A 115343-nucleotide genomic window follows, 5' to 3' on the forward strand; every position below is an offset into this window, starting at 1 on the left:
GGATAGGACATCGCGGGGTCTTTTTGCGTTCAAGCTTAAGCCGCGCAAAAAAAAGATGGTGAGTGGCCCGTGCAAGTGTACTTGCAAAGGGCCAATGACCATCTTTTTTTTATGGGGCGCAGCCCCCGACTGGAGTGTCTGCAGGACACGGAAGTGCGCGGCGTCACAGCCCGCAAGCCTTCCAATAGGAGGCCCGCGCAAGCCTGCTTGCAAAGGGCCAATGACCATCCTTTTTTTATGGGGCGCAGCCCCCGACTGGAGTGTCCGCAGGACACGGAAGTGCGCGGCGCCACAGCCTTTTCCCCCCGAATACGTGTCCGTCAAAAAAAGCCCCTTGAGTTATTAACTCAAGGGGTTAAATATTTAGAAGGAATAATTCCCTTCTCCTTATACTCATTGCCGTGTAAAATAATGCGTCCTCCGACAACCTTATAAATTTTTGCTGACAAAGGTTCTAAAATAATCTGATTCAGATTTTCCTGCTTATTGGTAAGCAGATCAATACCTTCACGGTCTTTAACCGCACCATGGCTGAAGCAGCGACTTTTGACAGTATTACGGTTAAAAAGGCAGAGGTAGCTTTCATCTTTGAGGTCACGTACATAAGCAAAAACGTCATCCTTGCAGGGAAGCGGATACCATGAGCCCCGTTGGAAGGCTTTGTGCTTTGCCCTCAGGGCGGTTATTTTTTTGTACCATTCTAAAATTTCCGTATCTTCATGGCCCCATGGATATGTACCCCGGTTAAAAGGATCTTCATAACCCTGAAGACCGGCTTCGTCGCCGTAATAGATACAGGGAACGCCCGGAAAGGTTAGTTGGATCAGGCTTAAAACTTTTAAACGTTTTTTGGCCAGATTGTATTGTTCCTGGGTCAGCCTATAGTGCTCTTTGTCGCTTTCTTTAGAAAGTGTGGGTGCTTCTCCCAGAATTGTCAGGATACGCATACGGTCATGAGAGCCGATCAAGTTCATATTCCCCTTAAATTGCCCTCTGGGATAGTTTTCATAGAGTGACATCATCAGACGTGCAGTTTCCCGAGAGCCTTTATAACCCATCATAAAATTAATGAGTGCGTCGCGAAAAGGATAATTCATCACTGCGTCCAGCTCATGACCATAAAAATACCGGCGCAAAACGCCATAGGCCACCTTTCTGGAGGCGTCTTCCCAGACCTCACCGATGAGAACAGCGTCTTCCTTTTCCTGCAGCATGGCGGTTTTTATCCCCTCGATAAATTCGTCCGGGAGCTCGTCGGCGACATCAAGCCGCCAGCCTGAAGCACCGGCCTTCAGCCATCTTCGGATCACTGAATTTTCATTTTCAAAAATAAAATCCTTATATTCAGGTGTTAATTCTTCAACGTTGGGCATTGATTTGACACCCCACCAGCATTCGTATTCGTTTGGATAATCATTAAAGCGGTACCAGGAATAAAAAGGAGAATCCTTTGACTGGTAAGCCCCCAATCCGGGATAATTTCCGTATTTGTTAAAGTAAATGCTGTCGTCCCCGGTGTGGCTGAATACACCGTCTAAAATGACGCGTATACCGCGTTTTTTTGCTTCGGCACATAACTGTTCAAAAAGTTCTGTATTGCCGAATTCCGGGGCAATATGAAGATAATTTGCCGTATCATACTTGTGGTTGCTGCTGGATTCAAAGATAGGATTGAGATATAAGATTGAGATATTCAGTTCTTTTAAATAATCAAGCTTTTCGATGATTCCCTGAAGGGTGCCTCCGAAGAAATCCCAGTACTCGATATTTCCCTGACTATCACGAAAATAATGGGGGCTGTCGCTCCAGTTACCGTGAATAAGCGACTGTTTTTTATACTGGGGCTCAAAGGTTTTCTTTTCGCCCTTATTAAAGCGGTCGGGAAAAATTTGATACATGATACCATCTGTGTACCACGCTGGCATCTCACGGACCTTGTCATAGAGTGTAATCTGATAGGAAGGTGGAAAGGCTTCGTAAATCTGTCCCTCGCCGCCCAGGGTGTCATTCTGTGTGCCGTAGCAGTAGCTGCGGCCGTTCTGCTCATAACAAAAATCGTACCATAAAACACCTGGCTGATCGGGTAATGTGAGTGTGTACTCCATCATGTCAGGAAATTTCGATGGTACCATGTCGTAAAAGTGTTCGATTGAATTGTAGTATGTCCTTAATTTAACATTGACAGCGTGTGTGGTATAAACACGAATCGTAGCTTGGGAGCCTGACGGAAGTGCTCCGAAAGGCTCCTTAAATCTTAAATCCCAGGAATTGTGTCTAAAATTCATTATGATAATTTACCTGTTACTTTCTTGTAGTAGTATAGATAGGTTTCGGCGGAAATCTTCCAGTCGAAATTTGATTTTGATGCGTTGGTCATGAGTGTCTTCCACAACTCGGGCGCGTCATAATACAGACCAACAGCCCGCTGTAGGGTAAAGAGCATATCATGCGCATTGTAGGTGGCAAAGCTAAAGCCATTGCCTTCTTTGGTTTCTTTGTCAAAATAGTGTACGGTGTCCTTCAGACCGCCTGTTTCCCGAACAACGGGAACAGTGCCGTAGCGCATTGCAATCATCTGAGATAAGCCGCAGGGTTCAAACTTTGAAGGCATCAGAAACATATCGCTGGCAGCATATATTTTTCGAGAGAGGTCCTCATTGAAATCAATGATGGTGATCATTTTATCTGGATAGGTATAGGCTACCTCACGCAGCATATTTTCATACTGGGCATCGCCGGTGCCAAGAACGACCATTTGGATATTCATCTGGAGGATTTCATGGATAACGGCAGCGACGAGATCAAGGCCCTTCTGCTCAACCAAACGTGTGATCATGGAAATCATCGGAACCTTCGGATTAACCGGAAGCCCCAGATAATCCTGGAGCGCTGTTTTATTTTCGGTTTTCTTTTTATAAGACCGAGTGTAGGGTACAAAGAGCGCCGGGTCCGTCTGGGGGTTATAGACGGTTTCGTCAATTCCGTTTAGAATGCCTACGGTTTTGTAGCTGATGTCGCGCATCACGCCGTCAAGGCCTTCGCCATAGTATGGATCTTTGAGCTCCTCAGCGTAGGTCGGACTGACAGTGGTTACCAGGTCAGAGGTATAAAGAGCACCCTTCATCAAGTTTAATTTCCGGTAGAACTCCATGGCAGCCGGGAAATAGTCCAGATTCAAGACACCTTTAAGATCGTCAAAACCATAGAGGCCCTGGTACTTCATGTTGTGGATGGTAAAGACAGTTTTTGTATTCAGGTAATGCCACTGATACTGTTCCTTGAGCAGGAACGGGATCAGTGCAGTCTGCCAGTCATGGCAGTGGAGTACATCCGGATAAAAATCGATATAGGGAATGGACTCGAGCACAGCGCGGCAAAAATAAACAAAGCGTTCACCATCATCGTAATAACCATACAGGTTTGGACGGTTAAAATAGTATTCGTTGTCTAAAAAATAGTAGATGACGCCATCCATTTCATATTGCTGTATACCCACGTACTGGTCACTCAGACCAACCTTAACATAGAAAATATCGATGAGTTTAAAATCTTTTTTATACTCTTCCGGGATACAGGCGTATTTTGGAAGAATAACACGGATATCGGTCTGATCCTTTGGAAAGGCCTTTGGCAATGAGCCGATCACATCGCCTAAGCCGCCGCTTTTGGCAAAGGGATAAGCCTCGGTAGCGGCAAACAAGATTTTTAATTTATCCATTGTTATATAACCATTCCTTTACTTAATACAATCGGGTTATCCTTTGTTCCGACCAGCGATGCGTTATCACGTATTTTAACGTCTTTATCAAAAATAACATAGTTCAGTTTAACGTTATTTCCAATTTCAGCTTTCTGCATGATAATGCTGTTGGATATTTCGCTGCCATATCCGATTTTGCTGTCACGGAAGAGAACGCTGTGATAAATTTTCCCCTCAACTTCACAGCCGCTGCCGACGATGGAGTTACGCACGACAGCCTCATTTTGATAAAGGGTCGGGTGGTTATCCTTGATTTTGGTATGGATGGAATTTTCATTCAGGAAAAGCTCTTTCATGATGTCGAATTCCAAAAGATCCATGTTGGCTTCGTAATATTTGGCCAGATCGTGGACACGGTTAATATAGCCGGTATGCGGCGCGCCGTATACGCGCAGGGTATCCAGATTAGCCTTAATCATATCCATCAAGTCCCATTCGCCGGTGCGTTCACCAAGCTCCATTAAATCCAGAAGAACAGATTTTTTAATGATCATCATATCTGCATAGCAATGGTCCGTCATTTTTTCCTTTTGGTAGTGGATATTGGTAATACGATACTTATCAAATTCTAAGAAAACGTCGTTGTTTTCAAAGGTGAAGCTTGGCTGTACTTTTTTAAAAATCAAGGTGACATCGCTGTTGTTTGTCTTATGGATTTTATAGGACGCGTTAAAGCTGAAGCTGGTCACCAGGTTTGGGGCCGAGATAACGACATCTTCATCACTGCTGTGTTGCAGGAATGCGCGGTTATTGTACAGATCGCGAAGGTTGATTTTCATAAGATTGCCAAAACGGACACTGCTGCTGCCCGCAAGAATAGACAAATCCTGCGTTTTACGGCTCAAGGACCATTCCTTTCCTGTCCCAAGATGATCGATGAGGGAGCTGTATTTGTGAGAGCCGACCACGCCGACATGGGAGATGCCGGAATTTACCATATTGGACAGGGTAAAGTCGATCATGCGGTAACGGCCGCCAAAGGGCAGAGTGCTGATACTGCGGTGCTGGAGCAATTCATTGAGATCTGAGTTATCGCCGTCTACATTTAAAATAATACCAATTGCTTTTTTCATTTCTGAGCACCTCCTATGAATTTAAAACGTGAATTTCAGCCGGGTTGTCACTTTCAGCAGCCACCAGGCGGACGTCACTCTTAACGTAAGCTCTTGAACCAACAATACAATTTTCCAGATGCGCGCCATCCTCAATGACTGCGCCGGTATGGACGATTGAATTTTTGAGCACAGTGTTTTTCCCAACAATAATATCGTGGGAGATAATGGAATTTTCGACGGATCCGAAAATGACACACCCATCGCAGATCAGACTGTGTTTTACTACTGCGTCCGGTCCGATAAACTGCGGATGGCGGCTGGTATTATTTGAGAAGATTCTGAAATTCCGGTCTGTCAAATCAAAATCACAGGCTGGATTGAGCAAATCCATATTGGCGTCATAGTAGCTCTGGATGGTTCCGACATCTTTCCAGTAGCCGGAGAATGGGTAGGCAAAGATCCGTTTGCCTTCTTCATGAAGCATCGGAATAACATTGTGGCCAAAGTCATTTTCAGAATCTGGATTTTCAGCATCCTCAATTAAGGCTTTGCGCAGGACGTCCCAGGTAAAGACATAAATCCCCATCGAGGCCTTGTTGCTCTTTGGTTCCGGGGGCTTTTCCTGGAATTCTAAGATACGCCTTTCGTCGTTGGTATTGACAATCCCAAAACGATGGGCCTCATCCCACGGGACATCCATTACTGCGATGGTGAGGTCGGCAGATTTCTGCTTATGAAAATTAACCATATTGGAGTAATCCATTTTGTAGATATGGTCGCCAGACAGGATGAGCACATATTCTGGATCAAAGCTGTCAATAAAGTCGATATTTTGGTAGATGGCATCAGCAGTGCCGTTATACCATCGGCCGCCCTTTTGTCCCATATAGGGAGGGAGAATGCGGACGCCGGCTCCAACCTTGTCAAGGGACCAGGCGCTACCGTCACTGATATAGTTATTCAGAATATAAGGGCGGTATTGGGTAAGGACACCGACGACGTCGATGTCAGAATTCATACAGTTGCTTAATGGAAAGTCAATAATACGGTATTTACCACCGAATAAAACGGCGGGTTTAGCGTTGTTAAATGTGAGGGATCCCAGGCGGCTTCCTTGTCCTCCAGCTAGGAGCATAGCGACACATTCGGTATTCATAATATTTCCTCCTCGTAAATGAATGGTTTGATTTTCCAGATTTCTCTCTGATAATCAGCAATAGAGCGGTCACTAGAGAACATTCCGGAATGTGCAATATTGACAGCTGACATTTGCAGCCATCTTTTTTGATCTCTGTATACGGAACTCGAGGTTGACTGGATGTCCGCATAAGAGGCAAAGTCTTTAAGTACAAAATAGGGGTCGTTATGAATCAGCAGTGAATCATAGATCGACTGGAAGGTGGATGTGTTGCCAAAAAAGCCATTAATCAGTTGTTCCAGGACTTCCCGAACCCGCGGATCGGATTCATAAATGTCCAGAGAGCGGTAGCCGCCGTGGGCATTGTAATTTGCAACTTCCACATCTGAAAGGCCAAAGGTGAAAATATTATCCATTCCCACAGCTTCAGCGATTTCAACGTTGGCGCCATCCATTGTGCCGAGTGTAACGGCACCGTTCATCATAAATTTCATGTTTCCGGTACCAGAGGCTTCCTTACCCGCCGTGGAAATCTGTTCAGAGATTTCGGCGGCAGGGTAGATCATCTCGGCAACAGAGACATTAAAATTTGGCACGAAAACGACCTTTAGGCGGTCACTGACAGCTGAGTCATTATCCACCTTGTCCGCAATGACATTGATTAGCCGGATGACCTCCTTGGCATAATAATAGGATGGTGCAGCCTTTCCGGCGAAAATATAGGTTTTCGGAACAAAATCCATATTTGGATCAGCCTTGAGCGCATTATAAAGATACATGATGTGCAGAGCGTTCAGCAGCTGCCGCTTATATTCATGAATGCGCTTGACCTGAATATCAAAGATCGAATCCGGGTTCAGCTCAATTCCCTGGGATTTCCTGATATATTCTGCCAGATGAGCCTTATTTCGATGCTTGACAGCGCCCAGCTTTTCGCAGAAAGCGGTGTCAGATGCGTATGGGAGCAGTGCCTCCAAGCTAGTTAGCTGGTTAGGCATTGCCCAGTCGGCACCAATGGTTTCATTGAGTAAGGTTTTTAATTGAGGGTTGCTGCCCATTAAAAAGCGTCTTGGCGTTACGCCATTAGTTACAGAATGAAAACGCTCTGGAAAAACCGCGTAAAAATCCTTGAAGGTTTCCTCACGCAGAATTTTACTGTGCAGCTCTGCGACGCCGTTGACAGAATGGCTGCCGATAATGGCCAGGTGTGCCATATGAACCTGACCATCCTTTAAAATGGAAATAGAATAATTGCGGGCCTCCTGGTCTGGGTAGTACCAGTTCATATCATTGACAAACCGGCGGTTGATTTCTTCAATAATCTGGTAGACACGGGGAAGCAGTTCCTTTACCATGTCAATGGGCCATTTTTCCAGCGCTTCGGGCAGTACGGTATGGTTTGTGAAGCTGATGGATTTAACGGTCATATCCCAGGCCTTGTCCCACTCATAGTTTTCCTCATCTATGAGAATCCGCATGAGTTCCGGAACACAAAGGGCGGGATGGGTATCATTGATGTGGATACAGATTTTATCAGAAAATCCATCCATTGATCCGTGATTAAACTTTTTATAGCGCCGTACAATCCGCTTCAGTCCGGCACAGACAAAGAAGTATTCTTGTTTGAGGCGAAGCTGTTTTCCTTCAAAGCCATTGTCATTGGGATATAAAATCTGGCTGATAGCCTCTGCCTCGGACCGGCGCTGCATGGCCTTTAAAAAGTGGCCCTGATTAAAGGTGGAGAGGTCAAAATCCTCTACTGGCTGCGCACTCCAGAGGCGAAGTGAATTAACGGTTTTGTTGTGATAGCCCTGAACAGGGACATCATAAGGGACGGCGAGTACCGGTTCATAATTTTCATGAATGAAAACCAGCTTGCCATTGACCATTTCAGTTCGGACATTCCCCTTATACTTTACAACAACAGACTTATCAGGCTTGGCAATTTCAAATGGATAGCCGTTTTTCAGCCAGTTATCCGCAACCTCAACCTGCTCATTATTGATGAACTTCTGTTCAAACAGGCCAAACTTATACCGGATTCCATTTCCATGTCCAGGAAAGCCCATGGCAGCGGTTGAATCCAGAAAACAGGCCATAAGCCGCCCAAGACCGCCATTGCCGAGGGCGGGATCGTGCTCTCTGGCCTGGATGGCTTCGTAATCAAGCCCAAGCTCACAGAGGACCTCAGATACAACACCATCCCATCCGAGGTTGTTAATATACGCCTTTAACAGCCTGCCGATCAGAAATTCGATGGAGAAAAAATAGATTTGTTTTTCTTCCATTTTGTGAAGCCGGCTGTTGTTGGCAGCCCATTCGGCTGTGATCTCCTCCATGACTAGTTCAGATAATGCTTGATATTGGTGCTGGGTGGTCGATTCAGAAAAATCTTCGCCGGAAACTTCTTCTACTTTTTTTATGAATGCTTTTTTAAAGCTTGTTTTTTCGAGTGTTTTCATCCGGTATCCTTTCCAGACTGCTATTTTTTCGTTTTAGCGACAGGCTTGGAAGCAGTATCTTTTGCGGTCTGCGACTTGGCAGATTTTTTTACGCTCACCGCCTTTTCAGCGGCTCCGGCAGCCTTGGATGAAGAAGCTGTCTTTGTTTTTTTAGCAGTAGCCTTCTTTTTAGTTTTTGTCGCAACACCCTTTAATACGATTGCCGCCGATGGCGGTACGCTAAGCGTTACGCTGTAAGGCTGGTTATGACAGGGTGTATCCTGCGCTTTTGCGGTTTTTTTGACAGTAAAGCCGGACCCGCCGTATTTTGGATCGTCTGTGTTGAAAACTAGACGGTAAGTTTTTTCGGCAGGCACGCCAATTTGAAAATTGGTATAGGTTAAGGGGCAGAAGTTGATCAAGATGATCAGATCATCCTCTGGATGCTTGCCCATCCGTCTGAAAACGAGAATACTCTGGCCGTTGTTGTCGGCGTCGATCCACTCAAAGCCGTCCCAGCCGTGATCCTTTTCCCAGAGTGCATTTTCCCGGGTGTAGAATTTATTCAGATCTTGTATAAAATCCTTGGTCTGGCGGTGCTTGTCATAGTCCAGCATGAACCATTCAAGAGATTCATAATAGCGCCATTCGGTGAACGGTGCAAACTCGTTCCCCATAAAGGTAAGCTTTTTACCGGAATGAAAATACATGTATGCATATAAAAGCCGAAGCTGGTCAAATTTCATTTCATACGGGCCAAACATTTTATCAATGATTGATTTTTTGCCATGGACGACCTCATCATGCGACAGAGGCAAAATGAAATTTTCGCTGAAGGCATAAGCCATTGAGAAGGTCAGTTTTGAATGAAACTGATTCCTGCAGTATGGGTCTGTTTCCATATAAGAGAGGGTATCGTGCATCCAACCCATATCCCACTTCAGGTTAAAGCCAAGACCGCCATCGTCCACAGGCCAGCTGACCTTGGGATATGCGGTGGACTCCTCAGCGGCCATAATGGCAAATGGAAAATGCTTAAGGATGGCTGTGTTCAGTTTTCTCAGAAAATCAACAGCTTCCAGACTGTCATTTCCGCCAAATTTATTTTTGCGGTACTCATCATCATAGCCGTAGTTTAGATAAATCATGCTTGCCACGCCGTCAATGCGCAGTCCGTCGATATGGTATTGGTCAAACCAGAAATAAGCGTTTGAGATTAAAAAGGTCAGCACCTCTGGTTTGGCAAAATCAAATTCCATGGTGCCCCAGTGAGGGTGCTCAGTCGCCTCATAAAGGTTTGTACCATCGAGTTTATAAAGACCATGGGCATCCTTACAGAAATGCCCTGGAACCCAGTCCAGAATAACGCTGATCCCTGCCTGGTGGCACGCGTCGACAAAATGCATTAAGCCCTGTGGCTCGCCATAGCGGCTGGTGGCGGCAAAGTAGCCGGTCAGCTGGTATCCCCATGATCCGTCAAAGGGATGCTCCATAATGGGCATCAGCTCTACGTGTGTGTAGTGCATATCTTTGAGATAGGGGACAAGTGTGTCAGCAAGTTCGTAATAACTTAAAACGGTTCCGTCCTCATGTGTTCTCCAGCTGCCGAGATGAACCTCATAAATATTGACGGGTTTTGGCTTAGAAGCATTTTTTTTACGCTGTTCAAGCCATTTTTTATCCTTCCAGCTGTATCCTTCCAAGTCCCAGAGAACAGAGGCTGTTTTTGGCTTGACCTCAGAGTAAATCCCGTAAGGATCTGATTTATAGACGGTTTCTCCATGACATTGCGTAATGCAGTATTTGTAGAGCTCACCCTTATTCAAATCAGGAATCGTGCATTCCCATACACCGCCAGAGTCCTTCTGTAAAAGCATTGGATGGGAGTCGGGGTTCCAATCATTAAAATTGCCAACGACTGAAACAGCTTGAGCGTGCGGTGCCCAAAGTCGGAAAACGACACCTTTATCTGTAAAATGAGCGCCAAAAAATTCGTAGCTTTTCAGATAAGTTCCCTCGTGAAAAAGATGGTACGCGATTTTAGGTTTCATAGTCAATCAGTCCTTTCCTAATTACAGGTTATATTGTAGATTATATGAAGATACTTTAATTAAATATAGTTTAACATAAAAAAGTATAAGAATGTTTTTATATAGGTTAATTTAAGTAAAATCTTTTTAATATATTGTACCATGAAATTTAAATTTGTAAACGTTTCATCGAGAAAAAAATACATTTATTTTTCCGCCTAAGTTTAAAATGACGCAAACGAAATAAATTCCGACTAAAAGTGCAAATAATCCACCAAAATTGCCGTATAGAAGGGTGTATTTAGAGGAGTGGTTCATAAACATTAAGAAAATGCGGAAGGCGATATTTATGCCCAGAGTTGAGAAAACAGCGCCTGGAAGTCCCTGTACAAATCTCAGATGGCGGTCTGGTGCTAAAACATAAACGCAGGTAAATAGAAATACACTTGTGACCAGGGAAAAAACCAGCGTAAAAATGTTCATTAAAATAATATTGAAGTGGTCAATGCCTAAGCGTACAAGAATATACTCACTGATGGCTTCGCTGAAGACATAGGCTGAAATGATCAAGATGATCGAAATGGCAAACAGAATTGTGAAAAGAAAGGATAAAAGCCAGATTTTTAAATGGCTTCTGCTCTCACGATTACCATAGTTTTGGTTCATTCCTGTCATGATCGCTCTCGCGGCCAGTGTTGCAAAGAAAAAGGTGAATAAAACTAAAATATAGTTGTTATCCGCAAGGTTTCTGGTCAGTGTATCAATTAAGCTGCGGACATAATCGTAGGAAAGCTGGGGAAGATACTCTTTTAGAATATCAAAGAGATAATCCTTAAACTGCACAATAAAGCGGCCGACAAAATTGATTAAAAAGATAATCAGCGGAAAGAAGGCCATGATAATATAAAAGGACATTTGGGCGCAGATGCCCCAGAAATCTGTTCTGTCCATATCCTCTACCATAAAAATGATGAATTCTGTTAGCTTTGATGTTTTGTTTTTCATGATTCACCTTCCAATCTTTTTCAGCAAAAATAAATTGACGACACAGCCAAAGGTTAGAATAATGCAGAAAACATACACAACGACAATCAAGGAAAAAGGACCTTCAATGGAACTGAACAGACTCTCTATCTGCAGATGATTTTTTATAAAAGCCTCATAAACCCCAATGATGGAGAGCCATCCCAGGCTTACGAATATGCCGCCCGGCAATGCGAAAAAGAAAGACATCCGGACAGACGGTGTGTACATATAGATGGCGGTGATAAGCAAAGCCATAATCGCGCTGATATAAATCAAAGTGAAGCCCTGCCAGAATTTGATAAAGATATCTGAAAGATTCAGGTACTCAAAAAAGGAGGTGGATATTTTCTGTGTAAAGATATACAAATAAAAAACCACTAAAATCAGAATGATAAGAATAATCAGATAGAGAATAGCCAGTCCCCAGATCAGAAAATAATTACGCTTTTCAGGTATCAGCATCACCTTGTTAATAGTTAGGATTAAAGAACGGACTGCGCAGACGGATGCGTAAAGGATAAAGAAGCCAAAGACGATATTTGCCCAATGGGAAGTCTGCGGTCCGGCGGCGTTAGCGGCAGCTGTATTAAACATTTCGTCTAAAAAGCCGGGAAATAAAACCTTCAGGCTCTCAAGGACCTGATCGTTGAGCCCTTGGGCAAACCAGCTGAAAAAATTATAGATCAGCATAATAAAAGGAATAAAAGCCAACAGCACCCGATAAGAAAGCTGTGCGGCAAGATTAAGAATGCTGTAATTTTTTTTATGATTTTTTACAAAAAAGTAGAATTCATATAAAAGCTTCATTGGACTTATTTCCTTCATTTGTGATTTAGAATAATTATACCACGAAAAAGAAATCTATAACAATGGGGTTATCAAACTAAAAGAATAGCTAAAAATGAAGTATACAATTTATATTTATCTAAAATACTGTATACATATAAAAATGAATTTCATAAGAGAATGATAAAACAAGAGTTTTTGATTATCTGTAGACGCTTTAACAAAATAAATTTTGAAAGAATTAAAAATAAAATTGCATATTTTGGATTTTTTTGATATACTAAGAACAAATTTTGAAGGGATGTGACAGTACAATGCTTAAAAATATAGAAGGCAGGCAAAACATTCCGGTAATGGACGTGTTAGAGCCTCAATTATATCGAGATGTGTTTCCTTATGAAGAGATCCCTAAAATACGATTTAACAATGCTTTTGTTCCTTATAATCTGCCGGAAACCATCTGGATTACAGATACCACCTTCCGTGACGGACAGCAGTCTATGGCCTCTTTTAGTGTGGATCAGATTGTCGGGCTGTTTAAATTGATCCACAAATTGGATAACGGTGAAGGTGTGATTCGACAGTCTGAATTTTTTCTTTACAGTGAAAAAGACAGAAAGGCCGTTCGAAAATGCCAGGAGCTGGGCTATGAATTTCCTGAGATCACCTCATGGATTCGCGCAGACGAAAGAGATTTTAAGCTGGTTAAGGAAATGAATATTGCTGAAACAGGCATGTTGATGTCCTGTTCGGATTACCATATATTTAAAAAGCTGAAAATGACGCGGAGCGAAGCGATGCAGCATTACTTAACCTTGGCAATGAAAGCGATGGAAGCGGGCATAAAACCAAGATGCCATCTGGAAGACATTACACGGGCTGATTTTTATGGTTTTGTGGTTCCTTTTGTGAAAAACTTAAAGCGTTTAAGCCAGGAAACAGGAATATCCGTTAAGATAAGAGCCTGCGACACTTTGGGGGTAGGTGTGCCGTATAATGGCACAGAGCTGCCCAGAAGTGTCCCGAAAATGATTTCAGAGCTGAGGAACCACTGCGGACTTAAGCCGGAAGAAATGGAATGGCATGGCCATAACGACTATCATAATGTAGTAACCGCCTCGACTGCCTCATGGCTGTACGGCGGGGCGTCGGTCAATGCCGCACTGCTGGGAATTGGAGAACGGACAGGAAATTGTCCCCTTGAAGCCATGCTTTTTGAGTATGCCCAATTGAAGGGGAGTCTCGGAAAGGTTAATCTGCCTGTTTTAAATGAGATTGTTCGTTTCTTTAAAGAAGAATTAAGTTATACCGTCGATCCAAAACGACCCTTTGTCGGTTCGGAGTTTAACATGACAAAGGCTGGCATTCACGCCGACGGTCTTTTGAAAGATGAATCGATTTACAATTCCTTTGATACTAATAAGCTCTTAAACCGTCCGGTGGTGGTCAAGGTCAACCAAAGCTCTGGAGCCGCCGGAATAGCGGCATGGATTAATACCTGCTATCATCTGGATACATTGGAAAAAGTAGACAAACACGATCCACGGATAGCCACCGTAAAGCGCTGGATTGATAACACATATGAAGCGGGCAGAACGGAGGCTGTCAGCAATGCGGAGATGGAACAGCAGGTAAAAAAAGCTTTTACTACAGGTATTCATCAGTTTAGTCTGGTAAAATAATACATAAATGATGTATAATAATACACGAATTAATTTTGAAGGAGATAAAGAATGGGATTAACTTTAACTGAGAAGATTATTAAAGATCACCTGGTGGTCGGCGAAATGGTCAAAGGGACAGAAATCGGTATTCGTATTGACCAGACCTTAACACAGGATTCCACTGGAACCATGGCTTATATGCAGCTGGAAGCCATGGAAGTGCCAAGAGTTAAAACAAAACGCTCATTAGCTTATATTGACCATAATATGCTTCAGGAAGGTCCTGAAAATATGGATGACCATATCTATATTCAAACCGTTGCTAAAAAGCACGGTGTCTATTTTTCAAAACCGGGCAACGGGATTTGCCACCAGGTAGAAATTGAACGCTTTGGTGTTCCAGGACAGACACTGTTGGGCTCTGACAGCCATACGCCAACAGGCGGTGGAATTGGTATGCTGGCCATTGGCGCCGGCGGCCTGGATGTGGCGGTAGCGATGGCAGGCGGTGAATACTATATCACCATGCCGGAAGTGGTAAAGGTTGAGTTGACAGGAAAGCTGCGTAAGGGCGTCTCTTCTAAAGATATCATTCTTGAAGTGCTCAGGCAATGTACTGTAAAGGGCGGTATCAACAAAGTTTTTGAATATACTGGAGACGGCGTGAAAACACTGACCGTACCGGAGCGTGCGACGGTAACAAACATGGGCGCAGAACTTGGCGCAACAACTTCTGTTTTCCCTTCCGATGATATGACAAAGGCTTTCCTTGAAGCTCAGGGAAGAGGTGGAGACTTCATTGCGCTGTCTGCAGATTCCGATGCTGTTTACGACCAGGTCGTAAAGGTAGACTTAAGTACTTTGGAGCCATTGACGGCATGCCCGCACAGCCCTGATAAGGTCGTAAAGGTTTCTGAAATTGAAGGTCTCAAGGTTAATCAGGTAGCCATCGGGAGCTGCACGAATTCCTCATGGCTTGATTTAATGAAAGTAGCGGCTATTTTAAAAGGACAGACCGTTGCGGAAAATGTGCAGCTGGTCATTGCGCCAGGCTCCAAACAGGTTTTGACCATGCTTGCTGAAAACGGGGCGCTGGCCGATCTTTTGAACGCTGGTGCCAGAATTCTCGAATGTGGCTGCGGACCATGCATTGGTATGGGGCAGGCGCCGTGTACCGACGGCGTTTCGCTCAGAACCTTTAACCGTAATTTTAAGGGAAGATCCGGAACGGTCAGCGCAGATGTGTATCTTTTGAGTCCGGAAACCGCTGCGATTTCAGCTGTTAAGGGTGTGTTGACAAATCCGCTCGGCAAAGTTGAACTGCCGGATATCGAAATGCCAAAGGATTTTCTGATCAATGATAACGCAGTGGTTGCGCCAGCGCCCGAGGGAGAAGCGGTAGAAGTTGTTAAAGGACCAAATATCAAGCCTTTCCCATTGGCAAAACCACTTGCGGATACAGTGGAAGGGAAAGCTCTGATCGTCGTGGAGGATAATATCACAACAGACCACATTATGCCCTCCAATGCGAAGCTGTTACCATACCGCTCGAATATCCCATACCTGGCGGATTATTGTCTGGCACCCTGTGATCCGGAATTTCCGCAGCGCGCAAAGGATAATGATGGAGGCTTCATTATTGGCGGACAAAATTATGGGCAGGGCTCAAGCCGTGAGCATGCCGCTTTAGCGCCCGTTTATCTTGGAATTAAAGGGGTTATCGCGAAATCCTTTGCCCGTATTCACAAAAATAATCTGATTAATAACGGTATATTACCAATGGTGTTTGAGAATGAAGCAGATTACGATAAGATTTCTCAGGGAGATAATCTGATGATTGATAACGCAAGAGAACAGGTGAATGCTGGAAAAATTGTTTTGAAGAATAAAACGAAAAATGAAGAATATCCGGTTTTAATCGAAGTGTCTGAACGCCAGAAGGAAATGCTGCAGGCTGGCGGCCTGATCAATTTGATGCGGAGCAAAAATTAAATAATTGTACTAAAAAATCCCTTTGGTCTTTGACCAAAGGGATTTTTGTCATTTTGTTTATTCAGCACTGCCTGCGCTTTCATCAGAGGTGCCAGAAGTGGATGAATCGTCAGATGGCGTATAGTCTTCTGACGGAGGCGCATAATCAGAATTATCCGAGCTGTTATCAGAATTATCGTATGAGCTGCTGTCGGAACCATCATAGCTGTTGTCGACTGATGGGGTTGGCTCGGTTGGTTCATTTTCGTTTGAGGAGTTAGTTGTATAGTCCTGATAAGGAGCATTTGGGTCAATGGTAATGCCTGTTGACCCGCCGGTTCTGTCTGCGATGTTGTTGCTGATCTTCATAAGCTGATCGGTAGGAGTATAGGTATCTATATCATATAAAAATTTATGAAGCACAACAGCATTGTCTGCCAGCGTGTTCGGTACCAGATACCAGACTTCATCAATCATATCGCCAAAGGAAAGCTCGTCAGTAGGAACCCGGAAATCCAAAAATGTTTTGTTTTCCAGCGCCATAAAAGCTTTGGCGTAAGTTGTCATTTCCTGTAAAGATAAGGATGTGGTTACATATGGGTACACCTTACTTAGCAGGTTGAGACCAGTAAAGATATCGACATTAAACGCCTTCTGGACAATTTGTTCAACGACCTCGCGCTGGCGCTGAGTGCGCATATAGTCACTGTCACTATAGCGGTTTCGGCAGAATGCAAGGGCTTGAACACCGGTAACCGTCTGTACGCCCGTATGCTCCAAAAATGGGTCGCTTTTTTTAACCTTGTCATTCACATCCATGATGTACTGATTAGTCCAATAAAGAATAGACTCATCGGCAATGTTTACGTCAACACCACCCAGAGCGTCTACAGTATCGACGAGACAGTCAAAATTAACAGTCACATAGTCGGAGATGTTTAAGTCGAAATTTTCGTTTAAAGTTTTAACCGCGAGGGCAGCACCACCATAATCATAGGCAGCATTGATTTTTTCATAGCTTACATCATTTTTTTTGCTTTCAGGTATTTTAACCATTAAATCACGCATGACGGAGGTTACTTTAATATTACCGGTTTTAAAATTAAGTGTGGCAATCATGATGGTATCAGAACGGTCCCCATCAACATCGTCACGGCCGTCGAGGCCAAAAACAGCGATATTTACAACGTCCTCGTCCAATAAATCGTTGATGTTAAGGTCGCTTTCGTCCAGCTGTTCACCAGCAATCCCGTGTAAAATGCTAAAACCGTACACGGCGCCACTGCCAACCACAATGATCAGACAGGCCAAAACGATGCACAGTACTTTCTTTTTTAATGTCATATAAAATCCTCTCAAAATTTTAATAATACATATTGTGTGTAAATCAGAACATAAAGGCAATTTAAGCTTATTAATTATAACATAATTTTGATACAAATTGGATACATTTTTAAGAAAATTAAGAAAAAAAATAGACAAACACAGGCTTGTGCAGTATAATAATATAGATTTAGTCCGCATAAAAGAATAAAAAAAGGTGAAATATATGAAAGTACTTGTAACAGGAAGCAACGGTCAGCTGGGCCGGGAATTAAGCATTCAGCTTAAAGAGAAGAATATTAATTTTGTCGGTTATGATATCCCAGAATTTGATATTACAGACAAAGCTGCAATCAGCAAGATCATTACCAAGGAAGAACCAGATGTGATCATTAACTGTGGCGCCATGACAAATGTGGATGGCTGTGAAACAAACAGAGATGCTGCATTTAAAATAAACGCAGAGGGACCCAAAAACCTGGCGGAAATTGCGGCAGAAAAAGATATCGTTTTGGTACAGGTTTCAACAGATTATGTTTTTGACGGTGAAGGAATTGCCCAAAATGGACAGCTTCGCCCCTATGTAGAAACAGACCCCATCAACCCTAAAACAGTATACGGTGACAGTAAAGCCGCGGGTGAAAAATATGTGGCAGAGGCAATGGATAAATATTTTATTGTCCGTACGGCCTGGCTCTATGGTGATGGCAACAACTTTGTGAAAACCATGCTGAGACTAGCAGAAAATCATCCTCAGCTTACCGTGGTCAGCGATCAGGTAGGGTCACCTACCAGCACAGTTGATCTTGCCCGGGCAATTATTGAGTTAATCCAGACCGACGCATATGGGATTTATCACGGGACCTGTGAAGGCCAGTGCAGCTGGTACGATTTCGCGGTTGCTATTTTTGAGAAAAGCGGCGTAAAGATTGATGTTAAGCCAGTCAGCTCAGAGGAATACGCAAGCCCAACCCCCAGGCCGCATTATTCTGTGCTAAGAAATAAGGGTCTGGAGGATTTGAAAATCAATGTTTTCAGACCGTGGGAAGAAGCTTTGTCTGAATACTTGAAATGGTTAAAAGAAAATTGATCGAATAGAGTTAAGGAGAGATATATGAAAGGAATTATTTTAGCTGGAGGGTCTGGAACACGTTTATACCCCATCACGCGAGCAGTATCTAAGCAACTGCTGCCAATTTATGATAAGCCGATGATTTATTATCCGCTGTCAACGTTGATGCTGGCAGGGATTAAGGATATTTTGATTATTTCCACCCCCCATGATTTACCAATGTTTGAACGCTTATTTGGAACAGGCGAGGAGCTGGGATTAAACTTCTCATATAAAGTTCAGGAAGCGCCAAACGGCCTGGCAGAAGCCTTTATTATCGGCGAAGATTTTATTGGAGACGATAAGGTTGCGCTGGTTTTGGGCGATAATATTTTTTACGGACAGGGCTTTACAAAGTCCCTTGCAGCCGCGGCGGAACTTGAAAAAGGCGCTGTGATCTTTGGCTATCCGGTAACAGACCCAGAGCGCTATGGCGTCGTTGAGTTTGCAGAGGATGGCAGCGTCATATCCATTGAGGAAAAGCCAGCAGAACCAAAATCCAATTTTGCAGTGCCAGGCCTTTATTTCTATGATAATGACGTGGTGGAGATTGCTAAAAATATTAAACCCTCACCGAGAGGAGAGCTTGAAATTACGACCGTTAATGAGACCTATCTAAAACGCGGCGACTTAAAGGTTGAGCTTTTTAGCCGGGGAATGGCATGGCTGGATACCGGAACACATGACAGCCTGATTGAGGCATCTAATTTTGTGGAAACCATTCAAAAACGCCAGGGCCTTTTTGTTTCCTGTGTGGAAGAGATTGCCTACACCAAAGGGTTTATCAATCGGGAACAGCTCCTGAAGCTGGCAGATCCCCTTAAAAAAACAGCCTATGGACAATACTTAATCAACCGGGCAAACGAGAAAAGAGGAGTGAACTAATGGCAGCCATAACAGTGACAAAAACTCAGATTGAAGGACTGGTAATTGTTCAGCCCTCCGTTTTTGGAGATGAACGCGGTTATTTCATGGAAACTTACAATAAGGAAGAATTTGAAAAGCAGGGCCTCGACATGACCTTTATTCAGGATAATGAATCGAAATCTAAAAAAGGTGTGCTGAGAGGGCTCCACTTTCAAAGAAAATATTCCCAGGGAAAACTGGTGCGCTGTACCCAGGGCGCTGTATGGGATGTCGGGGTTGACCTGAGAAAGGGATCGCCAACCTACGGTGAGTGGGCCGGTGTTGAGCTGAGCGCAGAAAATAAAACCATGTTCTACATTCCTGAAGGCTTTGCTCATGGCTTTGTCGTCTTATCAGACGAAGCGACTTTCAATTATAAATGCACAAATTTATACGCGCCGGAATACGACGGGGGTATTCGATGGAACGACCCGGATATCGGTGTTGAATGGCCCGTTGAAGGTCTGGAGCTGTTGTTATCCGAAAAAGATCAGAAACAGCCGTTTTTAAAAGATATCAAAGATACGTTAGAATTTTAAGAGGAGTTTAAAGATTGAAAACAGTATTAGTGACCGGCGGCGCCGGATTTATTGGCTCGAACTTTGTAAAATATATGCTGGAACAGCATAAGGATTATAAGATTGTCAACCTGGATTTGTTAACCTACGCGGGAAATCTGGAAAATCTGACTGATATTGAGGATAATCCGAATTATGAATTTGTAAAGGGAGATATTGCGGATCGTTCCTTTATAAATGATCTGTTTGAAAAATATCATTTTGATTTAGTGGTTAACTTTGCCGCAGAATCGCATGTGGACCGAAGTATTGAAAATCCGGAAATCTTTGTGCAGACCAACGTAATGGGAACCCAGGTTCTGCTGGATGCCGCGAAGAATCTCTGGCAGACAGGAAAAGATGAAAATGGCTATCCAACTTATCGAGAAGGCGTAAAATACCTTCAGGTTTCTACCGATGAAGTTTACGGTGCCCTTGGAAAAACAGGTATGTTTACTGAGACAACACCGATTCAGCCAAACAGCCCTTATTCCTCTTCAAAAGCTGGCGCAGATCTCCTGGTACGGGCCTATGGAAATACTTTTAAATTTCCAATGAACATTACCCGTTGCTCTAACAACTATGGTCCATATCAGTTTCCGGAAAAGTTGATTCCACTCATGATTTCAAATGTGGTTGAGCTTAAAAATCTGCCAATTTACGGCGATGGCATGCAGATCAGAGACTGGTTGCATGTAAAAGACCACTGCAGCGGTATTGATACTGTACTGCATAAAGGCCGTCTGGGTGAAGTATATAATATCGGCGGCAACAATGAAAAGGCCAATATTGAAATTGTCGACCTGATCATTGCCAATGTCAAAGAAAAATTAAGCAATAACCAGTATAATGGTATTGATACGGATGCTTCGACGATTTCAGATGATCTGAAAATTCATGTGGAGGACCGCTTAGGCCACGACCGCCGCTATGCCATTGATAACACAAAGATCACAACCGAACTCGGCTGGTCGCCATCCTATACCTTTGAACAGGGCATTGTTGAGACCATTGACTGGTATCTAAACAATCAGGATTGGCTAAAACAGGTGAAATCTGGCGGATATCAGGAATACTATGAGAAGATGTATTCTAAGAAATAAAAATAAAAAATGAGAATAAGACTGCCGCTGACTGTTGCTAATAGCATATACAGCGGCAGATTTGTTTTATAAGAGGAGCAGTTGATTTATGTTTAAAGATTTTTTTGCTTTTTTTCGGGATATTTACCGGAATAAGAGGCTGTTAATGCAGTTTTCAGTAAATGATTTTAAGGCTCGTTATGCCGGGTCAATGTTAGGTGTATTTTGGGCTTTTATTAATCCATTGGTTACAATTTTGACTTATTGGTTTGTATTTGAAAAGGGATTAAAGGCTGGGATGACGGATGGCTCGATTCCTTTTATCCTTTATTTGACAACGGGGATTATTGCCTGGTTTTTTTTCTCGGACACCCTGATGTCAGCAACTAACTGTTTTAGAGAATATAGCTATTTGGTTAAAAAAGTTGTTTTTAATATAAAAATTTTACCCACAGCGAAAATGTTGTCTAATTTATATACACATGTCTTTTTTATTGTGATTGCCTTTATATTAACTTCGCTATACCATTTTTACCCTACGCCTTACAGCGTTCAGATTGTTTATTATTTATTCTGTTTGATTATGTTTTTAACAGGACTAACATGGATAACAGCATCCATTCAACCGTTTTTTTCGGATATTTCTCAACTAATCGGTGTTGTCATGCAAATTTTAATGTGGGGAACGCCTATTTTATGGAGTATCAATCAGTTTCCAGCGCAGTACCATTTTTTATTTAAACTTAATCCTCTGTTTTATATAGTACAGGGATATAGAGATTCTTTTTTTGGAACAGGATGGATATGGGAACATGCTGGGATGACTGCTTATTTTTGGGCCTTTACTTTGGTAATGATGATAATAGGTTCGGTTATATATAATCGCTTGAAACCTCATTTTTCAGATGTTTTATAATTAATTATGATAGTATCAAATTGGAGGCTACAATGGAAAATAAAGTAATTGATATAAAAAATTTAACAAAAAAATATGCGCTTTATGCAAAACCAAAGGATAGACTAAAGGAGGCTTTGAATCCTTTCAGAAAAAGCTACCATGAAGATTTTTACGCTTTAAATAATTTAAATATAGAGGTTGCAAAAGGAGAGACTGTTGGGTTTGTTGGAGAAAATGGATCCGGAAAGTCAACTCTTTTGAAAATTATAACTGGTGTTTTAACACAGACGAGTGGAGAAATTAAAATAGATGGAAAAATTTCTGCTTTACTGGAACTGGGTTCTGGATTTAATCCAGAATATAGTGGATATGAAAATATTTATTTGAATGGGATGGTCCTCGGTTTTTCTCGTGAACAAATTGATGATATGGTGGATGATATTATTACTTTTGCGGATATAGGGGATCATATCAATCAGCCTGTAAAAACATATTCTAGTGGTATGTTTGTTCGTTTAGCCTTTGCTGTGGCGATTAATGTTGATCCAGATATCTTAATTGTTGATGAAGCATTGGCGGTTGGCGATTTAGAATTTCAGCTAAAATGTATGGAGAAATTTACCGAGTTCCGAAACTCTAATAAAACCATTTTGTTTGTTTCACATGACATTAACTCAATAAGGAGATTTTGCGACCGTGTATATTGGTTGAAAAATGGTGAAATTGTTGATGAGGGTGATACCATGGAAGTAACAGAGCAGTATGATAATTTCTTAAAGAAAAAATCTTTAACTTCTATTGATCGCGAAAGAACCATGGTGGAAGAGCATGCTGCGGCAGATATTGTTGAAGTTCAAAATGCAGAAATTTTGAACGAGAATTTAGAACCCTTGGAAATGGTAGAACAGGATAGTACAGTAATTGTAAAAGTAAAATATAATGTAAAAAATATCAACATTAAAAGTCCAGTTTTAGGGATCGCAATAAGGACAATAGATAATCGATATGTTTGTGGTTTAAATACTTTGCTTGATAAAAAGAATATTCCGTGGGAAAAAGGAAAGAATGTATTTTATTTAAAATATAATAAAATGGGACTTTTAAGTGGTGAATATTATTTTGATATTGCTTTGTTCGAAGAAAATGCAACGGTTCCTTTAGTGTATAAAACAAAATATATCAATATGTTTATCACAGGGAAATATGTAGGCGAAGGAATTGTTGTGTTAGATCATGAGTGGAAAGAAAAGGTTTAGAAATGAAATATGATTTTGATTTAGCCCTTGATCAAAATACCAGTACTGGAAAGATTATTGCGCACATAAAGGATGGCTCCAGAGTATTAGAATTTGGACCAGGAAACGGAAGAGTAACAAGATATTTAACGAAAGTAAAACGGTGCAGTGTATCTATTGTCGAATTTGATAAAGAGCTTTATAATGAAGTAATGAAGTTCGCAGATGATGGTTTTTTAGGAAATATTGAGGATTTTGAATGGTGTGAATATTTTAGTGATCAGGTATTTGACGTGATTATTTTTGCTGATGTTTTAGAGCATTTACAGGATCCGCTAAAAGTATTAGAATATTCGAAAAAGTGTCTAAAAAGCGATGGCGTTTTTCTTGTTTCCTTCCCTAATATAGGGCATAATTCTGTTTTGATTGACTTGTTTAATAACAATTTTAGCTATAATGAATATGGTCTTTTAGATAAAACTCATAATACATTTTATACACAGGATGGATTCGAGAAGCTTTTTGAGAAAACAGGTCTATATATTAATGAAGAAGACTACACTTACGCTCAAGTTGGTCAAACTGAATTTGATAATTCATATGCAGATTTGCCAATTGAAATGCAGTATGATTTTAAAATCAGACCATTTGGAGAGGTGTATCAGTATTTCTTCGTGTTATCTTTGAAAGCGAATGTATCATTTAAAAGAAAGATTCCAGAAAATTCCAATGCAGTTGTACAGCTTAATTTAGTATATGATTATGGGAATGATATTAAAGTAGAACCATGGCTTTTAAATATATTAACTGGAGAGAATCAAAGGATTATATTAGATATCCCAGATACGTTAAATGCTTTGAAAATTTTACCTATGCAGGCAAAAGGTGCTTTAAAGTTTAAAGCTTGTTCGGAAGATGATATGATTAAAAGTATAAAAACAAATGCAATTTGGAATTCAAAGGATAGTTATGTTTTTTTAAATGGCAATCCCTTTTTAAGAATAGAAGGAGAGAGTATTAGGGGAAGAAGGCTTGAGTTGTATTTTGAGTTCTATCATATTGGAGAATATAGTGAAATTCAAAAAAAAATTTTGATTGATTATTATATGAAAAAAAATGAAAATATAAATCTATGCAAAAAATTAGATATCAAATCAGGTCGAAATGGTGATAAAGTAGAAACGATGAAGAATCGATATATACAGATTATTGATTCGAATTTATGGAAAACATTGGATGGAATTCGAAATATATCTAATTTATATAGAAGAAAAAAGCAATTAATTTTAAAGAAAAATAGTTTCTTTAAATATAATATAGATGCTGTTGATTTTGATCATGAAAGAAACTCAGTTTTTATTAGAGGCTGGGGCTTTTCAAATTCTGATAATAAAAAATTAGATTATGTGGTTCCAGCAGAAGAAGGAGCTTATTTTAAAGTTACCAGGCAAGATCGTTTTGACGTTTGTGATGTGTTTAGCATTGACAGAAACTGTAAGCTCGGTTTTATGATAGAAATAGAAGGCGCTATTTTAAAACGTTATTATCATCTAATTTTAAAAACTAATACAGGCATAAAAATATTAATTAGAATTGATCGATTGAATTTAGAAGAAAAATATTTTATGCAAAAAGTAAAAAAAGACATAAAAACAGTTCAACAATTTGGTATTGCAGAAGCATATAAAAAATTTATTTTTCATAAGTCACACCGTAGTAGTGATGACTATGACTATTGGATTTATAAAAATGAGAAGGTTGACTTGGAAAAAATTAGGCAGGATATTAATAGTTTTGAAATAACTCCTAAAATTTCCGTTGTTGTTCCAGTTTACAATGTTGAAGAAAAATGGTTGCAAAAATGCATCGATTCTTTGCGAAAGCAAGTTTATAAAAATTGGGAGTTGTGTATTGCGGATGACTGTTCAACGAAAACTTATGTGCGTCCTCTTTTAGAAAAAATGTCCCAAAAAGATAAAAGAATAAAACTTGTTTTCAGAAATGAAAATGGTCATATTTCTCAGGCAACAAATTCGGCTATAGAGATATCAACGGGAGAATTTATCGGATTTATGGACAATGATGATGAGTTATCGCCAATGGCTTTATATGAAATAGTTAAAACAATTAATGAGCAGAGTGATATAGATTTTATTTACACCGATGAGGATAAAATAAACGTAAAAGGGAAGCGTTTTGATCCTTTCTTTAAACCAAATTGGAATTCAGTATTGCTGTGTGGTCACAATTACATTACGCATTTTGTAGTTGTAAAGAGAACGTTATTGGATAAAGTGGGTGCTTTAAGAAGTACTATGGATGGAAGCCAGGATTATGATTTTGTTTTAAGAGCAACGGAGCAAGCAAAACATATATGGCATATTCCTAAAATTTTATATCATTGGAGAACCATTGAAACATCAGTTGCATTTGACCCTAAGAGTAAAGAGTATGCCTACACAGCCGGAAAAAAAGCTTTGGAAGAGTCGTTAGCACGAAAAAATCTTCATGGTAATGTAAAAATGACCCGAAATTACGGAGCTTATAAAATAAATTATAATTATGAAATAAAACCCATGCTTTCAATTATTTTATGGGGCGCTAATAAAGATATTGAAAAAATAGTTAATGCAATTCTAAACAATGCAGATTATAGTAATTTTGAAATACTAGTACCTGCTGAACAAAAAGAGCTTTTGAAATATGAAGACGCAAGAATTCGATTTCTTCAATCATACAATTTTAATAAACGCGCAGAGGAAGCAAAAGGGCAGTATTTGCTGTTTTTAAAAAATAGTATTCTTGTAGAAAAAAAACGAAATATTAGTGAACTTCTTAATTATGGCTTGAAGGACGGAGTTGGAATCGTTGGTGGGAAGATCGTTACAAAGGAAAATATTGTCTATAATGCAGGTGTATGGATCGATGATAAAAAACAGCAAATACATTACGTGCATCGTGGATGTTCAGATCGTTCGTTAGGATACTATTTCCGAATTGTCTTACCGCAGAATGTTTTTGCAGTAACAGAAGATTGTCTTTTAATCAGTAAGGAAAACTATTTAAAAGCTGGTGGCATCAATGAAAGTTTAGCAGATGGTTTGAAAGGAATAGACCTTTGCTTAAAAATACGGTCCATGAATTTAGATATTGTTTGGACACCTTATTTTAAAGGTGTAGAAGACTGTGTCGAAAATAAATTATTGACAAAGCAAGAATACTGCGAATTTAATGAAGTATGGCCACCTGAAAAAAGAAGAGATCCTTATATTAATCCATGGATTTTGAATGATGAGGTTTAAAATAATGAAAAAAGATATTCAATTTTTTATTGATAGCGTCATGAAGGACGATGAAGAACACAAATTGATAATTCAAGGATGGTGTTTGAATGTTAAAAACAAAAAAATCCCAACCATTACGATCAAAGGAAATCACAATATTAAAGAATTTGAGGTTTCTTCCCAATTAAGAACAGATGTTAATCAAATTTATAATCTCGACTCAGATTCCAAATGTGGCTTTTTAGTAACGATTGTGGTTGAAAAATGGTCTGGAACTATACGTTTGGTTTTTGCAGTTGGCGAAGAATCTAGAAGGGCTAATTTTGATCTAAAAAAAAAATATCGCCTAACAAATGAGTTTGGAAGTCCTTTTAGCCATTCATACATAAAATTGAAAAGAGGCATCAATTATTTAAAAAGAAATGGATTGAAAAACACACTAAAACGTCTTAAGTTAGAAAAAGCGCGTTCGAATGCTTTATATGAACAATGGATTGATGAAAATGAAGAGGATAATATTGAGAAAATAAAAAAGAACATAGAAATATTTAATTATCAACCTTTGATTTCTATCCTAATGCCTGTTTATAACGTTGAAGAAAAGTGGCTGAGAAAGTGTATCGATTCCGTTAGAAATCAGTACTACGCGAACTGGGAGCTGTGCATTGCAGATGATCATTCTTCAAAAAGTTATGTGAAGCCGTTACTAGAAAAGATTGAAAAAGAGGACAGCCGTATAAAAGTTCTTTATAGAGAAGAAAACGGACACATCTGCGAAGCTACAAATTCAGCTTTGTCAATGGCTGAAGGCGAATTTATTGGATTACTGGATAATGATGACGAATTATCTCTAAATGCACTTTATGAGGTAGTAAAAAAATTAAACACAGAATCACAGCTTGATTTGATTTATAGTGATGAAGATAAAATTGATAAAAATGGCCGCCGTACGGATCCGACATTTAAGCCCGATTGGTCACCGGACTTGTTAATGGGAACGAATTATATCTGTCATTTTGGGGTGTACAGAAAAAAAATAATTGATATGATTGGCGGATTTAGAAAAGGATATGAAGGGGCGCAGGATTACGATCTTGTGCTGCGGTTTACAGAGAAGACGAATCAAATTGGACATATTTCGAAAATTTTATATCATTGGCGAATGCTGGAGACATCAACGGCAGTTAATCAGGACTCTAAAGGATATGCTTTTGAAGCAGGAAAACTTGCTTTGCAGGATGCGCTTAACAGACGTGGAATTAGAGGGACAGTAACACACGCTGCGGGTTTAGGATTGTATAATGTTAAGTACGATATCATTAAAACAGAAAAAGTATCCATTATTATTCCAACGCGAGATGGATATGAAGATTTGAAAAAGTGTGTGGATTCAATTCTTTTAAAAACAGTCTATCCAAACTACGAGATTATTATTGCGGATAATGGTAGTCAGGAAATCCAAACAAAACACCTTTTTGAAGTATACGAGGAACAATATGCAGATAAAGTTTCAGTAATTCCGATAGATATACCTTTTAATTATTCAAAAATTAATAATATAGCCGCCCGGCAGGCAAAAGGTAGGTATCTTTTGTTTTTAAATAATGATACCGAAGTTATTGCGCCTGATTGGATAAATACAATGGTTTCTTTTGCGCAGTTTGATCGAATTGGAGCTGTGGGCGCAAAATTATACTATGAGGATAATACAATCCAGCATGCAGGTGTTATACTTGGGCTTGGCGGTGCGGCAGGCCATGGGCATCATACTTTCCCAAAAGGTGATTTTGGATATTTTGGCAGATTAGAAATTAACTGTAATTATTCTGCTGTCACTGCAGCTTGTATGATGGTTAAAAAAGATGATTTTGAAAAAGTAAATGGTTTTAATGAAGAGCTAATAGTTGCCTTTAATGATGTGGATCTTTGTCTGAAATTACTAGAGTTGGGAAAACAAAATGTTTGGCTACATCAGGCTGAGCTATATCATTATGAATCAAAAACCAGAGGTTATGAAAATACCGTTGAAAAGCAGGAACGATTTGCCAAAGAAACAGAGTATATGTATCAGCATTGGGGTCGGTACATTGACAATGATCCTTACTATAATCCTAATCTAACGCGGAAAGCGGGCGATTTTTCATTTAGAATTTAAAGTTTATCGTAAAAAGCATTCTCAATAGAGGATGCTTTTGTTTTAAGTTTGATTGACGGAGAAAGGGGAATATAATATAATTCAATTATGGGGAATTAGGCCATAAACAAGCCGATTTCCTAAATTTTAAGAAAGGAGGAAACTATTTGCAAAGAGAAAAAGCAAAAAAGAACCAGGTTGTGGTTACCATATCGATATTGATATTGTTTTTGTTTAGCCTCATAATCTCTGGTTTTCCAGTATATGCGCGTTCACCAGTGGTAGTTATACAACCTGGACACAGTGTAGGTTATGATCCAGGTGCGACGAATTCCAGTACTGGCATAACAGAAGCAGCTGTCAATGCAGCTGTTGCGGGTAAGGTTGCTACTAAACTTAAGCAGCTAGGATACACTGTTTACCTTACACATCCTGTTACCGGATGCTCAGTACAATCATTGTTGACGAACGCGGAAGCTAATTCTTTATCAAATGTTGCGAATGCTATTAATAAAATAAAGCCAGATTTGGCAATTAGTGTTCACCATAATTCAGGTGGATCATCAGCCAGCGGTTATGAGTTTTATTGGAGTAGTTATCGTGATTTTGATCAAGAAGGTGTTTATGAGGTTTCTGGTCTTTGGGCTGGAGATATGGCCTTTAGAGATAGCTCTCCTTGCTGGGCAGCACAGGAATCAAAAGTTTTTGCTTCTGTTTTGGAAAAAAATTTCAATGGAATTGGAATTGACCACCGAAAGACGGTGGAAAGAGACGACTATGTTCAAGCACACGTAACGTGCCCTTCGGTTTTAATTGAAGGCGGTTTTATTTCCAATCCATCTGAATCCCTGTTGTTGGCATCAGATGCTTTTCAGGAAAAAATGAGCGGAAGGATTGTTAACAGTGTCAGCGAATATTTTGGTGGTGCTACCAAGGATGAAAAAGCTCCTACTGCAGATAGCATTACAACACCTGAATCGCCAACGACTAATGCTGTGTTTACAGTTACAGCAAATGGCGTAAAAGACGATCTTTCAGGTGTTAGTGATGTAAGAGTTGCGATTTGGTCTTTTGAGAATGGTCAAGACGATTTACGATGGTACCCCGCCCAAAATGATGGACAAGGTAATTGGACTGCAAAAATCGATATTAAGGATCATAATAATGAAGTAGGTTACTATGCCGCTCATTTTTATGCGACCGATAATATTGGGAATGAAGGGTTCTTAGGATATACAGACATATTTTTAACTTCTGACGAAAGTATACCAAATGGACTCTCTTGTAAGCTTTTAAGTTCAAATCAATTTAAAGTTTACCTAAAAGGGTATGAAAATTATTCGAAAATTCTATTTCCAGTTTGGAGTGAAAGCAACGGACAAGATGATTTAATATGGTACGATGGAACACGTCAAACAGATGGTAGTTACGCTGTAATTGTTAATAACAAGGACCATGGATATGACACTGGAAATTACACCATTCATGTATATGGAAGAGACAACAATGGAAAAGAAACCATGCTGGGAATAACGAGTGTGAACGTACCAGGAATGACAGCTGGGAATGTGACTGCGAGTGAGGTAGCCAATGGAGAATTTACTGTTACAGTGAAGGATATCAATGCCCCGTCAGGAATCAATAAAATATTGGTACCGGTTTGGAGTGAGAACAATGGACAGGATGATCTGGTCTGGTATGAAGCCCAAAGACAGTATGATGGAAGTTACAAAGTGTCGATCAAGCTAAAGGACCATGGATATGATACTGGAAATTACACCATTCATGTATATGGAAAAGACAACAATGGAAAAGAAACCATGCTGGGAATAACGAGTGTGAACGTAGCCAAGAGTGATGTTCCAGAGGATCCTGAAATTGTTTTTTCGACAGTGACTTCAATTATGGGAATTCAGACAAAATCGGCTCAGGAATTAGCTGATTACTTCAGCAGTAAGGCCTCATTCCCATCATCTTTTTACGGCATGTCTACCGTAGATTTTGCGAATATTTACATTGAAGAATGCAAAATAGAAGGCGTACGGCCTGAAGTAGCATTTGCACAAATGTGCCTTGAAACGGGATACTTGCAATATGGCGGTGATGTTAAGCGTGAACAGTTTAACTTTGCTGGTATTGGAGCGATTGGAAACGGTGCTCCGGGAAATAGTTTTGCGGATGTCCGAACAGGCATCAGAGCCCAGGTGCAGCATTTAAAGGCTTATGCATCAACAGAAGGTTTGGTCAATGAATGTGTGGATCCGCGTTATCAATATGTTAACAAAGGATGTGCACCAACAGTTGGCGATTTAGCCGGAAAATGGGCAGCAGATGTGAATTATGGCAATAAACTAGTGACAGTTATGAATGCATTTTAATCTTTAAAGATCAGTATATAGTGTGAAAATAACACATATACTGGTCTTTTGTTTTGGTGAATTTTAAAGTTTTAGTTTTCAAAGAATACTTCTTTTAAATATATAATGAATCAAAAGGCATTGTTAAGTATTTTTTTGAAACTATTTTTGAGATGAAAAAGGTTTAAGGTAATTTTATTGTTTTCAACCTGTGGATAACTCTGCACTCAGGAATAAGTATATATATAATAATATATTATTTATAATATTATTAATGGCGGACATCTGTGACCGCGATCTTGCCGCTATTTTGGCGATTTTGGCATTATCGCGGACAGATCTGTCCGCTTTATAATTTTTGACGCCAGTTATCCACAAAATCCTGGAAAATAAAAATACATTCAAAATACCTGAATTAAGACGAGTGAGAATCGAAAAGGAACGGAATCATTAATAGAAGATAAAAATCGCTGAAATGCATGTTTATGTTTGAAATTTGATGATGCATGGTTATGGGTTAACATACAAATGATAAAGATCAGTAAAAGATCAAGAATCATCATCACAGATTTTAAAAACAAGGGGAACTGTTTTTCGAAACAGCAGAAAGCAGGAAGCGGTCCCCTTTATTAATATATAATAATATATAAAAATTATAATGTTATAGTTATTTATGTCGACACAGGCGTCGGTGAATCTGCGTCCATTTTCACTTTTTTGCTCAAATTGTCGACATATATGACGGTTACGCCTGTGGATAACTTTTTATCCACAGGCAAAAAATAAAACTTATTACACTAAAAATATCCATTTAGAATTTTATTGCATCCTTCATTTATCTAGGATATGATAATACCATGGAGAATGTATATGAGTAAAGAAATATCAGTTGTTATCCCTAATTTTAACGGGGAAGCGTTTTTGGAAAATTGCCTCAATAGTTTGGAAGAGCAGTCTTTCAAAGATTTTGAGATCATCATTGTTGATGACTGTTCAACCGACGATAGTCTGACGATTTTAAAAAATCATCCGGAGATTCGGCTGATCCTTAATGAAAAAAATTCTGGATTTGCGGTTTCCGTGAACAATGGCATTCGCGCTGCCAAGGGCAGGTATGTGCTGCTGTTAAACAATGATGTGGTGGTGGCAGATGATTTTGTTGAAAAGCTCCATCAGGCCATTGACAAGGATGAACGGATATTTTCCGTTTCTTCACGGATGATTCGCTATTATGAACGCGATAAAATTGATGATACCGGAGATTTTTATAATGTCCTGGGCTGGGCTTATAAACGAGGTGATGGGAAGAGCGTTTCCCGATTATTGAAGCCAACCAGTGTTTTTAGTACCTGCGCTGGCGCCGGCATTTACAGAAAAAGTATTTTTGATGCGATCGGCTTGTTTGATGAGCATTATTTTGCTTACCTTGAGGATGTGGATGTCTCTTATCGAGGACGTATTTACGGATATAAGAATCGTTATGAGCCATCTGCTATCTGCTATCATATCGGCAGCGCGACAACGGCGGATGGCAATAAGTATTCAGAATTTAAGGTTAAAATTTCGGCCAGGAATAACATCTATACTGCTTATAAAAATATGCCTTTTTTACAGCTGGTGATAAATTTTATTTTTTTAGCGTTGGGTTTTTTAATTAAAGGCGCAATGTTTTCTGTGTCGGGATATGGAAAGACTTATTGGTCTGGTATTAAAGAAGCGCTTTTAAGTTTAAATAAAGTTCGGAAAACACCCTTCAAAATGCGCCATATTCTTAACTATATCAAGATAGAGGGGATGTTATTCTGGAATGTATTCCGGTATTTATTTGAAAAAATATCGAAGTAAGGCAATTGGAAGATGCAAATTTGTTACATTTATGATATACTGTTAAAATTGACAAGAAGTATGTACGAATGGAGCATTTATGGATTTATCGATTATTATTGTTAATTATAAAACAGAAGAATTGACCACTAATTGTCTGGCTTCAGTGTATGAGAGCCATTTGCAGGAGGTCGACCTTGAGGTGATCGTCGTGGACAATGCTTCTTGTGACGGCAGTATCGAAGCCATTGAAAGGAAGTTTCCACAGGTGAGTATCATTAAAAACAAAGAAAACCTGGGCTTTTCAAAGGCGAACAATATTGGAATTCACAAAGCAAAGGGAGATTATATTCTTCTGTTAAATTCAGATACAATCGTCGAGCCGAATACACTTAAAAAGTCATTGGAGTTTATAAAAGCGAGACCGCAGGTGGGAGCGTTAGGATGCAAGGTACTTCTGGAAAACGGCCAGTTAGATGCGGCGTGCAAGAGAAGCTTTCCGACACCGGCTAACGGCTTATACCATTCGCTTAAGCTGGATAAACGCTTTCCCAAAAGCCAGCGGTTTGGTGAATACAATTTAACCTTTGTTAATCCAGATAAAATATGTTCAGTTGACTGCGTGATGGGGGCGTTTATGCTTGTTCCCCGGAGTGTGATCGACCGTGTCGGACTGCTGGACGAGGACTATTTTATGTATGGTGAGGATATTGACTGGTGCTACCGCATTAAGCAGGCTGGATATCAGATCATTTATTATCCGGAGGTACGCATATTTCATTATAAAAAGGCCAGTGGGATCGGAAAACGTAATCCTAAGGTAATCAAAGCATTTTATGATTCTATGATTATTTTTTATAACAAACATTACCAGGGAAAATACAGTAAAATTACGACGGGTACGGTATTTCTCGGGACTAAAATAATGAAAAAAATTGCGTTAGCAAAAAACCGATAATCTTAAAAGGAGATAGAAGCTATGATAAAAAGTAATCAACATTTTTTTAATTTTCTGCTGGTTGTTTTTGATGCTGTTGTCGTCAGCGGCGCGCTTCTTCTGGCCTGGTATATTCGGTTTGTCTCCCCGTTTTTTACGGATGGTGTGCGCACAATGCATTTCGAGGCTTATGCTGGCCTGCTGATTTTTATCATACCTGTCTACCTGACTTTGTTTCTTATTTTTGGCTTGTATAAACCGTATCGAAAGCAGCGCTTTTTTAAAGAGTGCCAGGAAATTATATTGTCCAATATAATTGGGATTTTAATTGTAATGGCAGTTTTATATACAGAGAAGAGCATTCACTTTTCAAGGTATATGCTCGGGCTCTTTTTTCTGTTCTCCATTGTAATCATGTCTTTGGAGCGGGGCACCATTCGAAAAATACTTCGAATGATGCGTGAGCGCGGTTACAACATTAAGTATATTATCATCGTGGGAGCTGGTGCCCTGGGACAGGCTTTTGCGGATAAAGTATTAGGAGACCGGCAGCTTGGCTACAAAATTTGCGGCTACGTTGACGATTATTATCCGAAGAGTGATAAAAATGGTTTACCTATTTTGGGAACCACAAAAGAAATGAATGATATACTGGAAGAATTTCGTGTGGATGAAGTCATTATTGCGCTGCCAAATACCAGCTTTAAGCGCATCAATGATGTGATCGACAAATGTGAGTATCAGGGTATAAAAACACAGGTTATCCCAGATTATTTTAATCTGGTTCAGGGCTCCAGACCAGCTTTTGATGAGCTCGATGGCATCCCATTGATCAATACGCGGTATATACCGCTGGATGAGCCCTTTAATAAGTTTGTCAAAAGGGCGCTGGATATTCTTTTGTCCGGTACGTTTTTAATCGTCTTTTCATGGCTTTATCTGATTTTAGCGATTCTAGTTAAGGTAACCTCTCCAGGACCGATTATTTATAAGCAGATCCGCGTGGGCATGAACCGGAAGGAATTTTATATCTATAAATTCCGATCAATGCGAAATGATATTCCAGAAAAAGGCGATAAGCTTTGGACTACTGAGGATGACCCGAGAAAGACGAAATTTGGCTCCTTTATCCGGAAAACAAGTTTGGATGAGATTCCACAGTTTTTTAACGTGTTAAAGGGCGATATGAGTATTATCGGCCCGAGACCAGAGCGGCCGTTTTATGTGCAGCAGTTTAAAGATGAAGTGCCCAAGTATATGATTAAGCATCATGTAAGGCCGGGAATTACCGGCTGGGCACAGGTAAACGGCTGGCGCGGGGATACTTCGATTGTAGAGCGGATCAACTGCGATATTGAGTATATTGAGAAGTGGTCGCTATGGCTGGATGTGAAGGTGTTTTTTATGACGTTTGGGGCATTGATTAAGAATGCTTATTAAGAGAGGTTTTAATGAAAGTATTAGTGATTATTCCGGCTTATAATGAAGAAGATTCAATAGAGTTTGTTATTAGTAAGTTGAAAAAGTATAAAAATGATTGGAAATTTGATTTAGATTATATTATAGTTAATGATTGCTCTACTGATAAAACCGAGGACATTTGTAGAAAAAATAATTTTAATTATATTAGCTTGCCTGTTAATTTAGGTATAGGAGGTGGGGTTCAGACTGGATATAAATATGCAGTAGAAAATCATTATGATGTAGCAATTCAAATGGATGGAGATGGACAACATGATCCAAAGTATATTAAGGATCTGGTTGAGGAGATAGTAACCAATAAAGTAGATATGGTAATTGGATCAAGGTTTATCACAAATAAAGGATTTCAATCATCAAAGATGCGACGTTTTGGAATAAATTTTTTGAAACATCTAATTAGATTTTGTTGTGGTAAAAGTATTAATGACACAACCAGTGGATTTAGAGCAACTTCTAAACCATTAACAACCCTTTTTTCCCAATGTTATGCACAGGATTATCCTGAACCAGAAGCAATTATTACAGCAGTATTAAATGGTTTCAAAATAAAGGAGATTCCTGTGATTATGTATGAGCGTAGTGGAGGAGAGTCTTCTATTAAAGTTATGCAGACTGTCTATTATATGATAAAAGTTTCACTTGCCATTATAATATATAGGATGGGATTTAAAAAAGGAGTCAAACGATGAGTCTAAATTTAAGAGTTTTTTTAACACTAGGAGTTTTGATATATTTGATTGTTATCATACATTTGTTGCAAAAAAGAAAATTGAATTTAAAGTATTCTTTGATCTGGTTGTTTTCTGGTGTAGTAATGCTAATGGTTTCTGTATTTCCTGAGATTATATACAAAATTTCAAATATTATTGGGGTATATGATGCAACAAATGCTGTCTTTATGATTGAGGGAATATTTGTTCTGTTGATTTTATTATCTATAACCTCTATTGTTTCAAATTTAAATGAGCGAAATAGAAAATTAGTTCAGAAATACGCAATGCTAGAAAAAAAGGTCAAAGATTTAAAAAAAGAAATCGATTATATTAAAAAAGAAGAATGAGAAAATATATTTATTTAGATATTTAAATTACTATATTCAAAAAAATATCTGGGGGCATAAAATTGCATGAGTTTAGGAATAGATTTTGTAAAAAAAAATAAAAGTAAAATTGTAATTGTAGTTCTGCTGGCCATTATCTTTGCATTTTTAAGTGTACAAGTTTTGTCAAATAAAGTAAATTCTATTGCAGAATTATTTTTTGCAGAGTTCACGGGATTATTTATTTCTCGATTTATATTGTTTTTTCTTTTGTTTGTCTTTTTGGGAGTGCACTGGTTAATTCCATTAAAAAGTTTATATAATTGGATGTTTAATAAAAGATATTGGATCGCGTTAGTTATATTGTTGTTTATGACTGTGAATCAGTACCACGGTTCCTCAATCGCATGTTTTGATCAATATATACAGCCAGGTCAGGGATCAGAATTTGTTGAGCCAGTACTTGGTAGCCCGAGAGGAATAAGAAGCGATGAGTGGCTTGGATCTACTCCAAATCGTTTATCTGCCCAATATGGGGAAGATGCGTATTCAAAATATAATTATGTCATGCGTGGAACACAAACACCTAATATGATACTTAGCGTCAATATGTTTTGTAATTATTCCTCATTGACTAATCCATTTACTTTTGCCGTTTTTCTATTTGGACAAGCATATGGTCAAAGTATAATGTGGTATGGCACATTACTTTTGACATTTCTGGTATCAATAGAAATGTGTATGATTATTTCGCGAAAGAATAAATTAGTATCTGTTATGGGAGCAACTTTGATTGTTTTTTCAGGTTACTATCAATGGTGGAGTTTTGCATCTTGGATTTTGGGAGCTCAATCATCAGTAGTTTGCGGTTACTATTTTATTCAAACTAATAATAAAAAAAACAAGATATTGTTAGGTGTAGGATTGGGATTGTCTTTGTCTTATTTTATAAGTCTTTTATATCCCGCTTGGCAAGTACCAACCAGTTATTTGTTTTTAGGAATTATTGTCTGGATTCTTTATGAAAATGTGGAAAAAATTAAAAATTTAGATAAAATAGATTGGTTGATTTTAGCAGGAAGCTTTGCTTTTGCGGCATCGATTGTTATTATTTATTTGTATGTGAGTAAAGATTATACCCATGGCATTATGAATACTGTATATCCTGGAAAGAGAATCTCGGGAGGAGGAGGAGAAGGCACCATAAACAAAGTCTTTTGGTGGTTTTACAACCCTTTATTTGTGTTTCCCGGAAAAACATTTAATAATCCTAGCGAAGCTGGAGCTTTTATGACGTTCTTCCCTATTCCGTTGATTTTATCTATATGGTATTTATTAAAAGAAAAAAAGAAAGATTTTCTTGTTATTGTACTTATAATTATTACTTTGTTTTTAGGATCATATGTTGCGCTTGGTTGGCCAGAATTAATAGCAAAATTTACACTGATGTCTTATAGTACTTCAGAACGAGCGGTAGATATTTTAATGTTTTCACAATTATATTTGTTGGTAGCAGTTTTATCTAGATTCGAAAAACAAAGAAAAATGCCTAATTTCCTTGCGATTGCTATAATTGGAATGTTCTTACCAATATACATAATACTAAATTTAGAAAAATTCCCTGAGGTAGGAATACCGGCAAAATATATAGTAGTAATTAGTTTTCTATTTTGTATCTTTTGCTTTGGTATAATGGTTGAAATATCAAAAAAAATGAAAAAGAATATTATTATTGGTATAACTACTCTTGCTTTTTTGACTGGAATCTTTGTGCACCCTATACAAAAAGGGTTTGATGCTATTTATTCAAAACCACTTGCGAAAGAGATTCAAACTATTGTGGAAAAAGATAAAAATAGAAAATGGGTTTCGGTAGGTAAAACGATCGTTCCACAACAGTTTTTGATTGCGTGTGGTGCACCTACGATTAACTCAGTAAATATGATGCCCAATTTAGAATTGTGGAATAAACTAGACCCTAGAAAAAAATATAATGAAGTTTATAATCGTTTTGCCCATGTACAAGTTGAGTTCACTTATGATGATACTTTTTTTGAGCTAATCGGTCTGGATACTTTTTTATTGCATTTATCATATAAAGATATTGATAAGGCAGAAATATCATATATTTATTCAAATGGACCAGTTGATAGTAATGAGTATGTCTCAGTAAAGGAGCTATATCAAGAAGGAAACAATTACATTTACGAAATTATAGACTGAGATCTAAAAGTATAAGGTATTAAAGAATAATATTTAATAATAAAATAAAAAATTGCATTATTAATTTTTAAAAACACTGAGCTAAGACATATTTATATATCTGAAAATTGTATAAATATAGTTAAAATATTTATAGTAAAATATAGTGTTAAAAAATTTAATGGGGGTAAAAATGATATATTTATTAATATTTTCTTATTTGTGTTGTAGTGTGGGAGGGTTAATACTTGTTAAATTTGGAGCTGAAAACAATAATTTTATTTTTAATTCAAGCTTTTTTAGTTTATCATTGTCATATACAACACTGATAGGACTTTGTCTATATATTGTTAGTTTTTTAATGTGGATTATTGTAGTACAAAAATTTAATTTAAGTTTTATTCAACCTATTACATCTGGTTTATCTTATATATTAATTATTTGTGCATCTATTTTTATTTTGAAAGAGAGTATCTCACGTTTTCAATGGATTGGATTGATTTTTATTTTGGTGGGAGTTGTATTTATGAATCTAAAAACAAATTAAAGCAATATTTTTTATTTGTGGTTTGCTTTAAAATTGTAAAAATTTCTAAATTTGAAAGGTTATATAATGAAAAAGTATATTATTTATAGTGCATTGTATTATCCGAATTTAGGTGGCGTGGAAAATTATACGTATCATCTTTCAAAAGAGTTATTAAAAATGGGACATCGGGTAACTTTGGTAACATCTAATGTTTTTAATTTACCGACTAACGAGGTTATTGATGGATTGGAGATCTATCGGTTGCCTTGTTTTAACCTTTTGGACGGAAGATTTCCTGTATTAAAATACAATAAAATTTGCAAGCAAATAACTAAAAAGCTATTACAAGAGAAATTTGATTTAGCAATAATAAACACGCGGTTTTATATTCATTCTTTATATGCAGCAAAAATTTCGAGGAAAAGCAATACAAAATCCATTGTGATCGAACACGGAGCAACGCATTTTTCAATTAGTAGCCCCTTTTGGGACAGAGTAGGGCATATATATGAGCATATCGAAACTAATATTTTAAAATTCTTATGCAAAAATTATTATGGAGTATCAATAAAAAGTTGTGAATGGATTAAACACTTTGGGATTGTTCCAAAAGGCATTTTATATGATGCGGTGGATTTTAAATATATAGAAGAATGTTTAAAAAAAACTAACAACCAGGTTGATTATAGAGAAAAATTAGATTTAAAATGTGATGATCATATTATAGCATTTGTTGGACGTTTGATTACGCAAAAAGGCATTATTCAGTTGGTTGAAGCAGCTAAAATAATTCAAGACAAGTATCCAAATTGGAAAATAGTAATAGCTGGCGATGGTCCATTGATGAGTACTTTAATAGAAAAACAGTCTAAGAATACTCTTTTACTTGGAAAAATTGAACATAAGGATGTGATCTCTCTTTTAAATCAATCAGATATTTTTTGTTTACCTTCTGATGAAGAAGGGTTTTGTTTAGCGGCAGTGGAAGCAATTGCAACTAAAACCTACATAGTCTCTACGAATGTCGGAATTATTTCTGAAATAGTGAACAATGATCAATTTGGAACAATTATACCAACAAACTCTACAGATGAAATTATTAAGGGATTGGAGGGTGCAATATGCAATAATAATAGAGAAAAAGTAATCGAGAACGCATATAAAAGATTAATTTCAATGGGGCTTTCATGGGAAGAATTAGCTAAAAAAATAGAAAAAATAGTTTAGAATTATTATTATATATGGCCAATATATTGATTGTTTATTAATAACATTACGTTAGGGCTCTATTCTGAATTTAAGAAGCTATCATCCTTTTGTAAAGTTTGTGACAAAACTAGAAATTTCAATTTTAGTATTACTTGATATGCTGGTCATGGAATAAATCTCTTTGATGGGAAGTGCTTCTTGACAATTTAATTAAACCATCAATCGCAGATTGGTAATATTTTTATGGGTTTAAAATACTGGTTTTCAAAATTCAAAAATCAAACAGTGTAGGAAGTTTTGAGATAATTAGGAAAATAATATGATTTTTAACTTTGATGTAACTATGTAATATCAAGAAGCGACCTTAAAATTATTTTTTTATGCTTATAGAGGTATGATGAACAATAAAAGTAAAACAAAAAAACATATATGTTTAAAAATATTTAGATATTTTATTTATATATTACTGATTTTTATTATGTTTTTTTTGCTAATTAAGTCTTTAATATCGACAGCGACAGTAAAAGAAGGGGTTTATGAAATAGTATATTATAATTCAGATAATTATCTGGTTAATGTTTTAATACTCATTCTTTACATATCAGCGTGTTTTATATTATATCCGATATTAGAAAGAATAAAATTAAAATATATAACATTATTTATTTTCTGTGTGACTGTTTTAATGGGGGTAATTTGGGTAGTAAACGCTCAGATTGGATTGAATGGTGATTCAAGTTCTATTATTACTTCAGCATATCAATTTACTCAAGGAGATTATTCTGTTTTAACAAAATCATATTTCAAACATTATCCATTTCAATTGGGATTCACTATGGTTTGTCAGCTATTAATGACGATATTTTCTTGGAATGACAGTGCTATTCCGTTCGCGATTATTAATGTTATTTGTCTCGCATTAACGTATGTTGGGATTATTCTTCTTTCCGATACTGTTTTTAAAAAAGAGATAATTGCAAAATATTCTGGAGTTTTGTGTTTATTCTGTCTTACAGCCATTTTGTTCTGTACTTTTGTTTATGGTATTGTTATATCATTGATGTTTTCGGTATGGGGAATTTTTATTTACACAAAGTACAACCAAAAAAATAAAGTAGTATATTTATTTATTTCAGCTTTTTTACTAGGAGTGAGCTATTTAATAAAAACAAATGCCATGGTTGTAATTATTGCATTAATGATAATAAGTTTTATGCATGTGATAAATAAAAAAGATAAAAAATACTTAGTCTTCATTGCTATGGTTATTGTTTTATCCATGAGTTTAAAAATTATTACAATTCAAGTATACGAAAATAAAGTGAATACAAGCTTAAGTGATTCTGAACCGCTAATTGGTTGGTTAGCTATGGGGCTTCAAGAATCCGAGAGGGCACCCGGATGGTATAATGGATTCAATTATAATAATTTTGAAGCTTCGGGTTTAAACTCGAATGTTGCGAAAGAAAAAGCTTTTGAGGAAATAAAAAAATCATTGAGCAAGTTTATACACAATCCAGGTTATGCTACAAAATTTTTTGAGAGTAAAATATGTAGTCAATGGAATGAACCTACTTTTGAATCACTTTGGTTCGGACAATCACGGCCATCTTATGTTGAAAGACAGGGGATTTTTAAAATAGCATATGAGAATATAGATAACAACGGGTTTTATTATTATATGAATTTCTATCAGCAATTTATTTATCTGTTAACGCTTTTGTATTTCACCCTTAATATTAAAAATCATGATCTAAATCATATAATTATTCCATTAATAATTTTAGGAGGATTCACTTATCATGCCTTTTTTGAAGCCAAATCTCAATTTATATTCATTTATTTTCTATTAATGGTTCCTTTGGCAGCATCTGGAATAGTGAAATTACATTGTTTTAGTAAAAAAGTATTTAACAAAAGGTAAAAACACAGCATACTATGTTTCTAAATAATAAATAGTATACTTTAAAATACAATTAGTCCCAATTAAGTGTAGTATGTGTTTAAAAAAGAAAGTAAAGAAAAAGATGTTTTTAGTATCATTTATTGAGAGTTTCTAGGCGAGAATTTAATTTTGGAAAAAGATAGAATCGTTTTTTTAAATACAACAAATTTATGAAGGGGAATAAAGCAGATGGAAAATCCTAAAATATTATACTTTGTTATTCCATGTTACAATGAGGAAGAAGTACTAAATATAACCGCTGAAATTTTAAAGAAAAAAATAGAAAATTTACTTAAAAAAAATAAAATTTCTAAAAAAAGTCGAATTCTTTTTGTTAACGATGGTTCAAAAGATAAGACATGGTCAATTATCGAAGAATTATGTGCTAAAAATAGTGTTTTTCAAGGGATAAAGCTCTCTAGAAATGAAGGGCATCAAAATGCTGTTTTAGCGGGCTTAATGACAGCGAAAGAGTATTGTGATATGGCGATATCATTAGATGCAGATTTGCAGGATGACATTGATGTGATCGATCAATTTGTGGAAGAATATTATAAAGGAAATGACATTGTGTATGGCGTCCGAAGCAAAAGAGATACAGATACATTTTTTAAGCGTTTTTCTGCGGAAAGTTTCTATAAACTGTTAAAGATCTTTGGTGTTGAGATTGTATACAATCATGCGGATTACCGTCTGATGAGTAAACGGGCATTAGATGGCTTGGCCCAATTTAAAGAAGTTAATCTGTTTTTACGTGGCATAGTTCCTTTAATTGGTTATCCTTCATCAGTTGTCACATATGAACGGCACGAACGTTTTGCTGGAGAATCAAAGTATCCTTTAAAGAAGATGCTAGCTCTGGCTTTTGATGGTATTACGTCTTTTAGCATAAAACCAATTCGAATGATTTCAGTTGTTGGTGTCATATCATTTTTAGTAAGTATTGGAATTTTGATTTATTCACTAATTGTGAACTATTTAGGCAATACCATTACAGGTTGGACTTCATTAGCCTGTTCAATCTGGGCCCTTGGAGGGATTCAACTTTTAGCGATTGGTATCATTGGAGAGTATATAGGGAAAATTTATAATGAAACAAAAGAAAGACCTAAATATTTTATAGAAAGTTTTATCAAAAACTAAGGTTCATAGCGTTGGATTCTACCCCACCACTGCTTTCCTCTTTGCCACATAATTCCAAATCATAACAATAATCGTCGCAATAATTTTTGCTAGCATATAATAAATATGAATTTTTTCAACAAAAAACCACATTAAAATTTGATTGATGAACAGGCCAACGACACTAGATCCGACGAACAGCACAACGGATTTGGTGTCGTTTTGTTTAATCCCTTTAAATACCCAGAGAATACACATAAAATAATTTACAATAACAGAGACAGTGAAACTGATACCAGAAGAAACCAGATAGTTCACACCCAAAAATTCTGTTAATGCAAATAAAATACCATAATCGACTAAAAAACTTACACCGCCGGTAATGCCGAAACGAAAAATTTCGGCAAACCGGTCACTTTTTAAAAATGCTTTAATTTTTTCCAAACTTTAAATAAATCTCCTTATATTTCTACCACACATACTCAATCCCATCACTAATATCCTGCGCTGTCCCTGATGGCGTATAATCTGTCTCATAAACAAATTGATACCATTCTTTAATATTATCTATCAGGGTTACAGGGAATACATAAGATACATCGCCAAGCATGCCAGTATCAACATAACCTTCGGCTGGAATTTGTTCTTGATGGATGGCGTGATCCTTCATGAACATTACATTGCCGGCGTATTTGAGAATCTCTGTTTTGCTTAATGAGGTTTCAACATAGGGCATAACTTTTGTTAGCAAACTGTATTGTTCCAAGGGGTTTAAGTCCATTGCCTTAGCCATGACCTGTTCAAAAACCTTTCTCTGGCGAAGGGTTCGGTCGAAGTCTCCATTTCCAACATAGCGGACACGACAGTAGGCCAGTGCCTGGCTTCCGTCTACAACCTGCGCTCCTGTACCTTCAAGGAATGGAGAGTTTGTTTTCACTTTATCATTGACATCCATCAAATACTGATTAACCCAATAGAGCTCGTCTTCATTCTCAATATCAATGGTGACGCCGCCAACGGCGTTTACCATGGCAACCATGGCAGTAAAGTCAATGGTCACATAGTCGGTGATGGCGGTATCAAAATTCTGGTTGATGGTCTTAAGCGCCAAATCGGGACCACCAAAGGAATAGGCGGCGTTAAGCTTGTCATAACCATAATCTTTATTGATATATACGTAGGTATCCCGCATTAATGAGGTTATTTTCAGTTTATTGTGTTCGAAGTCGGCCGAAGCAATCATCATGGAGTCGGACCGGCTGCCATCCACATCGTCACGTCCGTCGACACCGAAGATCGCCACATTGACAATACGGTGGTTCAGGGCCATATTGGCGGCGTTTGAACTGATATTATATTGGGAGACCTTTCCGGTCAGATCTTTGTTTAAATTGCCAAATTTGATGACAGTAGCTGCATATGCCCCTGCTCCGATGAGCAGCACAAGAAGTAAAATTAATGCTTTCTTAAAAAATCCTCTTTTTTTCCTGCGTTTTTTGGGTAAAGTATCATTAGAATTGCGTCTCCGATCATCAATCCTCTGTGGGGGGCGGGATGAACGGGAAGAATTGCTTCTGGAACTTTGGCTCTGGGATGACCGGCTGCTTCCTGGTCGGCCTGAAGGGCGTGAAGCCGCCTTTTTTGAAGGAGAAGAGGGCCTTTCGCCACTTCTTCGGTTTCCAATAACGCTTTTGTTTCGTTTTTCCATTGGGACCTCTCAATTGCTAATTAAATACGTTTTTCTCTTTATGACTGTGTTATTATACCATAATAGAGAAAAATAATAAAATTTCAATGATATTTTTTGACAAAGACATTATACTTTTACTAAGAATTTTGTTATAATAGACTATGAATAAATATTAAACCTTAAAAAGCAGTGCCGAAAATGGTAATAGAAAGAAAATAGGGAGTGGACTTGTATGGATAAGAATACCCAGGATAGAGGACAATCTTTTGACCGTGTAGAGTCGCGTATTGAGCTTTTGGAAAAGCAGCTGATGGAAAAAGATGAGGAATTAAAAAAATTACTCAATGTGTCAAAGGACAAAGATGAGAAGATTGCGAAACTGCAGGAGGGTGTTGATGGAGAAACGAGGGACACGTTCGTGCCGGTGTTTAAGGAATCGTCCGAAGAGCAGGAGTGTCCGTGCGGCGATGATGAGCCGGAAAGTTATATCGATGACAGCGATATGCCTGACGGCTTAAAAAAGCAGATCAAGGTCATTGAAAAACGGGAACAGATGGTCAAGGAAATGTTGGATGTTCTTGAGGATGCTTTTGATGTGCTGAAACAGAGAAACGAAGCTTTGAACAAAAAAGAAGAGACCCTCAATCGAGAATACCTCAAGCTATTGGAAATTGAATCGATGTATAAGGGAACAGACAAGCTTGCAGATTCTTTAGGTTCGGTACTTCCATCCTTTGGTTTGAATGAGCAGAAGGATAAAAATACGGAAGCGGCTACCGAAGAAAATATTGAGGAGTGAAGATATGGCAGAAAAAAGTGAAAAATTAGGATTACTACTGCTTTTTGATTGTATTGCAGTTATTTTATCAACATACGGTGTTTTGTTACTCTTTCAATTTGTAAGCCACGATGTGGATACAAATGTCATGATTGTTTCCTGTTTCTTTGCGGGAATTAAAATTTTGATGATGGGTATTGGCGATATTACAGGTCTGTCGAAAAAATTGGTTATCGCGATCGTATTTATCGTCGCGGCAGACATTATCGTTTTTGGGATCAATTACTTTATGGCCTTCAGTATATCATCGAAATTATTGCTGATCACTGCAGTAGCAGACATTGTGATTATTCTGATCAGTCACTTAATCTGGGGAAAAGTATTTGGTGTTTCAGGACACAGCGAAAAAAAGGAACGAAAAGAATGGCTCAGTAACCGTGATGAAGACCAGGATGAAGAAGAATATGATGATATTTTTGAATCACTGGTTACAAAAGACGGTAACACAGATGAAATTGATACAGCAGCTGTAAATGCGGGGATTGAAGAGCCCGAGCCCTATGAGTATGAAGATGAAGAAGCTTTATTCGAGGAGGACGAAGAGTTCGAGGATGAAGCATTTGAAGATTTTGATGAAGAAGAGCTCTTTGAAGAATATGACGAAGACGAAATCGAAGAGGAATACTTTGAAGAAGTCGAGGAATCTATTGAGGAAGCTGACGAAGAAGAGGATGATGAGGACACTTATCTTGACGAAGAAGCCTTTAAGTCTCTTTTAATTAATGATGATGATCTGACTAACCTTGAGCCTGAGGAAGCTGACAGTGATGATGCTGAAGAGGCAGTCTCTGAGGAAGAACAGCCTGAAGAAGTTATTGCCGAAGAAGCTGAAATGGTTGAAGAAACAGAGGAAGAGCCAACCGTTGATGAAAAAGCTGCCGAGGCTGTTCAGGAGGAAGAAACGGGCGAAAATGAGGCTGTTTCAGTGGCCGATCTCTTCGGCGCCGGGACAGCTTCTGCTGATCAACTTGACAGCGCGATATCACCAGAGCAAAAAGAAGACTTTGCCGCCATCGAAGAACGGTTAGGCGCGCTCCTTACAGAGATTAATTCCTCAACAAAAGGAACGGAAAAGCTTCAGAAAACGGTCAGCGACTTTAAGCAGGAATTAGATAATTTAACGCCGATTACAACGGATACCGATATTCTGGAAACAGGAGATGTTATCCGCGATAAGCTTAAGACAATTATCGATAAGCAGTTTATCGTCGATGAGGTTTTGGATGACTTGATTCGCCTGTCTAAACAGATCAACAAACGGATTGATGATCTGGATACCATTGAAGCGGATCTTACCCGCCGTAAGGAAATTCTGGATCAGAAGGAGCTCATGTATATGAGCCGTAAGCCTGTTGAATTTGAGGATGTCGAGGTTCAGATTCTTCCGGATGAAGTAATGCTCGAGAGTGACGATTCTGAAATTATTATTGATCAGGGCGATCTTGAAGCGATCAAGCAGTATTTAAAAGAGCATCCTGATTTATAAAATTAATTATTAAGGAAAAGGCTGTTGGGAAAAATCCAGCAGCCTTTTGTTATCTTTGAAAAGATTTTGGGTAAAAATTTTAAAGAATTTTATGCTGAACTTAAGCTTGTTTTTTCAGATTTTAAGCAGTATAATTATTATTTACCCTGAGTAAGAGATTTTTTTTCGTTGCGTATTTCCAGAAAAAATGATATACTTTTAACAATAAGTATCTATAATCCAGGAGGAAAAGAAATGAAGAAACTCAAAATGTTTGGTATTTTGGCAATAGCCGCAGTAATGACTTTTTCTTTAGCTGCTTGTTCAAGTGGCGGAAGCTCAAGCGGAAGTGATGGAGCAAAAAAATATATCATTGCAACCGATACAACTTTTGCACCATTTGAATTTGAAGATGAATCCGGTAACCGTGTCGGTATCGATATGGATTTATTAAAGGCAATTGCTGAAGATCAGGGCTTTGAATATGAGCTGCAGCCACTTGGCTTTGATGCTGCTGTTACCGCTCTTGAATCAGGACAGGCTGATGGCGTTATCGCTGGTATGAGTATTACCGAAGAACGTCAGAAAAAATATGATTTCTCTGATCCTTATTTCGATTCAGGCGTTGGTATGGCTGTAAAATCTGACAATGACACCATTAAATCTTATGATGATTTAAGAGGAAAAAATGTTGCGGTTAAAAATGGCACTGAAGGCTCTAAATATGCCGAATCCATTAAAGACCAGTATGGTTTCACCATTACCTCTTTCCCGGAATCTGCAAATATGTATGAAGATGTTAAATCAGGTAACTCAGTAGCCTGCTTCGAAGATTATCCAGTATTAGGCTATGCGATCGCAAAGGGTCAGCCATTAAAATTAGTCGGTGATTTACAGGCTGGTAATTCTTATGGATTTGCGGTGCAGAAGGGTAAGAATGCTGAATTGCTTGAAATGTTCAACACTGGCTTAAAGAACATGAAAGACAATGGTAAATATCAGGAAATTTTAGATACTTACATCAAAACAAATTAATAAATTAACGGCCTAAAATAATTCCAGGAGGTTTTTGAATGAGTATTTTTGAATTATTTGCTCAAACCTATCCTCGTTTATTACAAGGTCTTTGGATGACGATCGAACTGACCCTGGTATCGCTGCTGATCGCGGCGGTACTAGGGCTTCTCTTTGGTTTGTTATCTGTTTCAAGGACTACTTTTTTACGGGGAATTTCACGTGTATACATTGATATCATCCGTGGTACACCATTAATTGTACAGGTATTTTTTATTTATTTTGGGATACCAAGTGCACTGAACATGCGCTTAGATGCCTTTATAGCCGGCGTTATCGCACTGAGCCTGAATGCTGGCGCCTATACCGCGGAAATTGTCAGAGGTGGGATTCAGTCCATTGACAAAGGACAGATGGAAGCAGCCAGGAGTCTTGGCCTTCCATATACGATGGCAATGCGCAGAGTCGTTTTACCTCAGGCGATCAAGACGATGATCCCGGCAATTGTAAATCAGTGTATTATCACATTAAAGGACAGCTCTCTGGTTTCTGTTATTGGTTTAGCGGAATTAACCCAGACTGGACGTTTAATCATTGCCAATAATTTTGAATCCTTAAAAATGTGGATTATCATTGGTGTCATGTATTTTATCCCGATTATGATTCTGTCAAAGGTTTCGAGTCATATTGAAAGGAAGATGAGCTATGGCAAAAGTAAAAATTAGTAATCTCAAAAAGAGCTTTGGGGATTTAGAGGTTTTAAAAGACATTAATCTGGAAGTGGAGGAAGGCGAGGTTATCTGTATTATCGGGCCGTCAGGCTCTGGTAAGAGCACAATGCTGCGATGTATCAATGCGCTTGAGGAAGCAACCAGTGGTACAATTGTGGTGGATGGCAATGAGATTACCGGCAATCATGCGAATATTAATCTTTACCGCCGGAATATCGGAATGGTGTTTCAGCAGTTTAACCTTTTTCCCAATATGTCTGTTTTAAAAAATATTACCTTTGCACCAGTCGCCTTGAAAATTATGGATAAGGCTAAAGCAGAGGAAGTGGCACAGGGGCTCTTAAAAAGGGTTGACATGGTCGCTAAGGCAGATGCCTATCCAGGACAGCTTTCCGGCGGACAGCAGCAGCGTGTGGCCATTGCCAGAGCGCTGGCAATGAATCCAGATGTTATGCTGTTTGATGAACCAACAAGTGCTCTTGACCCGGAAATGGTTGGAGAAGTTCTCAATGTAATGAAGCAGCTGGCACAGGAGGGAATGACCATGATTGTGGTTACCCATGAAATGGGCTTTGCCAGAGAGGTTGCGGACCGTGTTATCTTCATTGATGAAGGCTACATTGTGGAACAGGGACCACCAAGTGAAGTGTTTGGAAATCCACAGAACGAGAGAACCATTAATTTCTTGAATATGGTCCTGTAAAAAGGAACCGTCTTTTGCAGTTAAAAGACGGTTCCTTTTTTGTTGTAGTAATTTTAGATAATAAGAAAAAACGCCCTGATGGAATGTAAACATCGGGGCGCTGATGACTTTATTTATTAAGCTGTAATTGTGAGAGCTTTAAGCTCTGAGTATGTTCGATCGGTTCCCAAGTTTCAATCGGCTTGACAAAGCAGAGGACATTAATGGGTATCCATGAAAACAGGAAGAACCAGAAAGAGAAAAACGCTTTGCCGGCGACCTCTCTTATTTTATGGTGTTCAAGCTTAACGACCATTGCTGTAAAGAGAAAGCTGACGATGACACCGCCGACACCAAATAGGATGGCAAAGGTGAGGGCATCAGACCAGACCTGTGTATTAATGAGTAAAAGTGTCAGCACAACAAAGGAGCAGATGGTATAAATACTGGTTAAAACTTGCATGAATGGTGCGAGAAGATATAAAATCATATCCACACACATCCAGTTACGCGTCTTTTTAAAATTCTCCCATAGAGGAGCTGAGTACTGTGAGAAACACTGAATCGTACCGGTAGACCAACGTTTGCGCTGCTTCCAGGAGGTTTCGAAAGTAATGGGATGTTCGTCAAAGGTAAGGGCCTCAGGCACCCATGCAACGCGGTAGCCCTTCATGATCGATTGAGTGGTGAATTCAATATCCTCAGTCATGCTAAAGGTTCTGAAGCCACCGTCTTTTAAGACTTCGCGGGAAACCATAAATCCTGTTCCGTTTAAAGCTGCAGACCAGCCAATACCCTGTTTTGCGAGGTTCATAAAGCGGTTTAAGGTCCAGTAAAAAATGGACTGGCAGCCTGAGATCCAGGAATCTGTCGGATTTTTGCTATCTCGGTACCCCTGTGCGATTTTTTCTCCGTCACATAAGGCATTGTTCATTGCGGAAAAGAAATTTGGATCAACCAGATTATCAGCGTCAAAAACACAGAAAGCATCAAAAACATCGTTGTGTGCAAAGGTTGCGTCGAAAAACTGTTCTAAAGCAGCGCCCTTTGAGCGGACCTCAGAGGTACAGTGAAAAATCTTGGCGCCGTGTTCTCTGGCTACTTCTTCTGTATTATCGGTGCAGTTATTCGGAATAACATAGATATCAAACAAATCCTCTGGATAATTCTGTTCTTTTAACGTATCGATCAGATTCCCAATGACAAGAGATTCATTTCTTGCGGCAATAACTGCGCACATGCGATTTTCAGGGGCATGCTGGTTGAATTTTGTGTGTTTACGGTATCCGGATATCCCTACGATTAAATAATAAATACCATAAGCAAAGAAAGGGACACCTAATAGGAAAAGTAAAACATAGATTGTATCGACCATTTTATCCTCACTCGTTTCTTTCAAAATTTGAATTTAAACATGCCGCACTGTGTTGCGTTGAAAAGTCACTGTGTGGCATTTCTGGACAGTCTTCTTAAACTGTTAATATTCTATCATCATCTCAAAAACGTAGCAAGACAAAAATTAAAATATTCATAAAATTTTAAGGAAATGGAAAGGTTCATTTAATATAATATGTCGTTTTCATGCAGAAAATCGATTACAAAGTCTTTAAGGTATTTTTGAATTTAAAAATACCTTAAAGGCGGTAGTACAGCATTAAGAATTAAAAAAGAAAATGCCAATTATATTGGGTGCATTTTTTTGAAAAAACTTGGTTCATTATTTTTAATGTGATAAAATAAAGCTACACAGGCGAGGACATGACGGCTTGTGAATAAATTAGACGCTGCATCTTTAAAAAGAGCGGCAGTTAGGAGTTTTTATTATGTCACAGGTAAACAAAAAGACTGCACAGATGACACAGCTTACACTGCTGATCGCCATACTGGTGGTACTTACCTTTACCCCACTCGGTTTTATTCAGGTTCCCCCGGTTGCCATTACCATTTTGCACATTCCGGTGATTATCGGTGCCATTGCCATGGGGCCGGTTTGTGGTGGAATTTTAGGCCTGGCCTTTGGTGTTCTAAGTATGCTCAAAGCTACGTTTATGGGTGTTTCACCGGTAGATCTGATGTTTTCACCTTTTGCGAGCGGCGCGCCGATTCAGTCTCTGATTATGTGTATTTTACCAAGAGTTTTGTTGGGCGTGATTGCAGGAGTGCTGTATGAAGCTTTAAAAGGACGGTTGAGCAACGATGCTTTAAGTATAGGCGTCAGCGCTGGTGTAGCGACCTTATGCCATACTATTTTAGTTATGGGATGTTTATGGTTTTTCTTCAGCGCAATTCCTTTAAAGGAAGTTTTTCTAACCATTGTGGGCGTGAATGGTTTGCTTGAGCTTGGTGTCGGCATTGTCATTACGATTGCCGTATGTAAACCACTAATGAAATATTTGAAAACGAGGATTGCTGTATAGCATCAGAAATGAGGTAACAGTGCAGGAAATAAACCTTAGTGATATCGAAAATATTCGAATCGGCCACGCGCAGGATATGGAAGGCGGAACAGGGTGTACGGTTATTATAAATGAACAGGGTGCGCCCACAGGCCTTGATGTAAGGGGAGGCGGACCGGCCTCCAGAGAAAGTGAGCTCTTGAACCCGGTAGCAGCGGCTCAGGGAATCCACGCTGTTTTGTTAAGCGGTGGATCTGCCTTTGGTCTGGATGCCGCCGGTGGTGTCATGGAATATCTGAGTGAGCGCAACATTGGGTTTGATACGGGTGTGGGAAAGGTGCCGCTTGTCTGCCAGTCCTGTATTTTTGATTTAGTGGTGGGGAAACCAGACGCTTATCCGGATAAAGTAATGGCTTATCAGGCGTGTGTTGACTCGGAAAATAAAAAAAGTATACAGAATGGTAACGTCGGAGCCGGAACAGGCGCGACCATTGGCAAATACCGGGGAATACAGACAATGATGAAATCGGGCATAGGGACCTATGCCGTTGAGCTTGGTGGTTTAAAGGTAGGCGCCATTGTATCAGTCAACGCTCTCGGAGATATTTTTGATATTGAGAGTGGCGGTAAGCTGGCAGGGATGCTTACAGCAGATCTTTCTGAATTTGAGGATACCGAAGCTGCCATGTATGAAGACATTTCCCGAAAAGAAAACCTTTTTACTGGAAACACAACCATAGGCGCTGTGATTACCAATGGAAAGTTCAATAAGGTTGAGGCAAAAAAAATTGCAGCAATGACACATAACGGTTATGCACAGGCGATCCGACCTGTCCATACCACTGCAGACGGCGACAGTATTTATGTTATGTCTGTAGGTGAGGTGGCTGCTGATATTAATGTGGTTGGAACGCTGGCGGCACGCGTGATGGCAATGGCCATAAAAAAGGCAGTGCTCGCAGCAGAACCATTATATGGGTTAAAAACAGCATCAATGCTGTTACATAAATAAACAAAGGAGCATTTTCATGGCAATAAAAATGATTGTTACCGATCTGGATGGCACGCTTTTAAATACCAAAAACACAATCTCTGATAAAAACAAAGCTGCTTTTAAAAAGGCTAAAGAAAAGGGAATCATTCCTGTTGTGGCAACAGGCCGGATTGATAAGGAAGGCTGGTTTGCGGCTGAAGCCATCGGTGGTACTGAGTATATGCTCTCCGGTAACGGTGGCGTGGTTCGGGACTATAAAAAGGATATTGTGATCTTTGAGGATGCTCTTTCAAAAGATATTATCAGACAGGTCATTGAGCTTGCGGATCAGTACGACGGCATTTTTGTCCAGGCCCACACCATTCATGGATGTGTCTGTACAGAAAAAACCTTTCCTGAAATGCCAACAGCGGGCTGGGCGGATGAATATGTGCGCCAGTTTAGGGAACAGCAAATTGTGGTTGAGGATATCGAAGACTATTTAGAAAAAAACCACTTGGAGGTCAGTAAATTTGTCATTTCATCCACTGATTTTGATAAATTGGATGAAGTCCAGAAAAGAGCGGGTGAAATTGTGGATTTGGTACCTCTGCGCCCCATGAATTACTGTCTTGAATGTATTCCGGAAGGAGTCGATAAAGGATTAGGGCTGACAAAGCTTTGCGAATATCTGGGAATAAGCCTTATAGAGGTCATGGTAATAGGAGACAGTGACAACGATTTGGAAATGATCGAAATTGCAGGAACAAAAATTGCCATGGGAAATGCTTATGACTGTGTCAAAAAAATCGCGGATCATATCGTTTCTACAAATGACGAAGACGGTGTGGCAGAAGCCATTGAAAAATTTGCATTATAAAAACAAAGCGTCACGCGGCCCGTGGCGCTTTATTTTTTTGAAAAAGTATTGAGTTTAGATAATCTGCCAGAATAACAGCCTGGTTTTGTTCCTTATTATTTGCAGAATAAATTAAAGTGACATTTTCTTTCTTTAGACGTTTTTTTAAATCAGACAAGAAGAGTTTGACGGCCTGATTATTTCTGAGTTCTTCCAGATATTGTGATTTAAAGCTTTCATATGAATCTTTTCCAGAATGAAAGCGTCGGATTAACTCCTTGCTGGGAGCAAGTTCTTTTTTCCAGATATCGACATTGGCGCTGGAATGAGTAAAGCCTCTAGGCCAATAGCTGTCTACCAGAACACGGTATCCATCCATAATGTTTTTGGGCTCATAGATACGTTTTGTTTCAATCATTATCATCACTTCCTTAATCAGTCAGTGTATTCTTATAAAAAATATACCCAAATTTGACATAAAATTTGCTTTCTTTTATTTTTTAGTTTATAATTAGATGTTATGTATTTAGAAAGGAAGTTATATGAAATTTAGAGAACTAGAGATTAATGAGCAATTGCTCAGGGCAATTGATGATATGGGATTTGTTGATATGACAGAAATTCAGGAACGCGCAATTCCCCGTTTGATGGAGGGCGGCGACCTTATTGGTAAATCCCAGACAGGAACAGGAAAGACAATGGCCTTTGCAATTCCTGCTATAGAAAAGATTGATCCAGAACTCAGAAAACCGCAGGTGTTGGTGCTTCTGCCGACACGTGAGCTGGCGCTGCAGGTTTCTGAAGAATTCAGAAAGGTTTTAAAATACAGCCACAGTATTAAAGTTGTTGCAGTGTTTGGCGGTGCTTCGATTGAAAACCAGATCCGTGATCTAAAATCCGGAGCACAGATTGTAGTGGGTACACCGGGGCGCGTCATGGATCATATGCGGCGGAAAACCTTAAAATTCAATGCGCTTACAATGGCGGTACTGGACGAGGCAGATGAAATGCTGAATATGGGCTTCAGAGAGGATATCGAACTGATTTTAGATGCGGTAGACCATGATGTTCAGACCGTTTTATTCTCGGCCACGATGCCAAAACCCATTTTAAAAATTGCGGAAACCTACCAGAAAAATCCAACAATGATTGAAATTTCACCCAAAACAATGGTAGCCCCAAGTATTGAACAGAAATATTTTAATATTTCTGACCAGAATAAGTTTGAAGCTTTAACCCGTTTGCTGGATGTCTATAAACCGCAGCGCTCACTTATTTTCTGCAACACCAAACACTATGTTGATGAAATCACTGAAAATCTGCAGGAGCTGGGGTATTCCGTTGACAAAATTCATGGCGATATGCGCCAGGTATCCAGACTCAATGTTTTAAAACGCTTTAGCCAGGGAAGGTTGAAAATTTTGGTTGCCACTGATGTAGCTGCCAGAGGAATTGATGTTGACGATGTGGATATTGTTTTTAACTACGACGTACCGGATAATGAGGAATACTATGTACACCGTATCGGCCGGACCGGCCGTGCTGGGAAGAGCGGTCTTTCACTGACGCTCGCCCGTTCAAGAGATCAGTTTAAGCTGCGGAAAATAACCGATTATACCAAAAAAAGCATCGAACGTGATTTAATCCCGACCAGCGAGGTGATTAACGACATCAAGATCGCTCACTTCAAAGAACGTTTTAAGCTCAAAGCTGAAAAAGGAGAACTGGAACGTTATATTGCAATCATTAAGGAACTGGAAGAAAAGGGCTATGAAGCAGAATTCATCGCTGCGGTTCTTTTACAGGCACAGCTGCCCCTGTCAGACGCTGAAGATTTAAATACAGAATTTAAAAAGCGTGGACGCCGTGAGGGCAGACGGGAAAGGGATGTAAAACGGCGTAGAGACGGAAAAAATAGTAAAGGAAAATCCTTTGGACCAGAAAAGACAAAACGTCTTTTTATCAGTGTTGGTGAGAAAGATAAGGTTCAGAAAAGAGATATTCTCGGCGCTATTTGCGGTGAGTGTAATATTGCGTCTTCGACAGTTGGGAATATTGATATGTATAATAAATTTACCTTTGTGGATGTAGATGTGGATGTTGCCAAAAAAGTAGAGAAAAAACTGAATGGAAAAATGATCAAGGATCACAAAGTGAAAGTTGAAATTTCCAAAAAGAAAAAATAAAATTTGTTAAAAGTGAGGGGGAAGTGTTTTGGTGGAAGAACAACAGTTACAGCATGAAAACAAAATGGGGACGATGCATATCCCCCAATTACTTTTTAGTATGGCCCTGCCGGCAATCATTTCGATGTTTGTACAGGCAATGTACAATATCGTAGACAGTGTCTTTGTCGCGCAGATAGGGGAAAATGCATTGACCGCCGTTTCTCTGGCCTTTCCAGTGCAGATGCTGATCGTATCCTGTTTTGTAGGTATGGGAGTAGGGATCAATTCTGGAATTTCAAGGCGGCTTGGTGAAAAAAAGCACCGTGAAGCAGAAACGGTGGCAGAACACGGTTTTTTAGTCGCGGTGATTTTATCCTTAGCGGCAGCGGTTTTAGGCGCTGTTTTTTCAAATATTTTTGTAAAAATGTTTACGGACAATCCGGAAATTATTCAAGGCTGTACGGACTATCTGCTGATCGTCACAATTTTCAGCTTTGGAAGCATTATTACGCAGGCTGGTTTTAGCACGCTGCAGGGCTCGGGCGATATGATTCAGCCAATGATCGGTCAGCTGATCGGGGCAATTACGAATATCATACTGGACCCTATTATGATTTTCGGGCTTCTGGGTTTTCCAGCCCTGGGTGTTACGGGAGCCGCCATCGCGACGGTTACAGGCCAGATTATTGCAATGGTCTATATTTTGATTGTGGTGCTGAAACGGAAAAAGAATCTTCTAAAGCTTCATTTTCGTTCCTTTAGATACCGAGGGGCAATCATGAAAGATATTGCCGTGGTGGGGCTTCCCTCTGCGATCATGCAGGGGATTGGTTCCTTTATGGTAACAGGTTATAACCTGATTCTGGCGGGGTATGGCATGACCGCCGTAGCGGTTTTCGGTGTTTATTTTAAAGTTCAATCCTTCATTTTTATGCCAATTTTTGGACTGGGACAGGGAGCAATGCCAATTTTTGGCTATAATTACGGCGCTCAGAATGCAAAGCGGTTTAAAGAGACATTAAAAGTCTCTATTTTGACAAGCCTGGTCATTATGTTCATTGGAGTTCTTTTATTCCAGCTTTTCCCGGCACAGATTTTCATGCTTTTTAATGCATCGGAAGAAATGACAGCGATTGGAATTAATTGTTTTAGAGCAATAAGCCTGGCATTCCCGCTCGCCGGGATATCCATTATGCTCAGCACCTCTTTTCAGGCAATGGGTAAATCTTATCTTAGTATGATTTCTTCTTTTTTGAGACAAATGATTTTTTTACTGCCTTTTTCGTACCTGTTCTCTTTGATCGGAGGTCTGGATACAGTTTGGTATGGCTTTATCGTTTCTGAGATTGCCTGTCTTGTTTTTGAGGTTATCGTGTATCGGCATTATAAAAAGAAAGTTTTAGATCGCTGGTAAAATGATTGGTTGAAGGATGCTAAAGTGCATCCTTTTTTCTTTTTATACAAAATAAAGGAATTGTCACTGTACAAAAACATTCTGCTTTGGGTATAATTTAAGTATACGAGGAGGAAATCAATGAAAATATTATTAGTTATGGACCAATTTGACCATACCAACAATGGCACCACGATGTCAGCAGTCCGCTTTGCAGAAACATTAAAAAGGCATGGTCATGAAGTGAGAATTGTCAGCACAGGAAAAGAAACCCCTGACAAATATGTGGTGCGTTCATATCATTTTCCCCCTGTTGTCAAACAGATTATTCAGAATCAGGGCATGACATTAGCAAAGCCTGGCAGGGAAGTTTTGAAAAAAGCAATCAGATGGGCGGACATTGTCCATTTTTTAATGCCGTTTCCACTTTCTATCGAAGGTGCTAAAATCGCAAGGGAGCTGTCTGTACCTGCAACAGCGGCGTTTCATGTACAACCGGAAAATATTACCTATACGTTGAAAATCAATAAGGTAGAAAAAATTAATACAGTCTTGTATCAGGGCTTCAAGAATATCTTTTACAATCAATTTTCGCATATTCACTGCCCCAGCGATTTTATCGCGGAAGAACTGCGTAAAAATGGTTATACAGCAAAGTTACATGTCATTTCAAATGGTGTCGATCCGGATTTTTATTATCGCAAGATTGATAAAATCCCGTTACTCAGGGATAAATTTGTAATTTTGATGATTGGCCGTCTGGCAAATGAAAAAAGGCAGGATCTTCTCATTGAGGCGGCTGGGTTATCTAAATACAGAGATCAAATATGTTTGATCTTAGCAGGACAGGGGCCAAAGAAAAAGTCCTACGAGAAGGCTGGAAAAAAACTGCCGAACAAAGTTTTTATTGATTTCTTTGATAAAGAAAAGCTGCGTGATATCATTGCCATGAGTGATCTTTATGTTCATACAGCCGATGCCGAAAGTGAGGCAATATCGTGTATTGAAGCATTCTGCGGCGGACTGGTGCCGGTGATTTCCGATAGCCCTAAATCGGCAACCTCTCAGTTTGCTTTAAATGATCGCTGCCTTTTTAATGCGGGGGATCCGTACGATCTGGCTAAGAAAATTGACTATTTCATTGAACATCCTGAAGAAAAAAGACTTTTAGAAAAAGATTATGCAGCCTATGGCAAGCAATATAATATAGAAGACTGCGTTTATAGGATGGAAGAAATGTTTATGGAGGCTATTGACGATTATGGCGCAATATGAGGCTGGAAATTTTGGTGGAAATATTGTTGTAGAGCGCAATGAAGATAAAACATACTTTGAGAATCGTTTTGTTTTAAGAAAAATAGCGCTGACCTTATTGCCGATATATAATCGCTTAATGTTTGGCCTCACGGTATCAGGAGAGGATAACTTGGCTAATATTAGAGGTGGGATGGTGACAATCTGCAACCATGTTCATACACTGGACTGCACTATGGTAGCCGGGGTTTGCAGGCAGCATCGGATGTATTTTCCAACTTTAGATGAAAATCTGAAAATGCCCTTTGTAGGGCATTTAGTCGATGACCTAGGAGGAATACCGATTCCTGGGAATCTTTCAGAATTCAGGGGCTTTATAGAAGGATTAGAAGCAACCCTGAGGCAGGGTGATGCTGTCCATCTTTTTCCTGAAGGCAGCTTAGCGCCATACTGCCCCGCGATACGGACTTTTCAGAAGGGTGCGTTTATGTTTGCTTATGACGCTGTGGTTCCGTTGGTGCCTATGGTATTGACTTACAGAGAGGCAAGAGGGATAAGGAGCCTGTTCCGAAAGAAGCCGCTTCTGCATTTAGAAATTTTAAAGCCTGTTTATCCAGATGTTAAAAATAAACGCAGCCATGAGATCGGGCGTCTTTTGGAGAAATGCCGTTCAGAAATGCAAAAAGTCTTGGAAAATGAATAACCCCGGAGAAAATCTCCGGGGTTTTGCTTTTTGCTTGAATATGGATTAAACAGTTGCCATCCATAATCCATGTAGGTTACAATACTCATATGCAGCGATCACTTCATCACCAGGTGTTAAAGCGAAAACAGCCTTTGGCTCGCCGCCGATTTCCAGACATTTACGCTGGCCGCCTTCTTTGGTTTCAAGATAAATCCAAGCGATATGATGTTCTTCGAGCATTGGATGCGGAACACTGCCGACTTCAACAGTGACGGTGTTTCCGTCAATTTTAATGACTGGAACGTGTTTTTCCTGAGCTGCATCGACGGTATTAGGAGTTAAAACTTCCATCGGATCACCACAGCAAACCGGTGTTACGCCGCTGTCTTCAACAACACCAAAGATGTTGCCGCAATGTCTACAGATATAAAATTTTGGTTTTTTGCACATAATAAAGACCTCCTATAGTCCAAATATAATTTTGAGCAGTCCGTGTAACCCACTTATCCGCTTAATGATATAATTAATTATACCACAATTTTTAAACTTTAAACGGAAAATGCCTATAAAATTTTGTTGAAAATAAGAATAATATTAAGAAAGGAATAACTATGGAAAAGAAATGGTTGTCGTGGGCAAAACAGCTTCAGTCGATCGCGCAGGCTGGTTTAACTTACTCGACAAATAAATATGACAGAGAACGCTTTGAACAGATTCGAGAGATGTCTGTTGATATTTTAAATAATTATACCGATGCAGGCGAGGAAAAAATAAGAGATCTGTTTTGCTTTGAAACAGGATATCAGACGCCAAAGGTTGATGTACGGGGTGCGATTTTTAAACAAGATACAATTCTTCTGGTAAAGGAAAGTATTGATGGATGCTGGTCAATGCCAGGTGGCTGGGCAGATATAGGGTTGTCTGTTAAAGAAAATATCGAGAAGGAAGCCCGTGAGGAGGCTGGCCTGCATGTGGTCGCAAAAAAATTGGTCGGCGTATTCGACTGGGTGAAAAATGTTGACCTGCCCAATCCTTTTGCTATTTATAAGACGGTTATGCTTTGTGACGTTATTGATGGTGAGTTTCAGAAAAATATTGAGACAGAGGATGCCCGCTATTTTGATTTAGGCCATTTACCGGAATTATCAAGAGGCCGTACGACAGAAGCGCTGATTGAGCTCTGCTACCAGGCATCACAGGATAATGCTTTTATTCCAATTATTGATTAACTTTTTTCAAAATTAGCCTTGACAATTTGTTTGATAATTGTTATATTATAATCGTTCTTAATTAAGGGACGTTAGGATTAAATAAAATTTATAAAATTCAAGAGAGGTATTTTGAACATGGAATTAAAAGGATCAAAAACTGAAGCGAATTTATTAACTGCCTTTGCAGGTGAATCTCAAGCCCGCAATAAATATACTTATTATGCAGAAAAAGCTAGAGAAGAAGGCTACAGTCAAATTGCAGAATTATTTGAAGAGACCGCTACAAATGAAAAAGAACACGCAAAACTGTGGTTTAAAATTGTACATGGCGATGAAATCCCAGACACTGCTACAAACTTAAAGGATGCAGCAGCAGGTGAAAACTATGAGTGGACAGATATGTACGCTACTTTTGCTAAAGAAGCAAAGGAAGAAGGCTTTGATAAAATTGCCTTTTTATTTGAAGCAGTTGCTAATATTGAAAATCGTCACGAACAGCGTTACTTAAAATTATTGAGCAATGTTGAAGAAGGAACCGTTTTTGAAAAATCTGATAAAGTGCTCTGGCAGTGTATGAAGTGTGGTTATGTTTATGAAGGCACGAAAGCTTTAAAAATGTGCCCGGTATGCAAGACAAGCGGGGCTGATTTCCAGATTTTATCTGAAAACTACTAAGACTATTAATTAGATGGATTATATATAAAATCTCCCGAATTATTCGGGAGATTTTTATTTTTAAAAGACTAGAGTATGGTATAATAAAAGCGAGAAAAGCTTGGAGGAGTTATTGAATGACTGAATCGGAAATTAAAACCTTGTTTTTAGATATTGTAGGAACTTTAAATCTTTGCCGCGATGTTAATATGGAAACACCAGCCGGAGAAGTGGTTGAATATGGTATGACCATTACAGATACAGCTTTTATCACTTACCGGGAAAGCAACAGAACACTGCATTTTTATGTTGATGGAAATGAATTGCTTGTTTTAAATGAATCCAGTCCGCTTCTTTATATGATGCGTGAGCTTTTTATGGAGGTAGAGGATGGAGACCCAAAGGAATTGACAAGAGCACGGTTGAGGGTTCTGGAATAAAATAAAAGGACGAGCCTAGAGCGCTTTCGTCCTTTTAATTATTTTTTGGTAAATTGGGAGCATGTGTTTTTCACTGCTGTATTTTTCGATACTTTCGAGAGGAAGCCAGGCGACATCACTGTTTTCATCAGGATTAATGGTTAGCGGGAGACGGTCATCTGCAATAAGTGAAAAAGCAATCGATAAATGCAGATGCGTGCTGACGTACTTTCCGTTTTTGAAGTGTCCAAAAACAGGTAAGACATCCAGACTGATTATTTTTTCTGAAATAGGTTTTAAATTTTTAATGCCAGTTTCTTCCTCTGCTTCTCTGATCGCTACAGATAAAAGATCGGAACACCCGTCGGCGTGGCCGCCGCTCCAGGACCACGACCTGTAAAGATTATGAAAGACCATCAGGCACTGGTCGCGATGTGGATTAAAAATAAAACCTGAGCCTGTTAGATGCGCTACAGGATTTTTTCTAGTCAGGATAGTATCTGGATATTTCTCCATTAAGCTTATAAAAATTTTTTTATCCGCAAATTCCTGGTCAGTGTTGGGAATAAAATCAGATATTTGTTGATAAAGACTTTTAAAATCCATCAAATTAACTCACTCTGTCCCGCCGGAAAACCATTTTACGAATTCAAGAGCAGAGGGATATTCGCGCATTTTTACAATTTTGCCGTTCACTAAAGTAACTGGTAGAACACTGTTTCCCTTTTCCACCAATAAGGTTCCAATTGTACGGTTTTCTACAAAAGCATTAGGATCCATTGTAAGGTTATGTCTTACAATATCCCAGCCATCATCAGCAAAAGAAGCAACCATGTCATTGATTCGTGCCAGATCAGCGTTTTCGCCCATTTGGCAGACACCATCAATACAAGTTAATTCTGGTTCGAAAATTTCTATTTTAGCCATTTGATTTCTCCTATATAATTTAGTATGGTTCTATTTTAAACCATTTTCATTAAATTGTTAAGAGGAAATAATAGTTTTTTCTAAAAAAGCCATTGACAAAAATAATCAGGTATTGTATCATAGCATAGTCAGCTTATGGGGGCATGGCGCAGTTGGGAGCGCGTCTGACTGGCAGTCAGAAGGTCAGGGGTTCAAGTCCCCTTGTCTCCACCATTTTGATTTTAAGGACCGTCATAGACGGTTTTTTTTATTTTTTGATTACCATTTGCAAAAGCGGGTCATCTGATCGACAAAAAATTGATTGATGATAACATTGTCATTATTTACCTTAAAATGGAAAAAGCCCTGTAATTCATCAATATAATCAAGTGTGTGTGTATCAGTGGCAATATTAATAATGGCCGCTTTTTCATCAGGTATATTTTCTTTAATACGGTCTCTGTATTCTAAATATAATTTTTTAGCGTAGTCTTGAGCATTTGGCGATAATTTTCGGTATTGCATTTTTTTATTCTCCTTTCAAGTTTTAAATCGTCTGTTTTAAGCTGATTATAGGTTTTATGCGGTAAGATAATCGAAAATTGATTCGGAGAGCATAAGCGTCTTGTTATAATTTATATCCTGTTTATAATGAAATTAACTTGTTTAAGCGAAATTAAGAATTAAACAAGTGCGAAGGAGGCTTTTATGATTATCAGTGCCAGCCGAAGGACAGATATTCCTTCTTTTTTTTCTGAGTGGTTCATTAAAAGGTTGGAAGAGAAATATGTTTATGTTCGAAGTCCTTTTAATTTCAAACTAATTTCGAAAATCAGTCTGTCTCCTGAGGTCATTGACGGAATTGTTTTATGGACTAAAAATGCTGTTCCGATGATTCCAAAACTTAACAGATTAGGAGCGCTTCCTTTTTATTTTCATTGGACAGTAAATCCTTATGGGAAAGATATTGAGCCATACCTTCCTTCGAAAAATGATACTTTAATTCCAGGATTTAAAAGATTGTCAGATAAACTGGGAAATGACAGAGTGATCTGGCGTTATAATCCAATTGTTTTTACTGGAAAATATACCGCAGCATACCATCTTTACTATTTTGAGAAACTGTCAAATAAATTAAGTGGTTATACGAAGCGTTGTATTGTGAGTTTTTTGGATTACTATGAAGATACAAGACAAAATATGTGTGGTCTCGGACTAACAGACAAAACAGTTATGGAGAAAATAGAGCTGATCAGTAAATTTGCTGATATTGCTCAGAAATACCATATTAGCTTGGAAATCTGTACAGACAGTCAAAAACCAGTAGGGATTAAAAAAGCCTGCTGCGTCGATAAAGCGATTTTTGAGAAGATACAGGGATACCCAATAAGTCTGGGGAAAGACCCAGGACAGAGATCAGAGTGCAGATGCATGGAAAGTATTGATATAGGAATGTATAATACCTGTGGTAACGGCTGTCTTTATTGTTATGCTAACCACAGTAAGGGAAAACTTCTGTATCATCAAAAGCACCACCATCCTGACAGCCCCCTAATTGTTGGTAATGTGGAAGAGGATGATGTTATCAAGGAGAGAATCGTATCGTCCGATAAAGAACACCAGATAAGATTCTTGATCAATTAAAAACCTCTGCGCTGAATCGCGCAGAGGTTTTTTAGGTTGGTGTTTTTATCATTTGATGGATATAAATCAACAGCAAAATTGAGAGCACAAATTCTGGAGTGAATTTTTTAATTAAAGCATTTAAACGGAAAAGGGGCATATCCTGTCTTGCACCCACAAATAAAACATAGAAAGTAATAAAATCAAGAATGGTTGTTGGTTTGTAATCAATGGGACAATCTTTAAAAGCATCTTTAATGGTGCTTTCTTTTTTAATCAATGATAGATTGGCTTTGGTCAAAGCGTTCAAAGCATTGAGTAAGGCTGGCAGGAATTGATCCATTGTGTAGTATTCCATTCTTTTTACACCGAGTGATTTACCAGCAATTTCTAATAATGTCATCAGAAGCGGTTCATCCTCAGGGTAATTTGTGCTTCGAATAATAGCATTAATAGCTGCCAAAATTGAAGGTTTATCTGAATCGGCAGGGATGCTGAGCAGATGAGCTACCTTTTCACGGGAAATTTTGTCCTGTAGAGGTGTTCCGATAAAGCGGTCAAGCCGGTCATAGAGCTTTCGCTGGCGGCTCATATCAAAGTAATAAAATTTTCCTCTTGCCACTTTAAAAGTCTTCAAACAGTCGAGATGTCCCATTGTAATATTGTTCAGGATCGTTTTTTGATCAAATTCAAGCGTCATGCCAAGATATTCGGAATTATTGATGACCTTGAGATTGATATCTTTGTTTTTAATTTTCTGTTTAACGCCGAGAGCTGGAAATTCAACAGAAATAATGTCATTATAGCCATTTTCGGCCATAAAATTTATGGGGACATTATCATAAAATCCACCGTCAAGATAAGTAGTGCCGTCAATTTCCTGTTTCTGAAAAACCGGAAAGGCAGCGCTGGCAAGCAAATAGTCAAGCAATTGTCCCTCGGGAATGTCCTCAATCATTAATTTGATTGGGGAGAGTGTATTCAAACGAACCGTTACAAGCCCGAGACGTATTGAGGATTTGCGAATGGCCTCTTCTGATATAAGTTTTTGAAGGTTTTCGCGTAAGGGCGTAATATCAAACCCACCATGAAACAAATCATTTAAAAAAGATAATCTAAAAAAGTCAAAACTGGTTTTAGACCATTGCTCAACATATTTATTGGTCATATGCGTATTGAGATTAAGGACTTGATTAATGGTCAGATTTGACCAGAAGTCAAGCGCCTTGTCAAAGTCATTTTGGGCGATAACCGCAGCGTTTAAAGCGCCTACAGAGGTTCCGATCACACAAGGAGTATGAATGTTCATTTCACGAAGAGCCTGCCATACGCCAATTTCGAAAGCACCTTTTGTTCCGCCGCCGCTAAGGACTAAACCATATTCTTTCATACTAATTCTCCTGTCCTGCTATAAAAATGGGTAACGGGTGGTATTGGTATACAGGCTGTTGGTAATCCTGTTAATTAAACTGTGCCCTTGAAAAACAGCCAGACCGATTACTGGAAGCACAAAGATCATGATGATACCAAGTGCGCCAAAAATAATACCAAGAATGGCCAACTGAGCAGGGGCATTTTCCCTTTTTAATTCCTGATAAGATAGGATACCGAAAATGATGGCGCAGACACCAATCCAAAAACCGCCACCGGCAAGGCTGGAAAGCATTGAAAGAACGCCGAGACAAAATGACAAAATGGCCCGGGGATTTTGAGAGCAGGGTTTTGTCATGGGAATATCAGTGTAATCTGGGGCTTTATCTCTTAAAGAGAACCAGAAAAACGGAATGGTGACTGGGAAAATGATACTCAGCACCAGATAAAGAGTTGTGTTTTTGGGGTTATAAATGCGGTAAAGCCAGTAATAAGCTGAGTATTCGTAGATAGCGGTCAGAATACAGGCAACAAACAGAAAAATCCATCCAACAAAAGGAATCTGTGTCATTGTATTGCTTAAAAGTGTGACAACACCAGATAAAAGCGGCAGTATCACAGCAGCATATGGAATATGAAGTGAACCGATGGATACTTGGTCGTTAATCAGCGCGCCTAATAAATATTGGTTGGCCATTGGAATCCAGGCAATCCACGGATAGCGCAGATTTCTTTTTTTGGCAAGTGTGTAGAGGCTTATACCTTTAAAAATATAGGCGATAATGGCAAAAACACATGCAAATATCAAAATACAGAGACAGATTACAATAATAATGCCAATGAAAGCACCCAGGGCGTCATAATTGTAAAAAGAATCACCGAAATCGTAATAATCATAATAGTAATCCATTGGTGAACCTCCTTTAAATAGATCTTAAGTTTATTGTAATGTATTTTAAAGATGAATGCAAAAAATAATGTGAATACCCAGAGGATTACCGCTGAGGTATTCACATTTTTTTAAGAAAAGCTGTACTCATAAGGTTCCCTATTACGAATAACAAAAGGGAAAATCGAAAGCATAAAAGGGAAAATGATACTGAGTACGAGAAACAGTACTGCAGAATCTGAATAATATAATTTATATAATCGGTAGTACGCGGCATAATTGTATACAGCGATCGCAATTCCAATAATCCAGCCCAAAAAGGGAATTGCGATTAAAGCGCCGCTGCAGATAGACGCAACGGGTAAAATCACCTGTGCGTAAGGGATTTTAAGCGAGCTGATTGTCACCTTTTCACCAATAATTTCGCCTAATATAAAGAGTTTGATAACTGGGATCCAAGCCAGCCATGGATACTCGATGTTTTTTTTCAAAGCCATGGTATAGAGCCCAAAGCTGGAGAATATGTATAGAGCGATTGGAATAAGGCAGATAAACAAAACAGTAAGGATACCGAGCCCTGCCACAAACGCCACTAAACTGGCGACGAGCGAAGTTTCAAGCATGTTCAACACCTCCTTTGTTAACCGTATCATTGTATCCTATATGAAACAAAAATACAAAGGATGAGTTGTCAATTTTTTGTATCATTTTCCCGGATTATCTATTCATATTTTTCTTTTAGCGCATCAACCAGCATATAAGCGACTTTATTAATGGTCTGAGAGCCAGCGACAAGTACCAGATCATCGGATTCCAGATTATCTGTCAGATATTTTACAATGGTACTAAATTCTGACATAACAATGGTGGGAATATGATATTTTTCCTTAATTCGTTTCGCCAGATCTTCAGAGTAGATATCCCATTCATTTCCCTCGCGGTCAGAATAAATATCGTTAAGAATAATAAAATCTGCTTTCGCAAAAGCATCTACAAATTCATCAAAGAGATAGTAGGTTCTTGAATAGGTATGAGGCTGGAAGATAACCCACAAGTTATTATGCGCATGATTAAGACAGGCGTCGATGACAACCTTCAATTCGGTTGGATGGTGGGCGTAATCTTCGTAAACATTAATACCGTTTACCGCTCCGCGAAACTCAAAGCGTCTTTTGGCGCCGTGAAAATTATCAAGCGTTTTTTGGACTGTGGCCTCGTCAATACCCAAAAATTCACTGCATGCAATACAGGATAGGGCGTTTAAAACATTGTGCTCACCAGGAATTTTCATATCAAAGTGTCCATAAAATTCATTGTGATGGTATGCGTCAAAAGAAGGGTTTCCCATATCATCGTATTGAATATTATGGGCAGTCCAGTCATTTTGGGGTTCGAAACCATAAGTGGTGACCGGACAGCGGAGATTTTCTACAGTATCCAGCACGTCCTGAGAATCGCCATATGCGATCATGAGGCCGTCTGGCGGAAGAATTGCACCAAACTTGTGGAAGGACTCCTTAATTTGTGGAAGTCCACCGGTAAAATAATCAAGATGATCCTCTTCAATGTTTGTAATAATACCAATATAATGGGATGTTTTTAAAAAGGAATCTACATATTCGCAGGATTCGATAACAAAATAGTCGCTGTTTCCCAGGCAGGCGTTACCGCCGATTTCCGGTAGCTTTCCTCCAATGCTGACACTTGGGTCAAAATCAGCATAGTGCAGTAAGGCGGCGATCATGGAAGATGTTGTTGTTTTTCCGTGTGTCCCTGCGACGCCAATGGTTTTATCAAAGGCTAGAGACAGCAAGCCGAGATAATCCGAACGTTCGACTGTTGGCAGGCCAAGATCCTTAGCGCGAACCATGTCGGGATTATCTTCATGAATGGCTGCAGAATAGACAACCATGTCTGTATCTTGCGGGATATTGTTGTAATCATGTCCGATATGGATTTTGACATCGCGCTCTTTCAGCTTTCCGGTATAAGAGGACTCAATCATATCGGAACCTTCCACTTTAAAGCCCTGGTCCAGGGCCATCCCTGCCAGTCCGCTCATGCTGCTGCCTCCAATACCGATGAAAAATATCTTTTCAACTGGACGATTGAATTTCTTTTTTAATATTTCTTTCAATTTGTTTGCTCCTTATAGTTCTCATGGACTACAAGAATTATATCACAGCTATTTATTAAGATAAAGTCCCAGCAGTAAGGAATTTTATTAAGGAAAGACGAAAAAGACTTGCACTTTTTTTGAATATGAATAAAATTATAAATAGACTAAAAAATGTTCGGGTTTTATAGGTGAATAAATGAAAAAAAATGAACGTGTTTGTGCAATTACAAAAATATTGACAGACAACCCTAATAGGGTTCTGACCTATAATTATTTCAGCCAGCTTTTTGATGCGTCTAAAACAAGCGTTTGTGAAGACGTAGCAATTGTAAAAAGTGCGGTGGAAATGATGAAAATGGGAAAAATTGAAACAGTGTCCGGTGCGGCGGGTGGCGTTAAATATCTGCCAGTTGTGCCAGATGAAGAGGAAAGAGCAATTCTTTTGGAAATAGCAGAAAGACTCATGGAGCCTGAACGTAAAATTCAGGGAGGATTTCTTTATTACAGCGATATTCTGTCCAGCCCTTATTACGCGCAGCGTTTAGGGAAAATTATTGCGGGAAAATATCTTGAACAGGGCGTAGAGTATGTTGTGACGACAGAAACGAAGGGAATTCCCGTAGCCCTTGAGAGCGCGCGGTTTTTAAATGTTCCCATGACAGTTATCAGAAGGTCGAATAAAGTGACAGAGGGTACCACAACAAGCATGAACTATGTTTCCGGCTCGACGAATAAAATTAATACCATGTATCTGAGCCGGAGAGTCAACCTTGAGGGCAAAAAAGTATTGATTATTGACGATTTTATGAAAGGCGGGGGGACTGCTAAGGGGATGATGAATTTAATGGAGGAAGTTGGAGCTGTCATTATCGGACCCTGCGTTATATTTGTGACAGAAGAACCAAATGAAAAGCTTGTGGATAATTATTTACCACTATTGCGCATGTGTACCTCGTTAAATGACAAAGAAAAAACGCTTGTAGAGTTGACTGTGAAATGATGTCTATAAAATGGTGATAGAATACAAAATAATCGGGTAAGTTTTTGTTTTAATTTTGTCTGAAATATGGTACTATAATGTAAAGGTATAGTAAGATGTGATTTTATTTACTACAATCGAAGGGGAGGCTTACATTATGGTAATTACAGACGTAAGAGTAAGAAAAATTTATCCAACAGGGAAAATGAGAGGGATCGTATCGGTTACATTTGACGATGAATTTGTCGTGCATGATATTAAGGTAATCGAAGGACAGAATGGTTATTTCATTGCAATGCCTAGTAGAAAAACACCGGACGGAGATTTTAAAGACATCTGTCATCCGATCACCTCCAGTACCCGCAAGGAAATGCAAGGAATCGTTTTGGAAGCCTATGAAAAAGCAGTTTTGGAAAAAGCTGAAGAGACTGAGCCCGAAGAAATTGATCTTGAAGTAGATTTTGAAGATGATTCAGAAGAATAAGGGGTTCTATAATCATTTTAGTACAAACAGAAAAGCATTAAATTAAGAGGAGGGAACATGGTTCCCTCTTTTGACGTTTACAAAAGTAAATTAGCTGTAGACATTTATCACGATAAAGGGTATTATTTTTCATGGTAAAGAGTCCCTTTATATGAATGTTAATATAAAATTCAGGTTTTATACTGGAATATTGGAGAATTAAAAAATGAAATCAACCAAAACAGTGATTTTGGCTGCCGGTCATGGGACGCGGATGGTCTCTGAAAAACCAAAGGTACTCCATGAAGTCGGCGGAAAAGCAATGCTGGATTATGTCATTTCTGCCAGTGAAGCTGCTGGTGCGGATGATACCGCCGTAATTGTTGGCTATAAAGCAGATATTGTCAAAGCTGCTCTCCCCGAAAATATTATGGCGATCGAGCAAAAGGAACAGCTTGGCACAGGGCACGCCGTTCTTCAGGCACTGCCGTTCTTTGAAAATTTTAATGGCAATGTGCTTGTTTTAGTTGGCGACGCGCCACTGGTCCGTAAAGAGACATTGGAGGAGCTTGTAAAAGCACATGAAGACGGCGGCTTTTCAGCGACGGTATTAACTGCTGTTTTCGATGATCCGACAGGTTATGGAAGAATCGTCAAAAATGGTGATGAACTGATTAAAATTGTAGAGCACAAGGATGCGACCGACGAAGAACGCGGCATAAAGGAAATTAATTCTGGAATGTACTGTTTTGATGCACAGGCATTAAAGACAGCGTTGCAGGCAATTAATTCTGATAATGTCCAGGGTGAATATTATCTCACCGATACCATTGAAATTTTGAGGGGAATGGGTAAAAAAGTAGGTTCTTACCCTACTCCAGATGTGGATGATATAGCAGCTGTAAATTCAAAGGTGCAGTTGGCTGAAATTGGAAAAATCATGCGCCGCCGAATTAATACTTCCTTGATGGAAGCGGGCGCAATCATTATTGACCCTGAAAACACTTACCTGAGTGCAGAGACAAAGATTGGAAAAGACACCACTATTTATCCTGGCGTTATCACAGAAGGGAGGGTGATCATCGGAGAAAACTGTGTGATCGGTCATAACAGTCGTATTGTAAATTCCACCATTGCAGACGGCGTAGATATTCAGATTTCCACCGTATTAGACAGCTTTGTCGATGAGAATACCCATGTGGGTCCATACGCCTACTTGCGTCCTAACAGCCATATTGGAAAAAATGTCAAGGTTGGCGATTTTGTTGAGGTTAAGAATGCTGTTATGAAAGATGGCGCGAAGGCGTCGCATTTAACCTACATCGGCGATGCTGAAGTTGGAAAAAATGTTAATCTGGGCTGTGGCACGGTTTTTGTGAATTATGACGGTACAAACAAGTACCGCACGGTCGTTGAAGATAATTGCTTTATCGGCTGCAACAGTAATCTGGTTTCTCCGGTAACAGTAAAAGAAGGTTCCTATGTCGCAGCCGGCTCAACCATTACCGATGATGTACCGGAAGATACTCTGGCTGTTGCGCGTGCCCGTCAGGTAAATAAAGAAGGGTATGCCCTTCAGATGAAACAAATTAAAAAAATCAGTAAATAATTAAATTTAAATAAAATATGAGGTGCAAAAAAAGATGGATGGAAAATTTGGCGGAATTAAGATCATTGCGGGTAATTCCAACAGAAAATTAGCCGAGGATATCGCAGACTATTTGGAAGTACAGCTGTGCAATGCAGATATTCTTCATTTCAGTGATGGGGAAATTGGTCTTAATGTATTTGAATCTGTTCGTGGAGCAGATGTTTACGTTATCCAGTCAACAGGGAATCCTTGTAATGACAATCTGATGGAGCTGTTGATTATCATTGACGCGATGCGCAGAGCTTCAGCGGGCCGTATCAATGCGGTTATTCCTTATTATGGCTATGCAAGACAGGATCGTAAAGCAAAATCCAGAGATCCGATCACAGCGAAACTGGTCGCAAATTTGATTACAACGGCTGGCGCAGACCGTGTTATTACCATGGATCTTCATTCCAATCAAATCCAGGGATTCTTTGATATTCCTTTAGATCATTTATCCGGCGGCGGCTTAATCGCTGAATATTTTAAAAATCTTCGTCTGGATGACATGGTGGTTGTGTCACCGGATGCAGGAAGTGTTAAGCGTTCCAGAAAATTAGCGAGAACTCTGGAATGTCCTTTTGCAATTATTGATAAGCAGCGTCCAAGACCAAATGTTACTGAAGTCATGAACGTCATTGGTAATGTTGAAGGAAAGAATTGTATCTTGATTGATGATATGATCGATACTGCCGGAACCATTACAACAGGTGCTGACGCTTTGATGAAGCTGGGAGCAAAATCGGTGCGGGCGGCTTGTACTCACGGAGTTTTCTCTGGTCCAGCCATTGACAGAATCCAGAATTCAGCCATTGAAGAGTTGATTACCCTGGACACGCTTGTAGTTCCAGAAGAAAAAAGGATTGATAAAATCAAAATCCTTTCTACCGGAACTTTATTTGGCCGCGCCATCGACTACGTTCATTTTGGCCGTTCTCTTAGTAAATTATTTTCAGAAAGATACGTATAAACTTTCATGTATTTGATTATAGGACTTGGCAATCCAGGCAGAGAGTATGCCTTAACACGCCATAATATTGGATTTGAGGCGGTTGACTATATTGCAGACCAAAAGAATGTCCAGATTACAAAGGATGAGCACGAAGGATTAACAGGCGTTTATTTTGAGAATGGCGAAAAAGTAATGTTGATTAAACCAATGACCTATATGAATAACAGCGGCCTTTGTGTAGAGGAACTGGTATCCTATTATGATGTGCCGCTGGAGAATACGTTGGTTATTTATGACGATATTGATCTTGATCCAGGCAAGATAAGAATAAGGAAAAAGGGAAGTGCGGGAACGCATAATGGTATGCGCTCGATTATCTATCAGCTTCAAGATCAAAATTTTCCAAGAATTCGGATAGGAATTGGGAAAAAGCCGCCTCAATGGGATTTGGCAAACTATGTTCTTAGTAAATTTACACCGGATGAAATGGAAGTAATGCGTGAAGCAGTAAAAAAAGCGGCAGAAGCGGTACAGTACTATATAAATGAAGATATCGATTTTGCCATGAACCGTTTAAATCGGAAAGAAAAAGCCGAGAAAGCAGAAAAAAAGGATTCTGAGGTTCAGAATCAGTAAAATAAATAAGTACAAAGCCCGGGTCAGTTGATCCGGGCTAGTGCTGTATAAGGAGAGGAAATGGATCGACTGTTTAATGACTTAAAAGGAACACCTAAAATCGAAAAAATATTTGAAGCCATTGAAGAATCCATAGGGGTTAATCTCTCAAATGTCAAGACTGGCCTAAAAGGTTTTTTAACGCTTTTGACCTATGAACATTTTGATACGAATGTTTTGTTTATCACCCATTCCGATAGAGATGCTCAAAAAAAGGCTGAAATTCTGAGAAAGTTCAGAGATACTGATGTGTTATACTATCCTCTGGAGCCGGTTCATGATTATTTTTCGGATGCTCATAGCCAGGATATTGCTCATCAGCGTATGACCGTGATTGAAAAGCTGTTTTCGGGAAAAAAATATATTATCGTAGCATCAATTGACAGCATTTTGAAAAAAATGGTTTCCAGGGAAGCCATGGAAGCGCTGTTTTTTTCAATTAACAATGGTGATACCTTTGATTTGGAAGCATTGGTTGTAAAGCTTGTGAGCTTGGGCTACGAAAGAGTTTATCAGGTAGAGTCGAAGGGACAATTTGCGCTGCGTGGTGGAATTTTAGACATCTACAACGTAACCTCTGATGATGCTGTCCGTATTGAGTTTTTTGATGATGAAGTGGACTCAATGCGTCTTTTTGATGTTGACAGTCAGCTGTCATATAATCAGATCGAAAATGTTCGCATAGCGCCTGCAAAGGAAATCGTTTTGTCTGAGCAAGAGCGGCAGAAAATTTTTAAAATGATCCATAAAAAATATGATGGAAACGAGCTTTATATGGAGCTTGTTGAAAAGCTTGAGCAGGAAGGCGCCCAATATGACGAAACTTTGTTTACCTTTATTAAGGAAAACGACTCCTTTATGGATTATGTGGGAAAAAATATTGTTATCTGGGATGAGTATACGCGGATCAAAGAAACCTATGATATCTTTATTAAAAAGACATGGCTGGATTATGAGTCGCTCATAACGCAAGGATACATTTTGCCTGAGGAAAAAAATAAGTTTTTTACTTTCCATTATGTTGAAAAGAGCCTTGAAAACTGTCCTTCGGTTAAAGAGTATCTTTTTAACAGCAGAGCAAAAAAGGGAATGAATCTGGATATGAATTCCCGCGATCTTGAAAGCTTTGCGGGTCAGTTTCCATTATTTTTAGAGTTTTTGAACCGCCGGCTTACCTTAGGATACCGGATTCACATCTGCTGTAGAACCGAGAAGACTCGTGAAACGGTCAAGCAATACCTGGTAGACCAGGAGGTCTTTAATTTTGTGGAGAATGAAGGGCCGGGTATACAGCTCTCTGTCGGCGAAATTTCTGAAGGCTTTGAGATGGAAGACGAAAAAGTTGTCTATATTAACGAGTCTGAGATCTTTAAAGAAAAACGTGTTTCCCAGAGAAAGAAAAAACACAAGGGAAGAAAGATTGACTCCTTTGCTGAGTTACATGTAGGAGATTATGTTGTTCATGATGTGCATGGTATTGGGATATACCGTGGGATTGAGCAACTGACGATTGATAATGTAACCAAAGATCTGATGGTCATCGAGTATGCCGGAGATGCCAAGCTTTATATTCCAGTAGAACAGATGGATTCAGTCCAGGTCTATATTGGTACGGGCGGCGATAAAAAACCAAAGGTTAACCAGATGGGAAATCCCGACTGGCAGAAGGCTAAAAATAAAGCTCAAAAAGCAGTCGAAGATATGGCCGACGAGCTCATCGCGCTGTATGCTAAAAGACGTTCGATGAAGGGATACGCTTTTAGTCCAGATACATCGTGGCAAAAAGAGTTTGAGGACGATTTTCCTTACGTTGAAACGGAAGACCAGCTGCGCTGTGTTGAAGAGATTAAAGCGGATATGGAATCAGAAATACCGATGGATCGTCTTTTATGCGGTGATGTTGGGTATGGAAAGACAGAGGTAGCCCTGCGGGCGGCTTTTAAAGCCATCATGGAAGGAAAACAAGTAGCAATGCTGGTTCCAACGACGATTTTGGCACAACAGCATTACAATACTGTTTTAGACCGATTTCGGAAATACCCTATCAGTGTAGAGGTGATCAGCCGTTTCAGGACCTCTGGACAGCAAAAGAAAATTTTAGGAGATCTGGCACTTGGCAAGCTGGACATGATTATCGGCACACACCGCCTGTTATCGCAGGATGTTCATTTTAAAGACCTGGGGCTGCTTATTATCGATGAGGAGCAGCGCTTTGGGGTGCGGTCTAAAGAAAAAATAAAACAGTTGAAACAGAATGTCGATGTTTTGACCTTAAGTGCAACCCCGATCCCGCGTACATTACATATGTCGATGACGGGTGTACGCGATATGAGTGTTATTGAAGAGCCTCCAGAAGGAAGACGGCCGGTTCAAACTTATGTTATGGCTTATAATCCGCTGATTATCCAGGATGCCATCAATCGTGAGCTTGGTCGCGGAGGACAGGTTTACTATGTCCATAATCGTGTTCACGATATCCATGAGGTTGCCATTGATGTCCAGAGTCTCGTACCAGACGCGAGAATTGTAGTGGCGCATGGCCGGATGAGCGGCAGTGAGCTGGAGGATATAATGGTTGATTTTTTAAATCATGACTTTGATATCCTGGTGACAACGACCATTGTTGAGTCTGGGTTAGATGTCAAAAATGCCAATACCATGATTATAGATGAGGGAGATCATTTCGGACTTTCCCAGCTCTATCAGCTGAGAGGGCGTGTCGGAAGATCTGATGTTCAGGCCTATACTTACGTTACCCATAAAAAAGAAATTCTGACTGAAATTGCACAAAAGCGTTTAAAAGCCATCAAGGATTTTACAGCCTTTGGGTCAGGCTTTAAGGTGGCTATGCGCGACCTTGAAATTCGTGGGGCAGGTAATATTTTGGGTGCAGAGCAGTCGGGACATCTATTTAAGATTGGTTATGAACTGTACTGCCGTATTTTGGAAGAGGCGATCAGTAAACGCATGGACGGCGTAGAAGTAGAAACTGAAGAGCCGATTCGTATCAATTTAGATATTGACGGCTATATTCCTGAACGCTATATCAGCAGTGAAGAGCTGAAATATGATATTTATAAAAAACTTACATTTATTAAGACAATTGAGGATTATGATGATTTTGAAGAAGAGCTCCTTGATCGTTTTGGGGATATACCAAATGGCGTTTACAATCTGATGGCCATTGCTATGATTAAAAATATGGCTTCTGCCATCGGAGTCAAAGAGATCAAACAAAAGGGACAGTTTATCTATCTGACCTTTAGTGAGAAAAGGGAAGTCTTTGTGCCGGATGCTGAAAAAATGCCGGAATTAATCCGTAAATATAAAGTGAAATTTAAAGCAGGAAAAGCCAATGAAGCGTGCTGGAGCTTTAATTTGTCATCGGTCAAAGATAAAGATATTTTAAAAGAAATTATTTCATTTTTTGAGGATTTAAAATAATTAAGATGTCATTAAGATAAAATATGTTAAAATATAAAAATCACAATTTTTAAGGAGAGCAAAATGCATAAGAATAAGATCAGGGGAGTTGTATTGGCTTTAGCGGTTACGCTGGGGATTACAACACTGACAACCGGTTGTTCATTGGTTTCTGTCAACCCAGAAAAGGATAACCAGCAGGTTATAGCAGAAATTGACGGACAGTCTATGACAAAAGAGTCTTTTAATAACTATATGGCGTATTATGACCTGTACTACACGGCTAACGGAAGTTCAATGCCAACAGGGTCTAAACTGACTGAATTTAAAAAAGATTTGCTGGATAGTCTGGTTCAGGTTGGAGCCATGACTGCTCAGGCTAAAAAGGACAACGTTACAATCGATGAGGGGGCTGCCGAAAGTCAGGCTCAAACGGCGCTGGACAGCTTAAAAACGTCAGCAGGAAATAAATATGACAGTACTTTATCCAAATATAACACCAATAATGATTCTTTTACACAATTTATGAAAACTTTCATGGTTGACAACAGCTATGCCAGTGAGTGCTATTCCAAGCATATGGACTATCTGAAAGAACATCCTGAGGAAGAGCTGGATCAGGTGGTTGGAAAAATCAATGATGAAGAAATCAAACGTGGGATTTATAATTATTACTACATTAATGAGGAAATGACATCCTATTATTCTGGCGGACAGGGACTGCAGACAGATGATGCGAGTATCAAAGAAACAAATGAATCGATTTTTAATTCAATTGCCCAAAATAAAGCACTGGTTAAGTACTGCGAAGAGAATAATATTGAAATAAAGCAGGAAGAGATCGACAATGCGCTTCAGACAAAACAGTCTATCCAGAAAATGATGTTTCAGACAGATGATGAACTGAATCAGTACCTTGAAAATTATTTCCTCACAAAAGAAAAATATGACGAATATCAAAAGGAAGACGCTAAGGGAACCGCTGCGGGTCAGGCAATCCAGGCAAAAGTTACAGAAGATGTCAAAGCCAGTGACGCAGACTTGCGCAAATATTATAAAGAGCATAAGGATTCTTATGATGAAAGCACAGTTTCAGCAGAGCATATTCTGACAGAGGATGAAACTTTGGCAAATGAAATTTACGATAAAGCAAAAGATGTAAAGACAAAAGAAGATTTTGAGAAAATTATGAACGAATACAAATCCAATGAAAAAGTAAAAGAAGCAACGGATTTGGGTGCTTTCAATAAAGAAAAAATGGTTAGTGAATTCTCAGACGCAGCCTTTGGAATGGATAAAAACAGTGTCAGCAAACCGGTAAAAACAGAGTATGGTTACCACATTATTTATGTTTATGATAAAAATGATGCCGGAGAAGCCAGCTTTGAGGATAAAAAGGATGAAATAGCCGAGTCTGTAAAAGAGGAAAAGGGCACAGAAGATTATAACAAACTAAAAGAAGATTTGCTGAAAAAAGAGAAAATTGATATCTATGATATTAAGACAACGCTTGAAAGCTATATGGATCAGCTGAAATCCGAATTGAACATTCAAGTTTATGAAAAGAAAGTTCAATAGCTATAATGAGTCAAAGGCTTGCTGCAAGGCAGGCCTTTTAAATTTGCGTATCCACTGCAAAAAAGTTATAATGATACTTATTTCGTTGAAAGAGGTTTTCAAGTGAGTAAAAAAGCGAGCAGTTATCTAAAGGGAGCGACAATTCTGGCAGTGGCCGGGATTCTTTCGCGCCTCCTTGGGTTGTTCTACAAGGTGCCAGTATATAACCTTGTCGGGAGCTATGGTAATGGCATATACAGCAATGTCACAAATGTTTATAATTTGTTGCTGATGGTTTCAACAGTGGGGCTACCGGTGGCAATTTCCAAGATGATTTCTGAAAATATCGCCATCAAGGATTATCTGGCGGCTCATAATGTGTTTAAGGTATCTTTCTGGACGCTGTTAATTATGGGTGGACTCTCCACTGCCTTTCTTTTTCTGGGAGCAGACTGGCTGATTACTGTCGCAAACTGGCCAGGGGAAAGCTTTCCGGCTATTATGGCCATTGCGATGGCACCGCTTATTATAGCGATCTGCTCATCCTTCAGAGGCTTTTTTCAGGGCTTTCAGATTATGAATCCCACAGCAATCTCTCAGATTATTGAACAGATCGTTCGTGTGGGATTAGGTGTTTTTTTGTGCTGGTATTTTGTTTCCAGTGGAATGGGCGTCGGAATGGGCGTCGGCGGAGCTGTTTTTGGAGCAACCGCTGGCGGTCTGTTTGCCATGCTGTTTCTCTGGTTTTTATACTGGGCTTTTACAGCGGCCAATAAAAAGATCTTAAAACAAACAAGCCGTCCAGTCCCTTTGACGAGCAAACAGATATTTAAGCGCCTTGTTATCATTGCGATTCCAGTCACCTTGACTTCTGCCATTGTTTCACTGTTTTCAATGATCGACTCAATGATCTATATTCCAAGATTGGCGCTTGCAGGGGTGGATGCGCATACAGCTACCACTATGATTGGTGATTTTGCCAATGCCGATACGCTGATCAATATTCCACTTGTCATCAGCGGAACCCTTGCTGTCGCTATGATACCGGCCATTTCAGAATCTTTTGCCCTTCGGGATAAAAGGGCAATGGGACATAAAATCGACGTCGCTATCCGGTTAGTTATTATGGTGGCTTTGCCTTGTTGCATAGGCCTTTCGGTGCTTTCGCAAGGAATCTTTGATATCCTTTTTCAGGGCTCACCCTATGGGCCGGAAATTTTAAAATATTACGCTTACGCGACCATTTTTATGATGCTTTCCAATACATTCCAAAGCATCCTACAGGCCATTGATCGTTTTAGAGTACCGTTGATTAATCTTGCCATTGCCATTATTATCCGTTTTGTAACAGGGTGGATCTGTCTGGCAGTGCCAGCTTTTAATATTTATGGGATTGTTATCAGCAGTATGATTACATTTGTTTATTTAACAGTATCCAATTATATTTGCGTCAAGCGTTTCACGGGATTTCAGATGGACGTAAAGCAAACTCTTTTCAAACCTCTGGTTTCTGCGATTATGATGGGACTTGCCACATGGGGCGTTTATGCATTGGTAAGCATGATTGCCGGGAATTTTATCGCAGTAGTGACAGCGATAGTGGCCGCTGTTGTGGTGTATTTTTTCCTGATGATTTTGATTGGTGGAATTACAGAGGAAGAGATGGCCATTCTGCCCGCACAGAAAATCATCGAGCCGGTTTACAGGAAAATTAGAGGAATTTTATATCGCTAGAATAGAGGAGAAATCATGTCACAAATTAGCATTGTTGGTCTGGGTCCTGGCGCTTTTGGCCAGTTGACTGTAGAAACGCTGGAATTACTTCAAAATGAAAACAAAAACTATTTCAGGACAGCGATCCATCCGGTGGTTAAGGAACTGGAAAAACGTGGAATAATGTATTGCAGTTTTGATGAGCTGTATGAAGGGTGCGACTGCTTTGAGGATGTTTATGAGAGCATTGCAAAGCAACTTGTTCAAAAAGCAGAGTCCGGCGAAACGTTGGTCTATGCGGTTCCTGGAAACCCATTGTTTGGAGAACAAAGCGTCGTTGATTTAATGCGTAAATGTCAGGAAAAGAATATAAGCTATCAAATTTATTCGGGAGTAAGCTTTGTGGATATCTCTATGACAGCATTGAGAGAAGATCCGGTTAATGGACTGAAAATTATTGACGCCTTTGAAATAAATGAGCAAATTCCAGATAAGGCCATGGGCAACTTGATTACTCAGGTTTTTAACCGTCATATGGCTTCAGAGGTTAAACTTTTTCTTTTAGATTATTACCCAGACGATTATCCTGTTGTTTTACTCATAAATGCAGGTATTCCAGGCCAGGAGCTCATTAAGGAGGTCCCTTTGTGCGAGATGGACTGGGTGGAGGAAATTAATCATTTAACCACGCTCTACATCCCGCCGGATAAAAAGGATTTAAGAAGCTACCAAAAGTTACTTGAAATTATGGAAATTCTTAGAAGTCCGGAGGGATGTCCCTGGGACAGAAAACAAACACACGAGAGTCTCAAAGCATATTTGCTGGAGGAAACTTATGAGGTGATGGACGCCATTGAGACAGACGATACAGAGAATCTCGTAGAGGAATTGGGAGATTTACTTTTTCAGATTGTATTTCACGCGCAGCTTGGCAGAGAAGAAGGCCTTTTTACAATCAATGATGTTCTGGAAGAAATTAACAAAAAGATGGTGCGCCGGCATCCTCATGTTTTTATGACCTCTGAGGAGATTTCAACCGAAAAAGTCCTGACCAATTGGGATGAGATTAAAAAAACGGAAAAACAGACACAAACACTCGCAGATGAAATGGAGCGTATCCCCAAAGCGTTTACTGCATTAATGGAGGCCTGTAAGGTTCAGTCTAAAGCAGCAAAGGTAGGGTTCGATTGGGAAGATCCTTTGGATGCACTCGAGAAAGTTGCCGAAGAAGAACAGGAAGTAAGAGCAGAAATTTTAAGCAAATGTCCAGATAAATTGGAAGAAGAACTGGGAGATCTGCTGTTTGCGGTTGTCAATGTTGTTCGTCTGTCGAAAATTCAACCGGAAATTGCGTTGCGCAAAGCGACCCAAAAGTTTATTATGCGTTTTAAAGAAATGGAAAAAATTACCCTAAATGAACAAAAAAGTATGCTTGATTATGACCTTAATGGCCTTGAACAACTGTGGCAGCTGGTGAAATCCTTAAAAAACTAAGGTTTTTAGCTAAAAATACAGAAAATGCTTGTATTTTTTAGCGAAACGTGATTATAATAATAATCATAAAAATTAAAACATAAAGATCACACTTTACGGAGGGATAAGAATGAACAAATCAGAATTAATTGCCGCTATGGCAGAAAAATCGGGATTATCTAAAAAGGACTCTGAAAAAGCTTTAGGTGCTTTTATGGATACCGTTGTTGACGCCTTAAAGGAAGGCGACAAAGTTGCTCTGGTAGGTTTCGGTACTTTTGATGTTCGTGAAAGAGCTGCTAGAACCGGTTTAAATCCAAGAACCAAAGAACCAATCGAAATTGCTGCTTCAAAAGCTCCAGCATTTAAAGCAGGAAAAGCATTTAAAGATGAATTAAACAAATAATCAAAGGGAGGGCCGGAGCAATATTGCTCCGGCCCTTTTGATTTTTAGAAAGGAAAGACAATGCGAGTTGATAAATTTTTAAAAAACGCCCGTTTAATCAAACGACGTACCGTAGGAAAAGCGGCATGTGATGGCGGGCGGATTACCATCAATGGAAAGGAAGCAAAGCCTGGCAGTCGTTTGAAAGTTGGTGATATTCTTACAATAGCATACGGCGATGGCGAACAGAAAATTGAAGTTTTAGAGCTGTTGGAACACGCACCCAAGGATAAAGCAACAGAAATGTACAGAGAACTTTAGATTAAGATTTGACTGTGTTTTATAGTTTATAATAGCTGAATGAAATGGATTATGTTACAATAAATAAAAAACAGGTGGTGAAAAAACAGTGGCAGAAAAGAAAAAAAATGGCCTTCGAAGGCGCTTTAAGCCTAAAATGGGGACAATTATTGTGACTCTTGCGCTTTTAATCTTTGTTGGCACGCTGTTTGGAACCAACGCCATGAAAATTCATCAGCTTAATGCTCAAAAGGCAGATATTCAATCCAAGCTGGACGAGGCGGAAAAGAAAAGTAAACAGCTGGACGAAGATATTAAACAAATTGGAACAAAAAATTATATAGAACTCATTGCACGAAAATATCTGGGACTTTATTATCCAGACGAAAAGATTGTGGTACCTGTAGAGGGCAAAGACAATAATGGACAGAATAATAATGAGCAGCCGGCAGAGCAGCCGACACCGACAACTGATGAAAGCAGTCAGGATCATGCCAATAGCGATGAGCAGCAAAGTGAGGAAAACGAATGAGTGAATCAAGTGTACCTAAAGAACCCAAAATCAATCGAGCTGTGATTGATATCGGAACAAATTCGACGAGGATGCTGATATTTAGAAAAGATAAAAAAGGTCAGCTCTTTCGTGTTAATAAATCAGTCCGATATACTCGGATGGGCCAGGGGGTTAATAAGACAAAACGCCTTCATCCAGATGCGATCAAGCGAAATATTGAGGCTTTAGAGGAGTATAAAAACATTGCTGAAGATTATGAAGTAAAAGAAATGTTTATTTTTGGTACAAGTGCGCTCCGGGATGCTGAAAATTCTTTGGAATTTATTGATTTAGCTGCGCAAAAACTTGGAATGAAGGTAGAGATTATTTCAGGCGAAAAAGAGGCGGAATATGGCTTTATCGGCGTCTCGCAGTGTTTCGATGAGGGACTGCTTATTTTTGATATTGGGGGCGGCAGCACTGAATTGATTTATGGGCAAGGCCGGAATCTCATAAAAATGAAAAGTCTGGATATCGGGAGTGTCCGTTCTACAGAAGCCTTTATTGAGAATGATCCCCCAAAAGAGGAGGAAGTGAATCGGTTAAACCAAAATGCAGCCGAGGCGCTTGAGAGAGCTCTTGTTGATTATGAAGCGTACAAGCCCTATAAGCTGATTGGCATAGGCGGAACGGCGACAACAGTATCCACAATCAAACAGAAGTTGAAAATTTATGACAGTGAGCAGGTGCATCAGAGTGTTGTTACCAAAACAGAGCTTGAATCCATTATTCGGAATCTTTCATCAAAAACAATTGACGAACGCCGCCAGATCGTTGGACTGGAGGCTAAACGCGCTGATATTATCATCGCTGGTACCAGCATACTCGATAATATTTTGAAAGTTACTGGAAAAGATTCATTTGTTGTTTGTGACTATGACAATCTGGAAGGCGCGGCATACAGCCGTTTTCTCGCGAATAAAAAATAAACAAAAAAAAATTAAAAAAGTGTTGACATTAAGTTTCCCAGGCTGTATAATAACACTTGTCCTCAGAAATGAGGCAGCCACACTGAGTGCCGGAGTGGCGGAACTGGCAGACGCACAGGACTTAAAATCCTGCGATCCTTTTCGATCGTATCGGTTCGATTCCGATCTCCGGCACCACTATTAGTAAGACGCAGTTGCGTCTATTATATTGTCGCGGGGTGGAGCAGCTTGGTAGCTCGTCGGGCTCATAACCCGGAGGTCGTAGGTTCAAATCCTGCCCCCGCAACCAAATTCTTAAATTATGGCGGCGTAGCTCAGTTGGCTAGAGCATACGGTTCATACCCGTAGTGTCAGCGGTTCGACTCCGTTCGCCGCTACCATTAATTTAATAACAAGATGTTAGATTAGTTCCGGCCCCTTGGTCAAGCGGTTAAGACACCGCCCTTTCACGGCGGTTACGGGGGTTCGAATCCCCCAGGGGTCACCATTTTGTTTTGAAAAGTTAATATCTTAATTTTGTACGTGGTCGCTTAGCTCAGCTGGGAGAGCACCTGCCTTACAAGCAGGGGGTCATAGGTTCGAGCCCTATAGCGACCACCATTTTTTTATTCAGAATTAATTGAACTTTGAGATGAGCGTTAAATTATCATGGAAGAAAAGCTTTTACAATACATTTCTGATAACGGACTGATAATGGCCGGCGATCGCATTCTAATCGGAGTATCCGGTGGTGCTGATTCGCTGGCCTTGTTGTATTTTTTGAAAAAGTACCAAGGATTGTTGAATATTGAAATTGCAGCCGCGCATTTAAATCATAAGATCAGGGGAAAAGCGGCAGAGGAGGACCATGCTTTTGTAAAAGAATATTGCATTAAACAGTCCATTTTACTTTATGATAAATCGGTAGAAGTTGTTCGGCTGGCAAAAAAGAATAAAATTTCCCTTGAAGAGGCTGGAAGAGAGGCAAGATATGCTTTTTTTAAAGAACTTCAAAGCTCGAAAGCTTATAATAAACTGGCTTTAGGACATCACCTTAACGACCAGGCAGAAACAGTTTTAATGCGTCTGATTCGTGGCACTGGTATAAAAGGAGCGGCAGGAATGCTTTCAGAAACAAAAGGGGAAAGCAATATAATCCGTCCATTGCTATGTGTGGATAAAGAGACTGTTATTTCTTATTGCCAAAAGAATGGTTTGTCTTATCGAACCGACGATACTAACTTTGAAGCGGATGTCACAAGAAACAAATTAAGATTAGAAATCCTTCCACAGCTTAGGGGGATTAATCCAAGGGTTGAAGAGCATTTAGCAGAATTTGCTTTGCTTGCACATGAGCATGAGCTGTTTTTGCAAAATTCTGTTGCTGAGTTGAGCGTAAATATGATTACAAAAAAAAGTAATCGGGTATATCTTAATTTAGAGATGTGGCGGCAGCAGCTTCCACTTCTTCAAAAAGAACTTTTGCGTCATATGATTTTGCAGCTTAAGGGTAGTTTAAAAGAAATAGAGTACAATCATATCCTATGCGTTAAGCAGCTGCTTTTATCTGAAAAGACGGTCTGGGAGCTTCATTTGCCACATGGCATGCAGGCTGTCAGGCGATACGATCTTTTTTGGATAGAGACAAAAAAAGTGGCTGTTATCCCGAAAATGGGCTGCTATGAATTGCTGCCAGATAAAGCGTATTACTTTGCAAAAGAAGGTTTGTGGATTAAACTGACAGTGGTTCGGGAAGAATCTATAAAAAATTCAAAAGAATTAAAAAATCATAGTGAAAAATATTTTGATTATGGTAAAATAAGAGGAAAGCTTTATTTGAGAAATCGTCGACCAGGTGATTTTTTCAACCCTGTTGGCATCATAGGCAGAAAAAAGATAAAAGATTATTTCATTGATCGAAAGATTGAGCGTGAAAAGCGTGATGCGGTTCCACTGTTAGCAGTAGGGTCAGAGATAATCTGGATTTTGGGATATGCGATTAACCGAAACTATCAGGTAAGCGCTGAGACTAAGAGCGTTCTTAAAGTTCAGTATCAAATAATAGGAGAGAAATTTGGCGTTTGATTTTGATAGAATCTTAATAGAAAAGCATATAATAGAGAAAAGAGTTTCTGAACTTGGAAAAATGATTTCATCTGATTATGCAGATGAAGAACTTTTGGCAATTTGTATCTTGAAGGGAAGTATCTTGTTTTTTGCAGATTTGATAAGATATTTGAGTATTCCTGTCAAAATTGATTTTATCAAGGCATCCAGTTATGGAAAGCGTACCAGCACTTCAGGAAAGGTGAAGATTGACGACCTTTTATCGAATGAGATAAAGGGCCGGAACGTGCTTCTGGTAGAAGATATTGTGGACAGTGGTTTTACCATAAAGCGTATCTTAGATTTTTTTACGGAGCAAGGCGCTTTCGATGTCAGAGTTTGTACTTTGCTTGATAAACCGGACCGGCGAGTGGCGGATGTGGAGCCCGATTATTCAGGTTTTGTTATTCCGGATGAATTTGTTGTCGGGTATGGAATGGATTTTGATCAAAAATATCGAAATTTGCCGTATATTGCTGTTTTGAAAGAAGCAGAAAAATAATATTTGAAATTAGAAACTATTCAATGACTTATTTTATATGAAAGGAGTGATAGAATTTGAATAAATATCTAAAAATGATAGGGTTTTACTTAGTGATTTTGCTGATCATTATCGTGGCGGTTACTTTTTTAAATCCAATGCAGTCTGATGTTAAAACTTTAACATATAGCGAACTGTTAAGTAATTTAGACCAAAAGCAGGTTTCTGAAATAGAGATTAATCAGTCTTCTGTAAAAGGGAAACTTGCGAATGGTGACAGCTTTGAAGCCATTGTGCCTCAATATCTTATTGATGAACAAATCAGCGATTATATTACAGGAAACCCGGATCAGAACATTGAAAAGAATCCGAATATGAATGTGACGGTTGCAAAACCACAGGATTCCTGGTGGATTTCTTTGATTCCTTCAGCAGTTATTATTATCCTGATGGTTGTTTTCTTTATGATGTTTGCAAATCAGTCTGGCGGAGGCGGAGGAAAGGTTATGTCCTTCGGTAAAAGCAAGGCGAGAATGCACACCGATGCAGACAAGAAGGTCACCTTTGCGAATGTAGCGGGAGCAGATGAAGAAAAAGAAGAGTTGGAAGAAATTGTCGATTTTCTAAAATCTCCGGAGCGTTATAACAAGCTTGGTGCGCGTATTCCAAAGGGGGTTCTCTTAGTGGGCCCTCCAGGTACAGGGAAAACACTGCTCGCGCGCGCGGTTGCAGGTGAAGCGGGTGTTCCGTTTTATATCATTTCCGGTTCGGATTTTGTTGAAATGTTTGTAGGGGTTGGTGCTTCACGAGTAAGAGATCTGTTTGAGACAGCAAAGAAAAGCGCTCCCTGTATCATCTTTATTGATGAGATTGACGCAGTTGGCCGTCACAGAGGTGCAGGCCTTGGTGGTGGACACGATGAGCGTGAACAGACCCTTAACCAATTATTGGTTGAAATGGATGGATTTGGCATTAATGAAGGAATTATTGTTATTGCCGCGACAAACCGTCCGGATATCCTCGACCCCGCTTTACTGCGTCCAGGCCGTTTTGACCGTCAGGTGTTAGTCGGTGTGCCGGATGTTAAAGGGCGTGAGGAAATTCTCAAGGTTCATCAGAAGGATAAACCATTGGATTCTTCTGTCGATTTAGGTGTAATTGCCAAGGGGACACCAGGCTTTACCGGAGCTGACCTTGAAAACTTAATGAATGAGGCAGCCCTGTTGACTGCCCGTAAAAAAGCAAAGGTTATTACGATGGTAGAGCTTGAAGAAGCTATTAAACGCGTTATTGCTGGTCCTGAAAAGAAAAGCAAGGTAGTCGTTGAGTCGGACCAGAAAATCACAGCATACCATGAAGCGGGGCATGCCATTGTTATGGAATATCTCCATAACGGTGAAGAAGTTCATGAAATTTCCATTATTCCGCGTGGCATGGCTGCGGGATATACAATTTCGCTTCCAAGTGATGACAGCCAGCATATGAGTAAAGGGAAGCTGATGGATAAAATTGCTGGTCTGCTTGGTGGACGTGCAGCTGAAAAAGTTGCCCTTGACGATATTTGCACAGGTGCTTCCAACGACATTGAGCGCGCTACCAGCATTGCCAGAAAGATGGTTACAGAATGGGGTATGAGTGAACATCTTGGCCCAATGACCTTTGGTCATGACGATGGCGGCGAAGTATTCTTAGGGAGAGATCTTGGGCGTTCGCGTAATTACAGCGAAGAAGTTGCAGCGGTTATTGATAAGGAAATTCGAAATATTGTCGAGACAGCCTTTGAAAGAGCCTGCTTGATTTTAACCGAGAAAAAGGATAAGCTGGTTGAAATTTCAGAACATCTTCTGGAAGTTAACACCATTACAGGTGAAGAATTCAGAGCGATGTACAGCCGTTTGCCTTTAGATGATGGCAAACCTTTGGACGAAGGTAATATCGGCGATCCGGTACCGGAAGTTTAAAAAGTAAATAAACAGAAAAGCCGTTAGCAATAACGGCTTTTTTCGCTAATAGACGACCAAGAAAAGAAGGGAATAATTAAGATGCAAGAACTTAAAGTTGGTATGGAGCTTAAAAAAGATTATATGGTAACCCGTACTGAAACGGCTCAGACAATGGGGAGTGGAGGGCTTGAGGTCCTGGCAACCCCGATTTTAGTGGCATGGGCTGAAAATGCGGCCTATGAGATGGCAGAGCTGTGCTTGCCCGACGAGCAGACAACAGTTGGGGTCAACATTAATTTAAACCACATTGCAGCCACACCAGTGGGAATGAAGGTGCGCATAAAGGTGGTGCTTACCAATATTGAAAGCAGACGTTTGGATTTTACAGTAGAAGCCTGGGATACCGTTCAAAAGATTGGCGAAGGAACACACCAGCGCTTTGTTGTTCAGAAGATGAAGTTTATGGGGAAAGTTCTCCAGAAAAAAAATCCTAAGTAGACAGAGGTAGAATAGCGCATGATTTTAGTCATTGATGTAGGAAACACAAATACAGAAATCGGGGTCTTTAAAGACGACGAAATCCTCTGCTCCTGGCGATTTGTTTCAAAAACGCCCAGGACCTCTGATGAATATGCAGTAATGTTTCAGGGATTTTTTGAAAATGATCATCTGGATTACCATGAAGTTGAAAGCGTGATAGCAGCTTCTGTAGTCCCCAATATTATGTATTCTCTCAATAATGGGATAAAAAAACTATTTGGCGTTGAGCCTCTTGTGGTGGGTCCAGGGATAAAAACAGGGATGCCCATTCAAACCAGCGATCCGGCAGAAGTGGGCGCAGACCGGATTATCGATGCTGTAGCTGCGTACAATCTATATGGCGGACCAGTCATTGTACTGGATTTTGGAACAGCGACCACCTATGATTATGTCGATAAAAACGGCGCGTTTGTCGCTAAGGTCACTTCACCTGGTATACAGATTTCGGCCGAGGCACTTTTCAGGAATGCCGCTCAGCTTCCCAATATTGCAATTGAAAAACCTGCCTCGATATTGGGGAAGGATACTGTTACCAGCATGCAGGCCGGTTTAGTTTATGGTTATATTGGCCAGGTTGAGTATATTGTCTCAAGGATGATTGAAGAAATAGGGACAAAGGGTATTAAGGTAGTTGCAACAGGAGGCTATGGAAGAATGTTCCATGAGGAGACAAGAGCCATTGATATATTTGATCCTCAGCTTTCATTAAAAGGCCTTAAGATAATTCATGATAAAAACATAAAGACATCCAGAGGAAGATAGATGTTTAAAATAGGAAATATAGAAATAAAGAGTCGTATATTTCTAGCACCGATGGCAGGTTATACTAACCTGCCATTTCGTTTGATTGCTAAGAAATACGGGGCAGGCGTTGTTTTCAGTGAAATGATCAGCGGCAAGGGACTTTATTATAAGGACAAAAAGACAGCGGAGTTAATGCTTACCTGTGATCAGGAAACGCCGGCAGGAATTCAGCTTTTCGGGTCAGAGCCTGAAATATTAAGCGAAGTTGTGGAAAAATATATTAATCCCACCGCATTTGCATTTTTGGATTTTAACGCTGGTTGTCCGGCGCCCAAGATTGTTAAAAATGGCGAAGGTTCAGCATTGATGCGAAACCCAAAACGTCTTGGAGAGGTTGTCCGAGCCATAAAAAAAGCAAGTAAAAAGCCTGTTATTATTAAAACACGTATCGGCTGGGATGCTCAGAACGTTAATGTAAGAGAAGTGGCTGAAATTATTGAGGAAGCAGGAGCCGATGCTCATACCATCCACGGCAGAACGCGTGAAGCTTTTTATTCAGGAAAAGCAGACTGGAAAATTATCGGTGAAGTCAAAAAAAACAGCAAAATTCCTATTATTTTAAATGGCGATGTAGACAGTGGTGAAAAGGCTGTCGAGGCCTTTGAAACGATTGGCTGTGATGCTGTGATGGTTGGCCGGGCCTCGGTCGGCAATCCGTTTATTTTTCGTGAAATTAATTATCGGCTTTCTACAGGTGAGACATTGCCGATGCCCACCCCGGAAGAAAGGATTCAGACCGCCATTAAACACGTTGAACTGGTTGATATGATGAAGCGGCCCGAAGCGGCCATTAAGGAAATGCGAAAGCATTTGGCCGCTTATACAAAAGGTCTGAAGAACGCGACCAATCTGAGAAATGAAATTTTTAAGGTATGTACAAAAGAAGAAGTCCTGACACTTTTAAACCAATACATGGAAGAAAATTATGGTTGATAAGCTTTTAAAAGAACAAAATTTGCGGATTATTCCTTTTCGTGAAAAGAAAATTTTTATTGTGGACAATCATCAATATGCTTTGCTGATATGGGCCAGAGAAGCGCTAAAGCGTGGTATTCCCGGCATATTAGTCAGTATTGATTACCATCCTGACACCAATCCCCCTTTTTGGCTGTATGCTTATCAAAAAGCAGTGGCCGTTGATCCGGAAAGAGAAGAAAAACTGTTTTCTTTATTTCAGAAAAAAATTTTGGGAACCATTGATCCGTTGAATTTAAATACTCTGGCTGAAAAGATGCCCTTAATGCGAAATGATGAGCATATCAATGCAGCTATGGAATTGGGGTATCTTATAGATTATCATATGATTAATTGTATGGAAAAACATTGTTATACGACGGGAAATCATTATCTGGTGCCTGAGGAAAAGTTTGGGACATTAAAAAATGAAATGTTTAGTGCAGCAGGATTTGATTTATCATTCTTAAGCAATCAGGCACATCTGTTTCTAATTTTAGATATTGATCTTGATTATTTTATGAGGCAGGAGAATTTTATTGCTTCACCCAGCGAAATGTCTGTTTTTAGAAAACTGCTTAAAAAAGCAGATGTTATCACCTGCGCCCGGTCTGCTACATATTTTGAGCATTTGAAAATGGAAAGTTTTACCATCGAAGAATGTGAGAATAGTCTGATTGCATTGATAAAACAATTCATAGAATAAAACGGAAAACGCTTAAATATTAAATTCTTTTTGTTTTTTCAGACAGATTAAACCAAGTATGCTAAAATAGAGAAAAAGTTCTGAAGGAGCGTTTGTATATAGAATGAAAAATCTTTATGAAGAAGAATGGTTCAGTAGACTCTATGCTGTTATTTGCGTATTGATTCTGTTGGTCGGTTTTGGTATACAGAATCTTTTAGTGTTAATGCTTCCGTTTATTTTAGCTGGGGGATATTTCTTTTTTAAATTTAGAAAAGAGGATGAAAACCGATTTTTGTTTCGGATGCTGATTCTTATGGCGGTTTTGCCCTTTATTTTAGCATTTGTTTTTATTCTCTGTGGCGATATAAGAAATGCCTGGTTCAATGCATATAATGTCAATCAGTGGGTTATGATCTTTACAGGCCTCTTAATTTATGCCGGAACACTGACATTGGCGTTCAGTGCGTTTTATGTTAACAGAGGATATGGCGCTGGAAAAAAGAATGAAAAAGAACCGATTGATGTTGCGAAGCTATCTTTTATTACATTGTATCCCCAAAATGGAAAAAAGGTTGAGAGCCTTCCAATGCCAGGAGATCTAGAGCATCATAAACAGCTGGTAATTCCGATTAATAAAAAAACAGATTGGGTAAAAATTCCGTGCCATCTTAAAAATGAAAGTGATTTGCCTGTTATCAGCATTGGGCTGGAAGCATTAAATGAAGAGATAAAGGGTACAAAGGGCATGGATCATGCGTTACTCATACCTCCGCATAATACGATTGGAATCGACCTGTATATTCCACTGACATCGGCGAAGGATGTTGATATTAAATGTAGTTTTAAAAATGTGCTGGGAGAAAAAACAGCAGGCTTTTTACATTTAGATAAAACAGGTGATGTCTATCATGGAATTTATAATTTGAGGATTGTAGAAGCTTAAATGAAGCACCTCGATGGGGGTGCTTTTATTATTTTAAAATAATTGCGCTTTGAAGAAAATGCAAGTATAATGGAATTAATATAGTCACGAGGAGAAAACCGATGAATTTTATTAAAGAGCAATATTTTCAGGTCGGGAAATTTTTGAGATCAAAAATCCTTTGGATTTTTATTATTCTGTCATTTGTATTTTTAGGGGTCAGTGTCCTGCTTTATTTTGTGTTGCTGGAACATCAGGAAATGGTGGTAGCGCTGTTCAAGCAATTTACAGAAGCTATTTTAAGTAAGGATATATTAGGCGCAGATGGCCGTATTTCATCTGGCGGTCTGTTTTTTAATAATCTCCAGGCTACAACCATATCGATACTGCTGGGCTTTATGCCTTTTTTATTCCTTCCGGTATGGGTTATGCTTGTTAACGCAGGTTCACTGTCCGTTGTTTTTGCAATGATAAAAATGACGGGAGCTGCCTCCGTTGGAAAGATGATTATATTTGGAATTCTACCGCATGGTATTTTTGAGCTAACAGCTCTGTTTTTAGGAATTTCTTTGGGGTTTTATATTTGCAAGACATTGTGTATCATTGTCTGTAAATCCAATTCAGGTATCCGGCTTAAGGATGAGCTTATTAACGTGCTGAGAACTTATTTGCTGATCATTGTTCCACTACTGATTATTGCAGCGCTGATCGAAAGCTACCTTACCCCTTTGTTAATAAATTTTGCCATATAAAAAGATAAAGCAGTGTCCATTGGTGATGGCACTGCTTTTATTTTATTCTTCTTCAGGTAAAATTTGGATTATACCAAGCTTAATGCCCTCAACAACAGCTGAGGAAGCATTTTGAACACCTAGTTTTTTGTAAATATGCTGCATCAGGGTTTCTACGGTTCGTTTGCTGACGGACAGTTTTTCGGAAATTTCACTTCGGTTGAGCCCCTGGCTGACGAATACCAGGGTTTGAATTTCTTTTGGTGACAGGTACCCATGTTTTGGACGGGCAGGTATCTGCTTTTCCTGTTCCAGAGGCTCAGCGTTGACAATTTTTTTCAGAGCAGCGTAGAGCTCTCTGGGGGCAATGCTTTTATTAAAAAAACCGTTCGCCCCTATTTCATTGGCCTGATATTGGTATTCAGCCAAATCAAAGCCTGTTAAAAAAACAATAGGAATTTTAGGATAGCGTTCCTTAACCTGTCGTCCAATGTCCAGACCATTGACGCTGCCAAGATGGATATCCAACATAACCAGGGAAAACACTTCTGTTGCCAAAAAAGGCCACAGAGAGTCAGGAGTTTTCAAAATAGCTACTTCCTCAATATCTTCAAAACGTTCTAAAACAACCTTTAGACTTGTGGCAAAAAGATCGTGATCATCAACTAATAAGAGCTTCATTAAATTTTATCCTCCTGTTTTTTTCTGGGAAAAGTCATTTTGATACAGAAACCCTGATTGAGGGCTCCCTTAGTTTGGAAACTCCCACCGAGAAAGGTAATTTCCTGTTTTATTTTTACAAGGCCCAGGTGGTTCTGGGCAATGTCTGTAAATGAAAAATGCTCAGTATCAACACCGACGCCGTCATCTTCAATTGTCAGACAGAAATGATTGTTTTCATGACTTTCTATCAGTGATATCCATATATTTTTTGCTTTGGCATGCTTGAACACATTTGTAACCAGCTCCTTCAATATGCGGTAGACCATAAATTTTTCATCAATGGTGATGTCGCTATCCTCGGGAAGCTGTAAATCAACGGCAATGGCCTGCCCATAGCTTTGGTTTAATTTGCCGACAAGATTAATCATACTGTCGTCTAATGGCGTAACGGTTAAAAAAGAAGGGTAAAGCTCGAGCATCTGCTGCCGGAGCGATAAACTGATTTTACTTAAAATTTCATCAATGAGATTAAGGGTTTCCTCTGGCCCATCCAAGGTAGAGGAAAGATTTTTTATGCTGAGAACATCCTGTAATATGTCATCGTGTAAATAGGATGAAAGGTTTTTTTTATCTTTTTCTGCCAAATCAAGGCTTTCAAGATAGGCCAAACGTTCAGAGGCAGCAAAGCTAGACAGAATATTATGATTTTGTTTTTCAGACATCCAGATACTGGTCACGAGGATATCCGTGATGGTCTGTGAATAGCTCTGAAGTGTCAGCATTTCTTTTTGGTCAAAGGCAGAGAAAGAAGGGCGGGATAAAATAATGAGTCCAACTTTTTTCTGGAGTCTGACTAAAGGTATGCTGATACAATTTAATTCACGATCAATAAAGAGCTTTGGTGATTCATTAACCAAATTTTCTTTTTTAATACTCGATAAGCTGAAATTTGAGAGACTGCCTTCTTTACTTAAAAAAATCGGATTATTCTCCTCCTTTAGCCAAATAATAGCAATGCCTTCAAAAGCCACTCCTGTTTTAAGAATTTCACTTACAAGAGTCCCTGTTTTTTCAAGCTGGTCATAAGAAAGGAGCTGTTTGGTAATATCTATCTTTTCCTGCTCAAAATTCTGAAGAATTTCTCCAAGTTTTTTTTGGCGATAGAACAAGTAGACGGAAAAGGAGAGGTCATAAAGTATAATAAAGACAAGCATAACATTATTAAAAATAAACAACTCCGTATACTTTGGCTGAAAGATAAAAAATAATGTCAGGTCAATACATAAAAACGAAAAGCATAAAATCCAGAAATTAGTGAAAGGATTTATATTCCATCGATCCCGAATCTGTAAGTTTTGCTTAATTAAAACATGAGTGAAAATAAGCGGCAGGACAAGTAGAAAGTAAAGTGTCCAGTCACCAAAGGATGGAGGGCTAAAAGCTGGCAAAATAAAACGCGGCAAAAAGGTAAGAAGTAAATAGGGCAGAAAGGAGCCCAAAATGCCAAAAACGATCAGCCTTACCGTTTTGGTGATATAGTGAGAATGATAATATCGGTAGTATACATAAAAACAAATGTATAAGGCAGAGAGGACGTTAGTAAAAAACAGAACAGCTTTAGCCAAAATGATATCAGAAATATTCATATAAACAATATAAGTACATGTATCTAAAAATAGTTGAAAAAGGATATAAAGTTTGTATCTTTTCCAAAAACGAGGTTCAGCCAGGCTCAGGAAAAAAATCAGAAGAAAAAATGAAAAATAGAACATTAATAGATCCGCTGCATAAGCATAGTTAAGGTCTGCAAACATCAATAAAATTAGAATCCAATTAATTACAGCGAGTAAAAGAATAAACAAAGCGATGGACAGGTTATTTTTTGTGTTTAATAAACAATAGACAATCAATAAATTTAATATAAAGGTTAAATTGCTGACGATTATCGGAAGGAAAAGCACCTTATAATTTAACAGGCCATAAATATAGATAAGCAGGGACAATATCAAATAGAGTATAATAAACAAGTGTTTTTTATAGGTCATCATAATGAATCCTTTAAATTTAGCTTATATAATGATAAAATTGTTCAATAACGCTTTCAGAATTTGGAAAGGATTTATTTAGGCATCGATAAGACTCCTTTTTACATTGGTTTGAAACATACTGGCAGTACTCAATCGCACCAGAGTCACAAATAAATTTTCGAATATGATCAAAATAGCTGAGATCACTGTGCACAAAATAATTTATAAAGTAACGAAAAATTTTTGGTTCACTATGTCTGGCGGCTTCAAGCCCCTTAATGACTGGAAGCGTTGCTTTTCTATCCCAAAGGTCAGAGCCGGAATCTGAAATGATGTTTGCCAGATCATTTTTTAGCTGATTTGACGCAGCAAAAAAATAGGAAAAAGCAAAAAGATCCTTTTGTTTCTTTTTTGCAGAGATCTGAACAATGGCATATAGAAGATAAACGGAGCGGTCAATACCACTGGTAAAATAATCCATCTCCGAGGAATTCAAGGTCAGCTTATTTTTTATATCCTTTTCCTGCGCGGATAACGATTTTCTGAGCGTATGTGTAAAAAGCTCTTTAGTCTTTAGAGAATCCAGACAATCATAAATTGAGCGAAGGCTGTAGTTTATAAATTTACGTGTAAAGCAGACAGGATCAGCAAGTGCATTAAAACTAGGGTTGTCGCCGTCCATCAAATCATCCAGACAATCAGTTGCAATGATAAACGCCTCGATTTTTAAAGCGAAGTCATAATCCTTTTGAACTAATGCTGTGATATCTGTATTCTTTGATATTGCATTTAAATAGAGGCTGAACTTTCCCCAACTAAAAGAGCCTTTTAACTTATTAAAAAATATCTCTTTTAAATAAGAGATATTTTCTTTGATATGAGTATCGTTATCAAATTTCATTATACTAATTCTGTTTTACCAAGAAGCATTTTCCAGATTTAGTTTGAAACTATCGGCAATTTCTTTAAAGGTTTCTGGAGATAATTTTTCTTTCCAGTCATCGAGTTTGGTTTCATTTTTTTTAATTGATTGAACAATATCCCATACGTCATAGTTCATTGTAGCTTCCACTTTTTTCTCCTTTAATTATTAATTTTCGTTACTTATATTATAAAGCTATTTTAAAAAATAAGCAATGAGATTTTGAAACTTGCACTTTTTACGTATATCTTTTTTAAAAAAAATAATATAAAATAAAGACAGGAATTAATATGTATAAAGGGCAATGACATGAAAGAAAGAATGAGGATTGCTTTAAAAGTAGCAATTACAATGTTTTTTTTATTATTGATCAATTTAGCGGCTGATCCACATCAAGTTAGCTATTCATTGATTGTTTTTCTTTTTGTTTTAACAATGGTTGTGATCTTGTTGATTTTGTTAATCTATTTTCGGACAAACGGTAACGAGCGAAGAAAAGAGAAATTTTAAAAAAAGCGTTTTATGCAGAAAATAAGAATAAGTTTATAAAAATAATGAAATTTGCACTTTTTACGTATATCTTTTTTTTAGAATACAGTGTAAAATATAAAACGTATAGGATTTATTCTCTTACAAGTCCCCTCTCTCCACCATCAATGGTCTCCCAATGTATTGATGGTGGTATTTTTTTAGAAATTTCAAAAATTTTGAAAAGCTCTTGACAGAAAAGAGTGTGGATGTATATTATAGCCAACAAGTAATTTGTATACAAGATATTTTTTATAAAGAAACGTCGAGAGATGGTTTTTTATAACCTATATAGATTGCGTGCTATCTATTTTTGTACAAAATATGTACATCCAAGATTTTTATATAAAATGGATTTTTAGGGCGTTCTAAAATGAACAATTTATTATTTAATGTGGAAAATGAAATTGGTGTGATTACAATTAATCGTCCGAAAGCGCTCAATGCTCTGAACAGTGAAACACTTTCAGAATTAAAGTAGCTTGTAGGCAAAATCGAGGAATGTAAAGACATTAAAGCTGTAATCGTAACCGGATCTGGCGAGAAAGCTTTTGTAGAAGGTGCAGATATTGCAGAAATGGTGAATGGTACTCCGGCAGAAGGACGGCAGATGTGTCTGCTGGCCCATGAAGCATTTGCGAAGCTTGAAAATATTCCACAGGTGACAATCGCAGCGGTTAATGGCTACGCTTTAGGGGGAGGCCATGAATTATCTATGGCCTGCGATATTCGCATTGCGGCTGATAATGCAAAGTTTGCTCAGCCAGAGGTAAATCTTGGAATACTTCCTGGTTTTGGAGGAACTCAGCGTTTACCGAGACTTGTAGGAAAGGGGAGAGCAAAAGAACTGATTTTTACAACAGATCAAATTGATGCACAGGAAGCTTATCGGATTGGTCTGGCAAATAAAGTTGTCCCAAAGAATGAGCTTATGAGCAGCTGCTTGAAAATGGCAAAAAAATTATCAGCAAAGCAAGCTATGCAGTAGCGCTGGCAAAATCGGCTATAAATACCGGTATGGATGTTGATCTGGCTTCAGGTTGCAGATTTGAATCAGATCTTTTTGATCTGGCATTCTCCACAAATGATAAAAAAGAAGGTATGAGTTCATTTCTGGAAAAAAGAAAAGCTGATTTAAAGGATTTTTAGGGTGATGAAATGAAACATATACCTGTTTTAACACCCAAACAAGCAGCGGATTTGGTTCAAAACAATCAAATCATTGTTACTGGAGGCTTTGTGGGGAGTTGCTGTCCTGAAACACTGACAAAAGCATTGGAAAAATGCTTTTTGGAAACTGGGGATCCTGAAAATCTGACCTTGATTTACGCGGCAGTCCAGTGCAACAGGGATGGCAGTGGTGCGGATCACTTTGCCCATGAGAGAATGGTAAAACGTGTTATCGTCGTTCACTGGAATATGGTTCCTCAGCTTGGAACAATGGTAATTGATAATAAAATAGAAGGTTATAATCTGCCGCAGGGAACCATCTCTCAGCTTTGCAGAGATATTGCGGGAAATCGTGTCGGAACAATTAGCATGTCGGTTTAAATACCTTTGTCGATCCCAGAAATCAGGGGGGGGACTAAATGAGATCACCAAAGATGACATTGTTGAGTTGATTGATATTAATGGCCAGGAAAAATTACTTTACAAGGCATTTCCGGTCAATGTTGCTTTTTTAAGAGGAAGCTATGCCGATGAATATGAAAATATTACGGTTGAAAATGAGGTCGCTTCTCTTGGGGGAACTTCCATTGCTCAAGCGGCTAAAAACAGCGGCGGAAAGGTAGTGGTACAGGTCGAAAAAATTGTATAGGGTGGCAGCCTTGATCCAAGGTTGGTAAAAATTCCCGGAATTTATGTTGACGCTGTCGGTGTTGCGGAAGAAGGGGATCATCAGCAGTGTTTCGGACATTCTTTTGATGCCTCACTGACAGGTACAACACAGTCACCGCCTGATGATACAAAAGCAGACTGTATGTGTACCAAAAAGATTATCGGAAGACGGGCCGCGCTCGAGCTTAGGGAAGACAGTGTAGTTAATCTCGGAATTGGTATACCTGAGTATATTTCTCGTGTCGCAAATGAAGAAGGAATTGGCGATTATATGACGTTGACTGTTGAGGCCGGTCCGATTGGCGGCGTTCCACAGGGGGGGGATCACAGTTTGGCGCAGCACTCAATCCAGAGTGCATTTTGGATCAGGCTTATCAGTTTGAGTTTTATGATGGTGGTGGAGTCGACTTGGTATTTTTAGGACTGGCTCAGGCAGATGAAAAAGGAAATATTAACGTGTCCAAATTTGAACCAAGAATTGCAGGGTGTGGTGGATTTATCAATATCACACAAAACGCAAAGAAGGTTTACTTCTGTGGTACTTTTATCGTTGGAGGGCTAAAGACCGAGATTAAAGAGGGAAAAATCAAAATTATTCAGGAAGGAAAATCTAAGAAATTCATAACAAAGGTAGAGCAGATTACCTTCAGTGGAGATTATGCTAATAAAACTGGCCAGCCGGTTATGTATATTACTGAGCGCGCTGTTTTCGAACTGAGAAAAGACGGTGTATATCTCATTGAAATTGCCCCGGGGATTGACATGCAAAAAGATGTCCTTGATCAAATAAACTTTGTACCTAAAATGGATGGAGAGCCGGCGCTCATGGATTGGAGGGTTTTCCGGGACGAGTTAATGGGAATAAAAAGTAATTAAAAAGTTTTTAAATATTAAAATATATATAAAGGAGTTTTTAAATAGATTTTCAGTTAGATGATAAAAGATTGGCATTACAGAAGGCTGTACGTGAATTTGCGGAAAAAGAATTATTGCCAGGTGTCTGAGAAAGAGACGAGAAAAGTACTTTTCCGGTTGACGCTTATAAAAAAATGGGTGAAATGGGGCTGATTGGCCTTCCTTATCCAAAAGAATACGGCGGACAGGGCGGAGATTATCTTGATTATGCCATTGCCATTGAAGAAATTGCCAAAGTTGACGGATCGTTTGCTATTTCTTACTCAGTATCAACCTCTCTCTATGGTGGGAGCATATCTAACGCTGCTTCGGAAGCGCAGAAAAGAGAATGTTTACCGCCAGTATTATCGGGACAAAGTTTTGGGGCATTTGGCCTAACAGAACCGAATGCTGGCTCAGATGCCGGCGGATGTATCACCGCCGCAGCCAGAGAAGGAGACCACTACATTTTAAATGGTGCTAAGTGCTTTAATACAAATGGGCCTTTGGCAGATTATTTTGCAGTTTATGCTTTAACTCAGCCAAAAAAGAAAGCTAAAGGATTATCCTGTTTCTTAGTTAAAAAAGGTACTACGGGCTTTTCAATTGGCAAAATTGAAAATAAAATGGGGATTCGTGCGGCACAGGTGTCTGAGCTCATCTTCGATAATTGTAAAATTCCGGCAGAAAACCTGATGGGTGAAGAAGGACAAGGGTTTAAGGTAGCCATGAAAACCCTTGACGGGGGGGCGTATTGGGGTTGCTGCACAGGGACTGGATCTAGCAGAAGGTGCCTTTGAAATCGCCAGGAAATATTTAATGCAGCGCGAGCAGTTTGGCAAACCATTGTATAAGAACCAGTACCTTGCTTTTAAAATGGTCGAGCTGGAGTGCCAGATTGAGCAGGAGCGACTAATGCTATACAAAGCAGCATTGGATAAATCAGAGGGAAGACCTTATACTTTATCAGCCGCAAAAGCAAAACTACTCTGTACCGATGCCGCAATGCATGTAACCACAGAAGCTGTGCAGATGTTGGGCGGGAATGGGTATATGAAAGACTACCACGTAGAACGTATGATGCGTGACGCTAAAATCACTCAGATTTACGAAGGAACTAATGAAATCCAGAAGCTGGTTATCAGCGGTCAGTTGTTTAGATAATGAATCTTAGGACACTTCATTAATAAAATGCTATACGCCTGATGTAAGAATCCTGTATTACAGACTTTTACGTAGAGCTCCAAAACTCCTGATGGTTTACCAATCAGGAGTTTTTGTGCGAATTCATTTGACAAAAAATAATGGATAAAATATAATTATTTAAAATGTAAATATTTCTGTAACAAAAGAATTAGAATAGAGGATTTTTTATGGAATTACAAGATTGTATAAATTTTTTATTGACGATAGCCCAGCATAATGTTTTTCAATATCTGAGTCAAAAGTTGGCGCCTTATGATATTACGCCCTCTCAGTATGGGGTGTTGAACTGCTTATGGGGCAGGGATTACAATACTCCTAAGCAGATCGCAGATACCTTATGCCTTGAAACTTCGACGATTTCGGGGGTTTTGGACAGAATGCAGAAAAAAGGACTGATTGATCGAATCGTCAATGTAGAGGATCGCAGAGAAGTCCAGGTTATCGCGACGGAAAAAGGAAATCTGCTGGAAGAACCTGTTTTGAAAATTATTGAAGAGGTCAATATTGAGGCGCTGAAGGACTTGAACAGCGAACAGCAGGAACAGCTTAAAACCTATTTGCGGATTATTGCGAATGGAGATTTTAAATAAAAGGTGATTGGGGTCGAAAGCACACAGGCAGTACACTGTGTGCTTTTTTGCTGTACATTAAAGTGGTTTTCGTATATAATAAAAAATTGGTGCGCTAAAAGGCAATAAAACAGCCTTTAAAAAATTGAGGCACATAAATTTAAGAGTGAGGAGCGTTTTTGATTTAGTGGAGAATCGAAAAAGAAGTCAGTTTTCAGGAAAGCTTGGTTTTGTCCTGGCCGCTGCGGGTTCAGCAGTTGGGCTTGGCAATATATGGCGCTTTCCATATTACGCCGCGAAATATGGCGGCGGAGCATTTATTTTAGTTTATATTATTTTAGCATTGACTTTTGGTTATACTTTGATGACAACGGAGATCGCAATTGGAAGAAAAACCCGATTGAGCCCCATTGGCGCTTATAAAAAATTAAACTCAAAGTCAGCCTTTATTGGTGTTTTTGCAGTCGTCGTAGCTGCGATTATTACACCGTATTACAGTGTGATCGGCGGATGGGTTATTAAATATCTGGCTGTTTTTGCGACTGGTGGGATGAAAGAAGCGGCAACCGACACATTCTTTTCAAATTATATCAGTACAAGTGCAGAGCCTATTATCTGGATGGGGCTTTTTATCTTAATCGGAGCTGTTATTCTGTTCGGCGGTGTTAAAGGAGGAATTGAAAGAGCCAGTAAAATACTAATGCCTGTCCTGGTTCTTCTGACGATTTTTCTGGCCGGTTATTCTTTTACTCTGCCAGGTGCGCTCGACGGCTTTAAATACCTTTTAATTCCTGATTTTTCGAGGTTTTCAATTATGGGTGTGGTGGCCGCCATGGGACAGATGTTTTATTCAATGTCTCTGGGGATGGCCATTATGGTTACCTATGGATCATATATGAAAAAGGATGAAAACATCGAAAAGTGTGTCGGACAAATCGAGATCTTTGATACTGGCATTGCAATACTGGCTGCAATGATGATCGTTCCGGCGGTTTTCGCTTTTTCGGGTGGAGATCCGAGTGCGCTGAACGCGGGTCCAGGCCTTATGTTTATCACACTGCCTAAGGTCTTTGCTTCCATGCCCATGGGCGGCGCCATCGGTGCAATATTCTTTGCGTTAGTATTGTTTGCGGCGCTCACCTCAGTTATTTCGTTAATGGAGGCAATCATCAGCGCCGTATGCGATCAGTTTAAACTGCCGAGAAAAAATGCTGTTTTTATGGTGGCGCTTCTTTGCTTTGTTGTGGGCATGGCGCCAAGCCTTGGTTTTGGTCTGTGGGACAGCGTTCAAATTTTTGGTTTGCAGATTCTCGACTTTATGGATTTTGCATCGAATTATATTCTGATGCCTTTGGGCTCCTGCCTGACATGTATTTTGGTTGGTTGGATGATCAAACCGGATTTTGTCCTGAGTGAGCTTAAATCTTCAGGCGAGTTTAGAAGAGAGAAGCTTTATGTTTTTATGCTGAAATACATCGCGCCTGTCTTTACCATTGCGATTATGATAGCTTATATACTGGATACCTTTAAAATAATAAAGCTGTAAAAAGGCGGAGAAAAGATGCTGTGGTTAATTTTATTGGTGTTGCTTTTTGTTGCGGTGATAAGCTTTAATCAGTATACAAAAAATAAAAAGAAATATAAAGCTGGCGAAATGGGTGAAACAGAAGTTTACCAGCTTATCACTCAAATAGCGCCGAGAAGCAGTGTAATTCTGCGAAATATTTATCTGCCTACAAGCAAGGGAACCACAGAAACGGATCTTCTTATGCTTACCCGAAAGGGAATATTTGTCTTTGAGATTAAAAATTATCGCGGCATTATTTATGGAGACGAACGGTACAATGAATGGATTAAGGTCCTGGGCAATGGAAAAAAAGTATCTTTCTATAATCCTGTGTGGCAAAATGAGGGCCATATCAGGGCATTACTGCGTCTGTTTCCAGAAATTAATCCACGGTTTGTTTATTCACGCATTGTGTTTTGCGGCAGCAGCGAAATAAAAAGAGTGAGGATCAAAAATCGCAGCGTTCGGGTTTTAAAAGATACAGAGCTAAAAAGAAAAATGAAGTGGAAGCTCCGTTTTAGTTTTAATAAGTTTTCAGGACGAGAGCTGGCATTTTTTGAACAGGAGCTCCAGAAGTTTACAGACATGAATGGGCGGACAAAGCGAAAACACAAGAAACAGGTTAAGAGCCTGAAAAGACAATATCCTGCCGGATAAATTTAAGGGCACGACGAAACAGGCTGCAATATAAATCCTATTGCAGCCTGTTTTTTATATGTGAAGTTATAGTATAATAAGAAAAAAGAAAGGGGGAGCGATTTATGCTAAAGGTTTTGATGGGATGCTTTTATCTGCTGGTACTGGTTGTTTTTGCATTTGTTATGGTGAAGTTTATAAGCCGGCGTATGAAAAGTACATTTAAGCCGCGAAAATCAAACGTTGGCTATGCTGCCGAGATCAATCCTAAAACAGCAGCTCCCCAGCTTCTGAATCAAATACTTTTAATGCTTCCAGGTGAGAACAATGAGGTTCTATCACGCCTGTCAGTTCTTGCGGAAGATGGAAACCAGGCGGAGATTGATGTTTTATTGATCTGCCCAACGGGAATATACTTATTTAATTCAATAAATGAGTCCGGTTATGTTACGGGTGGCGAAAAGGACAGGCAGTGGTATGTTTTAAATGAAGATGGCAATAAAAAAGCGTTTAAAAATCCTCTTGATGAAAACAGATATAATATGCAGGCCCTGCTTAGGCGCTATCCTGAAATTAAGGAAGAGTGGGTGTTTGACTATGTTGTTTTTAGTAACCGCTGTGGGATAAGCGATGTACATCTGGAAACAACATCTCCTGTACTGAACAGGAAAATGCTCTTTGAAACGCTGCGCGGCCAGATAGCAGAACAGTCTGTTATTTTAACGCCAGAGCGGATCCAGTATCTTTATAATCGGTTGAAGCTCTATACAGCCGGAGAAAGCACAGCGTCGTCATCGCTTCAGAGGAAAGCCGATAAGCCATTTTACAAGGGTGGGGCGGCCGAAATCTACGAGGTAAAGGTTCCAGATCTTACTCGATTTTCACCGGAAGATCAATGCCTTAAAAATAAGCTGATAGCTTTTGTCAAAGAACAAAGTCAGAGAGAGCAGACTACCGCGGCGGAGGTTTTGGACAGGGAAACCATTGAAAAGCTTGTTAATATGAAGCCTGAAACCCGGATTGAACTGGAAACCGTTCAGGGAATGGATAAAAAACGGTGTGAAAATTATGGAGATTCCATTATAAACATTATAAAGCAGCACGATGATGAAACGACCAATAAGCGTTAATGAAAAAGACAGTCTGAGAGGGCTGTCTTTTTTGCCGTCAAAAATGAACGCTTGTTAACTAATGATTTTATATGCGCCGGCAGCATTTACACCGGCTGTTTTTTCGCCTATAATCAAACCACATTATCCTATCAGTTACCGTGCGCACGATTGACGATTAAAATTGGAGGTAAAAGATGGGCTTTATTGAATTGGAAAAAATAACAAAAGAATACTTTATGGGCGATCAAAAAATTCTGGCGGTTAATCAAGCCAGCTTTTCGATTAATCAGGGCGAGCTGGTCGTTATTTTGGGGCCCAGCGGTGCAGGAAAAAGCACAATCCTGAATTTATTGGGAGGGATGGATACCGCGACCAGCGGGCAGCTCTTTGTTGACGGACAGGATATCACAGCGCTTAAAGAAAGCAAGCTGACAGATTACAGAGCGTCGGAGATTGGCTTCGTGTTTCAGTTTTATAATTTAATTCCAGCGTTAACCGTTTATGAAAACATTGCGCTGATAAAAGAAGCTACCTCAAAGGCACTCGAGCCGGAGGGTGTTTTAAAATCGGTTGGCCTGTGGGAGCGCCGTCACCTGTTTCCCACGCAGATTTCTGGCGGAGAACAGCAGAGGACAGCGATCGCGCGCGCATTGTGCAAAAATCCCAAGCTGTTATTGTGTGATGAACTTACGGGAGCCCTGGATTCAGAGACTGGGATAGTGATCTTAACGCTGCTCCAAAATATGAGCCGTGAAAAAGGACACACCGTTGTCATTGTCACGCATAACGCAGCGCTTGCAGAGATGGCTGATAAGGTAATCCAAATTAAAAACGGCCGTGTCGCAGACATTACACTCAATACTGCGCCGAGAAATGTAAGCGAGGTGAGGTGGTAATGCTACTACGAAAAATGCTGCGCGATTTGAAAAACAACGCGGCTCAATTTCTGGCCATATTTCTAATGATTTTTTTAGGTGTTTTTATTTTTTCAGGGATGACCAGTATTGGACAAGGGATGAAGCAATCAAGCCAGGATTATTATGATGAAACAGACCTCGCTGATGCCATTGTTTACAGCAGTTTTTTTACAAACCAGGATTACGAACAGCTGAAGAATATTTCTGGGATTGAAACCATAACCAAAAGATTGCAGTTAGATACGGCCTATGAATCGGACAGCGCGACAACTTTGCAGCTCAATGTTATCAACAGCGATGTCCTATCCGGGTGCTACTTAGTGGAGGGAAAAGCTTTTGATAGCAGCAGTGATGGTATTTGGCTAGACAGTGAGTTTGCAAAGGCACATCAGATAAAAACAGGCGACACGATGAGTGTTACCTGCCAAAACAATGTGCTTACCAAAGAGGTAAAAGGTCTTGTGATGCAGCCTGAATATTTGTACGCTGTCAAAAATAATAATGAAATTATTCCGGATCATACCCGATATGGCTATGCTTTTATGCCAGAAAAGGCCTGGAGCTTTGGTCCGGTACCATATACACAGGCGCTTATAAAAACAGGAGGGCTTTCTAAAAATGATCTGGAGAGCCGGATAACAGAATCCCTTCCTGACAGAGTAGTGATGCTTGTTATGCAGGAGAATATTCCAAGTGTCGCAATGTTTCGAAATGAGATTGATCAGATGAGAGCTGTGGGCTCGGTCTATCCAGTGGCTTTTCTGATAATTGCCATACTCACGACATTAACGACAATGACCAGGATAACAGCAGATCAAAGAGTCCAGATTGGAACGTTGAAAGCGTTGGGAATACGAAACAGAAAAATTACGCTGCACTACCTGTCATTTGGACTTTCAGTGGGAGGCGCAGGCAGTACACTCGGTGTTTTTACCGGGCCGGTTTTTCTTCCGCCGCTGGTTTTTGGATTCCAGAAATCAATGTATACAATGCCGTGGTGGAACAGTGCAGTGACACCGTCGGTTTATATCATGGCGTTTTTGTGCCTCATGATTTGCTGCAGCAGCTGTTACTGGGCGAGCCGCAAACAGTTAAAGGGAGCAGCGGCGGAGACGCTTCGGCCAAAAGCGCCCAAGACCAGCCGGCATTCAGCAATAGAGAAAAGCTGTTTTTGGAAACGTCTGGGCTTTTACAGCCAATGGAATATCCGGGATGTCCTAAGAAATAAGCTACGTTCATTCATCACCATATTTGGTATTGTGGGCTGTATGATGCTTATTCTGTGCGGCCTGGGAATGCGTGATACTGTCAGCAATCTTGCTGATACCATGTACGGCACGCTTCAAACCTATGAGACCAAGGTGAGCTTATCTGAGAAATGTACGGACGAACAGATAGAACAGCTTAAAAAAGAAAAGAACCATCAGTTTTTACAGGAAGCTGTGGTAGAGATTGAAAAAAATAGCGGAAAGGATACACTTGCTCTGTCCGTTTTTGATGAAGGACCTTATTTTACTTTTCAGGATACGAAGGGAAACACACTTTTATTGCCAGAAGACGGGGTTGTCATGACGCGTAAAACAGCTGAGAGTGAAGGGCTTTCAGTTGGTGATGTGATCAGATGGCGCAGCTATGGAAATCATAACTGGCATACAGAACAGATCAGGAAGATCATACAGACACCTTTAGAACAGGGGGTATACATGAGCCGTACAGCCTTTGAAAAAAGCGGTGAAAGCTTTGAGCCGACAGCCTTTGTAACCGATGAGGAGGCTGGAAAATTTGGGGGGGAAGCCTATGAGACAGTTCAGTCCAGAGAGGACTTAATGGCATCGCTCAACAGTATGCTTGAGATGATGAATGCTATTATCCTCATTATGATCGGCGCGGCCATTATTTTGGGACTTGTGGTTCTTTATAATCTTGGGGTGCTTTCGTTTCAGGAAAAAATGCGTGAGCTGGCAACTTTAAAGGTTTTGGGGTTTCAGCATAAACGGCTGACTAAGCTGCTGCGCAGGCAGACGGTCTGGCTTTCTATTGTGGGCATCGCTGCCGGAATCCCATGCGGCTATGGGCTGGTTGCGTATATGCTGCTTTTTATGGGGGATACCTTGGACATGCAGCCCAAAATAGAACTGTGGTCCTATACGCTCAGCAGCACAGGAATTTTTGCAATTTCACTTTTGGTAGGCTGGCTTGTATCCAGAAAGCTGAAGCGGATTGATATGGTCAGCGCCTTGAAATCTGTTGAATAAGGGCATATCAGGAATTTGTAAGGTTTGGGAGACCAAAAGCAAGGGTGACGATATAATCGTAAAGATCCTGCTTGCGTTCTTCCAGACTTTTGCTGCTTTTTGCAATTGAAAGGAAGGCCGCAATGGTTCCCGTAAGCATTGCAGCGCTGAGATTATCATCCTGAGGAAGCCCGAGATGCTCGGCAAGATGCTCAGAAAAAAGCTTAAGCAGGCGGTCGCGTTGAAACGTATATTTTGTTCCCTCACAGCCCTCCAACAGAATGACGATCCCTTTGCTCATCAACAGATTTAAAGGGAAAACTTCAGGAAGAATATCGCCGATCATTGCGAGATAATTATCTTTGGTAAAGGCGCCAACCGGAAATTCCCGGTGCCTTTTGATCATGGCGTTGATTTTTTCAGGAATATCGCCGATCACTGCGTCGAGAAGAGCTTCTTTATTTTCAAAATAATTATAAATATTACCCAAAGTGGTGTTGGCTTTTTTGGCAATGGTGCGCATTGAAGCATCTTTATAGCCGCGCTTGTAAAATTCACCCTCTGCCGCCAAAAGAATCTCCTGACGTATCTCTTCTTTTTTTATTTGCATGGGTACTCCATTATCAGTTTAAAATCTACAGATGAGGCCGTGCCTGATGTTGCTTTAAGTACTAGTATAGCATATATGTTTGGCAATAATAACATGTTTTTTTAAAAAGAGCTTGACAAAACAAAGTGTAACTTTTATAATTACAATCAAGAAGTGTAACAAACGTGATTACAAAAGGAGGGTTTATGAGGAAAAAGGGTATAATCATTTTAATGCTGCTGGTATTAGCAGCATCAATATATACAGGCTGTACAGCAAAGCCCTCTGGAGGCAGCAGCCAATCTGAACAAGAAGGAGATAAAAATACGGTGAAAGCAGAATATCATAAAATTTCTCAGGATGAAGCAAAAAAAAGAATGGATGAGCATGAAAATATTGTAATTGTCGATGTGAGACAGGAAAATGAGTATAAAGAAGGGCATATAAAAGATGCGGTTTTAGTCCCGCTGGATACCATCGGTGATGAGAAGCCCGAGGCGCTGCCGGACTTAAACCAGGAAATTCTGGTGTATTGCCGGAGCGGGAAGCGCAGTGAACAGGCATCAAGGAAGCTGGTAGCTTTAGGCTATACCAATATCTATGATTTTGGTGGGATTAACACATGGCCCTATGAAACGGAGTGATTAAATTGACTGGCGAATTTAGTATTGCGGTTCACGCCCTGGTCTTTCTGAACCACCATCAGGGTGAGATTTTATCCAGCGAGGCCCTTGCCGAAAATGTATGTACCAATCCTGCAAGAATCCGCAAGGTGATGGCAAAGCTAAAAAAAGCAGGATTGGTTAAAACAAAGAGCGGCAGTGAAGGTGGCTATTATTTTGACTTAGACCCTTTTGCGGTGGATCTTCGTTCGATCTGTGAAGCGATTGGCGGAAAGGTAGTTTCGACCTCGTGGCGCTCCGGGGATTCGGAAATGGATTGTCTGATTGCCTCTGGCATGGCAGATATAATGGATGAAATTTTTATGTCCCTTGACGCAGTTGGAAAAAAGGAGCTGGAAAAAACAACAGTTGGCGATATAGACCTTAAAATTTTTGGTTCATAAAAAAATAACAGGAGAGAAAAAATGAAACACTATGATGCAGTGATTATCGGTTTTGGAAAAGGTGGAAAAACGCTGGCGGGCAGCTTGGCAGGTATGGGAAAAAAGGTTGCTATGATTGAAAAATCAGATAAAATGTACGGCGGAACCTGTATTAATGTCGGGTGTATCCCTACAAAGTCGCTGGTTAACAGCGCTAAGGCTTCAGTCATTCAAAAACCAGGCAGCTATGATGAAAAGAACCGCCTATACTGGGAAGCGGTGGAGGAAAAGCGCCGGTTGACAGGCATGTTGAGAAAAAAGAACTTTGATAAGCTGAATGATTTAGATAATGTGACAGTCTATAACGGCCTTGGCAGCTTTGTATCCGCCAACCGTGTAAAGATTGAGACCGCGGAGGAAACCTTTGAGGTTGAAGGCGACCAGATTTTTATCAATACCGGATCCGTTTCAGTGATTCCGCCCATTAAGGGTATTGAAGGAAATCCTTATGTTTATACCAGTGATTCCCTGATGGAGCTTGACGTACTGCCGAAGCGTCTGGCAATTATCGGCGGAGGCTATATTGGACTGGAATACGCATCAATGTATACAGATTTTGGCGCAGAGGTTACTGTATACCAGATTGAGGATAAATTAATCCCGCGTGAAGACCGTGACATTGCAGAAGCGATTCAAAAGGCATTTGAGGATAAAGGGGTGCGTTTTGAAATGAACGTCCAAACCGAGGAAATCGAAAATGCCGGGGACGAAGCAGTCGTGCATTATAAAAAAGACGGCACAGCACTGTCAGCCAGCGCAGACGCGGTCTTGATTGCCACTGGCAGGAAACCAAACACAGATGGTCTTAACCTCGAAGCCGCCGGTGTTGAAAAAACGCCAAGAGGCGCAGTCAAAGTCGATGAAAAGCTTCGGACAAGCGCTCCCAATATCTGGGCAATGGGCGATGTCGCGGGGGGATTACAGTTTACTTATGTCTCATTGGACGATTTTAGAATTGTCAAGGATCAGCTGGCAGGCAGCGGTAAACGCGCCAGCAACGACCGGACAGTTCCCTACAGTGTCTTTATTGATCCGCCGTTTTCACGCGTTGGTCTTAACGAAGAAGAAGCAGCAGCTCAGGGTTATCATGTGAAGATTTCCAAACTGCCCGCCGCAGCCATACCAAAGGCCCAGGTGCTGAGGAAACCAGTGGGTCTGTTAAAGGCTGTTATTGACGCCGATACGAATAAAATTTTAGGAGCCATGCTTTTCTGTGAAGAATCCTATGAAATGATTAACATTGTGAAACTGGCAATGGACGCAGGCCTGGATTATACAGTCTTAAGGGATCAGATCTTTACACATCCTACGATGAGTGAAGCACTGAATGATTTGTTTGCAGTATAAAGAATAATTTAATAAATATAGACAAAGGAGTAACGATAATGGCAAGAGTAATTAATACACAGGAGTTTAATGAAGAAGTATTGAATGGAAAGGGTGTTGTGTTGGTCGATTTTTTCGCGACATGGTGTGGGCCCTGTAAAGCCCTCTCCCCGATTCTCGATGAACTGGCTGAAAAGGTAAAAGATGTTAAAATTGTTAAGGTGGACATTGACGCGGACAGCGATTTAGCTTCTGAATACCGCGTTATGAGTGTTCCGACACTAAAAATCTTCAAGGACGGCGAAGTAAAAGAAAGCCTTGTGGGCGGGCGTCCCCTTGAAGAGCTGGAAGCTAAGCTGGCAGAATACCAGTCTTAACAGAAGGCGGAGCAGTACTGAGATGTTGGGGACTGTATAAATCAATGTTTGAACAGTTGTCTTTAAAGCAATTATACTTCTTGTCTTTTTCAGTGGGCTGTACTATAATTTAATATAACGTTAGTATTATCTTGGTCGGTCAAAAGTATGTAAGATGATAAAAAATGAGAACAGGAGAGACAAGATGGATATTTTAGAAGGGCTGGGATCAATTGGAATTGATTTGGAAACAGTCTTGCAGCGTTTTTCTAACAATGCAGCCTTACTCGAACGCTTTGTACTCAAATTTCCAAAGGATGAAACCTATGATGCGTTAAAACAGGCAGTGGCAGACAAGGATTATGAGCGTATTGAACGTGAGGCCCATACATTGAAGGGAACAGCCGCAAACCTTGGGTTTGATCTTCTGAGTGAAAGAGCGGCAGAAATGGTGGAAAAGGTACGAAGGAATGATTGCGCAGACCTTGAACCTGTTTTTGAAGCCTTAAGCGAAGAATATGGAAAGATTATAGCAGTGATTGAAGGCAAGGGCTGAGCCTGCCATTGAATCGGAATGCTATTTAAAAAGAGTACCGCTTATAAAAGAGGTACTCTTTTTGATTTAGAGATCGACATACTCAATAACCTTATCGGTAAAAAAGATGCCGTCCAGATGGTCGAGCTCATGGCAGAAGCATTTTGCCAGCAGTCCTTCCGCTTCTTTCTGGAGCACCTCCCCCTCTGGTGTCGTGTACTCAACGACAACGCGTTCGGGGCGTTTGACCTTTCCCCATACATCGGGAGAGCTCATGCAGCCTTCAACAACAACGCGTTCGCCCTCCGCTTCGATGATCTTTGGATTAACTAGCTGGTAGAGGCCTTCCCCTACATCAATGACAACCACACGTTTTAGTACGCCTACCTGGTTGGCGGCAAGGCCGCCGCAGTTTGGAAGCTGGTACATGGTTTCTGTCATGTCTTTTATTAATTCCAGTGTTCGTTCATCAATGGTTTCAACAGGACGGCATTTTTTGTGTAAAATGTCGTCTGGAAGTTTTCTTATTTGTCTAATGGCCATAATGATAACCTCAATATTTTAAATTTAATGCTTTGAAAATTGTATCCTAATTTTTTAGCTATGTCAACGCAGGCTGAAAGACAAATATTTAACAATTATTTACAGATATAAAAAAATACTTTATAATACCCCGAAGATAAAGAAAATTTAATCTTTGACACAGAAAGGATGACTAAAATGAGAATGAAAAACAAAGTCGTTATTATAACTGGCGGCGGTAAGGGAATCGGTTTTGGCGTCAGCAAAGCCTTTGCCAGTGAGGGTGCCTCCCTTGTACTGACCGGAAGAACTCCTTCTACCCTCGAGCAGGCAAAAGAACAACTCGAGTCGGAATACCATGTTGAGGTGCTGACAGTAACAGCGGATGGAAGCGACGAAGCCGCAGTTAAAAACGTCATTGAAAAGACCGTTGAACGTTTTGGACATATCGATGTGTTAATCAACAATGCACAAACCTCAAAATCCGGCGTGCTTTTGCAGGATCACACAAAGGAAGACTTTGACCTTGCCATCAATACAGGACTTTACGCGACATTTTTCTACATGAGAGAAGCTTTTCCGTATCTCAAGGAAAGTCATGGCGCCATCATTAATTTTGCTTCAGGAGCCGGTTTGTCGGGAAGAGAGGGACAATCCTCCTATGCTGCAGCGAAAGAGGGAATCCGGGGACTGTCAAGAGTAGCGGCTACGGAATGGGGACAGTACGGCATTAATGTCAATGTGGTCTGCCCCCTGGTAGAAACACCGGGGTTGGCAAAATGGAAGGAAGAGTATCCGGAGCTATACGCAAAAACCATTAAGGGCGTACCGCTCGGCCGTTTTGGTGACGCCGAAAAGGATATTGGACGTACCTGTGTTTTTCTGGCCAGTGAGGACGCTTCTTTTATCAGTGGTGAAACCATTACGCTTCAGGGAGGCTCTGGGCTTAGACCATAACAGAAAAACAGACCATTCTTATTTTGAATGGTCTGTTTTTGTATTTCTATTTTTTTGAAACCGGCAGCCAGACCTCACATCGGTAGTCCTCTGCCTGCTGGTCGCCTTCGCCGTAGACCTCGATATCCGGCGCGTTGGCGTATTCATAGCCAGAGTTTGGCAGCCACTCGGTGACAATGCGGCGCTGCAGGGTCTGGATGGCCTGAGGCATAGGGCCGATGCACTCAAAAACAGCCCATGTGGCGGCAGGGATGGTGAACTCAGTCATCCCCTGCGGCAAAGATTTGTCTGTCGCAACGGCAATATAATAGTCGAAGGTTTTTTCGTTCATGCTGGAGCTCACTCCCAGCACACCAAAGGGCTCTTTATCCATAAGCGGTACAAGCTGTGGGATCAGGTTCTTTTTGGCAGCCTCCTGCCAGAGAGCAGGAACCTTTTTATAGCTCTCCTCAAAGTTTACGTCCAGTGATTTGCACACACCTACAATTCTAAATGCTTGTTTTTCAATAATTTTGTAATTCATTTCGGTATCTCCTTTAATTGAAATAGAGAAGGTAATCCGTGGATAGGCTTTCAAAGAAATTCCTTTTGATCTGGCGGAAGAGGGTGGTACACTGTGAACACTCTGGAATGCGCGGGTAAAAGCGGTAGGGGACTGGTACCCATATTTCAGTGCGATGTCCACTACCCTTGCAGCAGTTGTCTGAAGCTCAAATGCGGCTGCGGTCATGCGGCGCCTGCGGATATACTCGGAAAGCGGTATATCTGCAATGTATGAAAACATCCTTTGAAAGTGAAAGGTTGAGCAGCAGGCGATTTTGGCAGCTGTACTATAGTCAATGGTGCCGCTCAGGTTTTCTTCAATGTAATTGACAGCCTGGTTGAGTCTTTGAATCCATTCCATGTTTAACACTCTCCTTACAACAAAAGTTTACCATCAAATGAGAAAAGTTTCCTCGCAGTTCCTGCACAAAAAAGGCAGTAGGCCCTTATGATCATACCCGAAAGCAGATGAAAAGGAAATGCTTTTTTAAAAAAGAAACTTCTCTTTCCTTATAAGTTAGGATAAAATATTAGAATGATGACAATATTCCAGAGAGGAGCATAAAATGAAGAGTATTCTTGTAGTGGAAGACGATGAAATGCTGGGCGCAGGTCTTTGCTATAATCTGGAGCTTGAGGGCTTCAAAACCACTTTGGTACAGCGTTTTGAAGACGCTGGAAAAAGGATTGAGAAAGACCACTGGGATATGGTGATTTTGGATGTGAATCTTCCGGATGGCGATGGCTTTGGTCTGGCGAAAAAGCTGCGGCTCCAGGACAGAACTCCATTGGTTTTTCTAACAGCCTGTGACTTGGACGATGATATTTTGAAAGGCTTCGAGCTGGGAGCAGATGATTATATTACCAAGCCCTTTAACATAAAGATCGTGATTAAACGCATCAACGCGGTTCTCAGAAGAAGTGAAGTCAGCAGAAAAGAGCTGTTTATCTGTGGAAACCTTGAGATTGATTTTGAGAAACGGGCGGCTAGCAAAAACGGAGAGCCACTGGTGCTGACGCCGACAGAGTTTAAGCTTCTGCAGCTTTTCTGTAAAAATCCCGGCAGGGTGCTGACCCGGAAAATGCTTTTGGAAAGTCTGTGGGACAATGAGGGAAATTTTGTTGATGAGCATACCCTTACGATCAATGTCAGCCGCCTGCGTTCAAAAATATCAGACGATACCTTTGCCTATATTAAAACAATCTATGGGATGGGCTATGAATGGACCGGTGAAGGGGATGCGTAAAAGACAAGTATCCACTGTGCTGCAGGAGTGGATCAGTATTGCTGTTATGAGTATTTTGACTGCGGCCTTCGCGGTGCTGGTCTTTGCCCTGACCGATCGTGATACGGGCATGATGCTTCGTGCGGCCGCGATAATTTTTGCAGTGGCTTTTTGGGGGATTTTCTATGTTTTTCAGCTGATTTGCAGACGGCGCTTTGTTTCCTTTGCGGATGAGCTCTGCTCAAGTCTGGACAGCTTGATCCAGAACGAAGGGATACAGTCCTTTAACCTGGAGGAGGAAACTCTGTCTTCAAAAGTGCAGATGAAGCTGAATCAGTTATATGATATTACCAATGCCGCCACCCAAGAGAGCAGCGAACAAAAGCAGGCGGTTCAGAGGATTATTTCAGACATATCACACCAGCTTAAGACGCCTATTGCCAATATAAAAATGTACGCGGATACCGTAACGAATCCTCAGGTTCCAGAGGAAAAAAGGC

102 protein-coding genes, 6 tRNA genes and 3 pseudogenes (1 of these 111 running past the window's edge) are annotated in these 115343 nt (G+C 39.6%); 82 read left to right on the forward strand and 29 right to left on the reverse strand.

Going from position 1 to position 115343, the window contains the following annotated elements:
* Positions 1-347: 347 nt before the first annotated feature.
* The 8 genes from DW091_RS15310 to DW091_RS15345 form a co-directional block, all read right to left on the reverse strand.
* Complete coding sequence (locus tag DW091_RS15310; protein ID WP_224168817.1) at positions 348-2108, reverse strand: glycoside hydrolase family 13 protein; 1761 nt, start codon at positions 2106-2108, stop codon at positions 348-350.
* 176 nt (positions 2109-2284) lie between these two features.
* Positions 2285-3718, reverse strand: a complete 1434-nt coding sequence (glgA, locus tag DW091_RS15315; protein ID WP_096920820.1) for a glycogen synthase GlgA — start codon at positions 3716-3718, stop codon at positions 2285-2287.
* A 2-nt stretch (positions 3719-3720) separates the two neighbouring features.
* Positions 3721-4833, reverse strand: a complete 1113-nt coding sequence (glgD, locus tag DW091_RS15320; protein WP_058693521.1) for a glucose-1-phosphate adenylyltransferase subunit GlgD — start codon at positions 4831-4833, stop codon at positions 3721-3723.
* Between the two features lie 13 nt (positions 4834-4846).
* On the reverse strand, positions 4847-5971 hold the full coding sequence (locus DW091_RS15325) for a glucose-1-phosphate adenylyltransferase (RefSeq protein ID WP_082669203.1): 1125 nt from the start codon (positions 5969-5971) through the stop codon (positions 4847-4849).
* Positions 5968-8415 carry a glycogen/starch/alpha-glucan phosphorylase gene (locus tag DW091_RS15330; RefSeq protein ID WP_118518598.1) on the reverse strand — a complete coding sequence of 816 codons (2448 nt, stop codon included), beginning with the start codon at positions 8413-8415 and terminating at the stop codon, positions 5968-5970. Before DW091_RS15330 ends, DW091_RS15325 begins: the two co-directional genes overlap by 4 nt.
* Before the next feature lie 20 nt (positions 8416-8435).
* Complete coding sequence (gene glgB, locus DW091_RS15335) at positions 8436-10445, reverse strand: 1,4-alpha-glucan branching protein GlgB (protein ID WP_118518599.1); 2010 nt, start codon at positions 10443-10445, stop codon at positions 8436-8438.
* 165 nt (positions 10446-10610) lie between these two features.
* Positions 10611-11429, reverse strand: coding sequence for a YihY/virulence factor BrkB family protein (locus DW091_RS15340; RefSeq protein WP_118518600.1), 819 nt, complete (start codon positions 11427-11429; stop codon positions 10611-10613).
* Positions 11430-11432: 3 nt separating this feature from the next.
* Entirely contained in the window at positions 11433-12257 is an 825-nt protein-coding gene (locus DW091_RS15345) for a YihY/virulence factor BrkB family protein (protein ID WP_058693525.1), read from the reverse strand.
* Between the two features lie 293 nt (positions 12258-12550).
* Here DW091_RS15345 and DW091_RS15350 point away from each other — a divergent pair, with 293 nt between their 5' ends.
* A complete protein-coding gene (locus DW091_RS15350) occupies positions 12551-13918 on the forward strand; it encodes a 2-isopropylmalate synthase (protein WP_118518601.1) in 1368 nt (455 codons plus the stop codon).
* A gap of 51 nt (positions 13919-13969) precedes the next feature.
* Entirely contained in the window at positions 13970-15892 is a 1923-nt protein-coding gene (locus DW091_RS15355) for an aconitate hydratase (protein WP_118518602.1), read from the forward strand.
* A gap of 57 nt (positions 15893-15949) precedes the next feature.
* Here the strand turns inward: DW091_RS15355 and DW091_RS15360 are convergent, their stop codons facing one another.
* A complete protein-coding gene (locus DW091_RS15360; protein ID WP_158577914.1) occupies positions 15950-17215 on the reverse strand; it encodes an LCP family protein in 1266 nt (421 codons plus the stop codon).
* A gap of 205 nt (positions 17216-17420) precedes the next feature.
* On the opposite strand from DW091_RS15360, the gene rfbD reads away from it, so the two are divergent.
* From rfbD to DW091_RS15455, 19 genes are all read left to right on the forward strand, one after another.
* On the forward strand, positions 17421-18284 hold the full coding sequence (gene rfbD, locus DW091_RS15365) for a dTDP-4-dehydrorhamnose reductase (RefSeq protein WP_096920826.1): 864 nt from the start codon (positions 17421-17423) through the stop codon (positions 18282-18284).
* Positions 18285-18308: 24 nt separating this feature from the next.
* Positions 18309-19190 carry a glucose-1-phosphate thymidylyltransferase RfbA gene (rfbA, locus tag DW091_RS15370; RefSeq protein WP_058693530.1) on the forward strand — a complete coding sequence of 294 codons (882 nt, stop codon included), beginning with the start codon at positions 18309-18311 and terminating at the stop codon, positions 19188-19190.
* Positions 19190-19750: a dTDP-4-dehydrorhamnose 3,5-epimerase gene (gene rfbC, locus DW091_RS15375; protein ID WP_058693531.1), complete on the forward strand. Its 561-nt coding sequence runs from the start codon at positions 19190-19192 to the stop codon at positions 19748-19750. Before rfbA ends, rfbC begins: the two co-directional genes overlap by 1 nt.
* A 14-nt stretch (positions 19751-19764) precedes the next feature.
* A complete protein-coding gene (gene rfbB, locus DW091_RS15380; RefSeq protein ID WP_118518604.1) occupies positions 19765-20871 on the forward strand; it encodes a dTDP-glucose 4,6-dehydratase in 1107 nt (368 codons plus the stop codon).
* An 88-nt stretch (positions 20872-20959) separates the two neighbouring features.
* Positions 20960-21766, forward strand: coding sequence for an ABC transporter permease (locus tag DW091_RS15385; RefSeq protein ID WP_118518605.1), 807 nt, complete (start codon positions 20960-20962; stop codon positions 21764-21766).
* A gap of 32 nt (positions 21767-21798) precedes the next feature.
* Positions 21799-23004 carry an ABC transporter ATP-binding protein gene (locus DW091_RS15390; protein WP_118518606.1) on the forward strand — a complete coding sequence of 402 codons (1206 nt, stop codon included), beginning with the start codon at positions 21799-21801 and terminating at the stop codon, positions 23002-23004.
* Positions 22986-26285: a glycosyltransferase gene (locus DW091_RS15395; protein WP_158577915.1), complete on the forward strand. Its 3300-nt coding sequence runs from the start codon at positions 22986-22988 to the stop codon at positions 26283-26285. The genes DW091_RS15390 and DW091_RS15395 overlap by 19 nt, the downstream gene beginning before the upstream one ends.
* Positions 26286-26289: 4 nt before the next feature.
* Complete coding sequence (locus DW091_RS15400; RefSeq protein WP_118518651.1) at positions 26290-28422, forward strand: glycosyltransferase family 2 protein; 2133 nt, start codon at positions 26290-26292, stop codon at positions 28420-28422.
* 146 nt (positions 28423-28568) lie between these two features.
* On the forward strand, positions 28569-30779 hold the full coding sequence (locus DW091_RS15405; RefSeq protein ID WP_118518608.1) for a GBS Bsp-like repeat-containing protein: 2211 nt from the start codon (positions 28569-28571) through the stop codon (positions 30777-30779).
* A gap of 849 nt (positions 30780-31628) precedes the next feature.
* Positions 31629-32603, forward strand: a complete 975-nt coding sequence (locus DW091_RS15410; protein ID WP_118518609.1) for a glycosyltransferase family 2 protein — start codon at positions 31629-31631, stop codon at positions 32601-32603.
* Between the two features lie 79 nt (positions 32604-32682).
* The gene (locus DW091_RS15415; RefSeq protein WP_118518610.1) at positions 32683-33540 is read left to right on the forward strand and encodes a glycosyltransferase family 2 protein; all 858 of its coding nucleotides are present in this window, start codon (positions 32683-32685) and stop codon (positions 33538-33540) included.
* Between the two features lie 21 nt (positions 33541-33561).
* Positions 33562-34959: an undecaprenyl-phosphate glucose phosphotransferase gene (locus DW091_RS15420; protein WP_118518611.1), complete on the forward strand. Its 1398-nt coding sequence runs from the start codon at positions 33562-33564 to the stop codon at positions 34957-34959.
* Positions 34960-34970: 11 nt separating this feature from the next.
* Positions 34971-35690, forward strand: a complete 720-nt coding sequence (locus DW091_RS15425) for a glycosyltransferase family 2 protein (RefSeq protein WP_118518612.1) — start codon at positions 34971-34973, stop codon at positions 35688-35690.
* Positions 35687-36061 (forward strand): DUF2304 domain-containing protein, encoded by a 375-nt coding sequence (locus DW091_RS15430; RefSeq protein WP_118518613.1) that lies wholly within the window; start codon positions 35687-35689, stop codon positions 36059-36061. Before DW091_RS15425 ends, DW091_RS15430 begins: the two co-directional genes overlap by 4 nt.
* Before the next feature lie 66 nt (positions 36062-36127).
* Positions 36128-38263: a hypothetical protein gene (locus DW091_RS15435; protein WP_118518614.1), complete on the forward strand. Its 2136-nt coding sequence runs from the start codon at positions 36128-36130 to the stop codon at positions 38261-38263.
* Between the two features lie 172 nt (positions 38264-38435).
* Positions 38436-38789 carry an EamA family transporter gene (locus DW091_RS15440; RefSeq protein WP_158577916.1) on the forward strand — a complete coding sequence of 118 codons (354 nt, stop codon included), beginning with the start codon at positions 38436-38438 and terminating at the stop codon, positions 38787-38789.
* 66 nt (positions 38790-38855) lie between these two features.
* Entirely contained in the window at positions 38856-39998 is a 1143-nt protein-coding gene (locus DW091_RS15445; RefSeq protein ID WP_118518616.1) for a glycosyltransferase family 4 protein, read from the forward strand.
* A gap of 376 nt (positions 39999-40374) precedes the next feature.
* Positions 40375-41904, forward strand: coding sequence for a glycosyltransferase family 39 protein (locus DW091_RS15450; RefSeq protein WP_118518617.1), 1530 nt, complete (start codon positions 40375-40377; stop codon positions 41902-41904).
* Positions 41905-42114: 210 nt separating this feature from the next.
* Positions 42115-43068, forward strand: a complete 954-nt coding sequence (locus DW091_RS15455; protein WP_118518618.1) for a glycosyltransferase family 2 protein — start codon at positions 42115-42117, stop codon at positions 43066-43068.
* 18 nt (positions 43069-43086) lie between these two features.
* On the opposite strand, the gene DW091_RS15460 is transcribed toward DW091_RS15455, so the two are convergent.
* The 3 genes from DW091_RS15460 to DW091_RS20605 are packed head-to-tail and all read right to left on the reverse strand — an operon-like array spanning position 43087 to position 44730.
* Positions 43087-43491: a GtrA family protein gene (locus tag DW091_RS15460; protein WP_118518619.1), complete on the reverse strand. Its 405-nt coding sequence runs from the start codon at positions 43489-43491 to the stop codon at positions 43087-43089.
* Between the two features lie 25 nt (positions 43492-43516).
* Positions 43517-44491 carry an LCP family protein gene (locus tag DW091_RS15465; protein WP_224168818.1) on the reverse strand — a complete coding sequence of 325 codons (975 nt, stop codon included), beginning with the start codon at positions 44489-44491 and terminating at the stop codon, positions 43517-43519.
* 11 nt (positions 44492-44502) lie between these two features.
* Positions 44503-44730, reverse strand: a complete 228-nt coding sequence (locus tag DW091_RS20605) for a hypothetical protein (protein ID WP_224168819.1) — start codon at positions 44728-44730, stop codon at positions 44503-44505.
* A gap of 239 nt (positions 44731-44969) precedes the next feature.
* Here DW091_RS20605 and DW091_RS15470 point away from each other — a divergent pair, with 239 nt between their 5' ends.
* The 5 genes from DW091_RS15470 to DW091_RS15490 all read left to right on the forward strand — a co-directional run bounded on the left by DW091_RS15470 (position 44970) and on the right by DW091_RS15490 (position 49488).
* The gene (locus tag DW091_RS15470; protein WP_118518621.1) at positions 44970-45536 is read left to right on the forward strand and encodes a hypothetical protein; all 567 of its coding nucleotides are present in this window, start codon (positions 44970-44972) and stop codon (positions 45534-45536) included.
* Positions 45537-45540: 4 nt separating this feature from the next.
* Positions 45541-47061 carry a hypothetical protein gene (locus tag DW091_RS15475; protein WP_118518622.1) on the forward strand — a complete coding sequence of 507 codons (1521 nt, stop codon included), beginning with the start codon at positions 45541-45543 and terminating at the stop codon, positions 47059-47061.
* Between the two features lie 234 nt (positions 47062-47295).
* Entirely contained in the window at positions 47296-48075 is a 780-nt protein-coding gene (locus DW091_RS15480) for a transporter substrate-binding domain-containing protein (RefSeq protein ID WP_118518623.1), read from the forward strand.
* Positions 48076-48113: 38 nt separating this feature from the next.
* The gene (locus DW091_RS15485; protein ID WP_038353054.1) at positions 48114-48779 is read left to right on the forward strand and encodes an amino acid ABC transporter permease; all 666 of its coding nucleotides are present in this window, start codon (positions 48114-48116) and stop codon (positions 48777-48779) included.
* Complete coding sequence (locus DW091_RS15490) at positions 48760-49488, forward strand: amino acid ABC transporter ATP-binding protein (protein WP_058693553.1); 729 nt, start codon at positions 48760-48762, stop codon at positions 49486-49488. The genes DW091_RS15485 and DW091_RS15490 overlap by 20 nt, the downstream gene beginning before the upstream one ends.
* 109 nt (positions 49489-49597) lie before the next feature.
* Here the strand turns inward: DW091_RS15490 and DW091_RS15495 are convergent, their stop codons facing one another.
* Positions 49598-50866 carry a glycosyltransferase gene (locus DW091_RS15495; protein WP_224168820.1) on the reverse strand — a complete coding sequence of 423 codons (1269 nt, stop codon included), beginning with the start codon at positions 50864-50866 and terminating at the stop codon, positions 49598-49600.
* A gap of 424 nt (positions 50867-51290) precedes the next feature.
* Here DW091_RS15495 and DW091_RS15500 point away from each other — a divergent pair, with 424 nt between their 5' ends.
* The 3 genes from DW091_RS15500 to DW091_RS15510 are packed head-to-tail and all read left to right on the forward strand — an operon-like array spanning position 51291 to position 53716.
* Complete coding sequence (locus tag DW091_RS15500; protein ID WP_058693555.1) at positions 51291-51884, forward strand: ECF transporter S component; 594 nt, start codon at positions 51291-51293, stop codon at positions 51882-51884.
* 19 nt (positions 51885-51903) lie between these two features.
* Complete coding sequence (locus DW091_RS15505) at positions 51904-52875, forward strand: P1 family peptidase (protein WP_118518624.1); 972 nt, start codon at positions 51904-51906, stop codon at positions 52873-52875.
* Positions 52876-52891: 16 nt separating this feature from the next.
* A complete protein-coding gene (locus DW091_RS15510) occupies positions 52892-53716 on the forward strand; it encodes an HAD family hydrolase (RefSeq protein WP_118518625.1) in 825 nt (274 codons plus the stop codon).
* A gap of 10 nt (positions 53717-53726) precedes the next feature.
* Here the strand turns inward: DW091_RS15510 and DW091_RS15515 are convergent, their stop codons facing one another.
* Positions 53727-54113 (reverse strand): DUF488 family protein, encoded by a 387-nt coding sequence (locus DW091_RS15515; RefSeq protein WP_224168821.1) that lies wholly within the window; start codon positions 54111-54113, stop codon positions 53727-53729.
* A gap of 124 nt (positions 54114-54237) precedes the next feature.
* On the opposite strand from DW091_RS15515, the gene DW091_RS15520 reads away from it, so the two are divergent.
* From DW091_RS15520 to DW091_RS15535, 4 genes are all read left to right on the forward strand, one after another.
* A complete protein-coding gene (locus DW091_RS15520) occupies positions 54238-55881 on the forward strand; it encodes a DEAD/DEAH box helicase (protein WP_058693558.1) in 1644 nt (547 codons plus the stop codon).
* A 31-nt stretch (positions 55882-55912) separates the two neighbouring features.
* Positions 55913-57277 (forward strand): MATE family efflux transporter, encoded by a 1365-nt coding sequence (locus DW091_RS15525; protein WP_224168825.1) that lies wholly within the window; start codon positions 55913-55915, stop codon positions 57275-57277.
* 120 nt (positions 57278-57397) lie between these two features.
* Positions 57398-58531: a glycosyltransferase gene (locus DW091_RS15530; protein ID WP_058693559.1), complete on the forward strand. Its 1134-nt coding sequence runs from the start codon at positions 57398-57400 to the stop codon at positions 58529-58531.
* Positions 58518-59213 carry a lysophospholipid acyltransferase family protein gene (locus tag DW091_RS15535; RefSeq protein ID WP_058693560.1) on the forward strand — a complete coding sequence of 232 codons (696 nt, stop codon included), beginning with the start codon at positions 58518-58520 and terminating at the stop codon, positions 59211-59213. Before DW091_RS15530 ends, DW091_RS15535 begins: the two co-directional genes overlap by 14 nt.
* A 45-nt stretch (positions 59214-59258) precedes the next feature.
* Here the strand turns inward: DW091_RS15535 and DW091_RS15540 are convergent, their stop codons facing one another.
* Positions 59259-59645 (reverse strand): desulfoferrodoxin family protein, encoded by a 387-nt coding sequence (locus DW091_RS15540; protein WP_058693561.1) that lies wholly within the window; start codon positions 59643-59645, stop codon positions 59259-59261.
* A 161-nt stretch (positions 59646-59806) separates the two neighbouring features.
* On the opposite strand from DW091_RS15540, the gene DW091_RS15545 reads away from it, so the two are divergent.
* The 3 genes from DW091_RS15545 to DW091_RS15555 all read left to right on the forward strand — a co-directional run bounded on the left by DW091_RS15545 (position 59807) and on the right by DW091_RS15555 (position 61500).
* Positions 59807-60424, forward strand: a complete 618-nt coding sequence (locus DW091_RS15545) for an NUDIX hydrolase (protein ID WP_058693562.1) — start codon at positions 59807-59809, stop codon at positions 60422-60424.
* A 117-nt stretch (positions 60425-60541) separates the two neighbouring features.
* The gene (gene rbr / locus DW091_RS15550; RefSeq protein WP_013382069.1) at positions 60542-61081 is read left to right on the forward strand and encodes a rubrerythrin; all 540 of its coding nucleotides are present in this window, start codon (positions 60542-60544) and stop codon (positions 61079-61081) included.
* A gap of 116 nt (positions 61082-61197) precedes the next feature.
* A complete protein-coding gene (locus DW091_RS15555; protein WP_058693563.1) occupies positions 61198-61500 on the forward strand; it encodes a hypothetical protein in 303 nt (100 codons plus the stop codon).
* Positions 61501-61515: 15 nt separating this feature from the next.
* Here the strand turns inward: DW091_RS15555 and DW091_RS15560 are convergent, their stop codons facing one another.
* Together DW091_RS15560 and DW091_RS15565 are read right to left on the reverse strand one after the other, a co-directional pair.
* Positions 61516-62085, reverse strand: coding sequence for an NUDIX hydrolase (locus tag DW091_RS15560; protein WP_096920319.1), 570 nt, complete (start codon positions 62083-62085; stop codon positions 61516-61518).
* 9 nt (positions 62086-62094) lie between these two features.
* Positions 62095-62406: an arsenic metallochaperone ArsD family protein gene (locus DW091_RS15565; RefSeq protein ID WP_058693565.1), complete on the reverse strand. Its 312-nt coding sequence runs from the start codon at positions 62404-62406 to the stop codon at positions 62095-62097.
* Positions 62407-62543: 137 nt separating this feature from the next.
* Between DW091_RS15565 and DW091_RS15570 the strand changes: the two genes are divergently transcribed.
* Positions 62544-62619, forward strand: a tRNA-Ala gene (locus DW091_RS15570).
* 45 nt (positions 62620-62664) lie between these two features.
* Here DW091_RS15570 and DW091_RS15575 read toward each other — a convergent pair.
* Entirely contained in the window at positions 62665-62910 is a 246-nt protein-coding gene (locus DW091_RS15575; RefSeq protein ID WP_058693566.1) for a hypothetical protein, read from the reverse strand.
* A gap of 183 nt (positions 62911-63093) precedes the next feature.
* Between DW091_RS15575 and DW091_RS15580 the strand changes: the two genes are divergently transcribed.
* Positions 63094-64029, forward strand: coding sequence for a DUF1848 domain-containing protein (locus DW091_RS15580; RefSeq protein WP_118518626.1), 936 nt, complete (start codon positions 63094-63096; stop codon positions 64027-64029).
* 31 nt (positions 64030-64060) lie between these two features.
* On the opposite strand, the gene DW091_RS15585 is transcribed toward DW091_RS15580, so the two are convergent.
* The 4 genes from DW091_RS15585 to murC form a co-directional block, all read right to left on the reverse strand.
* Positions 64061-65398, reverse strand: a complete 1338-nt coding sequence (locus DW091_RS15585; protein WP_207741431.1) for a patatin-like phospholipase family protein — start codon at positions 65396-65398, stop codon at positions 64061-64063.
* An 18-nt stretch (positions 65399-65416) separates the two neighbouring features.
* Positions 65417-66289, reverse strand: coding sequence for a DUF4190 domain-containing protein (locus DW091_RS15590; RefSeq protein ID WP_118518627.1), 873 nt, complete (start codon positions 66287-66289; stop codon positions 65417-65419).
* Positions 66290-66399: 110 nt separating this feature from the next.
* The gene (locus tag DW091_RS15595) at positions 66400-66891 is read right to left on the reverse strand and encodes a hypothetical protein (RefSeq protein WP_058693570.1); all 492 of its coding nucleotides are present in this window, start codon (positions 66889-66891) and stop codon (positions 66400-66402) included.
* A 98-nt stretch (positions 66892-66989) separates the two neighbouring features.
* Entirely contained in the window at positions 66990-68405 is a 1416-nt protein-coding gene (murC, locus tag DW091_RS15600) for a UDP-N-acetylmuramate--L-alanine ligase (protein ID WP_118518628.1), read from the reverse strand.
* A gap of 178 nt (positions 68406-68583) precedes the next feature.
* Here murC and purR point away from each other — a divergent pair, with 178 nt between their 5' ends.
* The 27 genes from purR (at position 68584) to DW091_RS15735 (ending at position 92591) form a co-directional block, all read left to right on the forward strand.
* Positions 68584-69387 carry a pur operon repressor gene (purR, locus tag DW091_RS15605; RefSeq protein ID WP_058693572.1) on the forward strand — a complete coding sequence of 268 codons (804 nt, stop codon included), beginning with the start codon at positions 68584-68586 and terminating at the stop codon, positions 69385-69387.
* Positions 69388-69523: 136 nt separating this feature from the next.
* A complete protein-coding gene (spoVG, locus tag DW091_RS15610; RefSeq protein ID WP_013382058.1) occupies positions 69524-69850 on the forward strand; it encodes a septation regulator SpoVG in 327 nt (108 codons plus the stop codon).
* 205 nt (positions 69851-70055) lie between these two features.
* Positions 70056-71438, forward strand: coding sequence for a bifunctional UDP-N-acetylglucosamine diphosphorylase/glucosamine-1-phosphate N-acetyltransferase GlmU (gene glmU / locus DW091_RS15615; protein WP_118518629.1), 1383 nt, complete (start codon positions 70056-70058; stop codon positions 71436-71438).
* A 34-nt stretch (positions 71439-71472) separates the two neighbouring features.
* Positions 71473-72432, forward strand: a complete 960-nt coding sequence (locus DW091_RS15620) for a ribose-phosphate pyrophosphokinase (RefSeq protein WP_013382056.1) — start codon at positions 71473-71475, stop codon at positions 72430-72432.
* Between the two features lie 6 nt (positions 72433-72438).
* Complete coding sequence (pth, locus tag DW091_RS15625) at positions 72439-73050, forward strand: aminoacyl-tRNA hydrolase (RefSeq protein ID WP_058693574.1); 612 nt, start codon at positions 72439-72441, stop codon at positions 73048-73050.
* 60 nt (positions 73051-73110) lie between these two features.
* Positions 73111-76533, forward strand: coding sequence for a transcription-repair coupling factor (gene mfd / locus DW091_RS15630; RefSeq protein WP_118518630.1), 3423 nt, complete (start codon positions 73111-73113; stop codon positions 76531-76533).
* Positions 76534-76596: 63 nt separating this feature from the next.
* Positions 76597-78090 carry a peptidyl-prolyl cis-trans isomerase gene (locus DW091_RS15635; RefSeq protein WP_118518631.1) on the forward strand — a complete coding sequence of 498 codons (1494 nt, stop codon included), beginning with the start codon at positions 76597-76599 and terminating at the stop codon, positions 78088-78090.
* 102 nt (positions 78091-78192) lie between these two features.
* Positions 78193-79803, forward strand: a complete 1611-nt coding sequence (locus tag DW091_RS15640) for a polysaccharide biosynthesis protein (RefSeq protein WP_118518632.1) — start codon at positions 78193-78195, stop codon at positions 79801-79803.
* Between the two features lie 15 nt (positions 79804-79818).
* Positions 79819-81276 (forward strand): nucleoside triphosphate pyrophosphohydrolase, encoded by a 1458-nt coding sequence (mazG, locus tag DW091_RS15645; protein WP_058693578.1) that lies wholly within the window; start codon positions 79819-79821, stop codon positions 81274-81276.
* A gap of 109 nt (positions 81277-81385) precedes the next feature.
* Positions 81386-81661, forward strand: a complete 276-nt coding sequence (locus DW091_RS15650) for an HU family DNA-binding protein (protein WP_058693579.1) — start codon at positions 81386-81388, stop codon at positions 81659-81661.
* Between the two features lie 60 nt (positions 81662-81721).
* The gene (locus tag DW091_RS15655; protein WP_058693580.1) at positions 81722-81961 is read left to right on the forward strand and encodes an RNA-binding S4 domain-containing protein; all 240 of its coding nucleotides are present in this window, start codon (positions 81722-81724) and stop codon (positions 81959-81961) included.
* 88 nt (positions 81962-82049) lie between these two features.
* Positions 82050-82472 (forward strand): septum formation initiator family protein, encoded by a 423-nt coding sequence (locus DW091_RS15660; RefSeq protein ID WP_074617485.1) that lies wholly within the window; start codon positions 82050-82052, stop codon positions 82470-82472.
* Positions 82469-83422, forward strand: coding sequence for a Ppx/GppA phosphatase family protein (locus DW091_RS15665; protein WP_118518633.1), 954 nt, complete (start codon positions 82469-82471; stop codon positions 83420-83422). Before DW091_RS15660 ends, DW091_RS15665 begins: the two co-directional genes overlap by 4 nt.
* An 88-nt stretch (positions 83423-83510) precedes the next feature.
* Positions 83511-83599: transfer RNA gene (locus tag DW091_RS15670), tRNA-Leu, on the forward strand.
* A 35-nt stretch (positions 83600-83634) separates the two neighbouring features.
* Positions 83635-83711 (forward strand) — tRNA-Met (locus DW091_RS15675).
* Between the two features lie 14 nt (positions 83712-83725).
* Positions 83726-83802: transfer RNA gene (locus tag DW091_RS15680), tRNA-Met, on the forward strand.
* A gap of 32 nt (positions 83803-83834) precedes the next feature.
* A tRNA-Glu gene (locus tag DW091_RS15685) sits at positions 83835-83909 on the forward strand.
* Positions 83910-83946: 37 nt separating this feature from the next.
* A tRNA-Val gene (locus DW091_RS15690) sits at positions 83947-84022 on the forward strand.
* A gap of 48 nt (positions 84023-84070) precedes the next feature.
* On the forward strand, positions 84071-85486 hold the full coding sequence (gene tilS, locus DW091_RS15695; protein ID WP_118518634.1) for a tRNA lysidine(34) synthetase TilS: 1416 nt from the start codon (positions 84071-84073) through the stop codon (positions 85484-85486).
* Positions 85476-86009 (forward strand): hypoxanthine phosphoribosyltransferase, encoded by a 534-nt coding sequence (gene hpt / locus DW091_RS15700; protein ID WP_058693584.1) that lies wholly within the window; start codon positions 85476-85478, stop codon positions 86007-86009. The genes tilS and hpt overlap by 11 nt, the downstream gene beginning before the upstream one ends.
* A gap of 74 nt (positions 86010-86083) precedes the next feature.
* On the forward strand, positions 86084-87949 hold the full coding sequence (gene ftsH, locus DW091_RS15705; RefSeq protein WP_050814119.1) for an ATP-dependent zinc metalloprotease FtsH: 1866 nt from the start codon (positions 86084-86086) through the stop codon (positions 87947-87949).
* An 81-nt stretch (positions 87950-88030) separates the two neighbouring features.
* Complete coding sequence (locus DW091_RS15710; RefSeq protein ID WP_038353025.1) at positions 88031-88429, forward strand: thioesterase family protein; 399 nt, start codon at positions 88031-88033, stop codon at positions 88427-88429.
* A gap of 18 nt (positions 88430-88447) precedes the next feature.
* Complete coding sequence (locus DW091_RS15715) at positions 88448-89233, forward strand: type III pantothenate kinase (RefSeq protein ID WP_058693585.1); 786 nt, start codon at positions 88448-88450, stop codon at positions 89231-89233.
* On the forward strand, positions 89234-90208 hold the full coding sequence (gene dusB / locus DW091_RS15720; protein WP_118518635.1) for a tRNA dihydrouridine synthase DusB: 975 nt from the start codon (positions 89234-89236) through the stop codon (positions 90206-90208).
* Positions 90201-90935 (forward strand): UPF0489 family protein, encoded by a 735-nt coding sequence (locus tag DW091_RS15725; protein WP_096920250.1) that lies wholly within the window; start codon positions 90201-90203, stop codon positions 90933-90935. The genes dusB and DW091_RS15725 overlap by 8 nt, the downstream gene beginning before the upstream one ends.
* A 103-nt stretch (positions 90936-91038) precedes the next feature.
* Positions 91039-91860 carry a hypothetical protein gene (locus DW091_RS15730; RefSeq protein ID WP_096920249.1) on the forward strand — a complete coding sequence of 274 codons (822 nt, stop codon included), beginning with the start codon at positions 91039-91041 and terminating at the stop codon, positions 91858-91860.
* A 101-nt stretch (positions 91861-91961) separates the two neighbouring features.
* On the forward strand, positions 91962-92591 hold the full coding sequence (locus DW091_RS15735) for a stage II sporulation protein M (RefSeq protein ID WP_074617493.1): 630 nt from the start codon (positions 91962-91964) through the stop codon (positions 92589-92591).
* 42 nt (positions 92592-92633) lie between these two features.
* Here DW091_RS15735 and DW091_RS15740 read toward each other — a convergent pair whose 3' ends face one another.
* Genes DW091_RS15740 through DW091_RS15755 form a run of 4 tightly spaced genes read right to left on the reverse strand, consistent with a single transcriptional unit; the run spans position 92634 to position 96332 of the window.
* On the reverse strand, positions 92634-93251 hold the full coding sequence (locus DW091_RS15740; RefSeq protein WP_058693590.1) for a response regulator transcription factor: 618 nt from the start codon (positions 93249-93251) through the stop codon (positions 92634-92636).
* Complete coding sequence (locus DW091_RS15745; RefSeq protein ID WP_082669209.1) at positions 93251-95281, reverse strand: ATP-binding protein; 2031 nt, start codon at positions 95279-95281, stop codon at positions 93251-93253. The genes DW091_RS15740 and DW091_RS15745 overlap by 1 nt, the downstream gene beginning before the upstream one ends.
* Before the next feature lie 16 nt (positions 95282-95297).
* A complete protein-coding gene (locus tag DW091_RS15750) occupies positions 95298-96161 on the reverse strand; it encodes a hypothetical protein (RefSeq protein ID WP_118518636.1) in 864 nt (287 codons plus the stop codon).
* A gap of 15 nt (positions 96162-96176) precedes the next feature.
* Positions 96177-96332: a hypothetical protein gene (locus DW091_RS15755; RefSeq protein WP_118518637.1), complete on the reverse strand. Its 156-nt coding sequence runs from the start codon at positions 96330-96332 to the stop codon at positions 96177-96179.
* A gap of 751 nt (positions 96333-97083) precedes the next feature.
* Here DW091_RS15755 and DW091_RS15765 point away from each other — a divergent pair.
* The 9 genes and pseudogenes from DW091_RS15765 to DW091_RS15805 all read left to right on the forward strand — a co-directional run bounded on the left by DW091_RS15765 (position 97084) and on the right by DW091_RS15805 (position 107705).
* Positions 97084-97859, forward strand: a pseudogene (locus DW091_RS15765) (enoyl-CoA hydratase-related protein).
* A gap of 9 nt (positions 97860-97868) precedes the next feature.
* A pseudogene (locus tag DW091_RS15770) lies at positions 97869-99425 on the forward strand (CoA-transferase).
* A gap of 41 nt (positions 99426-99466) precedes the next feature.
* A pseudogene (locus tag DW091_RS15775) lies at positions 99467-100607 on the forward strand (acyl-CoA dehydrogenase family protein).
* Between the two features lie 209 nt (positions 100608-100816).
* Positions 100817-101239: a MarR family transcriptional regulator gene (locus tag DW091_RS15780; protein WP_058693593.1), complete on the forward strand. Its 423-nt coding sequence runs from the start codon at positions 100817-100819 to the stop codon at positions 101237-101239.
* Positions 101240-101405: 166 nt separating this feature from the next.
* Positions 101406-102764, forward strand: a complete 1359-nt coding sequence (locus DW091_RS15785; RefSeq protein WP_058693594.1) for a sodium-dependent transporter — start codon at positions 101406-101408, stop codon at positions 102762-102764.
* A gap of 108 nt (positions 102765-102872) precedes the next feature.
* Positions 102873-103442, forward strand: a complete 570-nt coding sequence (locus DW091_RS15790; protein WP_158501296.1) for a nuclease-related domain-containing protein — start codon at positions 102873-102875, stop codon at positions 103440-103442.
* 104 nt (positions 103443-103546) lie between these two features.
* Positions 103547-104551 carry an NERD domain-containing protein gene (locus DW091_RS15795; protein WP_118518640.1) on the forward strand — a complete coding sequence of 335 codons (1005 nt, stop codon included), beginning with the start codon at positions 103547-103549 and terminating at the stop codon, positions 104549-104551.
* A gap of 176 nt (positions 104552-104727) precedes the next feature.
* Positions 104728-105429 carry an ABC transporter ATP-binding protein gene (locus tag DW091_RS15800; protein ID WP_118518641.1) on the forward strand — a complete coding sequence of 234 codons (702 nt, stop codon included), beginning with the start codon at positions 104728-104730 and terminating at the stop codon, positions 105427-105429.
* Positions 105429-107705 (forward strand): FtsX-like permease family protein, encoded by a 2277-nt coding sequence (locus DW091_RS15805; protein WP_118518642.1) that lies wholly within the window; start codon positions 105429-105431, stop codon positions 107703-107705. Before DW091_RS15800 ends, DW091_RS15805 begins: the two co-directional genes overlap by 1 nt.
* A 7-nt stretch (positions 107706-107712) precedes the next feature.
* Here DW091_RS15805 and DW091_RS15810 read toward each other — a convergent pair whose 3' ends face one another.
* On the reverse strand, positions 107713-108294 hold the full coding sequence (locus tag DW091_RS15810; protein WP_118518643.1) for a TetR/AcrR family transcriptional regulator: 582 nt from the start codon (positions 108292-108294) through the stop codon (positions 107713-107715).
* Positions 108295-108479: 185 nt separating this feature from the next.
* Between DW091_RS15810 and DW091_RS15815 the strand changes: the two genes are divergently transcribed.
* The 5 genes from DW091_RS15815 (at position 108480) to DW091_RS15835 (ending at position 111616) form a co-directional block, all read left to right on the forward strand.
* The gene (locus tag DW091_RS15815; protein WP_074617501.1) at positions 108480-108917 is read left to right on the forward strand and encodes a rhodanese-like domain-containing protein; all 438 of its coding nucleotides are present in this window, start codon (positions 108480-108482) and stop codon (positions 108915-108917) included.
* Positions 108918-108922: 5 nt separating this feature from the next.
* Positions 108923-109339 (forward strand): Rrf2 family transcriptional regulator, encoded by a 417-nt coding sequence (locus DW091_RS15820; RefSeq protein ID WP_058693601.1) that lies wholly within the window; start codon positions 108923-108925, stop codon positions 109337-109339.
* Positions 109340-109360: 21 nt separating this feature from the next.
* Positions 109361-110725, forward strand: coding sequence for an FAD-dependent oxidoreductase (locus DW091_RS15825; RefSeq protein ID WP_118518644.1), 1365 nt, complete (start codon positions 109361-109363; stop codon positions 110723-110725).
* Positions 110726-110763: 38 nt separating this feature from the next.
* Positions 110764-111081, forward strand: a complete 318-nt coding sequence (gene trxA, locus DW091_RS15830; RefSeq protein ID WP_058693603.1) for a thioredoxin — start codon at positions 110764-110766, stop codon at positions 111079-111081.
* A 184-nt stretch (positions 111082-111265) separates the two neighbouring features.
* Positions 111266-111616: an Hpt domain-containing protein gene (locus tag DW091_RS15835; RefSeq protein ID WP_058693604.1), complete on the forward strand. Its 351-nt coding sequence runs from the start codon at positions 111266-111268 to the stop codon at positions 111614-111616.
* A gap of 66 nt (positions 111617-111682) precedes the next feature.
* On the opposite strand, the gene def is transcribed toward DW091_RS15835, so the two are convergent.
* Positions 111683-112138, reverse strand: coding sequence for a peptide deformylase (def, locus tag DW091_RS15840; RefSeq protein WP_058693605.1), 456 nt, complete (start codon positions 112136-112138; stop codon positions 111683-111685).
* A gap of 177 nt (positions 112139-112315) precedes the next feature.
* Between def and DW091_RS15845 the strand changes: the two genes are divergently transcribed.
* On the forward strand, positions 112316-113074 hold the full coding sequence (locus tag DW091_RS15845; RefSeq protein WP_058693606.1) for an SDR family oxidoreductase: 759 nt from the start codon (positions 112316-112318) through the stop codon (positions 113072-113074).
* Positions 113075-113120: 46 nt separating this feature from the next.
* Here the strand turns inward: DW091_RS15845 and DW091_RS15850 are convergent, their stop codons facing one another.
* Complete coding sequence (locus DW091_RS15850) at positions 113121-113978, reverse strand: AraC family transcriptional regulator (RefSeq protein ID WP_058693607.1); 858 nt, start codon at positions 113976-113978, stop codon at positions 113121-113123.
* Positions 113979-114183: 205 nt separating this feature from the next.
* Between DW091_RS15850 and DW091_RS15855 the strand changes: the two genes are divergently transcribed.
* A complete protein-coding gene (locus DW091_RS15855; RefSeq protein ID WP_118518645.1) occupies positions 114184-114864 on the forward strand; it encodes a response regulator transcription factor in 681 nt (226 codons plus the stop codon).
* Positions 114857-115343 carry the 5' end (the start) of a HAMP domain-containing sensor histidine kinase gene (locus DW091_RS15860; protein ID WP_224168822.1) on the forward strand. 560 nt of this gene lie beyond the right edge of the window, so the window shows 487 of its 1047 coding nt (coding positions 1-487); it begins with the start codon at positions 114857-114859; its stop codon lies beyond the right edge, outside the window. Before DW091_RS15855 ends, DW091_RS15860 begins: the two co-directional genes overlap by 8 nt.

This window comes from Eubacterium sp. AM05-23, assembly GCF_003477535.1.
Classification (GTDB): domain Bacteria; phylum Bacillota; class Clostridia; order Eubacteriales; family Eubacteriaceae; genus Eubacterium; species Eubacterium maltosivorans.

What these genes read in the sequence shown, in the direction of transcription:
- DW091_RS15575 (WP_058693566.1), bottom strand. Translation starts at nt 62,910, where the DNA reads ATGCAATACCGAAAATTATCGCCAAATGCTCAAGACTACGCTAAAAAA.
- DW091_RS15815 (WP_074617501.1), top strand. Translation starts at nt 108,480, where the DNA reads ATGAGGAAAAAGGGTATAATCATTTTAATGCTGCTGGTATTAGCAGCA.
- DW091_RS15390 (WP_118518606.1), top strand. Translation starts at nt 21,799, where the DNA reads ATGGAAAATAAAGTAATTGATATAAAAAATTTAACAAAAAAATATGCG.
- DW091_RS15745 (WP_082669209.1), bottom strand. Translation starts at nt 95,281, where the DNA reads ATGATGACCTATAAAAAACACTTGTTTATTATACTCTATTTGATATTG.
- DW091_RS15420 (WP_118518611.1), top strand. Translation starts at nt 33,562, where the DNA reads ATGATAAAAAGTAATCAACATTTTTTTAATTTTCTGCTGGTTGTTTTT.
- DW091_RS15780 (WP_058693593.1), top strand. Translation starts at nt 100,817, where the DNA reads ATGGAATTACAAGATTGTATAAATTTTTTATTGACGATAGCCCAGCAT.
- DW091_RS15455 (WP_118518618.1), top strand. Translation starts at nt 42,115, where the DNA reads ATGGAAAATCCTAAAATATTATACTTTGTTATTCCATGTTACAATGAG.
- DW091_RS15710 (WP_038353025.1), top strand. Translation starts at nt 88,031, where the DNA reads ATGCAAGAACTTAAAGTTGGTATGGAGCTTAAAAAAGATTATATGGTA.
- rfbC (WP_058693531.1), top strand. Translation starts at nt 19,190, where the DNA reads ATGGCAGCCATAACAGTGACAAAAACTCAGATTGAAGGACTGGTAATT.
- def (WP_058693605.1), bottom strand. Translation starts at nt 112,138, where the DNA reads ATGGCCATTAGACAAATAAGAAAACTTCCAGACGACATTTTACACAAA.
- pth (WP_058693574.1), top strand. Translation starts at nt 72,439, where the DNA reads ATGTATTTGATTATAGGACTTGGCAATCCAGGCAGAGAGTATGCCTTA.
- DW091_RS15435 (WP_118518614.1), top strand. Translation starts at nt 36,128, where the DNA reads ATGAGTTTAGGAATAGATTTTGTAAAAAAAAATAAAAGTAAAATTGTA.
- DW091_RS15535 (WP_058693560.1), top strand. Translation starts at nt 58,518, where the DNA reads ATGGCGCAATATGAGGCTGGAAATTTTGGTGGAAATATTGTTGTAGAG.
- DW091_RS15485 (WP_038353054.1), top strand. Translation starts at nt 48,114, where the DNA reads ATGAGTATTTTTGAATTATTTGCTCAAACCTATCCTCGTTTATTACAA.
- mfd (WP_118518630.1), top strand. Translation starts at nt 73,111, where the DNA reads ATGGATCGACTGTTTAATGACTTAAAAGGAACACCTAAAATCGAAAAA.
- dusB (WP_118518635.1), top strand. Translation starts at nt 89,234, where the DNA reads ATGTTTAAAATAGGAAATATAGAAATAAAGAGTCGTATATTTCTAGCA.
- DW091_RS15835 (WP_058693604.1), top strand. Translation starts at nt 111,266, where the DNA reads ATGGATATTTTAGAAGGGCTGGGATCAATTGGAATTGATTTGGAAACA.
- DW091_RS15515 (WP_224168821.1), bottom strand. Translation starts at nt 54,113, where the DNA reads ATGATTGAAACAAAACGTATCTATGAGCCCAAAAACATTATGGATGGA.
- DW091_RS15565 (WP_058693565.1), bottom strand. Translation starts at nt 62,406, where the DNA reads ATGGCTAAAATAGAAATTTTCGAACCAGAATTAACTTGTATTGATGGT.
- DW091_RS15735 (WP_074617493.1), top strand. Translation starts at nt 91,962, where the DNA reads ATGAATTTTATTAAAGAGCAATATTTTCAGGTCGGGAAATTTTTGAGA.
- DW091_RS15445 (WP_118518616.1), top strand. Translation starts at nt 38,856, where the DNA reads ATGAAAAAGTATATTATTTATAGTGCATTGTATTATCCGAATTTAGGT.
- DW091_RS15795 (WP_118518640.1), top strand. Translation starts at nt 103,547, where the DNA reads ATGCTAAAGGTTTTGATGGGATGCTTTTATCTGCTGGTACTGGTTGTT.
- DW091_RS15480 (WP_118518623.1), top strand. Translation starts at nt 47,296, where the DNA reads ATGAAGAAACTCAAAATGTTTGGTATTTTGGCAATAGCCGCAGTAATG.
- tilS (WP_118518634.1), top strand. Translation starts at nt 84,071, where the DNA reads ATGGAAGAAAAGCTTTTACAATACATTTCTGATAACGGACTGATAATG.
- DW091_RS15850 (WP_058693607.1), bottom strand. Translation starts at nt 113,978, where the DNA reads ATGGAATGGATTCAAAGACTCAACCAGGCTGTCAATTACATTGAAGAA.
- DW091_RS15410 (WP_118518609.1), top strand. Translation starts at nt 31,629, where the DNA reads ATGAGTAAAGAAATATCAGTTGTTATCCCTAATTTTAACGGGGAAGCG.
- DW091_RS15855 (WP_118518645.1), top strand. Translation starts at nt 114,184, where the DNA reads ATGAAGAGTATTCTTGTAGTGGAAGACGATGAAATGCTGGGCGCAGGT.
- DW091_RS15520 (WP_058693558.1), top strand. Translation starts at nt 54,238, where the DNA reads ATGAAATTTAGAGAACTAGAGATTAATGAGCAATTGCTCAGGGCAATT.
- DW091_RS15800 (WP_118518641.1), top strand. Translation starts at nt 104,728, where the DNA reads ATGGGCTTTATTGAATTGGAAAAAATAACAAAAGAATACTTTATGGGC.
- DW091_RS15585 (WP_207741431.1), bottom strand. Translation starts at nt 65,398, where the DNA reads ATGAAAGAATATGGTTTAGTCCTTAGCGGCGGCGGAACAAAAGGTGCT.
- glgB (WP_118518599.1), bottom strand. Translation starts at nt 10,445, where the DNA reads ATGAAACCTAAAATCGCGTACCATCTTTTTCACGAGGGAACTTATCTG.
- glgA (WP_096920820.1), bottom strand. Translation starts at nt 3,718, where the DNA reads ATGGATAAATTAAAAATCTTGTTTGCCGCTACCGAGGCTTATCCCTTT.
- DW091_RS15750 (WP_118518636.1), bottom strand. Translation starts at nt 96,161, where the DNA reads ATGAAATTTGATAACGATACTCATATCAAAGAAAATATCTCTTATTTA.
- DW091_RS15450 (WP_118518617.1), top strand. Translation starts at nt 40,375, where the DNA reads ATGATGAACAATAAAAGTAAAACAAAAAAACATATATGTTTAAAAATA.
- DW091_RS15560 (WP_096920319.1), bottom strand. Translation starts at nt 62,085, where the DNA reads ATGGATTTTAAAAGTCTTTATCAACAAATATCTGATTTTATTCCCAAC.
- rfbA (WP_058693530.1), top strand. Translation starts at nt 18,309, where the DNA reads ATGAAAGGAATTATTTTAGCTGGAGGGTCTGGAACACGTTTATACCCC.
- DW091_RS15590 (WP_118518627.1), bottom strand. Translation starts at nt 66,289, where the DNA reads ATGGATTACTATTATGATTATTACGATTTCGGTGATTCTTTTTACAAT.
- trxA (WP_058693603.1), top strand. Translation starts at nt 110,764, where the DNA reads ATGGCAAGAGTAATTAATACACAGGAGTTTAATGAAGAAGTATTGAAT.
- DW091_RS15325 (WP_082669203.1), bottom strand. Translation starts at nt 5,971, where the DNA reads ATGAATACCGAATGTGTCGCTATGCTCCTAGCTGGAGGACAAGGAAGC.
- DW091_RS15360 (WP_158577914.1), bottom strand. Translation starts at nt 17,215, where the DNA reads ATGACATTAAAAAAGAAAGTACTGTGCATCGTTTTGGCCTGTCTGATC.
- rbr (WP_013382069.1), top strand. Translation starts at nt 60,542, where the DNA reads ATGGAATTAAAAGGATCAAAAACTGAAGCGAATTTATTAACTGCCTTT.
- DW091_RS15715 (WP_058693585.1), top strand. Translation starts at nt 88,448, where the DNA reads ATGATTTTAGTCATTGATGTAGGAAACACAAATACAGAAATCGGGGTC.
- spoVG (WP_013382058.1), top strand. Translation starts at nt 69,524, where the DNA reads ATGGTAATTACAGACGTAAGAGTAAGAAAAATTTATCCAACAGGGAAA.
- DW091_RS15805 (WP_118518642.1), top strand. Translation starts at nt 105,429, where the DNA reads ATGCTACTACGAAAAATGCTGCGCGATTTGAAAAACAACGCGGCTCAA.
- DW091_RS15330 (WP_118518598.1), bottom strand. Translation starts at nt 8,415, where the DNA reads ATGAAAACACTCGAAAAAACAAGCTTTAAAAAAGCATTCATAAAAAAA.
- DW091_RS15355 (WP_118518602.1), top strand. Translation starts at nt 13,970, where the DNA reads ATGGGATTAACTTTAACTGAGAAGATTATTAAAGATCACCTGGTGGTC.
- DW091_RS15810 (WP_118518643.1), bottom strand. Translation starts at nt 108,294, where the DNA reads ATGCAAATAAAAAAAGAAGAGATACGTCAGGAGATTCTTTTGGCGGCA.
- DW091_RS15490 (WP_058693553.1), top strand. Translation starts at nt 48,760, where the DNA reads ATGGCAAAAGTAAAAATTAGTAATCTCAAAAAGAGCTTTGGGGATTTA.
- DW091_RS15470 (WP_118518621.1), top strand. Translation starts at nt 44,970, where the DNA reads ATGGATAAGAATACCCAGGATAGAGGACAATCTTTTGACCGTGTAGAG.
- DW091_RS15580 (WP_118518626.1), top strand. Translation starts at nt 63,094, where the DNA reads ATGATTATCAGTGCCAGCCGAAGGACAGATATTCCTTCTTTTTTTTCT.
- DW091_RS15790 (WP_158501296.1), top strand. Translation starts at nt 102,873, where the DNA reads ATGGGTGAAACAGAAGTTTACCAGCTTATCACTCAAATAGCGCCGAGA.
- DW091_RS15530 (WP_058693559.1), top strand. Translation starts at nt 57,398, where the DNA reads ATGAAAATATTATTAGTTATGGACCAATTTGACCATACCAACAATGGC.
- DW091_RS15620 (WP_013382056.1), top strand. Translation starts at nt 71,473, where the DNA reads ATGGATGGAAAATTTGGCGGAATTAAGATCATTGCGGGTAATTCCAAC.
- DW091_RS15665 (WP_118518633.1), top strand. Translation starts at nt 82,469, where the DNA reads ATGAGTGAATCAAGTGTACCTAAAGAACCCAAAATCAATCGAGCTGTG.
- DW091_RS15430 (WP_118518613.1), top strand. Translation starts at nt 35,687, where the DNA reads ATGAGTCTAAATTTAAGAGTTTTTTTAACACTAGGAGTTTTGATATAT.
- DW091_RS15340 (WP_118518600.1), bottom strand. Translation starts at nt 11,429, where the DNA reads ATGAAAAACAAAACATCAAAGCTAACAGAATTCATCATTTTTATGGTA.
- glmU (WP_118518629.1), top strand. Translation starts at nt 70,056, where the DNA reads ATGAAATCAACCAAAACAGTGATTTTGGCTGCCGGTCATGGGACGCGG.
- DW091_RS15440 (WP_158577916.1), top strand. Translation starts at nt 38,436, where the DNA reads ATGATATATTTATTAATATTTTCTTATTTGTGTTGTAGTGTGGGAGGG.
- DW091_RS15655 (WP_058693580.1), top strand. Translation starts at nt 81,722, where the DNA reads ATGCGAGTTGATAAATTTTTAAAAAACGCCCGTTTAATCAAACGACGT.
- DW091_RS15350 (WP_118518601.1), top strand. Translation starts at nt 12,551, where the DNA reads ATGCTTAAAAATATAGAAGGCAGGCAAAACATTCCGGTAATGGACGTG.
- glgD (WP_058693521.1), bottom strand. Translation starts at nt 4,833, where the DNA reads ATGAAAAAAGCAATTGGTATTATTTTAAATGTAGACGGCGATAACTCA.
- DW091_RS15500 (WP_058693555.1), top strand. Translation starts at nt 51,291, where the DNA reads ATGTCACAGGTAAACAAAAAGACTGCACAGATGACACAGCTTACACTG.
- DW091_RS15730 (WP_096920249.1), top strand. Translation starts at nt 91,039, where the DNA reads ATGAAAAATCTTTATGAAGAAGAATGGTTCAGTAGACTCTATGCTGTT.
- DW091_RS15545 (WP_058693562.1), top strand. Translation starts at nt 59,807, where the DNA reads ATGGAAAAGAAATGGTTGTCGTGGGCAAAACAGCTTCAGTCGATCGCG.
- purR (WP_058693572.1), top strand. Translation starts at nt 68,584, where the DNA reads ATGAAAAAAAATGAACGTGTTTGTGCAATTACAAAAATATTGACAGAC.
- DW091_RS15635 (WP_118518631.1), top strand. Translation starts at nt 76,597, where the DNA reads ATGCATAAGAATAAGATCAGGGGAGTTGTATTGGCTTTAGCGGTTACG.
- DW091_RS15540 (WP_058693561.1), bottom strand. Translation starts at nt 59,645, where the DNA reads ATGTGCAAAAAACCAAAATTTTATATCTGTAGACATTGCGGCAACATC.
- DW091_RS15555 (WP_058693563.1), top strand. Translation starts at nt 61,198, where the DNA reads ATGACTGAATCGGAAATTAAAACCTTGTTTTTAGATATTGTAGGAACT.
- DW091_RS15650 (WP_058693579.1), top strand. Translation starts at nt 81,386, where the DNA reads ATGAACAAATCAGAATTAATTGCCGCTATGGCAGAAAAATCGGGATTA.
- DW091_RS15385 (WP_118518605.1), top strand. Translation starts at nt 20,960, where the DNA reads ATGTTTAAAGATTTTTTTGCTTTTTTTCGGGATATTTACCGGAATAAG.
- DW091_RS15825 (WP_118518644.1), top strand. Translation starts at nt 109,361, where the DNA reads ATGAAACACTATGATGCAGTGATTATCGGTTTTGGAAAAGGTGGAAAA.
- DW091_RS15415 (WP_118518610.1), top strand. Translation starts at nt 32,683, where the DNA reads ATGGATTTATCGATTATTATTGTTAATTATAAAACAGAAGAATTGACC.
- DW091_RS15425 (WP_118518612.1), top strand. Translation starts at nt 34,971, where the DNA reads ATGAAAGTATTAGTGATTATTCCGGCTTATAATGAAGAAGATTCAATA.
- DW091_RS15400 (WP_118518651.1), top strand. Translation starts at nt 26,290, where the DNA reads ATGAAAAAAGATATTCAATTTTTTATTGATAGCGTCATGAAGGACGAT.
- rfbD (WP_096920826.1), top strand. Translation starts at nt 17,421, where the DNA reads ATGAAAGTACTTGTAACAGGAAGCAACGGTCAGCTGGGCCGGGAATTA.
- DW091_RS15845 (WP_058693606.1), top strand. Translation starts at nt 112,316, where the DNA reads ATGAGAATGAAAAACAAAGTCGTTATTATAACTGGCGGCGGTAAGGGA.
- DW091_RS15725 (WP_096920250.1), top strand. Translation starts at nt 90,201, where the DNA reads ATGGTTGATAAGCTTTTAAAAGAACAAAATTTGCGGATTATTCCTTTT.
- DW091_RS15475 (WP_118518622.1), top strand. Translation starts at nt 45,541, where the DNA reads ATGGCAGAAAAAAGTGAAAAATTAGGATTACTACTGCTTTTTGATTGT.
- ftsH (WP_050814119.1), top strand. Translation starts at nt 86,084, where the DNA reads ATGATAGGGTTTTACTTAGTGATTTTGCTGATCATTATCGTGGCGGTT.
- DW091_RS15740 (WP_058693590.1), bottom strand. Translation starts at nt 93,251, where the DNA reads ATGAAGCTCTTATTAGTTGATGATCACGATCTTTTTGCCACAAGTCTA.
- DW091_RS15345 (WP_058693525.1), bottom strand. Translation starts at nt 12,257, where the DNA reads ATGAAGCTTTTATATGAATTCTACTTTTTTGTAAAAAATCATAAAAAA.
- DW091_RS15595 (WP_058693570.1), bottom strand. Translation starts at nt 66,891, where the DNA reads ATGCTTGAAACTTCGCTCGTCGCCAGTTTAGTGGCGTTTGTGGCAGGG.
- DW091_RS15510 (WP_118518625.1), top strand. Translation starts at nt 52,892, where the DNA reads ATGGCAATAAAAATGATTGTTACCGATCTGGATGGCACGCTTTTAAAT.
- mazG (WP_058693578.1), top strand. Translation starts at nt 79,819, where the DNA reads ATGTCACAAATTAGCATTGTTGGTCTGGGTCCTGGCGCTTTTGGCCAG.
- DW091_RS15310 (WP_224168817.1), bottom strand. Translation starts at nt 2,108, where the DNA reads ATGATGGAGTACACACTCACATTACCCGATCAGCCAGGTGTTTTATGG.